This window comes from Bacillus sp. SCT118 (assembly GCF_058566435.1).
Map to the genome: position 1 here is coordinate 57,672 of NZ_CP191225.1, position 115,343 is coordinate 173,014.

110 protein-coding genes, 4 tRNA genes and 2 pseudogenes (2 of these 116 cut by a window edge) are annotated in these 115,343 nt (G+C 44.5%); 81 read left to right on the forward strand and 35 right to left on the reverse strand.

Annotated elements, in window-relative coordinates:
• The 3 genes from ACQVGT_RS00340 to ACQVGT_RS00350 all read right to left on the reverse strand — a co-directional run.
• A protein-coding gene (locus ACQVGT_RS00340; protein WP_015385175.1) for a glycosyltransferase family 39 protein crosses the window boundary here: on the reverse strand, positions 1-1,619 show its 5' portion. Its footprint begins 439 nt before the window's first position; the window shows 1,619 of its 2,058 coding nt (coding positions 1-1,619); the start codon lies at positions 1,617-1,619; the stop codon falls past the left edge of the window.
• Between the two features lie 105 nt (positions 1,620-1,724).
• A complete protein-coding gene (locus tag ACQVGT_RS00345; RefSeq protein WP_015385174.1) occupies positions 1,725-2,933 on the reverse strand; it encodes a CynX/NimT family MFS transporter in 1,209 nt (402 codons plus the stop codon).
• A gap of 72 nt (positions 2,934-3,005) precedes the next feature.
• Positions 3,006-3,146, reverse strand: a complete 141-nt coding sequence (locus ACQVGT_RS00350; RefSeq protein ID WP_003242786.1) for a YycC family protein — start codon at positions 3,144-3,146, stop codon at positions 3,006-3,008.
• Between the two features lie 120 nt (positions 3,147-3,266).
• On the opposite strand from ACQVGT_RS00350, the gene ACQVGT_RS00355 reads away from it, so the two are divergent.
• Positions 3,267-3,470, forward strand: a complete 204-nt coding sequence (locus tag ACQVGT_RS00355; RefSeq protein WP_015250806.1) for a hypothetical protein — start codon at positions 3,267-3,269, stop codon at positions 3,468-3,470.
• A 47-nt stretch (positions 3,471-3,517) separates the two neighbouring features.
• Here the strand turns inward: ACQVGT_RS00355 and ACQVGT_RS00360 are convergent, their stop codons facing one another.
• On the reverse strand, positions 3,518-3,718 hold the full coding sequence (locus ACQVGT_RS00360) for a DUF2188 domain-containing protein (RefSeq protein ID WP_003226922.1): 201 nt from the start codon (positions 3,716-3,718) through the stop codon (positions 3,518-3,520).
• A gap of 169 nt (positions 3,719-3,887) precedes the next feature.
• On the opposite strand from ACQVGT_RS00360, the gene dnaB reads away from it, so the two are divergent.
• The 15 genes and pseudogenes from dnaB to ACQVGT_RS00435 all read left to right on the forward strand — a co-directional run.
• Positions 3,888-5,252 carry a replicative DNA helicase gene (gene dnaB / locus ACQVGT_RS00365; protein ID WP_003226923.1) on the forward strand — a complete coding sequence of 455 codons (1,365 nt, stop codon included), beginning with the start codon at positions 3,888-3,890 and terminating at the stop codon, positions 5,250-5,252.
• A gap of 119 nt (positions 5,253-5,371) precedes the next feature.
• Positions 5,372-5,791, forward strand: a complete 420-nt coding sequence (locus tag ACQVGT_RS00370; protein ID WP_015483960.1) for a VOC family protein — start codon at positions 5,372-5,374, stop codon at positions 5,789-5,791.
• Between the two features lie 205 nt (positions 5,792-5,996).
• Positions 5,997-7,289: an adenylosuccinate synthase gene (gene purA / locus ACQVGT_RS00375; protein WP_003226929.1), complete on the forward strand. Its 1,293-nt coding sequence runs from the start codon at positions 5,997-5,999 to the stop codon at positions 7,287-7,289.
• 224 nt (positions 7,290-7,513) lie between these two features.
• Positions 7,514-7,589: transfer RNA gene (locus tag ACQVGT_RS00380), tRNA-Lys, on the forward strand.
• 9 nt (positions 7,590-7,598) lie between these two features.
• A tRNA-Glu gene (locus ACQVGT_RS00385) sits at positions 7,599-7,670 on the forward strand.
• 81 nt (positions 7,671-7,751) lie between these two features.
• Positions 7,752-7,828: transfer RNA gene (locus ACQVGT_RS00390), tRNA-Asp, on the forward strand.
• A gap of 35 nt (positions 7,829-7,863) precedes the next feature.
• Positions 7,864-7,936: transfer RNA gene (locus tag ACQVGT_RS00395), tRNA-Phe, on the forward strand.
• Positions 7,937-8,319: 383 nt separating this feature from the next.
• On the forward strand, positions 8,320-9,027 hold the full coding sequence (gene walR, locus ACQVGT_RS00400; RefSeq protein WP_003244363.1) for a cell wall metabolism DNA-binding response regulator WalR: 708 nt from the start codon (positions 8,320-8,322) through the stop codon (positions 9,025-9,027).
• A gap of 7 nt (positions 9,028-9,034) precedes the next feature.
• Positions 9,035-10,870 carry a cell wall metabolism sensor histidine kinase WalK gene (walK, locus tag ACQVGT_RS00405; RefSeq protein ID WP_009968432.1) on the forward strand — a complete coding sequence of 612 codons (1,836 nt, stop codon included), beginning with the start codon at positions 9,035-9,037 and terminating at the stop codon, positions 10,868-10,870.
• Positions 10,860-12,227: a WalRK two-component regulatory system regulator WalH gene (gene walH, locus ACQVGT_RS00410; protein WP_041518280.1), complete on the forward strand. Its 1,368-nt coding sequence runs from the start codon at positions 10,860-10,862 to the stop codon at positions 12,225-12,227. The genes walK and walH overlap by 11 nt, the downstream gene beginning before the upstream one ends.
• Positions 12,214-13,056 carry a WalRK two-component regulatory system regulator WalI gene (walI, locus tag ACQVGT_RS00415; RefSeq protein ID WP_003244037.1) on the forward strand — a complete coding sequence of 281 codons (843 nt, stop codon included), beginning with the start codon at positions 12,214-12,216 and terminating at the stop codon, positions 13,054-13,056. Before walH ends, walI begins: the two co-directional genes overlap by 14 nt.
• Positions 13,057-13,077: 21 nt before the next feature.
• Entirely contained in the window at positions 13,078-13,872 is a 795-nt protein-coding gene (locus ACQVGT_RS00420; RefSeq protein ID WP_015483958.1) for an MBL fold metallo-hydrolase, read from the forward strand.
• An 81-nt stretch (positions 13,873-13,953) separates the two neighbouring features.
• Entirely contained in the window at positions 13,954-15,156 is a 1,203-nt protein-coding gene (htrC, locus tag ACQVGT_RS00425; RefSeq protein WP_021481077.1) for a serine protease HtrC, read from the forward strand.
• Between the two features lie 19 nt (positions 15,157-15,175).
• Positions 15,176-15,302: pseudogene (locus tag ACQVGT_RS00430) on the forward strand (hypothetical protein).
• 112 nt (positions 15,303-15,414) lie between these two features.
• A pseudogene (locus ACQVGT_RS00435) lies at positions 15,415-15,603 on the forward strand (ATP-binding protein); the annotation flags it as partial.
• Here ACQVGT_RS00435 and rocR read toward each other — a convergent pair.
• Positions 15,585-16,970 carry an arginine utilization regulatory protein RocR gene (gene rocR / locus ACQVGT_RS00440; RefSeq protein ID WP_015385164.1) on the reverse strand — a complete coding sequence of 462 codons (1,386 nt, stop codon included), beginning with the start codon at positions 16,968-16,970 and terminating at the stop codon, positions 15,585-15,587. The pseudogene ACQVGT_RS00435 and the gene rocR sit on opposite strands and share 19 nt — an antisense overlap.
• A gap of 240 nt (positions 16,971-17,210) precedes the next feature.
• Between rocR and rocD the strand changes: the two genes are divergently transcribed.
• The 3 genes from rocD to rocF all read left to right on the forward strand — a co-directional run bounded on the left by rocD (position 17,211) and on the right by rocF (position 21,006).
• Positions 17,211-18,416, forward strand: coding sequence for an ornithine aminotransferase (rocD, locus tag ACQVGT_RS00445; protein WP_015483955.1), 1,206 nt, complete (start codon positions 17,211-17,213; stop codon positions 18,414-18,416).
• Between the two features lie 222 nt (positions 18,417-18,638).
• Positions 18,639-20,042 carry an amino acid permease gene (locus ACQVGT_RS00450; protein ID WP_015483954.1) on the forward strand — a complete coding sequence of 468 codons (1,404 nt, stop codon included), beginning with the start codon at positions 18,639-18,641 and terminating at the stop codon, positions 20,040-20,042.
• 73 nt (positions 20,043-20,115) lie between these two features.
• The gene (gene rocF / locus ACQVGT_RS00455) at positions 20,116-21,006 is read left to right on the forward strand and encodes an arginase (RefSeq protein WP_003226959.1); all 891 of its coding nucleotides are present in this window, start codon (positions 20,116-20,118) and stop codon (positions 21,004-21,006) included.
• Positions 21,007-21,040: 34 nt separating this feature from the next.
• Here the strand turns inward: rocF and ACQVGT_RS00460 are convergent, their stop codons facing one another.
• Together ACQVGT_RS00460 and rapG are read right to left on the reverse strand one after the other, a co-directional pair.
• On the reverse strand, positions 21,041-21,157 hold the full coding sequence (locus ACQVGT_RS00460) for a Phr family secreted Rap phosphatase inhibitor (protein ID WP_003226961.1): 117 nt from the start codon (positions 21,155-21,157) through the stop codon (positions 21,041-21,043).
• Complete coding sequence (rapG, locus tag ACQVGT_RS00465) at positions 21,158-22,255, reverse strand: response regulator aspartate phosphatase RapG (RefSeq protein WP_003243386.1); 1,098 nt, start codon at positions 22,253-22,255, stop codon at positions 21,158-21,160. It lies immediately after the preceding gene.
• 110 nt (positions 22,256-22,365) lie between these two features.
• On the opposite strand from rapG, the gene ACQVGT_RS00470 reads away from it, so the two are divergent.
• The 6 genes from ACQVGT_RS00470 to fdhA all read left to right on the forward strand — a co-directional run bounded on the left by ACQVGT_RS00470 (position 22,366) and on the right by fdhA (position 26,718).
• A complete protein-coding gene (locus ACQVGT_RS00470) occupies positions 22,366-22,836 on the forward strand; it encodes a GNAT family N-acetyltransferase (protein ID WP_015483953.1) in 471 nt (156 codons plus the stop codon).
• A 141-nt stretch (positions 22,837-22,977) separates the two neighbouring features.
• Positions 22,978-23,715, forward strand: a complete 738-nt coding sequence (locus ACQVGT_RS00475; RefSeq protein ID WP_015483952.1) for a YiiX/YebB-like N1pC/P60 family cysteine hydrolase — start codon at positions 22,978-22,980, stop codon at positions 23,713-23,715.
• Between the two features lie 10 nt (positions 23,716-23,725).
• Entirely contained in the window at positions 23,726-24,889 is a 1,164-nt protein-coding gene (locus tag ACQVGT_RS00480) for a YycP family beta-propeller protein (protein WP_015385159.1), read from the forward strand.
• 16 nt (positions 24,890-24,905) lie between these two features.
• The gene (locus tag ACQVGT_RS00485; protein WP_015385158.1) at positions 24,906-25,154 is read left to right on the forward strand and encodes a DUF2651 family protein; all 249 of its coding nucleotides are present in this window, start codon (positions 24,906-24,908) and stop codon (positions 25,152-25,154) included.
• A 104-nt stretch (positions 25,155-25,258) separates the two neighbouring features.
• Complete coding sequence (locus ACQVGT_RS00490; protein ID WP_014481459.1) at positions 25,259-25,429, forward strand: hypothetical protein; 171 nt, start codon at positions 25,259-25,261, stop codon at positions 25,427-25,429.
• A 62-nt stretch (positions 25,430-25,491) separates the two neighbouring features.
• Entirely contained in the window at positions 25,492-26,718 is a 1,227-nt protein-coding gene (fdhA, locus tag ACQVGT_RS00495; protein WP_080109050.1) for a formaldehyde dehydrogenase, glutathione-independent, read from the forward strand.
• A gap of 33 nt (positions 26,719-26,751) precedes the next feature.
• Here the strand turns inward: fdhA and ACQVGT_RS00500 are convergent, their stop codons facing one another.
• Positions 26,752-27,165 carry a hypothetical protein gene (locus ACQVGT_RS00500; RefSeq protein WP_015483949.1) on the reverse strand — a complete coding sequence of 138 codons (414 nt, stop codon included), beginning with the start codon at positions 27,163-27,165 and terminating at the stop codon, positions 26,752-26,754.
• 183 nt (positions 27,166-27,348) lie between these two features.
• Here ACQVGT_RS00500 and ACQVGT_RS00505 point away from each other — a divergent pair, with 183 nt between their 5' ends.
• From ACQVGT_RS00505 to ACQVGT_RS00535, 7 genes are all read left to right on the forward strand, one after another.
• On the forward strand, positions 27,349-27,519 hold the full coding sequence (locus ACQVGT_RS00505) for a CxxH/CxxC protein (RefSeq protein WP_003219122.1): 171 nt from the start codon (positions 27,349-27,351) through the stop codon (positions 27,517-27,519).
• An 80-nt stretch (positions 27,520-27,599) separates the two neighbouring features.
• Complete coding sequence (gene rlmH, locus ACQVGT_RS00510) at positions 27,600-28,079, forward strand: 23S rRNA (pseudouridine(1915)-N(3))-methyltransferase RlmH (RefSeq protein ID WP_003226975.1); 480 nt, start codon at positions 27,600-27,602, stop codon at positions 28,077-28,079.
• A 239-nt stretch (positions 28,080-28,318) separates the two neighbouring features.
• Positions 28,319-30,910 (forward strand): ATP-dependent helicase, encoded by a 2,592-nt coding sequence (locus ACQVGT_RS00515; RefSeq protein WP_015483948.1) that lies wholly within the window; start codon positions 28,319-28,321, stop codon positions 30,908-30,910.
• The gene (locus ACQVGT_RS00520; RefSeq protein ID WP_015483947.1) at positions 30,903-31,721 is read left to right on the forward strand and encodes a PD-(D/E)XK nuclease family protein; all 819 of its coding nucleotides are present in this window, start codon (positions 30,903-30,905) and stop codon (positions 31,719-31,721) included. The genes ACQVGT_RS00515 and ACQVGT_RS00520 overlap by 8 nt, the downstream gene beginning before the upstream one ends.
• 3 nt (positions 31,722-31,724) lie before the next feature.
• Positions 31,725-31,967 carry a hypothetical protein gene (locus tag ACQVGT_RS00525; RefSeq protein ID WP_491798033.1) on the forward strand — a complete coding sequence of 81 codons (243 nt, stop codon included), beginning with the start codon at positions 31,725-31,727 and terminating at the stop codon, positions 31,965-31,967.
• Complete coding sequence (locus tag ACQVGT_RS00530; protein ID WP_491798034.1) at positions 31,904-33,736, forward strand: site-specific DNA-methyltransferase; 1,833 nt, start codon at positions 31,904-31,906, stop codon at positions 33,734-33,736. Before ACQVGT_RS00525 ends, ACQVGT_RS00530 begins: the two co-directional genes overlap by 64 nt.
• 14 nt (positions 33,737-33,750) lie before the next feature.
• On the forward strand, positions 33,751-36,756 hold the full coding sequence (locus ACQVGT_RS00535; protein WP_015483946.1) for a restriction endonuclease: 3,006 nt from the start codon (positions 33,751-33,753) through the stop codon (positions 36,754-36,756).
• Positions 36,757-37,267: 511 nt separating this feature from the next.
• Here ACQVGT_RS00535 and fbp read toward each other — a convergent pair.
• Positions 37,268-39,193 carry a fructose-1,6-bisphosphatase gene (gene fbp, locus ACQVGT_RS00540; protein ID WP_041518149.1) on the reverse strand — a complete coding sequence of 642 codons (1,926 nt, stop codon included), beginning with the start codon at positions 39,191-39,193 and terminating at the stop codon, positions 37,268-37,270.
• 481 nt (positions 39,194-39,674) lie between these two features.
• Here fbp and yydI point away from each other — a divergent pair, with 481 nt between their 5' ends.
• On the forward strand, positions 39,675-40,304 hold the full coding sequence (yydI, locus tag ACQVGT_RS00545) for a YydI family epipeptide exporter ATP-binding subunit (RefSeq protein ID WP_014481448.1): 630 nt from the start codon (positions 39,675-39,677) through the stop codon (positions 40,302-40,304).
• Positions 40,305-40,324: 20 nt separating this feature from the next.
• Positions 40,325-41,047, forward strand: a complete 723-nt coding sequence (gene yydJ / locus ACQVGT_RS00550) for a YydJ family epipeptide exporter permease subunit (RefSeq protein WP_015385149.1) — start codon at positions 40,325-40,327, stop codon at positions 41,045-41,047.
• 130 nt (positions 41,048-41,177) lie between these two features.
• Here yydJ and ACQVGT_RS00555 read toward each other — a convergent pair whose 3' ends face one another.
• Positions 41,178-41,336 carry a hypothetical protein gene (locus ACQVGT_RS00555; protein ID WP_009968424.1) on the reverse strand — a complete coding sequence of 53 codons (159 nt, stop codon included), beginning with the start codon at positions 41,334-41,336 and terminating at the stop codon, positions 41,178-41,180.
• Between the two features lie 28 nt (positions 41,337-41,364).
• On the reverse strand, positions 41,365-42,075 hold the full coding sequence (locus ACQVGT_RS00560) for a GntR family transcriptional regulator (RefSeq protein ID WP_015385148.1): 711 nt from the start codon (positions 42,073-42,075) through the stop codon (positions 41,365-41,367).
• A gap of 157 nt (positions 42,076-42,232) precedes the next feature.
• Between ACQVGT_RS00560 and ACQVGT_RS00565 the strand changes: the two genes are divergently transcribed.
• From ACQVGT_RS00565 to ACQVGT_RS00575, 3 genes are all read left to right on the forward strand, one after another.
• Positions 42,233-42,643 carry a PTS sugar transporter subunit IIA gene (locus ACQVGT_RS00565; RefSeq protein ID WP_015483944.1) on the forward strand — a complete coding sequence of 137 codons (411 nt, stop codon included), beginning with the start codon at positions 42,233-42,235 and terminating at the stop codon, positions 42,641-42,643.
• 13 nt (positions 42,644-42,656) lie between these two features.
• Complete coding sequence (gene bglA, locus ACQVGT_RS00570; RefSeq protein ID WP_015385146.1) at positions 42,657-44,096, forward strand: 6-phospho-beta-glucosidase BglA; 1,440 nt, start codon at positions 42,657-42,659, stop codon at positions 44,094-44,096.
• A 287-nt stretch (positions 44,097-44,383) separates the two neighbouring features.
• The gene (locus ACQVGT_RS00575; protein ID WP_015385145.1) at positions 44,384-45,736 is read left to right on the forward strand and encodes a polysaccharide pyruvyl transferase family protein; all 1,353 of its coding nucleotides are present in this window, start codon (positions 44,384-44,386) and stop codon (positions 45,734-45,736) included.
• Positions 45,737-45,847: 111 nt separating this feature from the next.
• Here the strand turns inward: ACQVGT_RS00575 and ahpF are convergent, their stop codons facing one another.
• The 6 genes from ahpF to gntR form a co-directional block, all read right to left on the reverse strand.
• Entirely contained in the window at positions 45,848-47,377 is a 1,530-nt protein-coding gene (gene ahpF, locus ACQVGT_RS00580) for an alkyl hydroperoxide reductase subunit F (RefSeq protein ID WP_003243077.1), read from the reverse strand.
• Between the two features lie 13 nt (positions 47,378-47,390).
• The gene (gene ahpC / locus ACQVGT_RS00585) at positions 47,391-47,954 is read right to left on the reverse strand and encodes an alkyl hydroperoxide reductase subunit C (RefSeq protein ID WP_015483942.1); all 564 of its coding nucleotides are present in this window, start codon (positions 47,952-47,954) and stop codon (positions 47,391-47,393) included.
• Between the two features lie 464 nt (positions 47,955-48,418).
• Positions 48,419-49,825: a decarboxylating NADP(+)-dependent phosphogluconate dehydrogenase gene (gnd, locus tag ACQVGT_RS00590; protein WP_015385143.1), complete on the reverse strand. Its 1,407-nt coding sequence runs from the start codon at positions 49,823-49,825 to the stop codon at positions 48,419-48,421.
• A gap of 22 nt (positions 49,826-49,847) precedes the next feature.
• Positions 49,848-51,194 (reverse strand): gluconate permease GntP, encoded by a 1,347-nt coding sequence (gene gntP / locus ACQVGT_RS00595; protein ID WP_003243139.1) that lies wholly within the window; start codon positions 51,192-51,194, stop codon positions 49,848-49,850.
• A gap of 35 nt (positions 51,195-51,229) precedes the next feature.
• Positions 51,230-52,771, reverse strand: a complete 1,542-nt coding sequence (gntK, locus tag ACQVGT_RS00600; protein WP_015483939.1) for a gluconokinase — start codon at positions 52,769-52,771, stop codon at positions 51,230-51,232.
• Positions 52,764-53,495, reverse strand: coding sequence for a gluconate operon transcriptional repressor GntR (gene gntR / locus ACQVGT_RS00605; RefSeq protein ID WP_015483938.1), 732 nt, complete (start codon positions 53,493-53,495; stop codon positions 52,764-52,766). The genes gntK and gntR overlap by 8 nt, the downstream gene beginning before the upstream one ends.
• Positions 53,496-53,690: 195 nt before the next feature.
• On the opposite strand from gntR, the gene ACQVGT_RS00610 reads away from it, so the two are divergent.
• On the forward strand, positions 53,691-54,839 hold the full coding sequence (locus ACQVGT_RS00610; protein WP_015483937.1) for a glycerate kinase: 1,149 nt from the start codon (positions 53,691-53,693) through the stop codon (positions 54,837-54,839).
• Positions 54,840-54,931: 92 nt separating this feature from the next.
• Entirely contained in the window at positions 54,932-55,963 is a 1,032-nt protein-coding gene (locus ACQVGT_RS00615) for a polysaccharide pyruvyl transferase family protein (protein ID WP_015385138.1), read from the forward strand.
• Positions 55,964-56,002: 39 nt separating this feature from the next.
• Here the strand turns inward: ACQVGT_RS00615 and ACQVGT_RS00620 are convergent, their stop codons facing one another.
• Together ACQVGT_RS00620 and ACQVGT_RS00625 are read right to left on the reverse strand one after the other, a co-directional pair.
• Complete coding sequence (locus ACQVGT_RS00620) at positions 56,003-56,695, reverse strand: LrgB family protein (RefSeq protein WP_014478506.1); 693 nt, start codon at positions 56,693-56,695, stop codon at positions 56,003-56,005.
• The gene (locus tag ACQVGT_RS00625) at positions 56,665-57,069 is read right to left on the reverse strand and encodes a CidA/LrgA family holin-like protein (protein ID WP_009968420.1); all 405 of its coding nucleotides are present in this window, start codon (positions 57,067-57,069) and stop codon (positions 56,665-56,667) included. The genes ACQVGT_RS00620 and ACQVGT_RS00625 overlap by 31 nt, the downstream gene beginning before the upstream one ends.
• 226 nt (positions 57,070-57,295) lie before the next feature.
• Here ACQVGT_RS00625 and ACQVGT_RS00630 point away from each other — a divergent pair, with 226 nt between their 5' ends.
• Positions 57,296-57,727: a MarR family winged helix-turn-helix transcriptional regulator gene (locus ACQVGT_RS00630; RefSeq protein WP_003243994.1), complete on the forward strand. Its 432-nt coding sequence runs from the start codon at positions 57,296-57,298 to the stop codon at positions 57,725-57,727.
• Between the two features lie 57 nt (positions 57,728-57,784).
• Here ACQVGT_RS00630 and ACQVGT_RS00635 read toward each other — a convergent pair whose 3' ends face one another.
• On the reverse strand, positions 57,785-58,855 hold the full coding sequence (locus ACQVGT_RS00635; protein WP_015385136.1) for an SDR family oxidoreductase: 1,071 nt from the start codon (positions 58,853-58,855) through the stop codon (positions 57,785-57,787).
• A gap of 131 nt (positions 58,856-58,986) precedes the next feature.
• On the opposite strand from ACQVGT_RS00635, the gene yxaF reads away from it, so the two are divergent.
• From yxaF to ACQVGT_RS00650, 3 genes are all read left to right on the forward strand, one after another.
• The gene (gene yxaF, locus ACQVGT_RS00640; protein ID WP_015385135.1) at positions 58,987-59,562 is read left to right on the forward strand and encodes a transcriptional regulator YxaF; all 576 of its coding nucleotides are present in this window, start codon (positions 58,987-58,989) and stop codon (positions 59,560-59,562) included.
• A 93-nt stretch (positions 59,563-59,655) separates the two neighbouring features.
• Complete coding sequence (gene qdoI / locus ACQVGT_RS00645; protein WP_015385134.1) at positions 59,656-60,669, forward strand: quercetin 2,3-dioxygenase; 1,014 nt, start codon at positions 59,656-59,658, stop codon at positions 60,667-60,669.
• A 107-nt stretch (positions 60,670-60,776) separates the two neighbouring features.
• Entirely contained in the window at positions 60,777-61,985 is a 1,209-nt protein-coding gene (locus ACQVGT_RS00650) for a DUF418 domain-containing protein (protein WP_015385133.1), read from the forward strand.
• Between the two features lie 29 nt (positions 61,986-62,014).
• Here the strand turns inward: ACQVGT_RS00650 and ACQVGT_RS00655 are convergent, their stop codons facing one another.
• Positions 62,015-62,470 (reverse strand): RDD family protein, encoded by a 456-nt coding sequence (locus ACQVGT_RS00655; RefSeq protein ID WP_015385132.1) that lies wholly within the window; start codon positions 62,468-62,470, stop codon positions 62,015-62,017.
• A 255-nt stretch (positions 62,471-62,725) separates the two neighbouring features.
• On the opposite strand from ACQVGT_RS00655, the gene ACQVGT_RS00660 reads away from it, so the two are divergent.
• Together ACQVGT_RS00660 and ACQVGT_RS00665 are read left to right on the forward strand one after the other, a co-directional pair.
• Positions 62,726-63,151: a DUF5391 family protein gene (locus ACQVGT_RS00660; protein ID WP_015483936.1), complete on the forward strand. Its 426-nt coding sequence runs from the start codon at positions 62,726-62,728 to the stop codon at positions 63,149-63,151.
• A gap of 100 nt (positions 63,152-63,251) precedes the next feature.
• Positions 63,252-64,484: an outer membrane protein assembly factor BamB family protein gene (locus tag ACQVGT_RS00665; RefSeq protein WP_015483935.1), complete on the forward strand. Its 1,233-nt coding sequence runs from the start codon at positions 63,252-63,254 to the stop codon at positions 64,482-64,484.
• A gap of 43 nt (positions 64,485-64,527) precedes the next feature.
• Here the strand turns inward: ACQVGT_RS00665 and ACQVGT_RS00670 are convergent, their stop codons facing one another.
• Both ACQVGT_RS00670 and ACQVGT_RS00675 read right to left on the reverse strand, forming a co-directional pair.
• On the reverse strand, positions 64,528-64,995 hold the full coding sequence (locus tag ACQVGT_RS00670; RefSeq protein WP_015483934.1) for an RDD family protein: 468 nt from the start codon (positions 64,993-64,995) through the stop codon (positions 64,528-64,530).
• 189 nt (positions 64,996-65,184) lie between these two features.
• The gene (locus tag ACQVGT_RS00675; RefSeq protein WP_015385128.1) at positions 65,185-66,522 is read right to left on the reverse strand and encodes an aldehyde dehydrogenase family protein; all 1,338 of its coding nucleotides are present in this window, start codon (positions 66,520-66,522) and stop codon (positions 65,185-65,187) included.
• 142 nt (positions 66,523-66,664) lie between these two features.
• Here ACQVGT_RS00675 and ACQVGT_RS00680 point away from each other — a divergent pair, with 142 nt between their 5' ends.
• Positions 66,665-67,807 (forward strand): TetR/AcrR family transcriptional regulator, encoded by a 1,143-nt coding sequence (locus tag ACQVGT_RS00680; RefSeq protein ID WP_015483933.1) that lies wholly within the window; start codon positions 66,665-66,667, stop codon positions 67,805-67,807.
• A 29-nt stretch (positions 67,808-67,836) separates the two neighbouring features.
• Here ACQVGT_RS00680 and ACQVGT_RS00685 read toward each other — a convergent pair whose 3' ends face one another.
• Positions 67,837-68,658: an SDR family oxidoreductase gene (locus ACQVGT_RS00685; RefSeq protein ID WP_015385126.1), complete on the reverse strand. Its 822-nt coding sequence runs from the start codon at positions 68,656-68,658 to the stop codon at positions 67,837-67,839.
• 116 nt (positions 68,659-68,774) lie between these two features.
• Here ACQVGT_RS00685 and ACQVGT_RS00690 point away from each other — a divergent pair, with 116 nt between their 5' ends.
• Both ACQVGT_RS00690 and htpG read left to right on the forward strand, forming a co-directional pair.
• A complete protein-coding gene (locus tag ACQVGT_RS00690; protein ID WP_014481429.1) occupies positions 68,775-69,026 on the forward strand; it encodes a hypothetical protein in 252 nt (83 codons plus the stop codon).
• Positions 69,027-69,193: 167 nt separating this feature from the next.
• Positions 69,194-71,074 carry a molecular chaperone HtpG gene (htpG, locus tag ACQVGT_RS00695; protein ID WP_015483932.1) on the forward strand — a complete coding sequence of 627 codons (1,881 nt, stop codon included), beginning with the start codon at positions 69,194-69,196 and terminating at the stop codon, positions 71,072-71,074.
• Between the two features lie 41 nt (positions 71,075-71,115).
• Here htpG and ACQVGT_RS00700 read toward each other — a convergent pair whose 3' ends face one another.
• The 5 genes from ACQVGT_RS00700 to iolR form a co-directional block, all read right to left on the reverse strand.
• The gene (locus tag ACQVGT_RS00700; protein WP_015385124.1) at positions 71,116-72,501 is read right to left on the reverse strand and encodes a sugar porter family MFS transporter; all 1,386 of its coding nucleotides are present in this window, start codon (positions 72,499-72,501) and stop codon (positions 71,116-71,118) included.
• 237 nt (positions 72,502-72,738) lie between these two features.
• Positions 72,739-73,047, reverse strand: a complete 309-nt coding sequence (locus tag ACQVGT_RS00705; RefSeq protein WP_003227046.1) for a YxcD family protein — start codon at positions 73,045-73,047, stop codon at positions 72,739-72,741.
• A gap of 3 nt (positions 73,048-73,050) precedes the next feature.
• Positions 73,051-73,701, reverse strand: a complete 651-nt coding sequence (locus ACQVGT_RS00710; protein WP_015483931.1) for a hypothetical protein — start codon at positions 73,699-73,701, stop codon at positions 73,051-73,053.
• 261 nt (positions 73,702-73,962) lie between these two features.
• Positions 73,963-74,895, reverse strand: a complete 933-nt coding sequence (locus ACQVGT_RS00715) for an aldo/keto reductase (RefSeq protein ID WP_003227049.1) — start codon at positions 74,893-74,895, stop codon at positions 73,963-73,965.
• 53 nt (positions 74,896-74,948) lie between these two features.
• Complete coding sequence (iolR, locus tag ACQVGT_RS00720; protein ID WP_003227050.1) at positions 74,949-75,704, reverse strand: myo-inositol utilization transcriptional regulator IolR; 756 nt, start codon at positions 75,702-75,704, stop codon at positions 74,949-74,951.
• A gap of 416 nt (positions 75,705-76,120) precedes the next feature.
• Here iolR and iolA point away from each other — a divergent pair, with 416 nt between their 5' ends.
• The 15 genes from iolA to ACQVGT_RS00795 all read left to right on the forward strand — a co-directional run bounded on the left by iolA (position 76,121) and on the right by ACQVGT_RS00795 (position 92,315).
• Positions 76,121-77,584: a methylmalonate-semialdehyde dehydrogenase gene (gene iolA / locus ACQVGT_RS00725; RefSeq protein WP_015385119.1), complete on the forward strand. Its 1,464-nt coding sequence runs from the start codon at positions 76,121-76,123 to the stop codon at positions 77,582-77,584.
• Between the two features lie 74 nt (positions 77,585-77,658).
• Positions 77,659-78,474: a 5-deoxy-glucuronate isomerase gene (iolB, locus tag ACQVGT_RS00730; RefSeq protein ID WP_014478486.1), complete on the forward strand. Its 816-nt coding sequence runs from the start codon at positions 77,659-77,661 to the stop codon at positions 78,472-78,474.
• A gap of 23 nt (positions 78,475-78,497) precedes the next feature.
• The gene (gene iolC / locus ACQVGT_RS00735) at positions 78,498-79,475 is read left to right on the forward strand and encodes a 5-dehydro-2-deoxygluconokinase (RefSeq protein ID WP_029726145.1); all 978 of its coding nucleotides are present in this window, start codon (positions 78,498-78,500) and stop codon (positions 79,473-79,475) included.
• A gap of 32 nt (positions 79,476-79,507) precedes the next feature.
• The gene (iolD, locus tag ACQVGT_RS00740; protein WP_015385116.1) at positions 79,508-81,421 is read left to right on the forward strand and encodes a 3D-(3,5/4)-trihydroxycyclohexane-1,2-dione acylhydrolase (decyclizing); all 1,914 of its coding nucleotides are present in this window, start codon (positions 79,508-79,510) and stop codon (positions 81,419-81,421) included.
• 16 nt (positions 81,422-81,437) lie between these two features.
• Entirely contained in the window at positions 81,438-82,331 is an 894-nt protein-coding gene (iolE, locus tag ACQVGT_RS00745) for a myo-inosose-2 dehydratase (protein WP_015385115.1), read from the forward strand.
• Positions 82,332-82,345: 14 nt separating this feature from the next.
• A complete protein-coding gene (gene iolF / locus ACQVGT_RS00750) occupies positions 82,346-83,662 on the forward strand; it encodes a myo-inositol transporter IolF (protein WP_015385114.1) in 1,317 nt (438 codons plus the stop codon).
• Positions 83,663-83,684: 22 nt separating this feature from the next.
• Positions 83,685-84,719 carry a bifunctional inositol 2-dehydrogenase/D-chiro-inositol 1-dehydrogenase gene (gene iolG / locus ACQVGT_RS00755; protein WP_003244482.1) on the forward strand — a complete coding sequence of 345 codons (1,035 nt, stop codon included), beginning with the start codon at positions 83,685-83,687 and terminating at the stop codon, positions 84,717-84,719.
• A 19-nt stretch (positions 84,720-84,738) separates the two neighbouring features.
• On the forward strand, positions 84,739-85,608 hold the full coding sequence (locus ACQVGT_RS00760) for a sugar phosphate isomerase/epimerase family protein (protein WP_014478480.1): 870 nt from the start codon (positions 84,739-84,741) through the stop codon (positions 85,606-85,608).
• Between the two features lie 85 nt (positions 85,609-85,693).
• Positions 85,694-86,530, forward strand: a complete 837-nt coding sequence (iolI, locus tag ACQVGT_RS00765; protein WP_015483926.1) for a 2-keto-myo-inositol isomerase — start codon at positions 85,694-85,696, stop codon at positions 86,528-86,530.
• 20 nt (positions 86,531-86,550) lie between these two features.
• Positions 86,551-87,423 carry a 6-phospho-5-dehydro-2-deoxy-D-gluconate aldolase gene (gene iolJ, locus ACQVGT_RS00770; RefSeq protein WP_015483925.1) on the forward strand — a complete coding sequence of 291 codons (873 nt, stop codon included), beginning with the start codon at positions 86,551-86,553 and terminating at the stop codon, positions 87,421-87,423.
• A gap of 107 nt (positions 87,424-87,530) precedes the next feature.
• Positions 87,531-88,220 (forward strand): two-component system response regulator YxdJ, encoded by a 690-nt coding sequence (gene yxdJ, locus ACQVGT_RS00775; RefSeq protein WP_015483924.1) that lies wholly within the window; start codon positions 87,531-87,533, stop codon positions 88,218-88,220.
• Positions 88,217-89,194, forward strand: a complete 978-nt coding sequence (gene yxdK / locus ACQVGT_RS00780; RefSeq protein ID WP_015385109.1) for a two-component system sensor histidine kinase YxdK — start codon at positions 88,217-88,219, stop codon at positions 89,192-89,194. The genes yxdJ and yxdK overlap by 4 nt, the downstream gene beginning before the upstream one ends.
• Before the next feature lie 143 nt (positions 89,195-89,337).
• The gene (yxdL, locus tag ACQVGT_RS00785) at positions 89,338-90,111 is read left to right on the forward strand and encodes an ABC transporter ATP-binding protein YxdL (protein ID WP_014115765.1); all 774 of its coding nucleotides are present in this window, start codon (positions 89,338-89,340) and stop codon (positions 90,109-90,111) included.
• Complete coding sequence (yxdM, locus tag ACQVGT_RS00790) at positions 90,086-91,954, forward strand: ABC transporter permease YxdM (RefSeq protein WP_015385107.1); 1,869 nt, start codon at positions 90,086-90,088, stop codon at positions 91,952-91,954. Before yxdL ends, yxdM begins: the two co-directional genes overlap by 26 nt.
• Positions 91,955-91,967: 13 nt before the next feature.
• On the forward strand, positions 91,968-92,315 hold the full coding sequence (locus ACQVGT_RS00795; protein ID WP_003227084.1) for a YxeA family protein: 348 nt from the start codon (positions 91,968-91,970) through the stop codon (positions 92,313-92,315).
• A gap of 40 nt (positions 92,316-92,355) precedes the next feature.
• Here the strand turns inward: ACQVGT_RS00795 and ACQVGT_RS00800 are convergent, their stop codons facing one another.
• Positions 92,356-93,321: an iron-hydroxamate ABC transporter substrate-binding protein gene (locus tag ACQVGT_RS00800; RefSeq protein WP_015385106.1), complete on the reverse strand. Its 966-nt coding sequence runs from the start codon at positions 93,319-93,321 to the stop codon at positions 92,356-92,358.
• Positions 93,322-93,498: 177 nt separating this feature from the next.
• Between ACQVGT_RS00800 and ACQVGT_RS00805 the strand changes: the two genes are divergently transcribed.
• Positions 93,499-93,897 carry a hypothetical protein gene (locus tag ACQVGT_RS00805; protein ID WP_003243293.1) on the forward strand — a complete coding sequence of 133 codons (399 nt, stop codon included), beginning with the start codon at positions 93,499-93,501 and terminating at the stop codon, positions 93,895-93,897.
• Between the two features lie 44 nt (positions 93,898-93,941).
• Here ACQVGT_RS00805 and ACQVGT_RS00810 read toward each other — a convergent pair whose 3' ends face one another.
• Both ACQVGT_RS00810 and cotNE read right to left on the reverse strand, forming a co-directional pair.
• Entirely contained in the window at positions 93,942-94,295 is a 354-nt protein-coding gene (locus ACQVGT_RS00810; protein WP_003236356.1) for a hypothetical protein, read from the reverse strand.
• Positions 94,296-94,542: 247 nt separating this feature from the next.
• Entirely contained in the window at positions 94,543-94,908 is a 366-nt protein-coding gene (gene cotNE, locus ACQVGT_RS00815) for an inner spore coat protein CotNE (protein WP_015385105.1), read from the reverse strand.
• Between the two features lie 146 nt (positions 94,909-95,054).
• Here cotNE and ACQVGT_RS00820 point away from each other — a divergent pair, with 146 nt between their 5' ends.
• The 17 genes from ACQVGT_RS00820 to ACQVGT_RS00900 all read left to right on the forward strand — a co-directional run bounded on the left by ACQVGT_RS00820 (position 95,055) and on the right by ACQVGT_RS00900 (position 111,663).
• A complete protein-coding gene (locus ACQVGT_RS00820) occupies positions 95,055-95,432 on the forward strand; it encodes a DUF3255 family protein (RefSeq protein WP_046340322.1) in 378 nt (125 codons plus the stop codon).
• Positions 95,413-95,970: a hypothetical protein gene (locus tag ACQVGT_RS00825; RefSeq protein WP_015385103.1), complete on the forward strand. Its 558-nt coding sequence runs from the start codon at positions 95,413-95,415 to the stop codon at positions 95,968-95,970. The genes ACQVGT_RS00820 and ACQVGT_RS00825 overlap by 20 nt, the downstream gene beginning before the upstream one ends.
• Positions 95,971-96,009: 39 nt before the next feature.
• Positions 96,010-96,822, forward strand: a complete 813-nt coding sequence (yidA, locus tag ACQVGT_RS00830; RefSeq protein ID WP_015385102.1) for a sugar-phosphatase — start codon at positions 96,010-96,012, stop codon at positions 96,820-96,822.
• 286 nt (positions 96,823-97,108) lie between these two features.
• On the forward strand, positions 97,109-98,095 hold the full coding sequence (gene yxeI / locus ACQVGT_RS00835) for a penicillin V amidase (RefSeq protein ID WP_041518139.1): 987 nt from the start codon (positions 97,109-97,111) through the stop codon (positions 98,093-98,095).
• A gap of 432 nt (positions 98,096-98,527) precedes the next feature.
• Positions 98,528-99,853: an LLM class flavin-dependent oxidoreductase gene (locus tag ACQVGT_RS00840; protein WP_015385100.1), complete on the forward strand. Its 1,326-nt coding sequence runs from the start codon at positions 98,528-98,530 to the stop codon at positions 99,851-99,853.
• Between the two features lie 13 nt (positions 99,854-99,866).
• A complete protein-coding gene (gene snaB / locus ACQVGT_RS00845; protein WP_014478464.1) occupies positions 99,867-100,364 on the forward strand; it encodes a sulfur-containing aminoacid acetyltransferase SnaB in 498 nt (165 codons plus the stop codon).
• Between the two features lie 25 nt (positions 100,365-100,389).
• Positions 100,390-101,184, forward strand: coding sequence for an amino acid ABC transporter substrate-binding protein (locus tag ACQVGT_RS00850; protein ID WP_015385099.1), 795 nt, complete (start codon positions 100,390-100,392; stop codon positions 101,182-101,184).
• Between the two features lie 22 nt (positions 101,185-101,206).
• Positions 101,207-101,881, forward strand: coding sequence for an amino acid ABC transporter permease (locus ACQVGT_RS00855; protein WP_015385098.1), 675 nt, complete (start codon positions 101,207-101,209; stop codon positions 101,879-101,881).
• A 12-nt stretch (positions 101,882-101,893) separates the two neighbouring features.
• Positions 101,894-102,643, forward strand: coding sequence for an amino acid ABC transporter ATP-binding protein (locus tag ACQVGT_RS00860; protein WP_015385097.1), 750 nt, complete (start codon positions 101,894-101,896; stop codon positions 102,641-102,643).
• A gap of 16 nt (positions 102,644-102,659) precedes the next feature.
• Positions 102,660-103,802 (forward strand): N-acetyl-sulfur-metabolite deacetylase SndB, encoded by a 1,143-nt coding sequence (gene sndB / locus ACQVGT_RS00865; RefSeq protein ID WP_015385096.1) that lies wholly within the window; start codon positions 102,660-102,662, stop codon positions 103,800-103,802.
• A complete protein-coding gene (locus ACQVGT_RS00870) occupies positions 103,799-105,136 on the forward strand; it encodes an MmgE/PrpD family protein (RefSeq protein WP_015385095.1) in 1,338 nt (445 codons plus the stop codon). Before sndB ends, ACQVGT_RS00870 begins: the two co-directional genes overlap by 4 nt.
• A gap of 69 nt (positions 105,137-105,205) precedes the next feature.
• Positions 105,206-106,318 (forward strand): ethanolamine utilization protein EutH, encoded by a 1,113-nt coding sequence (gene eutH, locus ACQVGT_RS00875; protein WP_046340293.1) that lies wholly within the window; start codon positions 105,206-105,208, stop codon positions 106,316-106,318.
• A gap of 72 nt (positions 106,319-106,390) precedes the next feature.
• The gene (locus ACQVGT_RS00880) at positions 106,391-107,218 is read left to right on the forward strand and encodes a DUF1206 domain-containing protein (RefSeq protein WP_015385093.1); all 828 of its coding nucleotides are present in this window, start codon (positions 106,391-106,393) and stop codon (positions 107,216-107,218) included.
• Positions 107,219-107,351: 133 nt separating this feature from the next.
• Complete coding sequence (gene deoR / locus ACQVGT_RS00885) at positions 107,352-108,293, forward strand: DNA-binding transcriptional repressor DeoR (protein ID WP_015385092.1); 942 nt, start codon at positions 107,352-107,354, stop codon at positions 108,291-108,293.
• A 105-nt stretch (positions 108,294-108,398) separates the two neighbouring features.
• Positions 108,399-109,070, forward strand: coding sequence for a deoxyribose-phosphate aldolase (gene deoC, locus ACQVGT_RS00890; RefSeq protein ID WP_015385091.1), 672 nt, complete (start codon positions 108,399-108,401; stop codon positions 109,068-109,070).
• Between the two features lie 80 nt (positions 109,071-109,150).
• Positions 109,151-110,332: a nucleoside permease NupC gene (gene nupC / locus ACQVGT_RS00895; protein WP_003244143.1), complete on the forward strand. Its 1,182-nt coding sequence runs from the start codon at positions 109,151-109,153 to the stop codon at positions 110,330-110,332.
• Between the two features lie 29 nt (positions 110,333-110,361).
• Positions 110,362-111,663: a pyrimidine-nucleoside phosphorylase gene (locus ACQVGT_RS00900; RefSeq protein WP_003227132.1), complete on the forward strand. Its 1,302-nt coding sequence runs from the start codon at positions 110,362-110,364 to the stop codon at positions 111,661-111,663.
• 42 nt (positions 111,664-111,705) lie between these two features.
• On the opposite strand, the gene ACQVGT_RS00905 is transcribed toward ACQVGT_RS00900, so the two are convergent.
• The 3 genes from ACQVGT_RS00905 to hutI all read right to left on the reverse strand — a co-directional run.
• The gene (locus ACQVGT_RS00905) at positions 111,706-113,133 is read right to left on the reverse strand and encodes an amino acid permease (RefSeq protein ID WP_015385089.1); all 1,428 of its coding nucleotides are present in this window, start codon (positions 113,131-113,133) and stop codon (positions 111,706-111,708) included.
• A gap of 75 nt (positions 113,134-113,208) precedes the next feature.
• Entirely contained in the window at positions 113,209-114,168 is a 960-nt protein-coding gene (gene hutG, locus ACQVGT_RS00910) for a formimidoylglutamase (protein WP_015483920.1), read from the reverse strand.
• Positions 114,161-115,343, reverse strand: partial view of an imidazolonepropionase gene (gene hutI / locus ACQVGT_RS00915; RefSeq protein ID WP_015385087.1) — the 3' portion only. The gene runs 83 nt beyond the window's last position; the window shows 1,183 of its 1,266 coding nt (coding positions 84-1,266); its start codon lies off the right edge, out of view; its stop codon occupies positions 114,161-114,163. Before hutI ends, hutG begins: the two co-directional genes overlap by 8 nt.

The window sequence follows — 115,343 nt, forward strand, 5'->3', positions numbered from 1 at the left end:
GGAAGGACGCTGTTGCCACCGTATAGAAGCGGCGTTGCTGACCAGTAAACAGGTGTGAGAAGCAGAACGCACAAGCTGATGATAGTCAGCTGCTTACTGAACGGATGGCTGCGTTTAAGCATCAGAAGTGCAAGGGAGATGCCCAGTCCTAAGAGCCCCAGGACATACATCCATACACTGCCGATTTGGCTTGTATAAGCACTCAGAATATACACCTGGAACGCGGTTGTGATCAGAACGGCTGCCGGCAGAAGATAGCTGGACCAGTCTTTATTATTTTTGTATAAGCGGTGCATCGTATACCATCCGATACCAGAAAGAGCGGCAATCGGCGGTGCCAGCATAATCAAATAATACTGGTGGAAGAATCCTGCGATGCTGAAGAAGCCAGCCACGGGAACAAGCCAAGCCGCCCAGAATAGCGTTTCTTTCATTTCAGCAGCATGTCCGCGGCTATCACGGTACCAGCTGACGATTGCGCCCAGTAATCCGATCAATGAGAATGGAAGCATCCAGCTGATTTGGCCGGAGAGTGCTGATTGGAAAAGACGAAGCGGTCCAGGATCACCGATGCCGAACATATTCACGCTTTTCTCGCCTCCACCGCCAGGCCCTCCATTTCCAGGTCCGTTTCCACCTGTGGGAGGTGTGCCTCCGCCTCCATTGAGAGCGCCGGTTTGTCCGTTAGGCGGCTGAGGCGCCTGTAAATGGTTTCCGAATGAATGATTTCCGTTCTGAGAAAAAGATGAACCGTTGCCATTTGGCGCTTGCATGTTGTCTTGATTCTGCATGTTCCCTCCGCCAGCAGCATTCATATCACCCTTTGCCAATCCCGTAGTTTGCCCAAGCAGACGCTCTGTGCCGTTGTAGCCAAAGGCCAGTTCTAGCACTGAGTTGGTCTGGCTGCTTCCTACATAAGGCCGGCTTGAGGAAGAGGCTGAATCCACTGCAATCGCCCATGAGAGTGAAAGGCCTGTCAGAAGGACAAGAGACAGAAGCAGGGACCCGATTTTTTTCTTCAGAGAAACCCGGGATGCAGCCATGTAGAATAACACAAATGCAGGCAATACCATAAACGCTTGCATCATCTTCATATTAAAGGCGAGCCCAATTAGGGCAAATGCCGTCAGCAGCCAAACCAGCTTGCCTTGTTTTACTGCCCTAAGCAGACAAGTTGAACCGAGCAATAAGGTAAAAACAAGCATGCTGTCAATATTGTTTGTCCGGCTGACAGCTACTGCGATAGGGGTCAGTGCCATGACAAGTGCGGCAATGCGGGCCGCTCCAATTCCAAAAGTCGGCTTAATCATTCTGTAGACAAGGAAGACAGATCCAACTCCGGCAAGAGCCTGGGGAATGATGACACTCCACGTGTGAACACCGAAAATCAGTGCGAAAATCGTTTGAATCCATAACACGACAGGAGGCTTATCCACTGTCACAAATCCAGAAGGGTCAAATGACGCATAAAAGAAATTGTGGAAGCTTTGCGTCATGCTTTTTACAGCCGCCAAATAGTACTGGTTCGCTGTGTCCTCCTGCCAAATGTGATACGTATTCAAAAAAGCTGCTGCCAGCAAAATAAGAATAAGGGCTGCGTCGAATCGTTTGGTTTTCATCGTTTTTCACCTCTTTATGGTGTCTAATTGTAAAAAACAAATATGAAAAACTTATGAATAAACCATAAATATTCAAAGAAAAAAGCGGAGATATTTTCCCCGCTTTTATGCTGAATTTCTTTGTTTTTCTGACTGAAAAATGTATCGATCTCGTCCGGCTCCCTGTCCAGCTGCTCCCATTACGATCAGGGCAGCAATGAGAAGCACAATCGGCATCGTCCAAGAATGCGTCTGGTCAAAGAGATAGCCGACAAAGATTGGCCCGACTGCTGCCAGCAGGTAGCCGAATGACTGAGACATGCCTGACAGCGCAGCGGCCTGTTGGGCATTTTCACTGCGGAGACCAATCAAAGTGAGCGCCAGACTAATGCTGGAGCCTTGCCCGATACCGATAATGATCATCCAGATGGCAAGCAATGTATGGCTTCCGCCCGCTAATAATCCGCAGAGGCCGATCAGATAGACTGAGGCCAGCACCGCAACGATACCGCGCTGCTGTTTCACACGGTCAGCTAAAACCGGTGTCAGAAAAGTGGAAGGCAGACTCGCAAATTGCATGAGTGATACCATCCATCCGGCTGTTGCCGTATCAATCCCATGTGAACGGAGAATTTCAGGAAACCAAGCGATGCTGCTGTAAAATAAAAACGATTGCAGGCCCATAAAGATGGTGACATACCATGCCATTTTGGAAGCCCAAATGGAACTGGATTGCAGCTTCATTGTCTGGTTTGCCGTATCTCGATGGCGCAGCTGAGGTATCCAGATCAACAATGCAAGCAAAGCCAGCCCGCCCCATAAGAGAAAGGCTTGTTTCCATCCGCCATTCATCTGGGTCGCTAAAGGAACGCTGACACCCGATGCTAAAGCTGCGAATATATTCATTGATGTCGTATACAGGCTGATCATGATCCCTGGCTTTTCAGGGTATTTATGTTTGATTAAGCTTGGCAAAAGCACGTTTCCAATCGCAATCCCGACTCCGATAAGTGCCGTTCCGAAAAACAAAGCGGCAGTATAGCCGGTAGAACGAGTCAAAACACCGATAAGCAGTATCACGAGACCTAGCCATAAAGTTCGCTCATTTCCGAGGCGCTGTCCAAGCTTAGGTGCAAGCGGAGAAAGAACTGCAAACGAAAGCAGCGGCAGTGCGGTCAAAAAACCGGCTGCCCCATTGGACATGTGCAGCTCTGCCCGGATAGAGCTGATGACCGGACCGACTGAAGTGATCGCGGGCCGTAAGTTAAAGGCGATAAAGATAATGCCGGTGATCAGCCAAAATGATTGGATTTTTTTATTATGTGGATGTGGCAAAGCAGTTACTCCTCTTTTCTAACATATACATGATATTATCCCGAAACAGGTAAGCAAGTATGTGAATGAAGGCTATGATTTGTCCTCTTTTTGCAGTTCAGCCATTTTGGCAAGCAGAATATGCTGAGGCATATGCATGATCTGTTCAAGCGGCAGATTCAAGGACTCTGCAAGCTTTTGTGCAGTTTCAGCAGAAATTTGCAAAGGTCTCACAAAAGATCCCTCCTCTCTTCTGTCCATTGTACAAGAATCAGATGTGAAATGTAAGAAGATGTCACAAAGGAATAGAGCAATCGGAAAATGGCCGTTATAAAAGAGGTAAGGAGGGTTCTTATGCACGCACCGTTATCCTTATTAAAACAAATGCTGAAGGAACACCAAATAGACACTGAAAAAGCTGTCACTTTCGAAGAATATATAGCAGTGAGGCTAAAGCTTCAGGAGCTGATGGGGAAATTTGCTTCGATCGGGGAGTGGGATCTGTATCAAAAAGCGGCAGATTTGATGATGCACATAGGCATCCAATGGATGAAATAAACTGATAACCGCTAAAAAACCCTCGCTGCAGCGAAGGCTTTCATTCATTAAAATGAGTGTTCTTCTTCCACATTTTTAAACTGGTCATAAATTACAAGCTTAGACGGACTGTTTTCCTTAGCCACCTGTTTGGCCTTTTCAATAGCGGCGTCTTTAGACGTATACAAAGCTGTCGGCGCTACATTCTCCACCTCAATAAACCAGCCGTCCGCATCAACATTAGGTGTAATCGCATATTTCTTTATCATCTTTCATTCCTCCCTCATGTTTTATTGCATTTTTCCCGCCTTTTTACCGTCCGAAACGATCCAATCTGCTAACTGAAAAAAACAGGAAACAGACAATTTTTCTATTTTTTTTCTGTAGAAATGGTAGAATGGAGGTTGGAGATTTTTTAATGAGAGGACGGTGCTTAGCATGACAGACCTTCTGAATGACCGGCTTCCCCCGCAAAATATAGAAGCCGAACAAGCCGTGTTAGGCGCTATTTTTTTACAGCCGTCTGCTTTAACACTGGCTTCAGAAGTATTGATTCCAGATGATTTCTATAGAATGTCCCACCAAAAAATCTATAATGCGATGCTGGTGCTCGGTGACCGAGGTGAACCGGTTGATCTGGTGACGGTAACATCAGAGCTTGCGAACACAGACCTGCTGGAAGAAGTAGGCGGCATTTCATATTTGACAGATATCGCAAACTCGGTGCCGACAGCGGCTAACATAGAATATTACGCGAAAATCGTTGAGGAAAAATCGATTCTTCGCCGATTAATCAGAACTGCGACAACGATTGCTCAAGACGGGTATACCCGTGAGGATGAGGTCGAGGATTTACTCAGTGAAGCGGAAAAAACGATTATGGAAGTGGCACAGCGCAAAAACACGAGTGCCTTCCAAAATATTAAGGACGTCCTTGTCCAGACCTATGATAATATCGAACAGCTTCACAATCGAAAAGGTGATATCACGGGAATTCCAACAGGGTTTACGGAGCTTGACCGGATGACTGCGGGTTTCCAGCGCAACGACTTGATCATTGTGGCTGCCCGTCCATCAGTAGGGAAAACAGCCTTTGCCCTGAACATCGCACAAAACGTGGCGACAAAGACCGATGAGAGCGTAGCAATTTTCAGTCTTGAGATGGGTGCAGAGCAGCTCGTTATGCGTATGCTCTGTGCCGAGGGAAATATCAATGCCCAGAATCTCCGTACAGGTAACCTGACCGAAGAGGATTGGGGCAAGCTGACGATGGCAATGGGAAGCCTGTCGAACAGCGGGATTTACATCGACGATACACCGGGTATTCGAGTGAGTGAAATCCGTGCCAAGTGCCGCCGCTTGAAGCAGGAAAGCGGGCTGGGCATGATTTTGATCGATTACCTGCAATTGATTCAGGGAAGCGGTCGTTCAAAGGACAACCGTCAGCAGGAAGTATCTGAAATTTCCCGTGAACTGAAGTCGATTGCCAGGGAGCTGCAAGTCCCTGTTATCGCGCTTTCTCAGCTTTCCAGGGGTGTTGAGCAGCGTCAGGATAAACGTCCGATGATGTCTGATATCCGGGAATCAGGAAGTATCGAGCAGGACGCGGATATTGTCGCGTTCCTTTATCGTGATGACTACTATGACAAAGAAACTGAGAATAAAAATATTATCGAAATTATTATCGCCAAACAGCGTAACGGCCCGGTAGGAACCGTGTCTCTTGCGTTCGTAAAAGAATACAACAAATTCGTCAACCTGGAACGGCGTTTTGATGACGCAGGCGTTCCGCCCGGCGCATAAGCCCCAAGAGCAGCTCTTGGGGTTTTTTCATTCGAAAGATGGAAGAAATACCGTTCGCTCAGCGGATGAAAATTTGAAAGCGTTTTAATAAAATGGTGCGAAAAGGAGATGGTAACAATATGGGAGAACGTTTTTCGTCTTTTCACGCAGCACAAATCCGAATTGCGCGTCCTACGGGCCAGCTTGATGAGATTATTCGTTTTTACGAAGAGGGACTGTGTTTGAAACGAATAGGAGAATTTTCACAGCACAACGGGTATGACGGTGTCATGTTCGGCCTTCCTCATGCCGATTATCATTTGGAATTCACCCAGTATGAAGGGGGAAGCACTGCCCCCGTTCCCCATCCCGACAGCCTTCTTGTTTTTTATGTGCCGAATGCAGATGAACTGGCAGCGATCACTTCAAAGCTAAAACACATGGGCTATCAAGAGGTCGAATCAGAGAACCCGTACTGGAGCAATGGGGGCGTGACGATAGAGGACCCGGACGGCTGGCGGGTCGTTTTTATGAATTCAAAAGGGATATCAGGCAAGTGATTCTTTCTTGTGCTAAAGGGTGAAAGTTTCACAAGCTTTTTATGACAAAGCAGTGAGAAAACGCTTATAAAACGAATGGAAGCGAACGAATATAGATTTACAATAATTTAATGTTCGGATTTACATTTGACTTTCTGTTTCTTCACTGATAAACTTGATTTGTTTGAATAGAATCGTTTTGAAAGGTTAACGGAGGTGCACGGACATGTCTTCAGTAGTTGTAGTAGGTACGCAATGGGGCGATGAAGGGAAAGGTAAAATTACAGATTTCCTATCAGAAAATGCAGAAGTGATCGCCCGTTATCAAGGCGGAAATAACGCAGGGCATACAATCAAGTTTGACGGAATCACATATAAGCTTCACTTAATCCCGTCTGGAATTTTCTATAAGGATAAAACGTGTGTAATCGGAAACGGAATGGTTGTAGATCCGAAAGCATTAGTCACAGAGCTTGCGTATCTTCATGAGCGCAACGTGAGTACAGATAACCTGAGAATCAGCAACAGAGCTCACGTCATTTTGCCGTATCATTTGAAATTGGATGAAGTGGAAGAAGAGCGTAAAGGGGCTAACAAGATCGGCACAACGAAAAAAGGAATCGGCCCTGCTTACATGGATAAAGCAGCCCGCATCGGAATTCGCATCGCGGATCTGTTAGACCGTGACGCGTTTGCGGAAAAGCTTGAGCGCAATCTTGAAGAAAAAAACCGTCTTCTTGAGAAAATGTACGAGACAGAAGGGTTTAAACTTGAGGATATCTTAGACGAATATTATGAGTACGGCCAGCAGATTAAAAAATATGTTTGCGATACATCTGTTGTCTTAAACGATGCTCTTGATGAAGGGCGCCGTGTATTATTTGAAGGCGCACAAGGGGTTATGCTCGATATCGACCAAGGAACATACCCGTTTGTTACGTCATCTAACCCGGTTGCCGGCGGTGTCACGATCGGTTCTGGTGTCGGCCCGACCAAAATCAAGCACGTTGTCGGTGTATCAAAAGCATATACGACTCGTGTCGGCGACGGTCCTTTCCCGACTGAGCTGAAGGATGAAATCGGCGATCAAATCCGTGAAGTCGGACGCGAATATGGAACAACAACAGGCCGCCCGCGCCGTGTCGGCTGGTTTGACAGCGTTGTTGTCCGCCACGCCCGCCGTGTGAGCGGAATTACAGATCTTTCTCTGAACTCTATTGACGTCCTAACAGGAATTGAAACGTTGAAAATCTGTGTGGCGTACCGCTACAAAGGCGAAATTATTGAAGAATTCCCAGCAAGTCTTAAAGCACTTGCTGAATGTGAGCCGGTTTATGAAGAAATGCCAGGCTGGACTGAGGATATTACAGGTGCGAAGAGCTTGAGCGAGCTTCCGGAAAATGCGCGCCATTATCTTGAGCGTGTGTCTCAGCTGACAGGCATTCCGCTTTCTATTTTCTCTGTCGGTCCAGACCGCTCACAAACAAATGTCCTTCGCAGTGTGTACCGTGCGAACTAAATAGAATATGTCTGCAAGCCCCTATATCAGGGGCTTGTTTTTTGTTTGAAAGCCGCATATAAGTTGGTCTGAGAAAAAAATATGAAAAAAAACCAAAAAAGTTATTGCCACTTCTATTTGTTCGTGATATTATAAATCTCGTTGTTACGGAAACTGCTTCAATAGAGTACAAGATGAGAACTAGATCTAAGTCGTTTGCTCTATAGAAATTCCGACATCTTTAAGAGCCATTAGCTCAGTTGGTAGAGCATCTGACTTTTAATCAGAGGGTCGAAGGTTCGAGTCCTTCATGGCTCACCATTTCGTGAAGGCCCGTTGGTCAAGCGGTTAAGACACCGCCCTTTCACGGCGGTAACACGGGTTCGAATCCCGTACGGGTCATTGATTTACTTTAGCGTTATTGCTAAATTCCTTATTTGTCTGTGAGGGCTGACACGACAGCTCTCCGGGCAATTACTGTAAGGTCCGGTAGTTCAGTTGGTTAGAATGCCTGCCTGTCACGCAGGAGGTCGCGGGTTCGAGTCCCGTCCGGACCGCCATTTTACTTTACTTAGTAGAGAAAAATAAAACATTTGGCTCGGTAGCTCAGTTGGTAGAGCAACGGACTGAAAATCCGTGTGTCGGCGGTTCGATTCCGTCCCGAGCCACTTACCAAACGCATCTGCAATCGTAGGTGCGTTTTTTCTTTTAGGAAAAAGGCAAACATGAGGAGTGTTATAATAGAAGAAAAAGGGAGAACCGGCCCTGCGGCCGGTTCAAAGAAGAAGACGTCATTGATAAAGACGCACTCCGGTGAGGGGAGGTTTCAATAAAGTTATCTTTTTTAAAAAAAGTTGACCAGCATGACAATAGATAAACAACTGGCGATAAAGGTGAAACATGTGTTTTTTTTCTAAACCTTTATTTTTTTTATCTTTTGACCTTAAACCGTTATAATAGACAAGGACCCATTCTTTACATGGGCCATAAGTGATGAAACGAATGTTATATAGATGAAATGAAGTTATTCGGCAGGAGGAAAATCAAAATGATGGATAAAAAGATCCTTGTAGTAGATGATGAAAAACCGATTGCAGATATATTGGAATTTAACTTAAGAAAAGAAGGCTATGAAGTGCACTGTGCCCACGACGGAAACGAAGCCGTTGAAATGGTAGAAGAGCTTCAGCCTGATTTAATTCTTTTAGATATTATGCTCCCGAATAAAGACGGCGTTGAAGTATGCCGCGAAGTCAGAAAGAAATACGATATGCCAATCATTATGCTGACGGCTAAGGATTCAGAAATTGACAAGGTTATCGGGCTTGAAATCGGTGCTGATGACTATGTCACAAAACCATTCAGCACACGCGAGCTCTTGGCGCGTGTAAAAGCGAACCTGCGCCGCCAGCTGACAACAGCGCCTGCGGAGGAAGAGCCTTCCTCTAACGAGATTCATATCGGCTCTCTCGTCATCTTCCCTGACGCGTACGTTGTATCAAAACGAGACGAAACAATCGAATTGACTCATCGTGAGTTCGAATTGCTTCATTATTTAGCAAAACATATCGGACAAGTGATGACCCGTGAACATTTGCTTCAAACCGTTTGGGGCTATGATTACTTCGGCGATGTCAGAACGGTTGACGTAACAGTCCGCCGGCTTCGCGAAAAAATCGAGGACAACCCGAGCCATCCAAATTGGATCGTCACACGCCGCGGTGTAGGTTATTACTTGAGAAACCCAGAACAGGACTAATGCCCATATGAATAAGGTTGGTTTTTTTCGGTCGATCCAATTTAAGATTACCTTGATTTATGTGCTTTTGATTATCATTGCCATGCAAATCATTGGTGTGTATTTTGTCAATCAGGTAGAGAAGTCGCTGATCAGCTCTTATGAACAATCGCTGAATCAGCGAATCGACAACCTTTCTTATTATATCGAACAAGAATATAAGAGCGATAACGACAGCACAGTTATAAAGGATGACGTCAGCCGTATTTTGAATGACTTCACGAAAAGTGATGAGGTTCGGGAAATTAGCTTTGTAGATAAAAGCTATGAAGTGGTCGGTTCTTCAAAGCCGTATGGTGAGGAAGTGGCTGGGAAACAAACGACCGATCTGATTTTCAAAAGAATTTTTTCTACCAAACAGTCGTATTTAAGAAAATATTATGACCCGAAAAGCAAAATCAGAGTTCTTATTTCCGCGAAGCCCGTTATGACTGAAAACCAAGAGGTTGTCGGCGCGATCTATGTTGTCGCGAGTATGGAAGATGTCTTTAATCAAATGAAGACGATCAACACGATACTGGCGTCCGGCACAGGTTTGGCACTTGTTTTGACGGCTCTTCTCGGTATTTTTCTGGCAAGAACCATTACCCATCCGCTTTCAGATATGCGAAAGCAGGCGATGGAGCTTGCGAAAGGGAATTTCTCGAGGAAGGTTAAAAAGTACGGGCATGATGAAATTGGGCAGCTGGCCACAACGTTTAACCACTTAACGAGAGAGCTTGAAGATGCACAGGCGATGACTGAAGGAGAACGCAGAAAGCTAGCCTCTGTCATTGCCTATATGACAGACGGCGTAATCGCTACAAACCGAAACGGAGCGATTATTCTCTTAAACAGCCCAGCGCTGGAGCTGTTGAACGTTTCACGTGAAACAGCCTTGGAAATGCCGATTACGAGTTTGCTGGGGCTTCAAGAGAATTATACGTTTGAAGATTTAGTGGAGCAGCAGGATTCTATGCTGCTTGAAATTGAGCGCGATGATGAATTAACGGTGCTTCGCGTGAATTTCTCTGTGATTCAAAGGGAACACGGCAAAATTGATGGTTTAATCGCTGTCATTTACGATGTAACCGAACAAGAGAAAATGGATCAGGAACGCAGAGAATTCGTTGCGAATGTATCACATGAGCTGCGGACGCCGCTTACGACAATGCGCAGCTATTTAGAAGCGTTAGCTGAAGGCGCGTGGGAAAATAAAGACATTGCTCCGCGCTTCTTAATGGTGACGCAAAATGAAACAGAGCGTATGATTCGGCTTGTCAATGATCTGCTTCAGCTGTCGAAATTTGACAGTAAGGATTATCAATTTAACCGGGAATGGATTCAGATTGTCCGGTTTATGTCACTTATTATTGACCGTTTCGAAATGACAAAAGAGCAGCATGTGGAGTTTATCCGCAATCTGCCGGACAGAGATCTGTACGTCGAGATTGACCAGGATAAAATAACGCAGGTGCTCGATAATATTATTTCTAACGCTTTAAAATATTCACCGGAAGGCGGACATGTCACGTTCTCGATTGATGTCAATGAAGAGGAAGAACTTCTCTATATCAGCGTGAAGGATGAAGGGATCGGCATTCCGAAAAAAGATGTCGAAAAAGTCTTTGACCGCTTCTACAGGGTGGATAAAGCGAGAACGAGAAAACTTGGCGGCACCGGTCTGGGATTGGCGATTGCCAAGGAAATGGTACAGGCGCACGGCGGAGATATTTGGGCGGACAGCATAGAAGGAAAAGGCACGACGATTACATTTACTCTTCCATATAAAGAGGAACAAGAGGATGATTGGGATGAAGCGTGAAAATATAAAAACGATATTACTTACGGTACTCGTCGTCATCAGTCTTGTTTTTACATGGGGGATATGGACGTTCCAGCCAAACTTTTCTGAAGGCTCATCCTCAACAGAGTCTACTGTTCGTGTGAAACATAAAATCGAAAAAACCACACAAAAGCTGTCTGAAACGGTAAGGCCGAGGGACATGTTTATCCATGATGACGGCGCTCATTACAAGGTGGATGACAATGCCCTCTATGAAGAAATTTGGTCTGACTTGCCGCATTGGGATGTGAAAGGAATTAAAGATATTTCGGATCAGTATGACAAGGCTGGATTCAAAAGCTGGTTTTATGGAATAGGCGGTTCTGAAGCCAAGCTTGACTTGCAATTCAGCGATACGATTCCGATTGATATTTTCCAAACGCTGTTTAAATGGTCTAATCAGTCGTTTGAATACAGTTCGTTTGATCATATTCTGATCCCGTTCAATGAAACAAAAGCGAACAAGAAAATCTATTTGGTGTCTTACAGCAAACAGCTCATTCTTGAAGTGACGGTTGAATCGGCAAACTACCGGAACATTATGAATGACTTGAAAAACAGGCAATCAAATATGCCGGCGTTCAGTTTGTTCTCTATTGGCTCAAAGAAAGAGTTCTTGCTGCCGAACAAACCGCTTACGATGGACAAAAAAGAATTTGTCACAGAATCGATTAAAACAAATACCTTTAAGCAGGCTTTGTTTAGTGATCCGAGCATTGTAAGAGAAGATTCGAATTACAACAACAGAAATGTGCTGACAGATGGGATCAGCCGTTTAGATGTAAATCTAAGCCAGCGACAGGTGCAATTTCAGCAGCGCAATTTGGTGCAGAGCACATCCTATCAAACAGGTGAATTAATCAAAAAGAGCCAAAAATACCTTGAGGATACCGGAAGCTGGACGGATCACTATCAATTTTTCAATATCAATGACAGCCAGCAGCTGAGCTTCTATATCTTTATGGATCAGATCCCGGTCATTAACAGCACCGCCAAACCTTTCGGAGCGACATCGGCGATTACGATGCAATGGGCGAATGATGATATTCTCAGCTATAAGCGGCCGAATTACAGTCTCGGAACGAATCCAATTAAAACAAGTGAAACAGAGCTCATGAGCGGCAGCGAAGTGAGGATGCTGCTTTCGAAACAAACCGCTTATGATACGGACAAAATTGATCAGATCTTCCTTGCTTATCAATTGGTATCAACATCAACCAACGATGATCCTCTCGTTGAACTGGAACCGGTTTGGGCGATGAAAGTAAATGGAAAAATTGTGCCGATTACAAAGGATTTATTGAGGAAGGAGGGGGCTAGCAGTGGAGTGGAATAAGACAAAATCAATCTTCATCGTTGCCTTCCTCATTTTAGATATTTTCTTAGGCTATCAGTTTTTTCAAAAATGGCAGGCTACCGGAAAAGAATATGAAGTCATTAAAAATGATGTCGAGCATGACATGAAGGCCGATCATATCACGTATGAAGGCTTGAATAAGGAAGCGACAGAAGGCTATCGGATCACGGCAAATCAAAAATCTTTCTCCAAGGAGGAAATTGAGGCGCTGAAGGATCAAAAGCCTTTGATGGACATGCCTAGTGATGATCATAAAGTAACGAGCCTGAAAATGAAGTTTGCAAATCCAATCGCCCTATCAAAGAAGGATATCGAGGACGATGCTCAGGCACTTGTTTCTTCGAAAATTCAAGATGGCGAAAAATATAAGCTTTGGAAGGTTGATAAATCGAAGAAAGAAATTATTTTCTTCCAAACGTACGAAGGTCATTATATTTACCAAAAGACCGACAATCCCTCTAATATGATCGGGCAAGTGGTGCTGCACTTAAACGGTAAAAACGAGGTTGTGTCATACGACCAGACTACGCTTGAGACCTTCAAGCAAATCCAGAAAGAAAGCTTAATTACTGAAATGGATGCGGTTGAGCTATTGTACTATCAAAATCAATTGAAAGAATACAGCACTGTGAAGAGCTGTAAATTCGGCTATGTAGCACAATATCCGCTGACAAGTACGCAGGTGCTGGCGCCGGTATGGAGAATTACGGTCGAGTACGAGAAAAAAGTGAACGGTGAGAAAAAGACAGTACAAGAGTATTTTACTGTGAATGCTTTGGAGAGTACGATTTTAGATACAGATCAATGAAAATAATGGAGTGAGACAAACATGAGCTTGCAATTTAGCGTACTTGCGAGCGGGAGTACGGGAAATGCGTTTTACCTCGAAACAGAGAATCACGCATTTTTAGTGGACGCCGGTTTGAGCGGAAAAGCCATGGATGGGCTGATGGCGCAGATCGGGCGTAAGCTGGATGATGTAGACGGCATTTTTGTGACGCATGAGCATAGTGACCATATTAAGGGCCTTGGTGTCGTCGCCAGAAAGTACAAGCTTCCGATCTATGCGAATGAGAAGACTTGGAAAGCGATGGAGAATCAAATCGGCAAAATTGACACCGATCAAAAGTTTGTATTTCCGATGGAGACGGTGAAGTCGTTCGGCGGACTTGATGTTGAATCGTTTGGCGTTTCCCACGATGCGGCGGAACCGATGTTTTATGTATTCCATTATAACGGCCGAAAGCTCGCGTTAATGACAGATACGGGATATGTCAGCGACCGGATGAAAGGCATTATCCGTTCAGCGAATGTGTTTGTGTTTGAAAGCAATCACGATGTCGGTATGCTGCAAATGGGAAGATACCCATGGAGCATTAAGCGGCGGATTTTAAGTGACGTCGGGCACGTGTCAAATGAAGATGCTGCCTTGGCGATGACGGATGTCATTGGCGATGAGACGTCTCGTATTTACCTGGCGCATTTGAGCCAGGACAATAACATGAAGGAGCTGGCAAGAATGTCCGTGCAGCAGACATTGGCTTCTAAAGGATTTGTGACGGGTGAGACATTTGACTTATACGACACAGATCCGAAGAAGGCCACTCCGCTTTGCGCTGTATAATTTTTCTATGTAAATCATGACTATTCTAGGAGTTTCTAACCCACAATATAACCATATTAACGTTCTTGGAAAGGATGGAATATGGTGGATTACGAACGTGAGGAAGAACATACTACTCCTGAACAGCCAAAGAGAAGCAAAAAAGGATATTTTCTTTCGAGTCTGATTGGCGTGATTGTCGGTGCCGTATTAATGGCGTTTATCATGCCGTATCTTTCAAATGAAGGGCTGGATACGGGCGCTTTAGATCAGCAGCAGAACAACAACGGCCGGGAATCAATCAGGACGGTGAATGTCAGTGTCAACAATGCCGTCACCAAGATTGTCAGCAATGTGTCGCCCGCCGTTGTCGGTGTTGTGAACATCCAAAAATCAGATATTTGGGGAGAGAGCGGCGAGGCTGGGAGCGGCTCTGGCGTCATCTATAAGAAAAATGACCATTCCGCTTATGTCGTGACCAACCATCATGTCATCGAAGGCGCTTCCCAAATTGAAATCAGCTTGAAAGACGGCTCACGTGTATCAGCTGATCTTGTCGGCAGCGACCAGCTGATGGACCTTGCCGTTTTACGGGTGAAAAGCGATAAGATTAAAGCAGTCGCCGATTTCGGAAATTCAGATAAAGTGAAGTCTGGGGAGCCGGTTATTGCGATCGGGAACCCGTTAGGCCTTGAGTTTGCTGGCTCTGTCACACAAGGCGTCATCTCAGGTACGGAGAGGGCGATCCCAGTGGATTCAAACGGTGATGGACAGCCTGACTGGAACGCAGAAGTCCTGCAAACAGATGCGGCCATTAATCCTGGGAACAGCGGCGGTGCTTTGTTAAATATGGATGGGAAGGTCATTGGCATCAATTCAATGAAAATTGCCGAGTCGGCGGTTGAAGGGATTGGCCTGTCGATTCCATCTAAGCTCGTGATCCCTGTGATAGAGGATTTAGAGAGATACGGAAAGGTCAAACGCCCGTTCCTTGGCATTGAGATGAAATCGCTAAGCGACATCGCAAGCTATCATTGGGATGAAACATTAAAGCTTCCTAAGAATGTCACCAATGGAGCGGTTGTGATGGGTGTAGACGCCTTTTCACCTGCCGGAAAAGCGGGACTGAAGGAACTGGATGTCATCACGGAATTTGACGGATACAAAGTAAATGATATTGTTGACCTGCGAAAACGGCTTTATCAGAAAAAAGTCGGTGACCGGGTGAAGGTGAAGTTTTACCGCGGCGGAAAAGAAAAATCTGTAGACATCAAGCTGTCCTCCGCAGACCAATTAGGCAGTTAATAAAAGCAGTCTGGCATCGTTGCCAGGCTGTTTTGATATGCAAAAAAACTGAACAGGGGTCACGCCCGTTCAGTTGAAAAGGATATATCGAATATGAAGAAAAATACAAGATGGATGTTACACGTGAAACAGCAAACAGCAGTTAGCTGCAAATACTTCCGTTCTCTGCATGGACTTTAATGGTTTGTTCCGTGTGGTTGCTGGCTGTACACATAGATGCCATTTCTTTTTTCAATGCAGAAGAAGTAACGTTTTTTAGTGTTTGACCGATTTTACAGGGCAGACCCATCCCGCTCCCGGAAATATGGAGGTTCGGGATTAGGCCTTGCCATAACGAAATCGATTATCGACAGCCACAATGGGACGATTGAAGTGAAAAGTGAAATCGGCAGAGATACTGTTTTCCTGATCAGGCTTCCTGCCCCGGATTATTCGTTAGACGAGTGAGAAAATTTCTTCAGCCGATATTGGAGGCTTTGTCTGCTGATGCCAAGCTCCTGAGCAGCTTTCGAGATGTTATGGCCGTGTTTTCTTAACACGTTCTCTATCACATATTTTTCGAAGCTCTCCATTTTTTCTTTTAAGTCCGCGGCCGGCTGGTGTCTTGGTGTTTCCGGCTCTGGGATGTCAGCCGGCTTGATTTTCATGCGGTATTGATAGGGCAGATGGGAGGCCGTAATCGTTTGCTCGTCCGTCATGAAATTCATTGCGCCTTCGATCATATGCTCAAGCTCGCGAATATTTCCCGGCCAGTCATAAGAAAGGAAAAATTGCTTCACGTCATCGCTGATGTGTTCAACATTCATTTGGAACAGATGGTTGTTTTTCTGGATGAACTCCGACGCGAGAAGCAAAATGTCTTCTTTTCGTTCCCGAAGCGGCGGTATGATCAGCGTCACGACACTCAGCCTGTAATACAAGTCCTTCCGCATTCGTTCGCCTGCAATTGCATCAATTGGATCTTCATTCATCGTGGCAATAATACGGACGTCAATCGGTGTATCCTTTGTCGAACCGATGCGCCTGATTTTCCGTTCTTGAAGGGCGCGCAACAGCTTCGCCTGAAGGCTGAGATTCAGCGAGTTGATTTCATCTAACAGCAGCGTCCCGCCGTGAGCTTGTTCAAACAGGCCGGGCTGGTCGACAGCGCCGGTAAACGCGCCTTTTTTCGTCCCAAACAAAATGCTTTCCACAAGGCTGTCTGGCAGTGCCGCACAGTTTTGCGAAATAAACGGGCCGCCAGAACGATCGCTTCCATTATGGATACTTTGCGCGAACAGCTCTTTTCCCGTGCCGGTTTCGCCTGCGAGAAGGACAGATGATGACGTGCGGGTTGCACGCTTGGCGTTTTCGATGACGTCTTGAATGGCCGGGCTGGTGCCGAGGATGCTGTCAAACGTATAGGTTGTGCTGCCTTTTTTGTTCATATTTTCCCTGATCAGCCGTTCAAGCTTTGTCACATCCTTGGCAATTTCAACGGCGCCCTTGATTTTGCCGTCCTGGACGATGGGATATGTATGATTGATCGTCGTAATTTCCTGGCCTTTATTATTGAAATAGCTCTGTTTGACGTTTTTAATCGTCTTGCCTTCCTGAAGAGCCTGTACCAGTGTGCTGTCCTGCTGCTTTGAAAACATAAACACATCCATCAGGTTTTTATTCAAGACGTCATGCTTCTCCATATCTTCAATCTGCATCATTTTATTGTTATAAACGATTGTGTTTCCATGCTCGTCTACCACGTGCAGGCCAACATCGATTTCATCTAAAATACTCTGAAAAACCAATGTGAGGAATTCGCTGTCTTTGACCACTGTATGAACCTCCCTCAATTATTTTCTTAATATTGCTTCTATTTTATAAAAAAATGGAGAGGATATGCAAAAGAATTTTGCACTTGCTGGAATTTTTGCTCGAAATATCAGAATGTTTTTGCACCTTGTCCTCGAAAATTGTAGAAAACACACGAATTCTTGATTTGGCACAGAACTTGCATTTATATAAAGGGAAAGCAGGATAACATGTTGAAACAGAAAACAAGGGGGAATTCAAATATGTCAGCTTTATCTAAATCCAAAGAAATTATTGATCAGACGTCTCATTACGGAGCCAACAATTATCATCCGCTCCCGATTGTTATTTCTGAAGCGCTGGGTGCTTGGGTAAAGGACCCGGAAGGCAATGAATATATGGATATGCTGAGTGCTTACTCTGCGGTAAACCAGGGTCACAGACACCCGAAAATCATTCAGGCATTAAAGGATCAGGCTGATAAAATTACCCTCACGTCACGCGCGTTTCATAACGATCAGCTTGGGCCTTTTTACGAAAAAACAGCTAAACTGACAGGCAAAGAGATGATTCTGCCGATGAATACAGGAGCTGAAGCGGTTGAATCTGCAGTGAAAGCGGCGAGACGCTGGGCGTATGAAGTGAAGGGCGTAGCTGACAATCAAGCGGAAATTATCGCATGTGTCGGGAACTTCCACGGCCGCACAATGCTGGCGGTATCTCTTTCTTCTGAAGAGGAATATAAACGAGGATTCGGCCCGATGCTTCCGGGAATCAAACTCATTCCTTACGGCGATGTGGAAGCGCTTCGACAGGCCATTACGCCGAATACAGCGGCATTCTTGTTTGAGCCGATTCAAGGCGAAGCGGGCATTGTGATTCCGCCGGAAGGATTTTTACAGGAAGCGGCGGCAATTTGTAAGGAAGAGAATGTCTTGTTTATTGCGGATGAAATTCAAACGGGTCTCGGACGTACAGGCAAGACATTTGCCTGTGACTGGGACGGCATTGTTCCGGATATGTATATCTTGGGCAAAGCGCTTGGCGGCGGTGTGTTCCCAATCTCATGTATTGCGGCGGACCGCGAGATCCTAGGCGTGTTTAACCCTGGCTCACACGGCTCAACATTTGGCGGAAACCCGCTTGCATGTGCAGTGTCTATCGCTTCATTAGAAGTGCTGGAGGATGAAAAGCTGGCGGATCGTTCTCTTGAGCTTGGCGAATACTTTAAAAGCGAGCTTGAGAGCATTGACAGCCCGGTCATTAAAGAAGTCCGCGGCAGAGGGCTGTTTATCGGTGTGGAATTGACGGAAGCAGCACGTCCGTATTGTGAGCGTTTGAAGGAAGAAGGGCTTTTATGCAAGGAAACGCATGATACAGTCATTCGTTTTGCACCGCCATTAATCATTTCCAAAGAGGATTTGGATTGGGCAATAGAGAAAATTAAGCACGTGCTGCAAAACGCATAAATCCGCACCATGGCGGGATATTCACTTCGTTTGTATAAATTTACAACAGAAAAATCAGCACTCCCTATTTGCTCAGCTACAGTATTTTAGTATAATGTATCTTTATGAGAAGAAGTGAATTTTATATTAAATAGATAGAGACTCTTTGGACAGCAAACTGGGATAGCACCATGCAGATGTTCCAGCTTAGATCCAATACAAGTTGCTGAAGGGGTGCAGAATGTGAATACAAACCAAGATAACGGAAATCAGCTCCAGCGGACAATGAAATCACGCCATTTGTTCATGATTTCATTGGGCGGAGTGATCGGAACCGGTTTCTTCCTTGGAACCGGGTTTACCATTAACCAAGCGGGACCGCTCGGCGCGGTTCTGTCCTATTTAGTGGGCGGCTTTATCATGTTTTTGACGATGCTCTGCTTAGGAGAGCTGGCAGTCGCCTTTCCTGTGTCGGGGTCCTTCCAGACCTATGCCACGAAATTTATCAGCCCGGCCTTCGGGTTTGCGTTCGGCTGGCTGTACTGGCTCGGCTGGGCGGTTACATGCGCCATTGAATTTTTATCAGCGGGGCAGCTGATGCAACGCTGGTTTCCGCATATAGACGTATGGATCTGGTGTCTGGTCTTTGCGGCACTGATGTTTATTTTAAATGCGATCACCACAAAAGCCTTTGCGGAATCTGAATTCTGGTTCTCAGGCATTAAAATTTTGATTATCCTTTTATTTATTATTCTCGGTGGAGCTGCCATGTTTGGCCTGATTGATCTGAAGGGCGGAGAGCAGGCGCCGTTTTTGACACATTTTTATGAAGACGGGTTATTTCCGAACGGCATAAAGGCCATATTGATAACGATGATTACCGTGAACTTTGCGTTCCAGGGAACTGAGCTGATCGGGGTTGCGGCCGGAGAAAGTGAAAACCCTGAAAAAACGATTCCGCGGTCGATCAAACAGACAGTATGGAGAACGCTTGTCTTCTTTGTGCTTTCAATCATTGTCATTGCCGGCATGATTCCGTGGAAACAGGCGGGTGTCGTGGAAAGTCCATTTGTTGCCGTATTTGAGCAAATCGGAATCCCATATGCAGCTGATATCATGAACTTTGTTATTTTAATCGCGCTGTTATCTGTTGCGAATTCAGGTTTATACGCATCAACGCGTATCCTGTACGCGATGGCGAATGAAGGACAGGCCTTCAAAGCGCTCGGCAAAACAAATCAGCGAGGTGTGCCGCTGAACGCGTTAATTGTAACGATGGCTGTGGCTTGCCTGTCGCTTCTGTCAAAAGTGGCGGCGGCTGAAACCGTATATATGGTGCTGTTATCATTGGCGGGCATGAGTGCGCAGGTCGGCTGGATCGCGATTTCGCTTTCCCAAATCATGTTCAGACGCAAATATATCCGTGAGGGCGGGAAGATAGAAGATTTGAAATTTAAAACACCGCTGTACCCGGTGCTTCCGCTGATCGGCCTAACATTAAATACGGTCGTGCTCATCAGCCTTGCATTTGATCCGGAGCAGCGTATCGCGCTGTATTGCGGCGTACCGTTTATGATCATTTGCTACATCATTTATCATGTCGTCATTAAAAAACGCCAGCAGGCAAATCGTCAGCTAGAGCTTTAAAAACGTTGTCCGCAAGTCATCTTTGTTAGAACCCGCATAGGACATTATCTTATATGTTGAGGTGGAATCACAGATGGATAAAACGATTTCGGTTATTGGAATGCCAATGGATTTAGGACAAGCACGACGCGGAGTAGATATGGGCCCGAGTGCCATCCGGTACGCTCATCTGATCGAGCGGCTGTCAGACATGGGGTATACGGTTGAAGATCTCGGTGACATTCCGATCAACCGTGAAAAAATCAAAAATGACGAGGAACTGAAAAACCTGAATTCTGTTTTGGCGGGAAATGAAAAACTCGCGCAAAAGGTCAACAAAGTCATTGAAGAGAAAAAATTCCCGCTTGTCCTGGGCGGTGACCACAGTATTGCGATCGGCACGCTGGCAGGCACAGCGAAGCATTACGATAATCTCGGCGTCATCTGGTATGACGCGCACGGCGATTTGAATACACTTGAAACTTCACCATCGGGCAATATTCACGGCATGCCGCTCGCGGTCAGCCTCGGCATTGGCCACGAGTCACTGGTTAACCTTGAAGGCTACGCGCCTAAAATCAAACCGGAAAACGTGGTCATCATTGGCGCCCGGTCACTTGATGAAGGGGAGCGCAAGTACATTAAGGAAAGCGGCATGAAGGTGTACACAATGCACGAAATCGACCGTCTTGGCATGACAAAGGTCATTGAAGAAACCCTTGATTATTTATCAGCATGTGATGGCGTCCATCTGAGCCTTGATCTGGACGGACTTGATCCGAACGACGCACCGGGTGTCGGAACCCCTGTCGTCGGCGGCATCAGCTACCGGGAGAGCCATTTGGCTATGGAAATGCTGTATGACGCAGGCATCATTACCTCAGCCGAATTCGTTGAGGTTAACCCGATCCTTGATCACAAAAACAAAACAGGTAAAACAGCAGTAGAGCTCGTAGAATCCCTGCTAGGGAAGAAGCTGCTGTAATAGAAAAACCCCCGCACCCGCGGGGGTTTTTCATTTATCCAATCATTTTCTCAGCGACTTTCATCTCCTGTGAGTGGGTTTGATGGTCCGCAATAAACCAACCTGATAAAATCACCGCTGCGACGCCTGCGCCAATCAGAAATCTTTTCATTTATATAACCTCCGTTCGTTTAATCAGTTCTTCAATCTGTAATGCTTCATAAAAAAAGTGGGCAGCTTCTTTGTAAAGCTCAAGTTCCCTATACCGTTCGCCAGCCAAAATGGAAAGTTCTCTTACACTGTCATACTCTTTCTCGGACAACAAGTCATCCATATGTTGTTTGCATAAGTGAAACGTTTCCGCATGACCTCCTTCTGCATAAATGGCATATAAAATGTCTATTTTTGCCTCACATATTCTATTCGGCTCAGCAGTCAATTTTTCCTTCACGTCTTGGTAATAAGATAAGGCCTGTTCTTTCTTTTTGATCTTAAACAGCTCTCGTATCAGCAAGTAGGCAGAATGATAATAATAGGCGGAGCGGGCATACTCATCGTTCTGTAAGGCTTCCTCTAATTTCGAAACCGCTTCTTCTGATTTGCCGCTTTGCGCATGAAGAAGGCCGAAGTTATGCAAAAGCTGGGCTTCAAAAAAATGATCCTCTAATTCACTCGTGATCCGAATTGCTTCGTCCAAATAAGCCTCAGCTTCTTCAAACTGGCTCATCTCTGTAAAATTGCCTGACATGGTAATCAGCGCTGAAGCCAGCTTCTTTTTATAATCAGTCTCTTCCCTGAACGTTTTGACCGCTTGCCGTGTATGATTGAGAGACACAATATTTTGTCCCAGCTTATAATAGAGCTTTCCGACCTTCAGGTGAAATTCGGCTTTCTCAATCGGATCGGGAATGTTGTCGAGATACTGCTCTGCATCTTTATACAGCCCAATGGCAATATCATAATTATTTTTATAGGCCTCATACATGCCTTCAAACAGAAAAAAGTAATATTTCAGCATGTCAGACGTAGCATTCATATGAGAAGGCTCCTCATGCTGAAAGCCCTGTCCTCTCGCCTCGTGAAGCAAAACCTTGTGGCGCAGTTCCAATAAAGAGAAGTAGGCCAGCACCTCCTGATCCTCTTCCATGTCATCCAATAAAGGCTTCACTTCTTCAAATAAACGGGAGGATTCTTCAACTTCATGTTTCTTGATAGCAAGGTACCAATCGTTAAGCATGCTAGCGATTTCTGCGGGTGCGATCTTATTCATGTGAAACTCCTTTCTCTAGTGACTTATCAATCTCAGTTGCTTATTCTGATAGTAACACCTCTTTCTATTTTATGTAAAATCCTCTAGTCAATATATGAAGGAGAGATGATATGACAATTATGCTGAGCCCTATGCAGACAGAAGAATTTCGGTCTTATCTCACATACACAACAAAGCATTACGCGAAAGAAAAGGTAAAAGCGGGAACATGGCTGCCTGAGGATGCACAGCTTTTGTCTAAGCAGGCGTTTTCTGATCTGCTTCCGAGAGGGCTGGAAACACCCCATCATCATTTGTGGAGCCTCAAGCTGAATGAAAAGGATATCGTTGGCTGGCTCTGGATACACGCTGAACCTGAGCATCCGCAGCAGGAAGCATTTATTTATGATTTCGGGTTATATGAACCGTATCGGGGAAAGGGCTACGCAAAGCAAGCATTGGCGGCATTAGATCAAGCGGCACGCAGTATGGGAATCCGCAAGCTGTCCCTTCATGTCTTTGCCCATAATCAGACGGCGCGAAAGCTATATGAGCAAACCGGATTTCAAGAAACAGACGTAGTGATGAGCAAGAAGATTTAATGAAAAGGGCCTGATAAAGGCCTTTTTCTGTAAATGATTTCTAAAAATTCTGTAAATAACCTAGTTACTTTCCTTATTTTCCTAATATAATGTGGGTGAGGAAATTACCTTTCCTACATTCACAAGAAAAGAGGAGATGTAATGAAGTTGAAGAAACGAGTGTCGATGTTTTTGGTAGCGCTTACAATGTGCGGCGGCCTGTTTGTTTCTCCCGCCAAAGCCGTAAAGACCACAAATTATGCGGAAGAAATCGCCGCACTGCAGCCAGGCACGACACCGGAAGAAATCATGAAATCTGCCAGCCAGATTGCCAAACAACAGCACGTAAAGCAGGATGTTATCCTAAAACAGTTCTATAAGGAAATCACGGCTGATAAAGCAGCGGGAGACCAGCTTGCCAAGGAAAGCGGCATGTCTATCATGGGCGGCTCGTCCGGCACGAAAAAACTCCCGACAAGCGCGAAAGGCAATATCTATTACACGAACTCCTACACAGCCTACTACAATCACGGCCACGTCGGCATGTACTCCGCCGCTGACAAAATTGTTGAATCTGTCCCGAGCGACGGCGTCAGGCAGATCGCTTATAATGCCAGAGACGTGGAAGACAACTCCATTGTGCAAACCGTCAGCGTATCCTCATCTCAAAAAACAGCTGCTGCCGACTGGGCGGTATCAAAAGTCGGCGACCCATACTCATTTAACTTCGTCAATAACAGAAATACCGGCCATGACGGCGCCAAAAACTGTTCAAAGCTCCTATGGTCTGCCTTTTTGCTGAAAGCAGGCATTGATATAGACAGCAACGGAGGCTTAGGCGTGTATCCGCGCGACATCACAAGTTCTTCGTATACGACAACTATCATGACCATTTACTAAGGAGAAGGATATGAAAAAGTGGATGATTACCATCGCCATGCTGATTCTCGCAGGAATCGCACTAGTTGTCTTCATTTCTCCTCTCAAAAACCATAAAACCGTGAGTCAGCAGGATCTCAGAAACCCCGATTTCCTGGATGACAAAGAAGTCCTGCTGTATTTTTCATCCTCTGCGGATCAAGATGCATTTGGCGGCGGGAAAAGCTACGCCCTGTTTATCAGCCAGGACGGGACGCTGTCTTCCTTTAAGATGAAGGGCCTTGAGCTGGGCTCAGCCAAGGTTCACGGCGACAGTGTGATGCTGGAGGACAAAAACAAGATTTATACGATCAAAAACGGTCTGCGCTCCCATAAAAGAACCTATCAGCACACAGGCGACAGCGCAGGCTTTCTGCAAAACACGGATGGCTTTTACACCTTATACAACTCCGGCTACGACAAAAAGGGAGACGGATACCGCTCAGAGCTGTACCGCCAGATGGACGGAGAGTGGAAAAAAGACATCATCCCCTACTACATCCGAGCCTCCGGTTTCCATGATGGCGCCATTTATGCACTCGTCCCGACAGATGACGAAAAAGGCTATCAGCTCCTTCAGATTCAAGCAGATCAAAGGAAGCTCACTTATCACAAGATAACGGAATGGCAGTACCGGGAAGGAGCCTCAGTCGAATCCCAGCTTGCTGTGGACGACCAAGCTGTTTATGTCATGGTTCGCGGCCAAAAAGCCCGCAATCTTTATCAAATGGTCAAGATCAACAAAAAAAGCGGCAAAGTAGAGCTGCACGATATCGCCGAATACAAAAACGACGAACAAACGATATACAGCTCCATGCCCTTCAGCTTTAAAAACAGCTTTTTTCCTTATGACGGGAACCTGTATTTCATTGACGGCTTCGGAAAGGTACACAAAATCGATGCCAAGACAGGAAAAACAAGCATCGCCTTCACCCTTTCCCGAGACAAAATGAAAGCCGATTTCAAAGAAATCACCCAAAAAGGCAGCAGCCTCTATTTCTTCACATACACGTATAACAAGCCTGCATACATTGAACAGTACAGTCTGAAAACAGGAAAGAAAGTGAAGGAAAAAGAGATTGGGAAGGTAAAGGAAATCGTGACGCCGAAGAGTCATTTGAAGCTGTATGATTTTGAGGTGATGAAGGGGTTTTAAGGGCAAGGAGGTTTGTATGGGAACTATCGCCGTTTTATTTATCGTTTTTGGTTTTCCGATCATCGCAGGTGTATTTGGTATAGCGGGTCATTTTTTATTTAAGAGGTTTTGGGTGGCACCGCTCATCGTCCTTATCGCGAGCTTGATATTGTTATTTACGTTAGCTTCGGGCAATAGCTCATTCATATTTTGGGTTGTTATGTATACGGCAATTGCGTTGGTAACCAGTATTGTCACATTATTTCTCAGGAAATTTTTTAATTGATCTCTAATTATGAAGAGACTGGTGTGAAGTCTCTTTTTTTGTTGAACCGAAATTTGCAGAGGATTTTGGGCATGGTTTAGAAACGAATCTAAAGGAGGAATTACATGCGCACCAAACGGGTTATTCTTCTGGCAGTTATGATCAGCCTGGTTTCGGCCATTACTGTGTTCTTGTTAAATGGATGTAAAGTCGACTTCTTAGACATCGGCGGAACCATTATTGGCTGCTTTCTTGGCATATTTGTCGTTATAAGAATACAGAAAAAACAGTCGTGATAAAGGGAAAGAGTCATGCCGAACCGAAGTCATGATCAAGGACGCAAAGTCCAAACACATGCATGGGAGGAATGACGTTGACAGGAAACAAAGCGGTTGTGTACAAAGGCAATGAAACTGTAGCGGTGGAGGATATCGGTTATCCGGAGTTAATCTTAAGGGACGGGCCCGGCGTTCCGAAGGCGAATGTGAATCGAAAATGTGAGCATGGGGTTATTCTCAAAGTCATTACAACCAACATTTGCGGAAGCGACCAGCATATGGTCAGAGGCCGCACAACGGCGCCTGAAGGCTTGGTGCTCGGGCATGAAATTACGGGAGAAGTCATTGAAACGGGGCGTGATGTTGAATTTATCAAAAAAGGAGATATCGTATCTGTTCCTTTCAATATTGCCTGCGGACGCTGTGTGATGTGCAAAACGCAGAAAACGCATGTGTGCCTGAATGTCAATCCGGACCGGCCGGGATCGGCTTACGGCTACGTCGATATGGGTGGCTGGGTCGGCGGCCAGTCGGAATACGTCATGGTGCCGTACGCTGATTTTCAGCTTTTGGTGTTCCCTGATAACGAACAGGCGTTAGAAAAGATTCTCGATTTGACCATGCTGTCCGACATTTTCCCGACCGGCTTCCACGGAGCTTACACAGCGGGCGTGCAAACAGGTTCAACCGTCTATATCGCGGGAGCGGGGCCAGTCGGCTTAGCAGCCGCTCACTCCGCTCAGCTCCTAGGCGCCTCCACCGTGATTGTCGGAGATCTGAACGAAGACAGACTGGCACAGGCGAGAAGCTTCGGCTGTGAAACGGTCAACGTACAAAAACACGACCGCCTCGGCGAGCAAATTGAACAAATACTAGGTGAACCAACCGTTGATGCCGCAGTGGACTGTGTCGGCTTTGAAGCATACGGACACGGCAATCAAGGAGAAGCGCCTGCCGCCGTGCTGAACTCGATCATGGACGTCACCCAGGTCGGGGGCAGCCTTGGCATTCCAGGCTTATACGTGACCGAAGATCCCGGCGCAAAGGATGCGGACGCCAAAACAGGCTCATTAAAAATCCGCTTCGGACTCGGCTGGGCCAAAGCCCACACCTTCGTCACCGGACAAACGCCCGCCATGACATACAACCGCAATTTGATGAAAGCGATTCTGAGCGGCAGAGCGCAAATCGCAAAAGCCGTCAACGCCACTGTCATTTCTTTGGACGACGCGCCAAAAGGCTACAGCGACTTCGACAAAGGCGCAGCCAAAAAATTCGTCATCGACCCGCATGGAACACTGAAGTAAAAGAAAAAGCCGGACGTTCTCAGAACGCCGGCTTTATTGCTGATAATCCGTTTCTTCAAAGCGGTTTCCCGTTTCATCCTGTACGATGAATTCCCCTTCGATTTTGTCCAGTCCAATCAAAATATAAGGGTTTTTCTCATTTGCCGTAGGAGCAGGTTTTCGTTTCACAGTTACAATCGTTTCTTTAGGTGAGAATTTGACGTCTGACACTTCAAGCTTCTTATCTTTCTCGCTGCTTCCGAGAGACACAATAACCATTTTTCTCCCTTCTAAAATGGTGAAGACTTGATATCCTTTTACATCATCATGTATTTGAAGGTAATTAGCGTATATTTCTAAGTCTGGACTGCCTTCACCGATTCGATCCTTCTCCAACACCCAATAAGACGGCTGACACCCAACAAGCAGCAATATGATCACAAAAAGCCAAACCCATCTAAAACGCAAATGCAAACCTCCCCACACATCGGTTACATCCAAACTAACACACGAGCGAAATAGAGTCATCAACAGCTTGTTTGTCGAATTGTGGATAAAACTCAGCCCGAAGCACTACTAACATGTGAATAAATAGGTTATATTGAGAAGAGAACAATTGTAAAAATGGAAGAAACATCGGAGGATTTGAACATGAAACAAGCGTATTATTCCTGTGAAGAACACATCGAAACGGTGCTGGATATGTACATAGACGACCACGAGCTGCCGCCCGAAATCAGAAAAATCGAACATACTAACAGTTTATCCACAGCCTGTGAATTATGTGGAGACCCCGCAGTATATATAGTGGGGAACGAATGATCTTACACAAAATACAGAAAAGATATCCACAATTGTGGACAACATATATGAATAACTTGTTTCTAAAGTGGGGATGACCTGTGAATATCAATATTGTGACAATCGGAAAACTAAAAGAAAAATACCTCAAGCAAGGCATTGAAGAATACACCAAACGACTTTCGGCCTACGCAAAAATCGACATCATCGAACTCCCGGACGAAAAAGCACCGGAAAACCTAAGCGACCAGGACATGAAAATCATAAAAGACAAAGAAGGCGACCGCATCCTATCCAAAATCAGCCCCGACGCCCACGTCATCGCCCTCGCCATCGAAGGAAAAATGAAAACATCCGAAGAACTAGCCGATACAATAGATAAGCTGGCTACATATGGAAAAAGCAAAGTCACCTTCGTCATCGGCGGATCACTCGGATTGAGTGACGCGGTAATGAAGCGAGCGGATGAGAAGCTGTCTTTTTCAAAAATGACGTTTCCTCATCAGTTAATGCGTCTCATACTAGTCGAGCAGATTTATCGGGCTTTTCGGATTAATCGTGGGGAGCCTTATCATAAGTAGCTTCAAACGAACTTTTTGTTAGAAAGAGTGTCAATATCTTGAGACTCAAATATTGGCGTTATCTCAGGTGTTGCTTCCAACTTTAACAACAAGTAACAGGGGAGTGACAACCTAATCAATCTCCTTTAAAGTGGAAGGAAGAGAAAGAAATCATTTAAATTCCCCTAAAGAAATAACTTTATAAATATATTTATTGATAGAATTAACTTAGGACATTTTTACTGTATGGAGGGGGAAAATTGTTCACAAAAGATAGTTTGACATTGGATGATTTATTTGCAATACATGGATTTAAACCAAATGAGGGTCAACGGGAAGCAATTTTTTCACTGGAGGGTCCTCTATTTTTAATGGCAGGTCCTGGTTCAGGAAAAACAAGAGTTCTTTTGTGGAGAACAGTTAATGCAATTGTTTTTCAAAATGTATTGCCAGAAAGAGTCTTTTTATCAACATTTACAGAAAAGGCCGCAAAGCAAATAATAGACGGATTACAAACGATTTTAGGGACCGTAACTAATCTTACAGGTGTTCCCTATGACATTTCAAGAATGTATATGGGGACCGTACATTCACTTTGTCAAAAAATAATTAGCGATAGACGGTTTATCAAAAATCGTTCAAGAATTAAACCCCCTATTCTTATGGATGAATTAGACCAATATTATTTTATAAATTCAAGTTCATTTTGGAAATTAATTGAGGATTTGCTTCATGTGAAAGAGGATGAATGGCGTTCAGATATGAAGCAATACTTTGGGAAGCGTTCAGAATCACGTCATGATACAGCTTTATCAATCATTTCAATATTTAATAGATTTTCAGAAGAAAACCTTCCAATTGAAACAATTAAAAGACATGCAACCAATAAGCAAGATGAAATATTGCTCCAAATTGCAAAGTTATATGAATGGTATAAGAAAAAACTCAATTCTAATAATATGGTGGATTTCTCACTTCTTCAGCAAAGAGCTTTACATCAATTGCTTGAAAGTGAGCACGTTATATCTGAATTTGAGCATGTTGTAATAGACGAATTTCAGGACACAAATCGAATTCAAGAGCAACTATTCTTTCGGTTAGCAAAGGGAAATAAGAACCTTTGTGTGGTTGGTGATGATGACCAAGCCTTGTATCGTTTCAGAGGTGCGACCGTTGAAAACTTTGTTCAGTTTCCGCAAAGAAGTCAATTGTATCTACAAACACCACCAAAAGAAATAAAGTTAAACATTAATTATCGTTCAAAAAAGCAAATCGTTTCAACTTATACGAACTTTATTGATAAGGTGAGCTGGGTAAGGGAAAACGGTGATGGATACTACAGATTACATGATAAGGATATCCAAGCATTTAAACAAGACAACGACATTTCGGTTATAACGACCACTCCTTCAAAATCTGAGGATGTAGCAGAGGAAATCGCTCAATTTGTTAAAAAACTTATTGACGAAAAAAAGGTTGAAGATCCAAACCAAATTGCATTTCTTTTCCCTGCATTAAAAAATAATCAGCATGTAAAACGAACGAAGAGGGCTTTAGAAAAAGAAGGAATTAAAGTATATGCTCCAAGGGCAGGGCGATTTTTAGAAGTAGAAGAAGCCAAAGCCATGTTCGGTATCTTTACAAAGGTAATTGGAAGACCTGCAAGGCAAGACTTTTCAGGTGCATATAAAGACTACCATGATTGGTTAGATGTAATAGAAAGTGAAGCAAAAGAATTAATACAGAAAGATGAAAAACTGGAGCGGTTTATTGCTGTAAAGACAGAAGAATTGAAAAGGTGTAAAGAGGACTATATCCGATTATTAAAAGTGGTCAACGATAATGGCTGGACTTTAAAAGATAACTATATCCCTCAGTCACATAAACGGATATTATCGAAAACACCGTTAATCTCCCAACACACCATTAGGGGATTAGGCTCAAATAGATTGGATAAAATTATTGAGCAAAGAAATAAGGAAGGGAAGCCTTTCAGTTTGCAATATATTCTTAATCGAGCAACTTCAGTAGACTGGAATGTTTTAGACTTATTTTATCGTTTGTGCGGATTCCCATATTTTTCGCAAATGTTTAAACTTGCGGAAGATGGATTAGATGAAGGACCAATATGCAATTTATCCATGATTTCGGAGTATTTATCACGATATATGGAGCAATCTGCCTCTGTAATTACTGGTTCAAGACTGATTGAGGATCATCTTGCGAATGATTTATTTGGGCGTTATGTTTATGGATTATTTAGATTAGGAGAAACCGAAGTAGAAAATGATGAAACTCCTTTTCCAAAAGGTCGTGTGGCATTTTTAACAATTCATCAGTCTAAAGGATTGGAATTTCCTTATGTGATTCTTGGAAACCCTGGAAAAAAGAATCAGAATGTACCCAGAGAAGAAGAGATTGTTAGACCCTTAATTGATGGTGATAATGAACCATTAGAGCGTATCCCTGAATTTGATACAATGAGATTGTTCTATGTGGCATTATCACGAGCAGAAGAGATGCTAATTATCAGTCATTTAAGAGGAGCTGGGCAAAAGGTTGAACCAGCATTTAAGCAATTAATAGAAGAAATGAAATATCCTCAAATACCCAACGTAGTCGTATCGGACATGCCTAAAGTAGAAGCGAAGGAAGCAGAAATTCCGAAAGTTTATTCATACACAAGTGATTATTTGATGTATTTAAAATGCCCAAGGAATTACATGGTGTTTAAAAAATACGGATTTGTTCCTTCTCGTTCGCAAACTATGTTGTTTGGGTCTTTGGTTCATCAAACGATCGAAGATATCCATAACCAAATCATTTCGTTAAGAGGTGATAGAAATGAATAATGATGAAATGTTAAAATTCATTGAGGAAGCATTTGAAGAGAATTATGAACTGTTGAGATTGGAAGGGGGACATTCATTGTCCCCTCATGTCAAAAGAATGGCTTTAGAACAAGTAAAACAATATTGGAAAAAACTTAGAAACCTTGCTGAGAATGTTTCCGATACAGAAGTAAGACTGACTCTTCCACAGCAAAAAACACCATCGGGAAAATCTTATACGATTCAAGGTGTAGTGGACGTTGTGAAAGAGGATGACAAGACGGTTATGTATGATATTAAAACCCATGATGTTGATTTTGTTCGATGTAATAAAAAAGATTATGAAGGACAACTCAACATCTATGCTCATATTTGGCAATCTGTACGGGGGCAACATTTAGATGGTACTTCCATTATCGCTATCGGTGAAACAGAGGGACTAAGAAAAGCAAAGCAACGGGCATCCCAAGCTAATAATGAACAAATTTTAGAAGAAGCCATTACGGAATGGAATCCAGAAGTGCCAATTGAATTAGAGATGGGACAGGTAGAGGCTTATTTAGAATCCTTTGGAGAAGTGGTTGATATGATTGAAGGGTTTGAGTTCAGCCCACCGCCTGTTGAGAAATTACATTCTAAAGTTCAAGACAACAAAACATTTGCAGTACACGTTTGCCGAAACTGCGATGTACGTTTCTCATGCGAATCATTTAAGGAGTATGCTTTTTCCTCAAGTCGTGCAAAAAGCAATTTTTTAGCCTTTTATGATGATTTTGGTACTGAGCATGAAAGAGTGGAAGTAATAGAAGCGAATTTGGAAGAAGAGGTGTAAGGAATGCCTATAGAGGAATTAAAAAGACCTGAGCGAATTGACGAAGGTAGAATTGAAAAGTTAAAAGAATTGTTCCCAGAAGCATTTGGGGATGGAAAATTAAATGTTGAAATTCTAAGAGAACAGCTCCAAGGCTTGAGTGATGATCTAATTGAGGGGAAAATATTGAAGAGTTCTATGGGTTGCAATGGACTGGAAAAAAGGATGCAAGAAAACTGGCAATACTACCAGCAAACGGAACTTTAAGGAAAGCTGAAGGGGAAGGTGTTTCTGAAAATGAAACTAAAAATCTCTTTATTGAAGGTGATAATTTAGAGGTTTTACGTATTTTGCAAAAAAGTTACGCTGGTAGAATTAAAACGATTTATTTAGATCCTCCATATAATACAGGTAATGACTTTATTTATAAAGATGATTTTAAAGAACCAGTGGAGAAATATTTACAAAAAACATCACAAGCCGATGAAGAAGGATTGCTGACAAGTAATCCGAAAGCAAGTGGTAGATTTCATGCTAATTGGCTAAGTATGATGTATCCAAGATTAAAACTTGCGTGGAATCTATTGGCCCCTGATGGGATTATTTGTGTTTCTATATCTGATATTGAAGAAGCAAATTTAAGGAACATGTTAGATGAAATTTTTGGTGAAGAAAATTTCATTAATACAATATCTATAAAGTCAAAGGTAAACGCTGGTGCTTCAGGTGGTGGGGAAGATAAACGACTGAAGAAGAATGTTGAGTATATTCATATTTATACCAAAAATATTGATGAACTTGATCCTTTAGCTAATTTATACCAACATACTGATTTAATGAACTTAATTTCTGAAATGAGAGAAGAAGGACAAAGTTGGAAGTACACAAGTGTTTTAGTTGATTTAGGTGAAAGAAAAAAAGTTGCTACGACAGTAGATGGTGAAAGCAATCCTATTGATATTTATATAAGAGAAAATATTAAAAGAACTACAGTAAAACAATTAATGCGTGAAGAAGGTTTATCCGAGGAAGAGGTATATAAAAAATACCTTGATAAGATTTTTTCAGATACAAATGCCCAATCAAGTATAAGAACCAGAGTAATTGAAGCTACAGGTAACTTGAAAGAAGGGCAGATGTACGAAGTTGAATACGTACCGAGATCAGGAAAAATGAAAGGGCAAAAAGTAGTCCATCATTATATAAGTAATACTGTAAGAAGGGTTATATGGTTGAGTGATGTAGTTGATAAAGTGGATGATAATTTATATAAAAAAGAAAGACTTAGTACATTATGGGAAGATATAGATTTTAACAATGTAGGGAAAGAAGGAGGTATTCCTTATCCAAATGGAAAAAAACCGATTGAGCTAATTAAGAGATGTATCAAGTTAAATGATGATGGTAACGGTATTATCTTAGACTTTTTTGCAGGGTCAGGCTCAACAGGTCATGCAGTATTGGATATGAATACTGAAGATAATGGAAAACGGCAATTTATCTTAGTCCAACTACCTGAAGTTGCAAATGGTACGGATTTTGAAAAAATATCTGATTTATCAAAACAGAGATTGAAAAACAGTATAGCCCAACTAAATGAACATGATAACAATGAGAATCAATTAGATAGAGGATTTGCAGTTTATAAAATGAACAAATCTAATATAAGAAAATGGGAGGTTTTCCAAGGAGAAAGTTTAGATATACTAAACCAAAAATTGGATTTGTTTACATCAACTCCTTTTATTGAAGAAGCTAAAGATATAGATATTGTAATTGAATTAATGTTATCACAAGGTTTCCCTCTTGATAGTAGTGTAAAGGTGGTTGAGAAATTATCTAATTCGCTGTGGATTGCTCAACATAAAGATGTTCCATTCTCTTTAGTTGTTTGTCTGGATGAAAAATTACAAGCTGAGACAAGTAGATTCTTAAATGACGAATATGAAAAAGGCACATTTATTTGTCTTGATAATGCTTTATCAAACGAACAAAAGATTCTCCTAAGTGAATCAATGAATGTAAAAACATTTTAATGGAGGTGGACTAATTGGTGAAAAAACTTACTTTACAATATAATCCTGATCAACAGTTCCAGTTAGATGCCATTTCCAGCGTTGTTGATTTGTTTGAAGGAGTACCCTATCAAGAGCAGGTTGACTTACCTGTAGGGACAATGAATGATGTTACTCCCAACTTTCCTGCTGATGAATTTTTAGACGAGATTATGTTGTTTGAAAATCTCCAAAAAGTTCAAGAGGGTAATAACGATGAAAGTCGTGGAAGTGAACTGGAATTCTCAGATGACTTGTATGTTGATGATGGAATGGTACTTGAAGTAGCAGGGAACGATTCAATTCGTGTTCCGCACTTTACGGTTGAAATGGAGACAGGGACAGGTAAGACATATGTATATATTCGGACAATGTATGAATTGAAAAAGAATTATGGGTTTACAAAATTTATAGTTGTTGTCCCAAGCATTGCTATTTATCAAGGGGTTATTAAGTCTCTTAAAACAATGAGAAGTCACTTCCGTCAGTTATATGATAATCAAGATGTAGCAGTTATTGAATATGATAGTGCGAAATTAGGAGAGTTAAATACTTTTACTAATAGCAGTGATTTAACCGTAATGGTGATGACGATAGATTCATTTAATAAAGCGAGTAACAATATTTTTAAGCATACAGAGAAACTTCAAGGTGAATGGAAACCTTATCAGTATATACAGGCAACACGACCAATTGTGATTTTGGATGAAGCCCAAAACTTTGAAACAAACAAAGCAAAGGAAGCAATTCGTACGCTAAAACCTTTATTTGTTTTAAGATATTCAGCAACCCATCGGGAAACACCGAACTTAGTGTATCGACTAACACCAATTGATGCTTTCAGGAACAACTTAGTTAAGCAGATTGAGGTAATTGGGATTTCTGAATTGGGGAATCTAAATGAGGGAATTCTTCGTTTATTAGAAATTAAGAGAAACCCAATGACTGCTGTATTAAGGGCTTTGGTGTTAGATAAGGGGCAGTTGGTTGAAAGGGACATTTCCTTAAAACAAGGGGATGACCTGTTTGTTAAAACGAAAAACCCTGATTATGAGCAATTTGTTGTTGAAGATATTCGATACGGTCGAAATGAAGAAGATCAGTTGGTTGTATTTGAAAATGGTGTAACCCTATCTGTTAGTGACTCCATGTTGTCGAAAGAAAGTATCTTTAGAGCACAAATTGAAAGAACAATAAGCGTTCATATGCAACGCCAACAAACATTAAAGGCCCAAGGAATCAAGGTGCTTTCTCTGTTTTTCATTGATAGAGTAAAGAACTATACTGCTCATGATGGAATGATAAAGAGACTATTTGATGAAACTTTTGAACGATTAAAACGTCATTACGATGATTTTAAGGATTTATCTGCAAACGAAGTGCGACAAGGTTACTTTTCAAAACCAAAAGCAGATTCTCCTGAAGAAGAATCAGTTGATACAGAGGGTAAAAACCAAAAGCAACGTGAAATGGAAAAACAGGCTTTTGAGCTAATAATGAAAGATAAAGAACGTCTTTTAAGTTTTAGTGAACCAGTTTCATTTGTATTCGCCCATTCTGCATTGAAAGAAGGGTGGGACAATCCGAATGTCTTCCAAATATGTACGCTTAATCAAACAAGTTCAACAATGAAAAAGCGTCAAGAAATTGGACGGGGATTGCGGTTATCTGTTGATCAAGAAGGTAAAAGAGCGGAAAACCACGATATTAATATTCTAACAGTTGTGGCAAATGAGCAATATGAATCATTTGTATCCAGACTACAACAAGAATACATTGAAGATGGAGTGGATGCACCACCAGCTCCTAAGCCACCTGAACCAAGTGAGGTAAACAGAAGAGACGATATTTATAAGTCGGAAGAGTTTAATAAATTTTGGAGAAAACTAAATAAAAAGATGTCTTATAAGGTATCAGTAGACACTGATAAACTAATTCAACAGTGCGTTGAAAGGCTCAATATTGCAAAATTCCCTTCTCCTTTAATTGAAATAACAAAAGGCCGCTTTATCATGTGTGAATATAAAATCTCTCTTGTTTCTGTTGAAGGTGGGAGTGCAAAACTAAAAATCGAAATGGAAGATTCAAGAGGGGAAAAAAATCATTACGAATTTGTAGTAGAGGCTAACGATGACCTTAAGAAAAAGACAAAAGATGAACGCCTACGTGGATTTAAAGTGCTCCATATGGGTGAATTATATGGAGAACCTTATGTAAAGTTTGCAAATGAAATTACAGTAAAGAAATTTGAGCCATTTAAATTTCAAACTGAAAAAGCTGAGAAGCCTAAAAAGCAAGTTGAACAGGCTGAAAAGTCAACCTACCCAATTCCAGACTTTATTACTCGAACTGCAAATGAGACCAACTTAACGAAGAAAACAATTGTAGACATTTTTAAACGTATTAATAAAGAACAGACGGAAAAGATCTTCTATAACCCTGAAGGATGGATTTCAACGTTCCTTTCTGAAATTCGTATTACGTTAAGTGACCATATTGTTGATAATATCGAATTTGAAATTGACGATAATACAGAAGTCTATGAATTAGATACTCTTTTCCCTGAAATGGTTAAACAACCTCAAAGAGAACTAATTGAGGCTGGTAAAGCAGGCCTGTACGATAAAATTCAGGTTGATTCCGATGTTGAACGTGAATTCATTGAGAATCTAATCAAACCAGATGTGGAGAAAGATAATACAATTCTTTATTTTAAGTTCCCACCTAAGTTCAAGATCTTGTTACCAAAAATAATCGGAAACTATAATCCTGACTGGGCAATTGTGAGACGGTATAACGGAAAATTAAAACTTGAGTTAGTGAGGGAAACAAAAGGTGGAGTTAAACTGGAAGATCTACGTTTTCCACAAGAAAAGCGGAAAATATTATGCGCAATGAAATACTTTGAAAAAATTGGAGTTAGTTATAAAGTAGTAACTTCAACAAGCCATGACTGGATGCAACTAAATGAAGCAAAACAGTTGAGTTTTAAAGAAAATTAAGGTTTACAACGCTAGACAATTGATTATTATTTCTTATATAAAAATGCTGATTAGTCTCAGCATTTTTTCTTTTAGAAAAGGCTAAAATAGTGTTTGCTTGATCACTTAAAGCCAGCTCATCTGATGTTTTTGATTAACTGTCTGTCAATGTCTCGTTGGTTTTGCAATGCATTGAAATGAAGAATTCTTTCCAAAACTCTTTATTCACAACGAAAGAGGAAGGATTAATATATCTTGTCGAATGAGATATTGTACTTTCTTATTTTACATGCTATTTCTCTGTATAAACTCCAGTAGACATAAAGAAATTAAAGGTGATTTAGTTTCTATCAATCATGAGAATATTTGTTTCCTCTTAATTTATCACGGTGAACCATTATTTGTATGGTCTTATTTACATACTTATGAATGATCAGATAACTAGACTTGTTAGCTATATTCTGTGCTAAATAAGTATTGTAGTACCATAAGAAAAGAGCCCAGAGAATATAATCCCTGAACCCCACACCCCTCACTTCATATACCGATACTCCCGCAAACTCTCCAAAATAGCCACCTCCTGCAACAATTCCTCACCCACATTCGTTTCCTTCACTTTCTTTCGCTCAAGCTCTTTGTCCACTAATCGTTTCACCGTTAAGACATCGGTTCCGGTGCTTAGGACTTCTGCCTTGGAGTTGAAGTGTTTATGGGCGACGAGCTGCATGCCGTAGGAGTTGTATAACAGCGTGTAGCCGGCGATGCCTGTTGTGGATTGGTAAGCCTTGGAGAAGCCGCCGTCGATGACGATCATTTTTCCGTTTGCTTTGATTGGGTCTTCTCCTTCGATTTCTTTTACAGGTGTATGGCCGTTGATGATATGGCCGTGATCTGGATTGAGGCCGAATTCTGCCAGGATGTTTCGGCATGTTGCCTCGTCTTCGCGTAAATAATAATACGGGTTTTTCTTCTCTTTATGTGTTTCCTTTTCTTTAATAAAATATCGCTCAAATGTCGTCATGGCGCGTTTTCCGAAGAGGGAGGAGTACTCGCCTGTCCATAAATACCAAGCCATATCTGTCGCTAGGTCATCGGTTTCTTCCGGGTGGGCAAAGGCTTCCCGCAAGAATCGTTCAAATACATCGAGCAGCTCACGGCCTGCATACGGCTTATCCTCAAGCATCATCGTTTCCATATTGCCGTTTTCATCGACAGGAATACAGCCGTGAATTAACAAGTTGCCGTTATATTTTAAATAAAGGCTGCCTTTTTTCATCATAAAATTCATATGGCGGCCCAGCTTTTCGGAATGCTGGACAGAAAATAGCAGCTTGTCTATGACCTCTGCTTCTTCTTCTAATAGCTGGTCTGGCTGCTCCGGATTGATTGTCGCAAAGCAGGTGTTTTCCAGTTGATATGTTTTTCCGTTCAGCGTGATTTCATTTTTGTCATAATCTATTTTCTCTAATAACAGCCGCTCTTCCATATTAAAGTTCGGCCGTCTCTTGATAATCGGGCTCTCAAGCTTGAATTGGATCATGGCAATCGCTTGATGGATTTTTGTGATTTGCTTAATCTCTGCTTCTGGTCTATTTTCGGCTGCTTTTGGGCGAAATGCTGGATTATCGTCATAATATTTTTCGGCCAAGTTTAGCAGCGGTCTTAAATTGATGCCGTACACGTCTTCAATAATATCCAGGTTGTCATAGCGGGCACAGATGCGGATAATATTGGCCAGGCACACTTTGGAACCGGCATAGGCACCGATCCAAAGGACATCGTGATTTCCCCACTGAATATCGACAGAATGGTAGTTGATCAATTCTTCCATAATTCTGTCCGGCTGCGGTCCGCGGTCGTAAATATCGCCGACAACATGCAGATGGTCGACCACCAATCGCTGAACGCTGTAAGCAAGACCGGTGATCAGCTTATCAGCCTGTCCAAGTTCAATGATCTGATCAATGATCTCGGAGTAATATTGCTCCTTGTTGCCAGCTTGTTCTGTTTTGTATAGCAGCTCCTCCGTAATATAAGCAAACTGGGCAGGCAGTGCTTTGCGTAATTTGGACCGGGTATACTTCGAGGAGCAATAAGAAACAAGCTTAATCATTCGATTTATCGTTTCTTTATACCACTCGTTTAATGCTGGTTTTGCATCAAAGTCATGTTTGATTAACTTCAGCTTGTCTTCCGGATAATAGACCAATGCTGCTAATTCATCAATTTCTCTATCGTAAATGACACCGCTAAAGATGTCGCGTATCTTCTCTTTGACACGTCCTGAACCATTGCGCAGCACGTGCTGGAATGCCTGATACTCCCCGTGCAGATCACTGACAAAATGCTCGGTGCCTTTTGGCAGGTTCAGTATCGCTTTCAAATTGATGATTTCTGTTACCACTTTTTCTTCACAATCGTATTTTTGTGCGAGTAGATCTAGGTACTTGCTTTCCAAAACCGTCCATCCCCTTTTTAGAATAAACCCCTATTTATTAGCATGTGCATGATAAGGTGAATTTAAAAGTATGACATTATTTTTAAACATTGGACCTTTATATGATAGTACCGCATAACTGCTTTTATAGACAATTGAAACGAGTGAAAGATTAAGGCAGCTAGAGCTGAAAAACCTTTCAGCAGAATCTACGGAGGAGGTTATTTAGTCAAGGGCTTAGGCTAAAAGGTTCAGTATCCTCCTTATTGTTGTTATCAATATGCATTGATATGGTATTGACGATCCATTTATTTAGCTTGTTTGTCAGTTATCTTGTAAGGAATTGCCTTGAGGAAACTGCCTTTGTTGTACATTGAGTGTTATATATTGTAAACTAGAGTAAAAGATATCCAGATTAATCATCGAAAAACATTTCTTACAGTTCCAAACCGGAAACGAAAGAGATGCCTTGAAAATACAAATATTTCCTAGGAGTATGTATATGAATATAGCGAATTACACTTTAAAAGTGAAAGGCAAAACGTTACTTCAGGACACCGACTTGCATTTTTCGAGCGGGAAAATTAATCACGTTGTCGGAAAAAATGGAGTCGGTAAATCACAGCTTGCTAAAGACTTTTTGTTGAATAATAGCAAAAGAATCGGCAGAGATATTCGTCAAAATGTTTCTTTAATATCCAGCTCGTCGAATATACCTAATGATGTTTCTAAGGACTTTTTATTACACTTTTTGAGTAAAAAATTTGATGCAGAAATGATAGATAAAATCGCACATTTACTTAATCTGGATAATATTGATGGAAAAGTTCTGATCAAAAATTTGAGTGATGGACAAAAGCAAAAATTAAAATTGCTCAGTTTCTTATTAGAGGATAAAAATATTATTGTTTTAGATGAAATAACGAATTCATTAGACAAAAAAACGGTTATAGAGATTCATGGCTTCTTAAACAAGTATATTCAGGAGAACCCCGAGAAGATTATCATCAACATTACACATGATTTGTCTGATTTAAAGGCGATAGAAGGGGATTATTATATATTTAATCACCAAGAAATTCAACAATATCATTCAGTGGATAAATTAATTGAAGTGTATATAAATGAGTAATAAAACAGTGGGGGCTTGAGATGAAATTAGAGTTTAAAAAGAGTATTAGCAACAAAGTTATCATTATTTTAGGAGCAATGTTTGTATTTTTATTTTTGCTGGGTTATTTTTTACTTGTTGGAATTGATAAAGTCAGCAATGTTACACCTGAAATGTTTTTCTTTAGCTCCTATACTGTTGCGACCCAGTTTGGTTTGATGTTGTTTTCATTTGTTATAGCTTTCTTTATTAATAGAGAGTATTCAAATAAAAATATTCTCTTTTACAAATTAATTGGAGAGAACATATATACTTTCTTTTATAAAAAGATAGCTGTTTTATTTTTAGAATGTTTTGCATTTACAGCGCTAGGCCTGCTAATCATATCGTTGATGTACCATGATTTTTCGCATTTTGCATTATTACTTTTTTTATTTTCTGCAGTTATACTGCAGTATATTCTAATTATCGGAACTATAAGCATGTTATGTCCTAATATATTAATTAGTATAGGTGTCAGTATCGTTTATTGGATGACTTCTGTTATCTTAGTAGCTATAAGCAATAAAACGTTTGGTTTCATTGCTCCTTTTGAGGCAGGTAACACTATGTATCCCCGAATAGAAAGAGTGCTGCAATCTGATAACATGACACTTGGGAGTAATGATGTTTTATTTATTATTTTGTATTTAGTTTCAATTATTATCATAAATGCGATTATCCTTCGCTTTTCTAAAACTAGATGGATCAAAATGGGCATTTAATAAAGGAAGCTACTTCACAATGAAGTAGCTTTTTATGTGCACCTATATATCATTAACATCAAGATTAATGCATGTGACTGGCTGAGTTTGTTAAGGGAAGGATGTTTTTCTGTTTGCATCGCCCAAACTATTATTGTTTTTCTTTCACCATCTTTACAAAGAGGAAAAAGATAATGAATACGATAAAGTAGTTCATTGGATTCTTAACGATGCTCATCTCTAGTGAAATCTGTAAGAGTATCCAGAGCGCAAAGATGGCTAGAATTGCAGGGATAATGATTTTGTACATGTAAACCACCTTCCGTAGTGAAGCAGCCCTATAATAAAAAACTATTAGCCTGCACCACAAACTGCGACTGCTTATAATTATACGAAATCTTCGAGTAATCAAACGGCTGCCCATTTGTCAGGTGAAAAATACTTTCTATATACAGCTTCGGCAGTCCAGCCTCTAATCCCAAATATTCCGCTTCCTCCTCATTAAGCTGGTCCACGTGCAGAAACAAATCAGAAAAACCAATCTTCAACCCCAGTCCTTCGCGGATGTAATGGAAGATGGAGTGGGAGACGATTTCGTTGTTTAAATACGTCACGATCGATTTGTTGTAGTAAGACTCTTCGTAGCAAAGGGTCTGGCCGTTGATGTAGCGGACCCTTTTGACATAGTAGATGTCTTCGTTTATTTCGATGTTCAGATTTTCCGCCGCTTCCGGTGTTGGCTTTCTCACGTCCAGTTCGATGACTTTTGAGGTGACGTTGAAATCCTCGAGATCTTTTTTAAATCCCTGATTCGACAGAAGGCTGATATAGCCTTTTCGTTTATGTTTTCTGACGAAAATGCCGCTTCCTCTGACCTGAAAGATCGCGCCTTTTTGCTCTAGTAGCTCTAGGGACTTTGTGATGGTGCTTTTGCTGACTTCAAACTGGGCCATGAGGGTTTCCAGGACTGGCAGTTTGTCTCCCTGCTGAAGCTGGTGTTCTTCTATATATGTTTCAATTTCCGCTGCGATTTGCTGGTATTTTAACATACGCATTCCTCATTTATTCGTTTAGTTTCACTTGTCAAAATTATAGCATAAACCGCTTACAATGATAGTTAGTGCGTAAATATTTTGTTTCGGCATTGATAAATTATACCGGTACAATTATAATGAAAGCGTAACCAAAACAAAGGGGTGGGTGAAAATGTCGGGGAAAGTGAGAGATTATACGAGACTAGCAAAAGACATTTTAGAGGCCGTAGGCGGGGAAGAGAATGTGATTGGGGCTTCTCGCTGCGCTACCAGACTTCGATTGGTGTTGAAGCGGTCTACCCCTAAAGCGAAGGATATCGTGAAATCGATGCCCGGCGTCATTACGATGGTCATGGTTGCGCCTACAAAGCATGCGATTGGCCTGCGTTCAGCGTCTGGCGTCGAATTGCTTGCGCACATCGGGCTGGATACGGTGACATTAGACGGCACGCCTTTTTCCTTGAAGGTAAAAGAAGGCGATACCGTTAAAAAAGGCGAAGTGCTTGTTGAGTTTGATAAAGCTTTCATTGAAGAGATTGAGGAAAGTGCATTACATCAAAAAATATTTACAGTCGTAAGCTGAGGAGGAATTAAACATGGGAAACATGCCAAAGGATTTTTTATGGGGCGGTGCTTTAGCTGCCCACCAATTTGAAGGCGGATGGAATCAAGGCGGTAAAGGGCCGAGTGTCGTCGATGTGATGACAGCGGGTGCGCACGGCGTGCCGAGAAAAATCACGGATACGATTGAAGAAAACGAATTTTATCCAAACCATGAAGCCATTGATTTCTATCACAGATACAAGGAAGATATCGCTTTGTTTGCGGAAATGGGATTAAAATGTCTGCGGACGTCCATCGGCTGGAGCCGGATTTTTCCGAAAGGCGATGAGGCTGAACCGAACGAAGCGGGTTTGCAGTTTTATGATGATGTGTTTGATGAATTGCTGAAGCATGGGATCGAGCCGGTCATTACCCTGTCTCACTTTGAAATGCCGCTGCACCTGGCAAGAGAATATGGCGGCTTCAGAAACCGGAAAGTCGTGGACTTCTTCGTCAACTTTGCAGAGGCTTGCTTTACCCGTTACAAAGATAAAGTGAAGTACTGGATGACATTTAACGAGATCAACAACCAAATGGATGTGAACAATCCGCTGTTCCTATGGACGAATTCAGGTGTTGTGGTTGGCGAAAACGAAAACGCCAAGGAAGTCATGTATCAAACGGCGCACCACGAATTAGTGGCGAGCGCATTAGCAGTGGCAAAAGGAAAAGACATCAATCCAGAGTTCCAGATCGGGGCCATGGTATCACACGTGCCGATTTATCCTTTCTCCTCCAATCCTAAAGATGTGATGCTGGCTGAAGAAGAAATGAGGCAGCGCTATTTCTTCCCTGATGTGCAGGTTCGCGGTTATTATCCAAGCTACGCGTTGAAGGAATTTGAGCGAGAAGGCTACAATATCACATTCGAAGACGGCGATGATGAGATTTTAAGAAACGGAACCGTCGATTACTTAGGCTTCAGCTATTACATGTCAACAACTGTGAAAAGCGATGTGAAAAATGATAACACTGGCGATATTGTAAATGGCGGCTTGCCGAATGGTGTCGAAAATCCGTACATCACTTCGAGTGACTGGGGATGGGCGATTGATCCAACCGGGCTGAGATATACGTTAAATCGTTTTTATGACCGATACCAAATCCCGTTATTCATCGTTGAAAATGGCTTTGGCGCAGTGGATACGCTGGAGGAGGACGGCAAGGTTCATGATCCGGAACGCATTCAATATTTAAAATCGCATATTGAAGCATTGAAAAAAGCGGTCACGTACGATGGTGTTGATTTAATTGGCTACACGCCGTGGGGCATTATTGATATTGTCTCCTTCACAACTGGCGAAATGAAAAAACGCTACGGCATGATCTATGTTGATCGTGACAATGAAGGAAACGGATCCATGAAGCGGTATAAGAAAGATTCCTTTGAGTGGTACAAAAACGTCATTCAAACGAACGGCGAGGAACTATAAGAAGCTGGCCCGAATCGAGCACTTTTACCGAGTGCCTGATTCGGGTTTTTGGCATGATCCGATCCGATATCCAATAATGGGAATAGATTACTAGCGCTGATTGCTATGTTATGATTTCACCTGTAAGATCCTTTTTTGTATAATTTAATATTAGAATGGAAGAAAGGGAGAGAGTTTGTGAGTAAAAAGGGATGAAAGCGGGTGTCCGGCTGAAGTTTTAAGATCATGATAGAGTTCCCTAAGCAAATCTCCTGAAAAAAATTTGGCGAGGAAGGGGCAACATCACATTGAAAAACATTTTAATAAGAGCTGGCATATCACCATTTGATACATTTAATGCAGCTGAAATGATTGTTCGCAACTCCATTGGCGGCAACGTAGGAAACCTAGTATATGCCTACAGTGTGTTTCGCACGCTGATGACAGAAGGAACGACGATTACTCCTGATTATTATCGGATTAATCCAGCGGATGCTGAACAAATTAATAAAAATTATGATATGTATATTATTCCGCTGGCAGATGCATTCCGCGAGGATTTCGTGCCTTCTTTACGGAAATATACCCAATTAATTAAGAAACTAACCATTCCGGTTGTTGTGATTGGTGTTGGTTTGCGGGCTCCGTTTGAACCAAAATTAAATGAAGGTTTTCCTTTTGATGAGGATGTAAAAGCGTTTGTAAGTGCTGTGCTGGAGAGATCAAATATGATCGGTGTCCGCGGTGAAATTACAGCGAAATACCTTTCCAGATTAGGCTTCCGTGAAGGCATTGACCATACGGTGATTGGCTGTCCTTCTATGTATGCGTTTGGCAGAGAACTGAAGATAAGAGAAACTAATATCACAACAGAATCAATGGTGACGGTTAACTCATCAAGGCTGTCTCCAAAGCATGTGCTGGACTTCATTACGAGAAGCATGAAAGAGTTCCCGAATCATTACTTTATCCCGCAATGGCGAAAAGAAATGATTCTGACGTATGCGGGTGCGCCTGCGCTAGCGAAGCCTGCTGATAATTATCCGGTCAGCATGGAAGACCCGGCTTATCAGAATGATAGAGTCCGATTCTTTTTAAATGTGCCGACTTGGCTGGATTTCCTGAGAAAAGCCGATTTGAGCTTTGGCGCAAGGCTGCATGGAAATATCGCAGCGACGATTGCCGGTACACCGAGCCTGTTGCTTCCGAAAGATGCCAGAATGCGTGAATTAGCTGAGTACCATCAATTAACGCATGTCATGGCAAATGAGATAACCGATCAGACAAAACTGTCAGAATTAATTGAAACACTTGATTTTCATCAGCCTGAGAAACGGCAAGCGCAAAACTTTGACCATTTCATCAGCTTCTTGAATCAAAATGAATTAGACCATATTTATAAAGAGAAAGCGATTCCTGATACCGTTCCTTTTGACGAAAAACTATCTAACACGAAGCTTCTTCCGCCTGTGACTACAGTTAGCGGCTGCAGTTCCACAGAAACAGCGAAACGCTGGGAAGCGCTGATGGCATTAGAAAATGCCAAAAAGGAAAAAACCATTAAAGATCTGAAAAAAAAGGTCAAAAAGTATCAGGGCACGTTAAATAGAAAATCAGTGCGTATCGCTTTAAAAACAGCAAATATGCTGAGTGTGAAGTGACCATTCACTAACATTACAACTATATTACAGTTGTATAAAACTTGCAATATTTTTGGAATAAAAAAGAAAGCCGCAATGCTGCCAATCTGGCAATATTGCGGCTTTCTTATATTAGTTACGGATTAGGTAATCAAACGCGCCGAGGGCGGCAGTTGCACCTGATCCCATAGAAATAATAATTTGGTTGTACGCACTGTCTGTGCAGTCGCCGGCAGCAAATAAGCCTGGTACGCTTGTTGCGCCGTGTTTGTCGACAATAATTTCGCCCATGCGGTTGCGTTCAACCGTTCCTTCTAACCATTCTGTGTTTGGCACGAGACCGATTTGGACGAATACACCTTGAAGTTCAACGTGTTTTTCTTCGCCTGTTTCGCGGTCTACGTATGTGATGCCGTTAACGCTCTGATCGCCTGTGATTTCTTTTGTTTGTGCGTTTTTTACAACAGTAACGTTAGGCAGGCTGTAGAGACGTTTTTGCAGGACTTCGTCTGCTTTCAGTTCCGGTGCGAACTCTAGCACAGTAACATGATTGACAATACCTGCAAGGTCAATCGCTGCTTCAATACCAGAGTTTCCGCCGCCGATTACCGCTACGTCTTTGCCTTCAAACAATGGCCCATCACAGTGCGGGCAGTATGCGACACCTTTGTTTTTGAACTCTTGTTCACCTGGTACGTTGACATTGCGCCAGCGTGCACCTGTTGAAAGGATCACTGTTTTACTTTTCAGAACAGCGCCGTTTTCGAGTTCAAGTTCGAACAGATCTTTCTTCTCAAGGCGTTTCGCACGCTGAAGGTTCATGACATCAATATCATATTCCTTCACATGCTCTTCAAGACTTGCCGCAAGCTTCGGTCCTTCCGTCGCTTTGACGCTGATGAAGTTTTCGATGCTCATGGTGTCGAGCACCTGTCCGCCGAAGCGCTCAGCCACAACACCAGTGCGGATGCCTTTACGTGCAGTGTAGATCGCTGCACTTGCACCAGCAGGTCCGCCTCCGACAACAAGAACGTCAAACGGCTCTTTGTCAGCAAACTCAGATGCATCTGTGCCGCTGCCCATTTTCGCAAGAATTTCTTCAAGCGTCATACGGCCGCTTCCGAAGGATTCGCCATTCAAGTAAACGGTCGGCACTGCCATGATGTTTTTGCTTTCAACTTCTGCTTTGTATGCTGCACCGTCAATCATCGTGTGCGTAATGTTCGGGTTCAGCACGCTCATCATGTTTAAAGCCTGTACAACATCAGGACAGTTGTGGCATGTCAGGCTGATATAAGATTCGAAGTGGTATTCACCACTGATCTTCTTCACCTGATCAATGACTTTTTGGTCTACTTTAGGCGGTCTGCCGCTCACTTGGAGCAGCGCCAACACTAATGATGTGAATTCGTGGCCCAGAGGGATACCGGCGAAAGTCACGCCAGTGTCTTCTCCGACACGATTGACACTGAAGCTTGGCGTTCTGTTTAATTCAGCTTTTTCAACTGAAATTTTCGATGACATGGAAGCCAGCTCATCAACGAGAGCCAGCATGTCCTTAGAAGTGTCATCTTCGCCTGCGCTAACTTTGAGAACAATATCATTCTCAATTAGCTGCATATATTGATTTAATTGTGCTTTGATGTTTGCATCAAGTACCAATTGAATGCACTCCTTAGATTTTACCTACTAGATCAAGGCTAGGTGTAAGAGTTTCGCCGCCTTCTTCCCATTTAGCCGGGCAAACTTCACCTGGGTTTTGACGAACGTATTGAGCTGCTTTTACTTTGTTTACAAGGTTGCTTGCGTCACGGCCGATACCGCCTGCATTGATTTCTACAGTTTGGATGACGCCGTCTGGATCGATGATGAATGTTCCGCGGTCAGCAAGACCAGTTTCTTCGTCAAGAACATCGAAGTTGCGAGAGATTGTTTGAGATGGGTCACCGATCATTGCGTAAGTGATTTTGCCGATTTTTTCAGAGCTGTCATGCCAGCCTTTGTGTACGAAGTGAGTATCTGTAGAAACAGAGTATACTTCAACACCTAATTCTTTAAGTGCAGCATATTGTTCTTGAAGATCTTCAAGCTCAGTTGGGCATACGAAAGAGAAATCTGCTGGGTAGAAGCAGAATACGCTCCATTGGCCTTTCAAATCTTCGTTTGTTACATCGATGAATTCACCGTTTTTGAATGCTTTTGCTTCGAATGGAAGTACTTCTTTACCGATTAAAGACATAATGTATATTCCTCCTAAAAATGTATTAGAAAGCATATTCGCTTTCAATAATAATTCTAATTATATATGAATTATTAATTAATATATATTTTTTGTCAAGCGATAACCTACTTTTTTTCATCTTACTAAAGGTGTGACAGGTAGGATTTATGCATTTCTTTTATAACAAATGAGAGGCTGATTCTCAATTAGACAAGGTTTTCAGGGACTTTTGTAAATCAGAATGACAGGCCGTTTTGGCATTTGAACATTTTATGACACCATGGGCAAGGGCAAAGGATAATGGCCAAAAGCAGAATAGAACGGAACAGCAAGCTGCTGTCACATGATGATCTTGGGGATTGTTTCTAGCTATTATTGTATCACTGTTTATGATATTTAAAACATAACTTATGTCTTCTGTTGTTTGGAATAGAAGAAAAAAACACGGTTCAGTTGAAACTGACCGTGTTTTTGATGATAGGTTATTCAGACCAATTCGTATGGAAAACGCCGTCCATATCAGTCCGTTCGTACGTGTGAGCGCCAAAGTAATCGCGCTGCGCCTGCAAGAGGTTCGCATTGGAACGCCCTGTGCGGTAGCCGTCGTAATAAGAGAGCGCGGTAGTTAAGCATGGGAAAGAGATTCCGGTGCTGATACCCTCGCAAACGACATTTCGCAGGCCTGTTTGATAGGCATGGAGCTTATCTGTGAAATAAGGCGCGATCAGCAGGTTTGCCAGATTTGGCTGCTCACTGAATGCTTCGCTGATCACGTTTAGGAAATCAGCGCGGATGATGCAGCCGCCTCGGAAAATCAAGGCAATGTCTTTGAGCGGCAGATTCCAGCCGTAAAGCTCAGATGACATCTTATATTGGGCAAAGCCTTGTGCATAGGCGCATACTTTCCCCATGTAAAGAGCCTGTCTGACGTATTCAATCCAGGTGTCTTTATCCAAGTGTTTTTCTTCGGATTCCGGGCCTGCTAATACGTCTTGAGCTGCCATCCGTTCTTCTTTTAAGGATGACAAGTAGCGGGCGAACAAGGACTCTGTGATGATCGTGGACGGGATGCCGTTATCAATCGCCTGCATGCTCGTCCATTTCCCAGTGCCTTTTTGTCCAGTTTTATCAAGGATGACATCGATCAGAGGCTGCCCTGTTTTTTCGTCTTTTTTGCGTAAAATCTCAGCTGTAATCTCTATTAAATAGCTTTTCAGCTCACCTTGATTCCATGTTTCAAAAATAGATGCAATTTCATCTAGCGGCAGACGAAGCGTTTCTCTTAGAAACGTATACGCTTCTGCAATCAGCTGCATGTCGGCATACTCAATGCCGTTGTGCACCATTTTTGTAAAGTGCCCTGCCCCTTTTGGTCCGATATAGACACAGCAAGGGTCATCTCCGACTTGGGCTGCGATTTTCGTCAGGATAGGAGCGGCTTTCTCATAGACGTCGCGATCTCCGCCCGGCATGATGGAAGGCCCTGTTAATGCGCCGACTTCACCGCCGGAAATGCCGACTCCCAGGTAGCCGATCCCTTTTTCCTTCAGCTCGTCATATCTTCTTTCTGTGTCTTCATAGTGGGAGTTTCCTCCGTCCATGATGACGTCGCCTTCTTCAAGCAAAGGCTTTAATGATTGGATGACGGAATCTACGGGTTTTCCCGCTGTGACCATCAAAAAGATTTTTCTTGGTTTTTCTAACGATTGAACAAAGTCCTCAAGCTCGTAATACGGGCTGAGAGATTGTCCATCCAGCTTTTGGACAAGCTGGTCCGTTAAATCTCTGGTGTAATTATAGACAGCGACGTTTTCACCTTTATTTGCCATGTTTAAGGCGATGTTGCTTCCCATTACGCCTAAGCCTATGACACCAATCGTATTGAACATGTGTTACAGCTCCTTCTTAATTTCATACAACTAAACTTAACAATAAAATGAATCCCAGTCCAGCAACGGAAATAATGGTTTCCAGCAAAGTCCATGTGGCAAATGTTTCTTTCATGCTTAATCCGAAGTATTCCTTGAACATCCAGAAGCCGGCGTCATTGACGTGTGAAGCGATAACACTTCCGGCGCCTGTTGCGAGCACGACTAACGCCAGGTTAACATCAGAATGGCCCAATAACGGGATGACCAGACCTGTTGTGCTTAGTGCGGCAACAGTCGCTGATCCTAGAGAGATGCGCAGGATCGCCGCGATGAGCCATGCCAGAATGATTGGTGATAATGCCGTTCCTTTGAATAAGTCTGCTACGTAATCGCCGACACCGCCGTTGATCAGCACTTGTTTGAAGGCGCCGCCTCCTCCGATGATCAAAAGCATCATGCCGATTTGTGAAATGGCAGTTGAACAAGAATCCATCACGGTTTTGACTGGAATGTTGCGCTTGATGCCCATTGTATAGACTGCGACCAATAACGAAATAATCATAGCAGTCGATGCGTTTCCAATCAATCTGATAAAAGCTAAAACTCCGTTATCTGCAAACCCGATTGTTTCTTGAAGCAGGTCGATAATGGTCGCGACCGACATGATGATAATCGGGAGCATTGCGGTAAAGACACTGATTCCAAAGCCAGGTGTTTCTTCAAGGTTAAACGTTTTTTGTGTGCCGAGTGATGCAATATTGCCGTTTTTCGCAAATGATGCAGGAACGATTTTTTTCGCGAACTTTGTAAATAACGGCCCTGCGATGAGCACTGTCGGAACAGCAACGATAAAGCCGTACAGCAGCACTTCTCCAATGTTTGCGCCATACTCACCGGCGATCGCCGTAGGTCCCGGGTGCGGCGGCAGGAAACCGTGTGTGACGGATAGTGCCGCGACCATCGGGATTCCGAGAAATAAAATAGAAATCTTCAATTCTCTTGAAATCGCAAAGACAATCGGAATTAATAGAACCAGTCCTACTTCAAAAAATAACGCAATCCCAATAATGAATGAGGCAATGACAACGGCCCATTGAATATTTTTCTCGCCAAATTTGTTGACGAGCGTCATCGCAATGCGCTGTGCGCCTCCTGAATCCGCGATCAGCTTGCCCAGCATCGCACCGAGTCCGAAGATGAGCGCGATGTGGCCAAGAGTCCCCCCTATTCCTGCTTCGATGGAGCTGACAACTTTATCGAACGGCATCCCGAGTGCCAGTGCCACGCCGAACGATACGACCAGCAGGGAAATAAATGTGTTTAATTTTAAGCCCATAATCAGAAATAGTAATGCTAAGATCCCAAGTGCAACGATGATTAACGGCATGGTAATGCCCTCCCCTTCATGTCATGTGCTATTTGTTATTTGTGTGTGATTAAGCCCCTCTGATAATCTGCAATTTGTGTATATTGATTTTCTAATAATCTTGATAGATTGATGAAAATCGGCATTAATGTTCTGTATTCCTTGGCTGAGTCTTCGATCGGCGTATGTCTGTATGTGCTGCCGATCATGTCGGACACGGCGTCGAAAGAGTCAATTTTTCCTGTTGCATACAGGCCTAAAATGCAGGCGCCGAGACATGAGCTTTCATAGCTTTCCGGAACGACAACCTCTGATTCGAAGATATCCGACATCATTTGGCGCCAAACCTCTGACCTTGCAAATCCCCCTGTCGCTTGGATGCGGGTTACCGGGCCATCCATGCATTCAGTTAACGCCAAGAACACAGTGTACAGGTTGTAAATGACGCCTTCCAATGCCGCGCGTATCATATGCTCTTTCTTATGCGACATGGTCAGGCCGAAAAATGAGCCGCGTACATCCGGATTCCACAACGGAGCGCGTTCTCCGGCGAGATATGGGTGGAACAGCAGACCGTCAGAACCGGGTCTGACGCGTTGGGCAATTTTCGTCAGCACGTCATATGGATCAATGCCCAGCCGTGTCGCTGTTTCGATTTCGGAGGAGGCAAACTCGTCTCTGATCCAGCGAAGGACGATGCCCCCATTGTTCACAGGTCCCCCAATAACCCAATGCTTGTCCGTCAAGGCATAGCAAAAAATTCTCCCTTTTTCATCGGTTTGCGGCTTGTCAATAATCGTCCGGATGGCACCGCTTGTACCGATGGTGACGGCGATTTCGCCCTTTTTAATGGCGTTGACGCCGAGGTTGGACAGCACGCCGTCGCTGGCCCCGATGACAAAAGGCGTTTCCGGATCGATTCCCATTTGGATCGCTATTTCCGGGCTGCAGTGCTGAAAGATCTGTGTTGTCGGCACGAGTTTGGATAAGTGATCCGGCGTGATGCCTGCGATGCGCAGTGCCTCTTCGTCCCAATCCAAGCCCTTCAGGTTCATCATGCCTGTCGCTGATGCCAATGAGTAATCGATGACATACTCATTGAACAGCTGTTTAAAAATGTACTCTTTGATGCCGATATATTTTTTTGCCTTGGAAGCGATTTCTTTCCGTTCATTCGTGATCCAGGCAATTTTACTTAACGGTGCCATCGGATGAATTGGTGTTCCCGTCCGTTTGTACACCTCATGTCCGTTCAATTCCTCTTTGATCTTATGCGCCCAGCCTTCACTTCGGTTGTCGGCCCATGTGATGCATGGCGTCAGCGGCTTGTCATTTTCGTCGATTGCAATGACGCTGTGCATGGCGCTGCTGAACGAAATGAAAGAGATCTGTTTTTCGGGATGCTGTTTTGTAATTCTCGCTGTTGTATGGATGACTGCCTGAAAAATCTCTTCCGGATTTTGTTCGGCTGTTGAGATGTCCGGTGTATAGAGCGGGTAGCCGATGCTTTCTTTCTGTACCACATCCCCGTTTTCACTGAACAGCACAGCTTTTGTGCTTGTCGTGCCGATATCGATTCCTAACATATAACTAGTCATTGTTGTATTCAGCTCCTTTTGCCAGCATTTGTTGTGAGAGCCATAGGTCTTCTACCTTATCCTGCACATCATCAAAGTTTTGGTGAAGAGACTGAATCATCAGCGCCCTATCCTTTGTTTTGATGGCTTGAATATAAAGCTCGTGGTTATCTAAAATCCTTGTGAAGTCTTCATACTTTTCCTTTAACCGTACCCGCATCGATAAAAGAATAAAGCTTTCCATGACGGGTTTTAGATTGTTCCAGATCATCTGAATGTATGAATGATCAATCGCTCGGATAATGGTTTCATGGAACAGCACATCTTGAAATGAAAATTCATCAGCGTCCTCATATTTGATTGAGACTTTCATCATTTCAAAAATTTTGCTGAGATCCTTAACTAAAGGCTCAATGTCTATTTTGACAAGCCGTTCAAAGACAAATGTTTCTAATAGTAAACGCACATCATAAATTTCCGCGATTTTCTTCTCAGTTAAACCAATTACGACCGCTCCCATTCGTTCTAAGCGGATGATTTTTTCGGATGCGAGTATTTTTAGCGCTTCGCGAACCGGCGAACGGCTTACTGAAAACTCGGCGGCGATTGTATTTTCTGATAAAATGGTACCGCTTTCAATCAGGCCTGAAACGATCCGCATTCTCAGCTCGTATGCGACACGAACCCCGGTTGACGCTTTTGAGAGCCATTTTGCGGGATACAACAGGTCTTTGGAGTCTAGCATACACTCACCTTCCTCACTCAAGGAGTATACTTGTATACAAGTATGATAACGTGAATATTTCTTTTATGCAAACACTTTCATTTCTAATTTTTAATAAAATTTTTTCCAATCATTATGGTATTTATTTCTAAATGGAATATGGTACATTGGAGATAACTAGCATAAGTGAATCATGTTTTGAAAGAGGCGATTTGGATGAAAATCATCATTGCACCTGATTCTTTTAAGGAAAGCTTATCAGCTCTGGAGGCAGCCGAAGCGATAGAAAGAGGTTTCAAATCGGTCTTTCCGGGTGCTGATTACAGAAAATTGCCGGTGGCGGACGGCGGCGAGGGAACCGTTCAATCTCTGGTCGATGCGACCAACGGAAGGATCATAGAGCAAGTTGTCACAGGGCCGCTGGGGGAACCGGTGAGAGCTTTCTTTGGCATGATGGGAGATGGGAGAACAGCTGTGATTGAAATGGCTGCTGCTTCAGGGCTGCATCTGGTGCCTGTAGATAAGCGAAATCCGCTCATCACTACAACAAGGGGAACGGGAGAATTAATCGGAGCAGCTCTTGATGCGGGAGCGGAGCGGTTGATCATCGGAATCGGCGGAAGCGCCACGAACGACGGGGGAGCCGGGATGATTCAGGCATTGGGCGGAAGGCTTCTTGATAACTCAGGCAGCGAGATTGGCCCAGGGGGCGGCGCATTATCTCAGCTTGCATCAATAGATGTCAGCGGGCTTGATTACAGATTGCGGAATGTCAAACTGGAAGTTGCCTGTGACGTGGACAATCCGTTAACAGGACCAAAGGGTGCTACGGCTGTTTTCGGGCCGCAAAAAGGCGCGACGGCCGACATGCTGGATGTACTAGACAAGAACTTAAGCCATTTCGCTGATATGGCAGAAAAAGAGCTCGGATCAACCTTCCGAGATACAGAGGGCGCCGGTGCAGCGGGCGGTCTTGGATGGAGCCTGCTGACTTATCTTCAGGCTGACCTGAAAAGAGGCATTGATATTGTCCTTGAAGCGGTTGATTTTGAAAATATCGTTCAGGATGCAGATCTTGTAATAACCGGCGAGGGACGGATCGACAGCCAAACGGTTCATGGAAAAACGCCGATTGGCGTAGCCAAGGCGGCTAAATCATACGATGTGCCCGTCATCGGCATTGCGGGATCAATATCCCGAGACAGTGATGCCGTCTACCAGCACGGAATCGATGCGCTTTTCAGCGTCGTTCCCGGAGCCGTGACTCTAGAAGACGCGTTTGAACATGCCGCAGAATATATGGAAAGAACGGCGCGGGACATTGCTGCGTCTATCAAATTGGCGAAAACGATGTTTCTGATATAGCCGATGCACATGCCAATGCATAGCCATCCTTCTTTTTGGGTAGAGACAGTTAACACACAATGAGGAATTCATCCCAGAAGGAGGACGCAGATATGACTGTACAAGAAATCAAAGGCAAAAAACTAGTAAAAGGCATTGCGCCAAATGTGGAGCCGGAAGCTCTGTTAAATGATAAACGAAAAGTATTTTTGTTTGGTTCCCCTAGTTACACAAACATTGGCGACCAAGCGATTGCGTATGCGGAAGAGAAATTTATCAAAAATCATTTTCCGTATTATGAATACATTGAGATTATGGATTATGCGACGGATGAGGGCATTGAACTGGTGAAGGAGATCATTCGTGAAGACGATATTGTCTGCTTTACAGGCGGAGGGAATTTAGGAAACCTTTATCTCGATATTGAGGAAGACAGAAGAAAGGTCTTTTCGGCGTTTAAAGATTACAAATCAATTTCTCTGCCACAATCCGTTTATTTTGAGGATACAGAGGAAGGACAGAAGGAAAAGAAAAAAACACAGGATGCGTACCATCAAAATACAAATTTAACGATTGCTGCGCGTGAGACGCAAACACTGGATGTTGTGAAAGAGACCTTCAACTCCAATGTGATCTTTACACCGGACATGGTGCTTTCCTTGGATATTGTGCCGCGAGAGCTCGAGCGGGACGGCGTTCTCTTTATTTTAAGAGCGGATAAGGAGAAAGTGACTGACGAAGATTTTATGTCACAGATGAAGAAATGGGCAGAAAAAACAACTTACACAGAGCGTACCGATACGGTGCTGGATACGGTCGACACCATCGACTACGCCGACCGTGAAAAGCATTTTATGGAGATGCTGGACCGCATCGGCTCCAGTAAATTGGTGATTACCGACCGCCTTCACGCGATGATTTTCTCGATTATCACCAAAACACCTTGTCTTGTCTTTGGAAACAGCTATGGCAAAGCCAAACATTCATATCGGGATTGGCTTGAAAGTTTAAACTTCATTGAATATACGGATAAGAATGATGTTGAGGAGCTGGAGCGTATGATTGACCGCCTGCTTCAAGCAGAACCGAATGACGTTGATTTATCTAAGGACTTTCAGCCGCTGGTTGATTTTTTTGCTTCTTAAACGAAAAAGACTGCCCTCACCCGGGGCAGTCTTTCTTTGTTAAATATGAAACAGCCAGACGACGAGCGGGCCGAAGAATGAGCCGAGCACCGCACAAAGCGTCATGGAGACGGAACTCATGGAGACGGCCAGTTCTCCATATTCCAATGCTTTGGAGGTACCCAGTGCGTGGGAGGCGCTGCCTAATGCAATGCCTTGTCCAAGGGAACTGCGTATGCGAAGCCATTTTAGGAAAAGCGGCCCGAGGATGACGCCTGAAAAGCCCGCAATCATGACAAATACGACTGTCATGGAAGGGACGCCGCCAAGACCGGCGGCGATCTGAATAGCGACAGGTGTTGTGATCGACTTTGGCAGAATGGATAATAAGAGATCATGATCAATCCCGAATGCTTCTGCGAAGATCAGCCCGCTGATCATTCCCATGCATAATCCGACCAGGACGCCGCCTAAAATAGGAACACAATGTTTGACAATGATATGCCATTGTTTATAAAGCGGATAGGCCAGTGCCACGACAGCCGGCCCAAGCAAAGAATTGATCCATTTCCCCCCGATCATATAGCCTTCATAGGAAACATGAAACATCATCAAAACCGCTACAATCAAAATGGTCGTTGTCAGAACAGGGATAAGAAATGGAAGCGGGAATCGCTTATAGAGTTTGACCATCGCTAAATAAGCGGCAACTGTTAAAAGAATTATAATGATCGCGATACATGCTTGCTGCATTTCTCTTTCTCCTCCCGTTTTTTTGCTTTTTTCTCTAATAGCTGGCTGGCGAATCCAGCCGCAATGATCGTGACGATGGTGCTGAGAACGACTGTAATCAGCAGCATCAGCCCATTGAATGAAATAAGAGACGGGTAGTTAATCACTCCTGTCATTGCCGGGATGAACAACAATGGTAGGAAGGATAATAAAAACCCTGCTCCGTCTTCAATGATGGAGACGGGAACAATACGGAGGCCCAAGCAGATCAGAAGCAATACCAATCCAACGATGCTTCCTGACACGGGTAAATGAAACAGATGCTGAATGGCTTCCCCGATCATAAAAAATACATATAATATCAACACTTGCAAGATAATTCGTATGACTTTCACATCAAGTGCTGCTCTCCAATCAGAACAGCTTCCTCCTTTCTGGTGCTTGCTTCTAGGATGGTTCTGAGGAATCGCTTTACTTTCTTTTTATATGATTGTACTATACAAGTATAATGATTGATTTAGTCATATAACGACTTGTATTTATTCAGTTAATGTACATTTGTATTATACAAGTATATATGGTGTTGTCAATGCCGGAGATTGGAATAGGGAGCGAGAGCGATTGCAAAATCAAAATCCAGTTGAATTAATTGAATATGAGCTGACGACTTTTATCAGGAGAGCTGTTTATCTGGATCAATCAGAGAAAAGAACAGGGAATTTGGAGAGATCTTCATACTTATTACTGAGACAATTGGATGAGTTTGGGCCTGCTCGTGTTAAGGAATTGGCAGAATCGTTTAAGCTTGATATTTCTACTCTTTCAAGACAAGCAGCTGCATTAGAGGCAAAGGAGCTCATCTATCGTTTCTCAGACCCGTCTGATGGGAGAGTCAGCCTGTTTACCATTACAAAACTCGGCAAACAACTATTAAAAGCCGATCAGCAAAAGCGCCTTGAACGTTATGAACAGATGCTGAAAGAATGGTCAACACAGGAAAAAGAGATGTTCGGCGAGCTGCTGCAGCGTATGAACAAGGCTTTTATCGATTAACAGCTAAAAAACCCATGGTTCCGCTGGAACAGCATGGGTTTTTCTTATGGTCAGAGATTATCTGCATCGTTTGGCGGCAGCCCAAGCCACTAGTCCGGCAACAACAGCCGCCGATACAATGGGGCGCTTCGTTGCTTTCGTGTAATAGCTTCTAGACCGCATCCATCCTTTATTTGTGCCTCTGTCATGCATACCGCAGCCCGCATCATAAAGAGCGCTTTCTTCTCGCGGTTTGGACGGTCTTTCGGCATGCTGGCTGTGATACATGATTTTTTCCATCAGTCTGTCGGTCAGACGAGGGAAAAGCGCGCCCAGCATGGCGATGGCTTTGGCCTGTGAGCCGATGTACATGTCGCGCTTAGGGTGTTCGGCGGCAAACAGGATAGCTTCGGCGACCGCTTCCGGCGGATAGATCATGGAGCGGTAATGAGCCGGCTGTTTGTCGAGGTAGCTGTGCGCATGCTCGTTATAAGGTGTGTCAATTCTGCCGGGGTGGATGAGCGTTACCGACACGGGCGCCTGTTCCTTTTCGAGCTCCATTCGGATGCTTTCCGTCCAGCCGTGAAGCGCAAATTTGGCAGACGCATATGTGGATTGAATGACTGTTCCCCTGTCTCCGAACAGGCTTCCTACATTAATGAGTGCGCCCGGCACACCTTTGCCGGTGTAGTGTTTGACAGCCGCTCTTGTTCCGTAAACAGGTCCCCAGAAATTTGTGTCGAACATGCGCTTCATGTCTTCAACGGTGACGTCCATGGCATGTCCGAAAGTCGAGACGGCCGCATTGTTGACCCATGTGTCAAAGCGGCCGAATGTGTTGATCGCGGTTTCTGCGATGCGGTTGACGTCCTCTTCTTTTCCGACATCCGCCTTTACCCATATGGCGTCGTGCCCTTTTTCCTTAAGTTCATCAGTGAGCTCCTTCAGCGCGTCTTCATTTCGCGCTGCTGCCACGACCTTTGCGCCTTTTTCTGATGCCATACGTGCCGTGACAAGTCCGATTCCGCTTGAAGCGCCGGTAATGACGATCACCTGATCCTTAAGCTTTTTCAGTTTGAGCTTTGTTTTTATGGCGGGGTTTTGTCGTTCAAGCTGTTCTGTATTCGTGACTGAATGATCGATTGTCATTGAGAGATCCCTCCTAGACGCTGTTTTTGTACATTTACCCCATCCGGAAGGGTCTTACCCCTTTTGACAATCACAGGGTTCTTTTTTATATTATATAAGTCGCTCTACCATACCTAGGAGGGAATGTTTTAATGACTAGCAGAGGAGATTCACGTGAAAAAATCCTTCACACGGCGTCACGTCTGTTCCAGCTGCAAGGATATCACGCGACAGGTTTGAACCAGATTGTAAAAGAAAGCGGTGCTCCTAAGGGATCGCTTTATCACTTTTTTCCGAATGGCAAAGAAGAATTAGCAATTGAAGCGGTTACATATACAGGTAAGATCGTTGAACATGTGATACAGAAAAGCATGGATGAATCCTCTGATCCTGTTGAAGCGATTCAGCTTTTTATCAAAAAAACAGCCAGCCAATTTGACAACACAGAAAGCATTAAAGGTATTCCAGTCGGTTTGCTGGCGAGTGAGACAGCGTTAATCAGTGAACCGCTGCGGACGGTTTGCATGAAGGTGTTTAAAAGCTGGGAAGCGGTTTTTGCCAGAAAGTTAATGGAAAACGGATTTGCAGAAGAAGAAGCAAATCAGCTTGGAACGCTGATTAATTCGATGATTGAGGGCGGCATCATGCTTTCGTTAACGAATAAAGACAAAACGCCCCTTCTTCTCATTGCCGAACAAATACCAGTGCTGGTGAGAAAAAAAGGGTAGCATTTTGTTATCCTTTCTCCTACAATTATATAGAACGGTCTAGTCAGATACAATACATTATATAGACTGGTCTAAATTGGAGGAAGCGATAATATGAAAACATTATGTACACATTCATTGCCTAAAGAAAAAATGCCTTATTTGCTCCGGAGCGGAGAAGGCGAGCGCTATCTGTTCGGCAGACAGGTTGCCACGGTGATGGCGAATGGGAGGAGCACAGGTGATTTATTTGAGATCGTGCTTCTTTCCGGGGGAAAAGGAGATGCCTTTCCGCTTCATGTCCACAATGACACACATGAAGGGATTCTCGTTTTGGACGGGAAGCTTGAGCTGACACTTGGCGGAGAACGCTATTTATTAATATCAGGTGATTATGCGAACATTCCGGCGGGAACACCGCACAGCTACCGGATGCAGAGCCACAGAACAAGACTGGTATCTTACACGATGAAAGGAAACGTAGCGCACTTGTATTCCGTTATTGGGAATCCGTATGATCACGCTGAACATCCGCCGTACGCAAGCGAAGAAGTCTCAAACGAGCGATTTGCAGAAGCAGCCGCTGTAGCGGACATTGTATTTCTAGATGAAGGAAAGCCTGCATGTTCGGCCAAATTAGCGGAACTTACAGAGCTGCCAGATGGAGCGGTTCCATACGTTCTTGAATCTGGAGAAGGAGATCGCCTGTTGACTGGAGATCAGCTTCACCGCATTGTGGCTGCACAAAAAAATACAGATGGCCAGTTTATCGTCGTATCGTCTGAAGGCCCTAAAGGTGACCGAATCGTTGATCACTACCATGAACATCATACAGAAACATTTTATTGCCTTGAAGGTCAGATGACGATGTGGGCAGATGGCCAGGAAATTCAGCTGAATCCGGGAGATTTCCTGCATGTCCCTGCAAATACCGTTCACTCCTATCGCCTTGATTCTCACTATACAAAGATGGTGGGCGTATTGGTTCCTGGTTTATTTGAACCGTTTTTCCGGACGTTAGGCGACCCGTATGAAGGCCACATCTTCCCATGTGAGCCTCAGGCTTTGCGCTTTGATCGCGTTTTGCAGAATATCGACGCATTAGATTTAAAGGTGATGAAACCATAAAGATGACAAGATTGTAAGGTTTTCATGCCGGCCTGACACCTAAATCGATGTTTCCGCGCTTCATTTTTTCATACCCTTAAGGTACAGAAAAAAGGAGCGTGATGGCTATGTCTTCATTACAGCCGACTCTAACAAATGAGCGGATCGGTGTGCTTGATGTGCTGAGAGGAATGGCAATTTTCGGCATCTTATTTGTCAATCTGGCACATTTCAGTTATCCGGATATGTATTTGTCTATGCTTGGAAAAGAGAATTTTTTCATGGATAAGTGGTCTGAAGCTGATTTTGCCGCCGCAGACATACTGAAATTCTTCATTCAAACAAAATGTATTTTATTGTTTTCCTTTTTATTTGGATTTGGCATGGTTGTCATGATGGAGAGAGCAGAAAACAAAGGGAAACGGTTTGTTCCGTTATATGTGAGAAGGTTGATGGCGCTTCTCTTGTTTGGAACGATTCATGCGTTTTTGATATGGGACGGGGATATTTTAACAGAATATGCCCTGCTCGGTTTTGTCCTGCTCTTGTTTCGAAAAGCAAAGCCGAAAACACTGCTGATATGGGCGGTCTCTTTGTATTTTCTGTTTTCCATTCCGTTCATGTTGACAAGTTTTGATCAATCAAACGGACAGGAATGGGTACAAGCGGTAACACAGCAGGCAAAACAAGCGATTCATGTTTATGGAAGCGGCAGCCTGAGGGACATTGCAGAACAGCGGATCCACGACCGTCTTGTTTACATGTCTTCGAATGGCATGCTTACGTATAATCCGCTCAACTTCTTCTTTGCATCCATTCCATATTTCAGCATGTTTTTGCTGGGAGCTGCGGCAGCAAAATCACGGTATTTGCATGAACCGGAAAAGCATCGCAAAGGATTAAAACGATTATGGATGGCCGGGCTTGTCATCGGCATCGGCGCCCAGGTGATGTACAGTGTAACGGATAAAGAAATATGTTTGCTGATTGGCGCGCCTTTCCTCATGTTTTTCTATGTTACAACGGTTGTCTATCTTTATCATAAAACAAGAGTGAGAACAGTGCTGCAATCATTCTCCGCTGTTGGGAGGATGGCATTTACCAATTATCTGATGCAGTCTATTGTATGTACTTGGATTTTTTATCATTACGGCTTGGGCCTGTATGGAAAAGTGTACCCTGCTGCCGGTGTGCTCATTACAATTGCTGTTTGTACCGTTCAAATGGTCTTCAGCCACCTTTGGCTTCGTGTTTTTCGGATGGGGCCGTTTGAGTGGCTATGGAGAAGCGCTACGTATCTGTCGTGGCAGCCTATTGTAAAGAAAACAAAAGTCTAGATGCCTATTGGCGTCTAGACTTTTTTCTATTATTTATACACGACACGTGTTTTGCAAATGATGTCATGCAGGCCTTTTTTCTCTCCAAAGGCGATCATGATAAATCCAATATAAAAGATGATTCCTGATAAGATATAGGCAAAGTAACGGCCAATTGCCTGTCCGACAGAAACCCGTTCACCTTGTTCATTGACCACTTTCAGGCCAAGAATTTTTTTGCCAAGTGTGCCTTGCATTTTAGAAGCTGTGAGCAGCCCGTAATATAACACACTGATGATGATCATGATCAGCATTGTAGGCAAAAATGCAAGCGTCATGTATTTCACTAAATACTCTTCTTCCGTCATGTAAGGGTTTGTTGCCACAGCCCCAGCTACAAAAACAGAATTGATTATAAATAGAATAATATAACTAGGAACAGATACAATAATGCCATCAATAAAATAAGCTAAAAAACGAATCCAAAATCCTGCTGGTTTTTCCATGTATTTTTCTCTCTCCTTTGAATGAATCTGGAATAGTATACTTTGAAAAAGAAGTACATGCAATATGGTATGGTGATAAAATCCTGATATTACAGAAAAATGAGTCTTTTATCCTCTGTTTTTTACTATATAAATATACTAGAAAGAATCACATCATTTGTGTATGTTCTGGATTTTTTAAAAAAATATAATGAATATAACATTCAACTTACTTATAATAAAAAAGGTTAATATTTCTATTAAAGGAGGAGTTTGATGTCTAAAAAAAATAGCGTGGCGATCATGACAACCATTTCTGCGTTTCTTTTTTGCGCCGTAATTGTGGCGGCTTCACTTTCGCCGCTGGCCGGAACGGGAGCGGCGGCCAATCAGTTTAATTCAGCTGGCATGTGGTCAGCTGTCGGTATGATCCTTGTCTTGTATTTCATTCCATTTCTCGTTTATATGCTCGGAGTCGATGCAATGAGGTATGTCATGGCGGTGCTTTGCGGCTTCGGGCTTTTGATTCATTTGTCTTCGGCCGGTTTTATCTTGATGTTTAGTTTCTTTAGTGACCATCTGCTTTCTGAGTTGATCTTTGTTTTGGGAGTTAGTCTCGCTGCGGCTGCTGTCAATGTCATTTGGTTTGTGGCTGCATTTCGGCAGGGTGCTGAAAAAACGTCCGTGAATACTCTTACATAGTTTTCTAGTTTATGATGTTTTTGTGAAATAGATTTATAAAATGGGTGAATATGTTATGATGGTCACAAATTAGAAGTTACATATAATGGGGGTCTCAATGATGGTCAAGTCATTTCGTATGAAAGCTTTGATTGCGGGAGCTGCGGTGGCGGCGGCTGTTTCGGCCGGCGCTGTTTCTGATGTGCCCGCTGCCAAAGTGTTTCAGCCGACAGCTGCTTATGCGGCGGAAACGGTGTTTTCTCAAAATAATGGAGCATCCGGCTTTTTGACAGGAAGATATGATGTACAAGCGATGGCGCCTGCCATGTTTAACTGGTCACGCGAAAGCCGGTTCGCCGGAAATACAGACGGGACGCTGAAATGGCAAAACGACATCAGAACGACTCCGCAAAATGGAGCGGGGGCTGTGATTGACGGAGACGGCACAGTATATCTTCATTCCAGAGATGGGGAAATGAAAGCCTTTAATCCAGACGGCTCAGTCAAATGGGTGACCGGGAATCTTGGAAAAACATATACGCAATCTCCTGTACTTGGGACCAACGGCGTTATCTATTTGGCTTCCTATGACAAAAAGATTTATTTTATTGACAAAGAAACTGGAGAAATTTTAACAACGGTTCCGTTAAGCGGCGGGCCAAGCTCTGAAACGGTGATCGGTTCAGACGGGACGTTGTATTTCTCAACACTTGATAATTATGTTCATGCGATCAAACCGACGTCAAAATCAACCTGGACAGAGCGCTGGAAGTTGAAAACAAATGGTGTCGTCAGCTCTGTGCCGGTGCTTGCCTCAAACGGCACCGTGTATGTCGGCACATACAATAACGTGTTTTATGCGATCAATTCCGGAACCGGACAGGTGAAATGGTCCAGAACGACGTCAAATGCGTTTAAAGGATATCCGGTGATTGATAAGGATGGCACCGTTTATGCTGGCAACCAAGACGGACAGCTGTATGCGTATACGTCAACAGGCAGCTTAAAATGGACATTCCCGCTGAACGGGTTCTCAAGTTCATCGCCTGCGATTGATCATAATGGCAATATCTACATCGGCTCAGGAAGCGGCGAGCTGTTTTCCATCAGCAAAAACGGGGATATGAACTGGTCATTCTATACAGACGGTCCTGTCAGAACGGCGCCGCTGATTGACGCGAAGGGAACGGTTTATTTCGGGTCAGATGATATGAAGGTTTATGTGGCAGACGCAAACGGCAATGAATTATGGAGCTATCAAACCGACAGCAACGTCGTGTCATCTCCGCAGCTTGCTGAGGACGGAACGCTTTATATTGGAAGTTATACGAAGCTGATGGCTTTCGGGAAATAGTAAAACAGGCTGGCGAGGTTAACTCGGCAGCCTGTTTATTTGATCAATCAAGATATTTATTTTTATAGACAACCTTTGTCCCGCAAATATAATCATGTAATGCCAGTTTAGAGGGAAAGGCCGCCATGATAAAACCGATATATAAGATCTTAGATAATGTGTAAGCGAAGAAACGGCCGAAGCTGTGCCAAAAAGAAATACGCTCGCCATACTGATTGACAACGATGATGCCCATGAGTTTTTTTCCCAATGTTGCCTGCATGTTTGAGGAAGTCAGCAAGCTATAGTAAAGAATAGCGAAAATAAATATGATGGCCAAAACAGGGATTGTGCCAATGATCAACATGAAAAATTCATATCGGGCTTCTGACATGTGTGTGCCTGCTGCATCAATGAGTGGCAACACAATGAAGGTGTTAATGAAAATCATAATGAAAGAGAATATAGCTATAATAAATACATCAATAATAGAGGCGGCTGCCCGAATCCAAAATCCTGCTGGTTTTTCCATGTATAATATTCTCTCCTTTGAAGTTTTCTGGGATATTATACGTTAGAGGCTGCAGGGTTTCAATGAGATAGACTAGAGGAATCTGGTTTCGTAGTGAAAATGGTATTTTATCACTTTTAATCTCTTTATTTAGGTGATATAAAGATAAAAAAAGAACCTGCAAGATGATGCAGATTCTCTTCATTACGATTATTTAGAGGCCTGAATAAAGACACCCTTCTCATGAGAAAACTCTTTGAATCCGTATACCCCATGATAGGAGCCGATTCCGCTTGTGTTGACGCCGCCGAATGGCAGGTTGACGTCACTGAAATGGACGACGACATCATTGATGGCGGCATTTCCTGATGTCGTGTGCTGAAGGACGTTGTCAATCAGGTCTTGGTTTTGGCTGAATACATAAAGCGCAAGCGGTTTATCGTGATCATTTACGTAATCGATGACCTCGTCGATGTCTTCATAATTCATCATCGGCAGGATTGGTGCGAAGATTTCCTCCTGCATGATTTTCATATCAGGCGTGACGTTTTTCAAAACGGTTGGCGAGATCGTGCGGTCGCTGGCATCAAATACGCCGCCGAACACCACTTCCGCCCCTTTTTTGATGGCATCGTCGAACAGATCTTTGACGCGGTTGAAGTTGCGGTCATTGACGATCTGCGTAAATTTGCTGCGGTCTGGGGTATGATCATCCTCCATAAATCCTGCGTTAACGATTGTTTGTAAAATCCCCGCGAACCTGTCCTGAACGTCTTTTTTAATGAACAGGTAATCAGGTGCGATGCAGGTTTGGCCAGCGTTTACGAATTTCCCGACGGCGATCTTTTTCGCTGCGTCCATCAGATCGTAATCGCTGTCGATAATCGTTGGGCTCTTGCCGCCAAGCTCAAGTGTGACAGATGCCAAGTGTTTGGCAGCCGCTGTCATGACGATTTTCCCGACATTTGTGCTTCCAGTGAAGAAAATGTGGTCGAACGGCTGATCAAGAAGCTCGGTTGCCACCTCAACCTCTCCTTCAAAAATCGCGACTTCTTTGTCATCAAAAGCGTCTCTTATCACTTTAGCGGCAATGTTGCTCGTGTTCATCGTGAAATCGGACAGCTTCACAATCGCGCTGTTTCCGGCTGCGAGAGAAGCGGCAAGCGGCGCCATCGTCAGCATAAACGGATAGTTCCACGGGCCGAGGATGAGTGTGACGCCTTTAGGCTCGTACATAAGAATTCCGTTTGCGTCAGGGCTTAACGATGAACCGACTTCTTTAGGCGCCATCCATTGTTCCAGGTTATTCATATTATCTCTGATCGCTTTTTTTGTTCCTTCGATTTCCGCTTTTTTGACCTCGTGATATGGTTTGCGGACGTCTTTGCGGATCGCTTCGATGATTTCTTCTTCATGGGCGATGACGGAATCTAAAAAGCGTTGAAGCTTTTCTCTCCGCTGTTCCGCTGTTGAAGCGCGCAAGGCTTTTTGCTGTTTTTTCTGAAGCTGAAAGACACGCTGGATGTCGTCCTTTACTTGCTGTTCCATTGTAAAATCCCCCTCATTTGCTTTCTTCTTTTCTCGGACCTATTATAAGGTGGTACCTTTTCTGTAAGAAAGACAACGGTAAACCATTTATACGTTACCGTACATATATCGAAGATCTGTCTAATGATTGGAGGTGTCTTTTGTGCCGGAATCTGCCGAAGCTCACGTGAAAGAGGCGCTGCTGGCTTTATTGAAAGAAAGAAATATTCAACATATCACAATGAAAGAAATTGCTGAAAAGGCAAAAGTGAGCCGCGGATCGCTCTACCTTTATTATGAGGATAAGTTTTCAATCATTGAGGATTTAATCGAAGACATGAAGGAAGGGCTGGGCAAAGCGCTTTTTGACGCCTTCAGTCATATGGATACCCTCCATTTGAACAAAAAACGGCAAACGGTGCATCCGACGCTGTCCTTTGTTCATGAGCATCGATCCTTTTTTTCTGTGATGATGAACAGAGGGCATTTCCATCGTTTTTTTAAGGATGTGTTTCAGCAGGATGTGCTGCTGGCTCCGGTCCATGTGAATTTGACGCCGATCGAACGGGAAATTTACGGACATTACCGGGCCTTGTACACGTACGCGATTATCCTGTATTGGCTGAATGAGGATGCGGCCGCGACTCCGGAAGCTATCAGCCAAAAGGTATGGGAGCTTGTTTCTCAAAAGAGATTTTATTGGCTGTTTGGACAAGCTGTGCCAGGAGAGCGAGAGAAGGACAAGCAAATCGACAGGCGTGTGGTTCGAACGAGAGAGGCGCTCCAGAAGGCATTTCTGGACGTGCTGGCGGAGAAAAAAGACTACGCAGCCATCACAATTTCGGATATTACCCGGAAAAGCAATATCCGCCGCGCAACCTTTTATGATCACTATTCCAGTAAAGAGGAATTGCTCCAAACCATGATACAGCGATCATGTGCGGAGATCATTGATCACCTGACGATTGCCTCCATCCCGAATGAATTTTCCTTAAAGGAAGCGGAGAAGGCGCTCGCGAGTCTGCTTTCTGCTTTGTCAAAGATGCCCATTGTCCATTTTCTCAATCGGGAATGGGGTGTTCCTCATGTGATACCTGATATGTTCAAAGCGCTGGAATCGTTTTATCTGCATCAGCAAACTGATATTCACGCAGAGAAAAAGCTTTATGCCCATTATGTATCCGCAATGATTATTGGGTTGCTTTTGTATCGGCTGGATGAAGGAAAGGCGCATCCGCCTGAAGTGCTGGCGAGGGAATTTTTGCAGTTTTTGGATGTGAAAAAGTATAAGGTTGTATTGCTTTGAAAGACAAAAAGAGAGGGACATCCCCTCTCTTATTTCGTTTCTTTCTTCCATTTCTCATCAATCAGCATTTTCCCTGGCCATGTGTATGCCATGATGCCGCCGTCTGCGGTGATGTCCTCTCCTGTGACGTATGAGCTGTCGTCTGACGCGAGAAACAGGGCCACTGTCGCCATTTCCTTCGGCTGGCCGAGGCGGCCGAGCGGCGTGACCCATTTGTTGGCTTCACGGAATTTTTCACCCATTTCCTGTTCTTTGGTGCCTGCTAATTTGTCAATCAGCGGGGTTTCGATCGTACCCGGTGAAATGGAATTGACGCGGATGCCGTTTCGTGCGTAGTCGATCGCCATCGCTTTTGTCAGGTTGGTGATGCCGCCTTTTGCTGCGTTGTAGCCGGAGCGGTCAAGATCCGCGGCACGGCCTGACATGGAGGAGGTGTTGATGATGGAGCCCCCATTTTCGAGCATGAGCGGAATCAAATATTTGCTGCAAAGGAACGTGCCGCGCAGGTCGACGGCGATAATGCGATCAAACAGGTCAACCGGATATTCGTGCACCTTTCCGCCTTCCTGATCAACGCCGGCATTATTAAACAGAATATCAATCGTTCCGCATGCATCCTTGATTTGATCAGCAAATGCTTTCACACTGTTTTCATCTGACACATCAAGGTGAAAGGATTCTGCCTGTCCTCCGTTTTTTCTGATTGCGTCAACTGTTTCTTCCATTTGATCTTTATTGATATCTCCGATGATCACACGCGCGCCTTCATTGGCAAAAACCTCTGCCGTCGCTTGCCCAATGCCTGTCGCGGCGCCTGTGATCACTGCTGTTTTGTTTTCAAGTCTTCCCATGATACGAGACCTCCTTTTTCTATTTGTCTTCCCGCTATGTGCAGTGATAAACATGCGAGAAAAGAAAGGCCGGCATATGTTAAGATGAATTAGAAATTGTTGGGAGGTTTGTATGTTTGAAGGTACAGCATAAGAAGGAGCTCAAGTTTTATTGCTTCATTACCATTCCATCTGCATTTGTTGTGCTGACTGTCATCTCTTTTTTATTGCAAGAGATTACGTTTCCGGTGACTGCAAGCGCATTTCTGAATGCTTCATGGCATAATCTATTGTTTTTGATACCGTTCGGTTTGTTTTTCTACCCGGTGCATATATGGATGAAGCGGGAGTTTGGCCGCTGGAATGACACAGAAAAAAAGAGAGGATGATGAAGCCTCTCTTTTTTATGAGAATGAGTGAGAAAAAGAGTGAAAACAAATCCAACTAATGTTAAATTTACATATATATGCATCTATCAATCTAATTGACAATTGTCATCTTATGTGATAAATAGATGCTGAAAAGGGTTTACATAATGGTAAAGGAGCGATCAAGAGTGGCGAAAAAAGAGTTTAAAGCAGAGTCTAAACGCTTGCTGGATATGATGATTAACTCCATTTATACCCAAAAAGAAATTTTCCTGCGCGAGTTAATCTCCAATTCGAGTGATGCGATTGACAAAATCTATTACAAAGCGCTTACGGACGATGCGCTTACGTTTGATAAAGACAGTTACTACATAAAGGTCGCAGCTGACAAAGATGCAAGAACATTAACCATCTCTGATACGGGGATCGGAATGACAAAGGATGAGCTTGAACAGCATCTTGGAACAATTGCAAAAAGCGGTTCCCTCGCGTTTAAAAAGGAAAACGAGCTGAAAGACGGACATGACATTATCGGGCAGTTCGGTGTCGGTTTTTACGCGGCATTTATGGTTGCCGATGTCGTGACAGTCATCAGTAAAGCGCTTGGCAGCGAAGAGGCTTATAAATGGGAGTCTGCGGGTGCAGACGGCTATACGATTGAACCGTGTGAAAAGGATTCTGTCGGTACAGACATTATCCTGAAAATCAAAGAGAACACAGAAGATGACAGCTATGACGAGTTTTTAGAGGAATATCGTTTAAAAGCGATTATCAAGAAATACTCCGACTTCATTCGCTACCCGATCAAAATGGATACAACCATTAATAAGCCGAAGGAAGGCAGCGAAAATGAATTTGAAGAGGTGCAGGAAGAGCAGACGGTCAACAGCATGGTGCCGATCTGGAGAAAAAACAAAAGCGAGCTGACAGATGAGGATTATGAAACATTCTATGCTGAAAAGCATTACGGGTTTGATAAACCGCTCACACACGTTCATATCAGTGTGGATGGAGCCGTTCGCTACAACGCGATTCTATTCGTCCCTGAAAACATGCCGTTTGACTACTATTCCAAGGAATATGAGAAAGGCTTGGAGCTGTATTCCAATGGCGTGCTGATTATGAATAAGTGCGCTGATTTGCTACCGGACCACTTCAGCTTTGTGAAGGGCATGGTCGATTCTGAGGATCTGTCGCTGAATATTTCCAGAGAAATGCTGCAGCATGACCGCCAGCTGAAGCTGATCGCGAAAAACATCAGCAAGAAAATCAAAAGCGAGCTGCAAAGCCTGTTGAAAAAAGACCGGGAGAAATACGAGACGTTCTACAAGTCGTTCGGCAGACAGCTGAAATTCGGCGTGTATAATGATTTTGGCGCGAATAAGGATCAATTGAAGGATCTCCTATTATTCTACTCTTCAAAAGAGAAAAAACTGGTCAGCTTAGACGAGTATGTTTCCAGAATGCCAGAGGAGCAGAAATTCATTTATTATGCGACCGGTGATTCTTACGACCGCATTGAGAAACTGCCGCAAACGGAAATGGTGGCGGACAAAGGCTATGAAATCCTCTACTTTACTGAGGACATCGATGAGTTTGCAATTAAAATGCTGGCTTCTTATCAGGAAAAAGAATTCAAGTCCGTATCAAGCGGAGACCTTGGCATAGACACGGATGAGGACCAAAAGCAGTCCGAGGAAGAGGAAAGCAAGTATAAGGATCTGTTTGAGGAAATGAAAAACATTCTGTCAGACAAAGTGAAAAACGTCAGAATCTCAAAACGGCTTAAATCACATCCAGTCTGCCTTGCTGCTGACGGCGAAGTGACAATTGAGATGGAAAAAATCTTAAACGCGATGCCTGACAGCCAAAATGTGAAGGCGGAAAAAGTGCTGGAAATCAACCCAAATCACGAAGTATTCCAAACGCTGCAGGACGCGTTTGAACAAGATAAAGAGAAGCTGAGCCTGTACACAAACCTTCTGTACAATCAGGCGCTTCTCATCGAAGGCCTGCCGATTCAGGACCCTGTGGAATTTACGAACAATATTTGCAAGGTCATGGTGTAAACAGAAAAAGGAATCGTCCCATAAGGAGACGATTCCTTTTTTTATAAAGTACGCTCATTCAGCACTTGGTTTTGGGTGCTTTTCTTCTTTTTAAACCGTTTTTTCAGGCTTGCTTCAATTTCCTCCAAGCTTTTCCCTTTGGTTTCCGGTACCATGTAGAACGCGAAGAAAAATGAGAGAAGACAAATGACTGAGAAAACCATAAAGACCCATGCGATGCCCATCGCGCTTAGCATCAGCGGGAAGACAAGCGACACGATCAGGTTAGCCGCCGATAACACCAAAGTCGTGAACCCTGTCGCAGCTCCGCGTGCTTTGGACGGGAAGAGCTCAGGCATGAGCACCCACACTACCGGACCCCATGTCGCCTGGTAAAAGACGATATAGACACCTAGAAAGACTACTGTCATCCACGCTGTTGATGCGGAAAGTCCGAGCGTTAGGAGCACGCCTGATAAAGCAGCAAGGCTCAGTGTGATGCCGACACTTCCCCAGATCAGAAGTTTTTTGCGGCCGACACGGTCAATTAAGATCATGGCAGTGATACACATGATGACGTTGAGGATGCCGATCCCCATTGTGCCGAGCGCCGAAGCTGATGTGCCAAGACCGGCCTTCGTAAAAATGGTTGGCGCGTAGTAGATGACCGTGTTAATGCCGACCGCCTGCTGGAAAATGGCAAGGCCGACGCCAATCAGAAGCATGGGGCGAATCCATTTGGCTTTCAGCACGCTGAGTGTCGTTTCTTTTTTCTCCGCTTCCCCTTGCTTCATCTCTGCCAATTCCATTTCGATGTCTTTGGGGTCATGAGTGATGTTCATGATGCGTCTCGCTTCTTCTTCACGGCCGCGCTTCACGAGCCATCTTGGCGATTCCGGCATGAACGCGATGCCGATTAATAGAAGCACGGCAGGCACTGCGGCCAGACCGACCATCCAGCGCCACGCTTCAAACGGTGTGAACAGGTAGTTAACGATATAGGCGAGCAAAATCCCGGTGACAATCATTAAGTTGTTCATTGTGCCGAGTGTCCCGCGAATTTTCGTCGGTGCCATTTCAGAAAGGTACACGGGCACAAGTGCCGTTGAACCGCCGACGGCCAACCCGAGTATCACCCTTGATGCAATCAGCATGCCGATTGTTTGCGAAAATGCGCAAGCGAGCGCACCGATAATAAAAATGATGGAAAGGACAAATACAACCTTTCTCCTGCCCCAGCGGTCTGAGCATGTGCCGCTCAAGGCAGAACCGAAAATCGCGCCAAGGAGCAGCATGCTGACAACCAATCCTTCTGTCAATGTCGTTAAAGGAATATCGTTATTGATAAACAGGAGTGCTCCTGAGATAACGCCTGTATCGTAACCATATAGCAGTCCCCCTAAAGCGCCGAAAAAGTAGATCATATATTTCCTTGTGTCTTTCTTCACAAATGTCTCCTCCTCAGTTGTTGAGCCAATGAGTATCTAAAATGAGTAACAAAGTTAATAGATTAGTACCCATTTCCTATCTCATTTGAAACATTTGTTTTGAACAAACGGAAACATTAAAGCCAAAAGAGATGATCACAGATCCGCTGAGTTTAGGAAAAACGAAATAACTTTATGCTCAGAGAAACCATTATAAAAAACCTTACCCGCGTGGAGTAAGGTTTGATTAAGACATTTTTATTCTTCTGCTTCGTTGACGAAAACCAAGGCGGAGAAGCCTTTTTTCTTATCAAATTGCAATTCAACGACGGTAACGTCCGGATTGAAGTTGTGGTATTCCTCTAAGAACTGAATAATGCCTTCTGAAATGTCATCTGACATAAGCTGCTTGTGGTGCAGGCCAAATGTGGCTTCAGCGAAGAACCCTGTACGCTTGTTGTACGATAGTTCTTTTACTTCAACGTCTTCAGGGTAGATATCTTCTTCATTGGAAATATACACGCAAATTCCGTCTACAATTTCTTGCTCATTTAATATTAATCTCATTGCCTAAAATCTCCTTCTGTACGTCTTCGGTGCTTTAAATGCGCGAATCAATGCGATGACAATGATTAAAATAATGATCAAAGCGATGATATCAACGATCCAGGCAATGGGTGAAGCGCCATAAGAAACATAGCCTGGGCCTCCGACTGGATGATAGGTGTAACCCCATGGGTGCATCATGCTGATCATGAACATACCCATTGTAAATCCGCTATAATATCCAAACCATCCTGATGGCGCGAAACCTGCGTGATAGTAATGATTGACTGAAACATAACGTCCGCCAACATAAGCTTTAGAGGTTTTTCCGCTGTAAGTCTTTCCGGTTACTTTTGATGTAGCGCCGGAAAAGGTGCCTGACGATTTTTTAGAGCCTGATGAGCTTGCCTTTTCCGAAGGCTTCTTTTTAAGCGAAATCGATGATGATGAATCGTCAGGCGTCTTGGATTTTTGGCTAGAAGAGCTTGATCCTGAGCTGTAGCTTGATTTCGGGCTTGATTTATAGCTTCCGCTGTATGACGAGCCTGAACTTCGGCTGCTGTAACTAGATGATGAGCGGCCGCTAAAGCTCTTTGCATGAGAAATCGTTGATGGCAGCAGTACACCTAAAGCAACGGTTACTGCAACTAAGGCTTTCACATATTTAAGTTTCATTCTGTTTCCTCCATAGACCATCGAAACGGTCCGCTATTCTGACCAGCAAATAAAAGAAGCTGGTTCAGCTTTATTTCATATGAGCTAGATGATATGAACGTTTCATACTTTTGCTTTCTCAATCACTTTCTTTCTGAGATAAACTACCTTTATTTTATCGGATTTATGGCTCATTTTGTAAGGTTTTGCTTCAAAATCAGTTGTTTAGGAATTTATCGCACAAAAAAACAGCCTTCTCCAATGGAGAAGGCTGTTTTCTTCTTATGCGAACAGCTTATCAATAAATGAAATATCCTCTTGAGAAAGCGTCACGTCGGCTGTTTTGATGTTATCAATCAGCTGATCGGCACGTTTTGCTCCCGGAATTAAAATATCAATTTCCGGTCTTGCTAAATACCAGGCCAATACGATGTGAGGGATATCCACGTTGTGTTTTTCGGCAATCGGCGCAAGCTTGTTGACCTTTCTGATATTTTCTTTGAAACGCTCACCCTTGAAGTGTTCCTGTTCGTTTCGCAGGTCGCCTTCTGGGAACGTTGTATCTTCTGTATACTTTCCTGCCAATAAACCTGATACGAGCGGGAAGTAAGGGATAAATGAAATATTATGCTCCTTCGTATACGGGAAGAATGTTTTTTCTGCTTCACGGTTTAACAGGTTGTATTCGCCTTGCAATACATCTACCAAACCGTCTTTGTTTGCTTCTTTCAATTGCTCTAAAGAGAAGTTGGATACACCGATGGAGCGGATTTTTCCGGCTTTCTTCATCTCATTCAGCGCGTTAACGGCTTCATCCTTAGGCGTATGTTCGTCAGGGAAGTGAATGTAGAACAAATCGATATAATCGGTATTCAAGCGCTTCAGGCTTTCATCAACTGATTTTTTAAGAAATTCTGGTGAATTATCAAAGACAAAATCATTGCCTTGTTTTCTGTGAGCGGCTTTTGTCGCGATGACAACATCTTCACGGTTGAATTCACGCAGCACTTCACCAATTAATTCTTCGGAACGGCCGATCCCGTAAATGTAAGCGGTGTCTAACATTGTCACGCCATTACGGATCGCCTCGCGCACCAATTCTTTTCCGGTTTCTTCATTTAGGTTCGGGTAGAGGTTATGTCCTCCGACAGCATTTGTTCCTAATCCGATAGGGAATACCTGCAAGTCTGATTTTCCGAGCTTCGCTTTTTTCATGATCTGCCTCCTAGAATAAAATGGATGATAGACTCTCAACACTATTGTAAACGTTAGGCCAGATGAATGCCGATTTGATGCTCATTGCAGTACTGCGTGTACTCGTCGTCTAATGGCTGAGAGGTTACAATGCAATGCAGCCTGTCAAACGGTGCATACGTCAGAAGCGTTGATTTTCCGAATTTAGAATGGTCAGCCAATAGATACACTTCTTTTGCTTTTTCTGAAATCCTCTTTTTAATTTCATACTCCAGCAGATCCGAGTTGGTCAATCCGTGTGTCAGCGTCGTTCCGGTAGCGGACATAAAGGCTTTGTTGATATTGTACTTATCAAGCATAGCCGGGTCGTCCATGCCGACAAAGGAGCGGGTTTTTCTCTTATAGTTGTTTCCGATAATGATTAAGTTGATATTCTTCAAAGCTGACGCCGCATTGATAATGTCTAAACTGTTGGTTAAGATGGTGACATTTTTGGCTGGATCAAGCGTATCAAGAATAGACTTTGTCGTCGTTCCTGAATCAATGAAGACCAAATCGTGATCTTCAATAAATCGGGAAGCATAATGGGCGATTTTTGTTTTTTCATCCTGGTGCTGAATGGTGCGATTTTCAAAAGGAACTAATGCGGTTTTTTCAATAGATGTTACGCCGCCGTATACTTTTTCAATCGCACCCTTTTCTGTTAGCTTGTTGATATCACGTCTGACTGTGTTTTTGGAGACATTGAACACCTGGCACAGCTCATCTAAGGAAACAGTGCCATGCGATAAAATGTACTCCTCCATTTCCTGAATCCGCATCAGTTTCATATAAAAAACTCCTTCTTGAATCTTTACGTAACATAAATATATAATAAAAACCAAAAGTTAATCAATAGTTGCTTAAAAAATGATAACATCGGTGTATATCTTTTGCAAGATTCGACGGCCTTCTCTTACCTCTCTTACTTGATTAAAAGATTAATATAATAAAAATAATGAAAAAATGTAGTGTTTATGATTGACTTATGGGTATTATGCGATTAGAATATAACCAAGAAATGACCAAAAAGTAACCTGTTGTGCATGAGATGGTTGCTTGTATGTAAATCTACATCCGCCATTTATTTTTTTGGTTTTTTTGAAAGCGTTTAATTATTGGCTTGCTGAAAAGTGGATATTGATATGAATCTATCCGGAACCATCCATACAAGTGTATGTGTTTACTAATGAAGGAGGCAATAAGAATGGCAGAAATCAGAAAATTAAAAAACTACATCAACGGTGAATGGGTTGAAAGCAAAACAGATCAATATGAAGATGTCGTCAATCCGGCGACGAAAGAAGTACTATGCCAAGTGCCGATTTCTACAAAAGAGGATATTGATTACGCAGCGCAAACGGCTGCTGAAGCATTTAAAACATGGTCAAAGGTGGCGGTTCCGCGCCGTGCCAGAATTCTATTTAACTTCCAGCAGCTGCTGTCTCAGCATAAAGAAGAACTGGCTCATCTGATTACCATTGAAAACGGAAAAAACACAAAAGAAGCTTTAGGTGAAGTGGGACGCGGGATTGAAAACGTAGAGTTCGCCGCTGGAGCACCTTCCCTGATGATGGGTGACTCGCTTGCTTCCATCGCAACGGACGTTGAAGCGGCGAACTACCGTTACCCAATCGGAGTTGTCGGCGGAATCGCGCCATTCAACTTCCCGATGATGGTTCCTTGCTGGATGTTCCCGATGGCAATCGCGCTCGGCAACACATTTATTTTAAAGCCATCTGAGCGGACTCCGCTGTTAACAGAGAAATTGGTTGAGCTTTTTGAAAAAGCGGGCCTTCCGAAAGGGGTATTCAACGTCGTATACGGTGCGCATGACGTTGTAAACGGCATCCTCGAGCATCCCGAAATTAAAGCGATTTCATTTGTAGGGTCCAAGCCAGTAGGCGAATACGTCTACAAAAAAGGAAGCGAAAACTTAAAACGCGTTCAATCTCTGACTGGCGCGAAAAACCATACGATTGTCTTAAACGATGCGAATCTTGAAGACACGGTCACAAACATCGTCGGAGCTGCCTTCGGTTCTGCCGGTGAACGCTGCATGGCTTGTGCGGTTGTGACGGTTGAAGAAGGAATCGCTGATGATTTTATGGCGAAGCTGCAGGAAAAAGTGGCGGATATTAAAATCGGTAACGGCCTTGATGACGGCGTGTTCTTAGGACCGGTGATTCGCGAAGATAACAAGAAGCGCACGCTCAGCTATATCGAAAAAGGTCTTGAAGAAGGTGCCAGACTCGTATGTGACGGACGTGAAAATGTGTCTGACGACGGCTACTTTGTCGGTCCGACGATCTTTGACAATGTCACAACAGAGATGACGATCTGGAAAGATGAAATTTTCGCTCCGGTTTTGTCTGTCATCCGTGTGAAACACCTGAAAGAAGCGATTGAAATCGCCAATAAGTCTGAGTTTGCGAACGGCGCCTGCTTGTTCACATCCAACTCAAACGCAATCCGCTACTTCCGTGAAAACATTGATGCGGGAATGCTAGGCATCAACCTTGGCGTGCCGGCTCCAATGGCGTTCTTCCCATTCTCAGGCTGGAAATCTTCATTCTTTGGAACGCTGCATGCGAACGGAAAAGACAGCGTCGACTTCTATACACGTAAAAAAGTGGTAACGGCAAGATATCCAGCACCTGATTTCAACTAAACGACGAACAGCCGAACGGCGTCCATGTGCGCTGTTCGGACTCATTCTGCCAATAGAAAGAGGAGGGCTTCACTATGAGTTATTTGTTGCGTAAGCCGCAGTCGCATGAAGTGTCTAATGGGGTCAAACTCGTGCACGAAGTAACGACATCCAACTCTGATCTCACTTATGTAGAGTTTAAAGTGTTAGATCTTGCATCAGGTTCAAGCTATACAGAAGAATTGAAAAAACAAGAAATCTGTATTGTGGCGGTAACGGGAAAAATTACAGTGACAGATCATGAGTCGACTTTTGAGAATATCGGCACGCGTGAAAGCGTATTTGAACGAAAACCGACAGACAGCGTCTATATGTCAAATGACCGTGCATTTGAGATCACAGCGGTCAGCGACGCAAGAGTGGCGCTTTGCTATTCTCCATCGGAAAAGCAGCTTCCGACAAAGCTGATCAAAGCGGAAGACAACGGAATTGAGCATCGCGGGCAATTTTCAAACAAACGTACTGTTCATAACATTCTTCCGGATTCAGACCCTTCAGCTAACAGTCTATTAGTAGTTGAAGTCTATACAGACAGCGGCAACTGGTCCAGCTACCCGCCTCACAAACATGATCAAGACAACTTGCCGGAAGAATCTTTCTTAGAAGAAACGTACTACCATGAGTTAGACCCGGGACAGGGTTTTGTGTTTCAGCGCGTATACACAGATGACCGTTCTATTGACGAGACAATGACTGTGGAAAATGAAAACGTTGTCATCGTTCCTGCGGGATACCACCCGGTAGGCGTTCCGGACGGATACACATCCTACTATTTAAATGTCATGGCAGGGCCGACGCGAAAATGGAAGTTTCATAACGACCCGGCGCATGAGTGGATTTTAGAACGCTAACAAGTGAGGAGTGGCTGTTTACGATGAAGTATACATTCAATGAAGAGAAGGCTTTTGATATTGTTGCCATCGGCCGGGCATGTATTGACCTGAACGCAGTCGAATACAACCGCCCAATGGAAGAGACGATGACATTTTCCAAATACGTTGGCGGTTCACCTGCGAATATCGCGATCGGCAGCGCGAAGCTTGGCTTAAAAGCGGGCTTCATCGGCAAAATTCCTGATGACCAGCATGGAAGATTCATAGAGTCCTATATGAGAAAGACCGGCGTTGATACAACACAGATGGTTGTTGATCAAGATGGACACAAAGCAGGCCTTGCATTTACAGAAATCCTCAGCCCTGAAGAATGCAGCATTTTAATGTATCGCGATGATGTGGCGGATCTTTATCTTGAGCCTTCAGAGGTAAGCGAGGACTATATCGCAAATGCGAAAATGCTGCTTGTTTCCGGGACAGCGCTCGCCAAAAGCCCGTCACGGGAAGCGGTATTAAAAGCTGTTCAATACGCGAAGAAGCATCAGGTTAAAGTGGTGTTCGAACTGGATTACCGCCCGTATACGTGGCAGTCATCAGATGAAACAGCCGTTTATTATTCTTTGGTTGCCGAGCAGTCTGATATCGTCATCGGCACACGCGATGAATTTGATGTGATGGAAAACCGCACAGGCGGAAGCAATGAAGAATCCGTCAATCATTTATTTGGCCATTCAGCCGACCTCGTTGTCATCAAACACGGCGTCGAAGGCTCTTACGCATACAGCAAATCCGGCGAGGTATTCCGCGCCCAAGCGTACAAGACAAAAGTGCTGAAAACTTTTGGAGCTGGTGACTCCTATGCGTCAGCCTTTATCTATGGCCTTGTCAGCGGAAAAGACATCGAAACGGCATTGAAATACGGCAGTGCTTCAGCTTCTATTGTGGTGAGCAAGCACAGTTCGTCAGAAGCAATGCCGACTGCAGAAGAAATCGTACAGCTTATTGAAGCACAGTCATAATTGAAAAAGATCGAGTAAAGGTGGGATCGTTTGTGGGTAAGAAAATTCGCTTAACAACAGCACAGGCGCTGATTAAATTCTTAAACCAGCAGTACATCCATGTTGATGGAAAGGAAGAGCCTTTTGTCGAAGGGATTTTCACAATTTTCGGTCATGGAAACGTATTAGGGATCGGGCAAGCGCTTGAGCAAGATGCAGGCCATTTGAAAGTCTATCAAGGGAAAAATGAACAAGGAATGGCGCATGCGGCCATGGCGTACAGCAAGCAAATGCTGAGAAGAAAAATATATGCGGTGTCTACATCGGTCGGACCGGGAGCGGCTAACTTGGTGGCGGCAGCCGGCACTGCATTGGCAAACAATATCCCAGTTCTCTTGATTCCGGCAGACACATTTGCGACAAGACAGCCAGACCCTGTACTGCAGCAAATGGAGCAAGAATACAGTGCGGCGATTACGACAAACGATGCATTGAAACCTGTATCGAGATACTGGGACCGCATTACGCGCCCTGAGCAGCTGATGAGCAGTTTGCTGCGCGCGTTTGAAGTCATGACTGATCCGGCAAAAGCAGGTCCGGCAACGATTTGTATTTCTCAGGATGTTGAAGGGGAAGCATACGATTTTGATGAAAGTTTCTTCGTCAAACGGGTTCACTATATTGATCGCATGCAGCCGAGCGAGCGCGAGCTTCAAGGTGCGGCGGAGCTGATTAAATCCAGCAAAAAACCTGTGATTCTCGTCGGAGGAGGCGCAAAATATTCCGGTGCGCGCGATGAATTGGTTGCTATTTCTAAAGCCTATAACATTCCGTTAGTTGAAACGCAGGCAGGAAAGTCTACTGTTGAGGCAGATTTTGCGAACAACCTTGGCGGAATGGGCATCACAGGTACACTTGCGGCAAACAAAGCGGCCCGCCAAGCTGATTTGATTATCGGCATCGGCACAAGGTATACAGATTTTGCGACATCCTCTAAGACCGCTTTTGATTTTGATAAAGCGAAGTTTTTGAACATTAACGTCAACCGAATGCAGGCGTATAAACTTGATGCATTCCAAGTGGTAGCGGATGCGAAAGTGACGCTTGGCAAACTGCACGGCTTGCTTGAAGGCTATGAGAGCGAGTTCGGCACAACGATCCGGGTGCTGAAGGACGAATGGCTAGCTGAACGCGAGCGTCTCAGCAAAGTGACGTTTAAGCGGGAAGCATTTGATCCGGAAATCAAACATCACTTTTCTCAAGAGGTCCTGAATGAATATGCTGACGCGTTGAATACGGAGCTTCCGCAAACAACGGCATTGCTGACAATCAACGAGACGATTCCTGAAGACAGCGTCATCATCTGTTCAGCAGGCTCACTCCCAGGAGATTTGCAGCGTCTGTGGCATTCTAATGTTCCAAATACGTATCACCTGGAGTATGGGTATTCTTGCATGGGCTATGAAGTGTCCGGGACACTCGGTCTTAAACTGGCCCACCCTGACAGAGAAGTGTATTCAATCGTCGGAGACGGCAGCTTCCTGATGCTTCATTCTGAACTGATCACGGCGATTCAGTACAACAAGAAAATCAATGTGCTGCTCTTTGACAACTCAGGATTCGGATGTATCAACAACCTGCAAATGGATCACGGCAGCGGCAGCTACTATTGCGAGTTCCGCACAGATGACAACCAAATCCTGAATGTCGATTACGCGAAAGTCGCTGAGGGATACGGCGCGAAAACCTATCGCGCAAACACAGTAGAAGAATTAAAAGCGGCGTTAGAGGATGCGAAGAAACAGGATGTATCAACATTAATTGAAATGAAGGTGCTGCCTAAAACAATGACGGACGGCTATGACAGCTGGTGGCATGTCGGGGTGGCAGAGGTATCTGAACAAGAAAGCGTTCAGAAAGCATACAAAGCAAAAGAGAAAAAGCTGGAATCTGCGAAGCAGTATTAGAGGGGAGGCACCATAGATGGGCAAAAATGAAATCCTGTGGGGAATCGCTCCCATTGGGTGGCGGAATGATGACATGCCTGAAATTGGAGCGGGAAATACACTTCAGCATTTGTTAAGTGATATCGTTGTCGCACGTTTTCAAGGCACGGAGGTCGGGGGCTTTTTCCCCGAACCTGCCATCCTGAACAAAGAGCTGAAGCTTCGGAACTTACGCATTGCAGGAAAATGGTTCAGCAGTTTTATTTTGCGTGACGGACTTGGTGGAGCGGCAAAGGCATTTACCCTGCATTGTGAGTATTTGCAGCAAGTAAACGCGGATGTCGCAGTTGTCTCTGAACAAACGTACAGCGTGCAAAGCTTGGAGAAAAACGTGTTCACAGAGAAGCCGCACTTTACGGATGATGAATGGGAGCGGCTTTGCGAAGGGCTGAATCACCTTGGCGAAATTGCCGCTCAGCATGGCTTGAAGCTTGTCTATCATCATCATCTCGGCACTGGTGTCCAAACAGCGGAAGAAGTGGACCGCCTGATGGCAGGAACTGACCCTGCGCATGTACACCTCCTCTATGATACAGGCCATGCGTATATTTCTGACGGCGATTACATGGGGATGCTTGAGAAGCATATCGGCCGCATTAAGCATGTGCACTTTAAGGATGCCCGCCTGAATGTCATGGAACAATGCAGACTCGAAGGACAATCGTTCCGGCAATCATTTTTAAAAGGCATGTTTACGGTTCCCGGTGACGGCTGCATTGACTTTAGAGAAGTATATCAGCTGCTGTTGAAGCACAGTTATTCCGGATGGATTGTCATTGAAGCTGAACAGGACCCCGATGTTGCAAACCCGCTGGAGTATGCATTGATTGCGAGAAACTATATTGATCAGCAGTTGTTGGATCTGGCTTAATGGGGACTGGACATATGGGCAATACCAATGGAGATTCAGCCTTCAATAAACGGACAATCGCCGCAGCATTGGCCAACTATATTGATGCCGGTTCAATTGTGGCAGGCTCCGCCGGTTTATCATTATGGGTCAGTTACCTTAAGCTATCCGATACGCAAATCGGGCTGCTCGGCGCGCTGAGCGCAAATGCGATTTCTGCCGCTGTCGGCGCGCTGCTTGGCGGGTTTCTGGCTGATAAAGTCGGACGGAAGGCTGTTTATACCAATAGTATGCTGGTTTATGCACTAGGGATTTGTTTGGTTTTGTTCGGGGTTAATTTCCCCATGTTGTTAAGCGGTTACATCATTATCGGTTTATCAGTAGGAGCTGACATAACCGCGTCATGGACCATTATTGCGGAAAATGCGCCAAAGAAGAATCGGGCCAGACATTGCGGCGTAGCACAAGTCGCTTGGGCCGCGGGCGCTGTCGTTGTACTGCTCCTCTCCGTACTGGCCGGTGACTTGGGACTCTTGGGGAATAAAATCGTATTTGCCCATCTGCTTGTGATTGCGCTGATTACGTACATCCTGAGAATCAGGCTTCCGGAATCAGACGCCTGGCAGACAAAAAATCAGCCGGAGGATGCTCAGGCAGAGAAGCCGGCTGTATGGAATAAGACATCGTATTTTGATTTGCTCAAGCCTATGTATCTAAAAAGCATATTGTTTTTGATGGGTGTGTACTTGGTTTGGAACTTAGCCGCCGGGGTCATGGGCTTCTTTATGCCATACATTTATCAGCAGGTCGGCGGTGTATCTGCCAACATGGCCAACCTATTGCAAATGGGACTGTTTATCTTCACAGGATTGGGGGTCGCCTTGATCTTCATGCCCTTTGCCGACAAATATAGAAAAACCGTATTTGGAATCGCCGCTTTCATGGCGGTGATCGGGTGGACACTGTTTCTGCTGCCAGTTGAAGGCCTGCCGATTCTGCTCCTGTTTATTGTCGTGATCGGCATCAATAACGGAGCAGGGCAGCAAGCGAACTATCAGTTATGGGCCAGTGAAATCTTTCCTACGCAATATCGTGCTTCCGCACAAGGACTGATGTTTTTCCTTGTCCGTATTTCAATAGGGATTTGGAGTCTGTTTGTCCCAATGATTATCACCAATTTCGGCATTGGAACGATGGCTGCAATTCTTCTCGGATGTGTGACGGCCAGTATGATCATCGGGCTGCTCTTTGCGCCGAATACGTCTGGCAAGTCGCTTGAACAAATTCAAGAGGAACTCTACGGATCTCCTCAGAGCCAAGTAAAGCAAGGAACAGAAAGCAAAATCATGTAACCAACAGAAGGAGTGGCTGTCAATGAGTTTACGTATTGGCGTAATTGGAACTGGAGCAATCGGAAAAGAACATATTAACCGCATCACGAACAAGCTGTCCGGCGCAGAAATTGTAGCTGTAACGGATGTTAATCAAGAAGCTGCACAAAAGGTCGTTGAGCAATACCAATTAAACGCGACGGTTTATCCGAATGATGACAGCTTGCTTGCAGACGAAAATGTAGACGCTGTCTTAGTGACAAGCTGGGGGCCTGCGCATGAGTCAAGCGTGCTGAAAGCGATTAAAGCCCAGAAATATGTGTTCTGTGAAAAACCGCTCGCGACAACGGCTGAAGGATGCATGCGCATCGTCGAAGAAGAAATCAAAGTGGGCAAACGCCTTGTTCAAGTCGGCTTTATGCGCCGTTATGACAGCGGTTACGTACAGCTGAAGGAAGCACTCGATAACCATGTGATTGGCGAACCGCTTATGATTCACTGCGCGCACCGCAACCCGACTGTAGGAGATAACTACACAACCGATATGGCCGTAGTCGACACGCTCGTTCATGAAATTGATGTACTGCACTGGCTCGTCAACGATGACTACGAGTCCGTTCAAGTCATCTACCCGAAAAAATCGAAAAACGCGCTGCCGCATTTAAAAGATCCGCAAATCGTCGTGATTGAAACAAAAGGCGGTATCGTCATCAATGCTGAAATCTATGTGAACTGTAAATACGGCTATGACATTCAATGTGAAATCGTCGGAGAAGACGGCATCATCAAGCTTCCAGAACCATCAAGCATCAGCTTGAGAAAAGAAGGCAGATTCAGCACAGATATTCTGATGGATTGGCAGAGACGCTTTGTTGCTGCGTACGATGTGGAAATCCAAGACTTTATTGATTCGATTCAAAAGAAAGGCGAGGTCAGCGGACCGACGGCATGGGACGGCTATATTGCTGCTGTCACGACTGACGCGTGTGTAAAAGCCCAGGAATCTGGACAAAAAGAAAAGGTTGAATTGAAGGAAAAACCGGAATTCTATCAATCTTTTACAACAGTTCAAAACTAAAAAACAGAGGAGTGAAAATATGAAGTTAGCATTGGATCCATCCATGTATCGTGATGATTTAACTTTAGAGGAAATGGTCTATAAAACGGCAGAGCTCGGCTATGAATATATCGAATTGTCTCCGCGCGAGGATTTTTGCCCATTTTATAAATATCCGAAAGTCGATTCAGCAAAGATCAAACAATTAAAGCGGCTCTTAAGGGATACAGGTGTTAAGCTTTCATCGCTTCTTCCTCTTTACCACTGGGCGGGTCCTGATGAAGACCGCCGCCAGGCAGCAGTACGCAACTGGAAAAGGGCAATCGAAATTGCGGTTGAACTTGAAGTGGATTTGATGAACAGCGAATTCAGCGGTTCAAAATATGATCCTTTAACAAGTGAAGAAAAATTTATCAAATCCATGGATGAGCTTCTGCCAGTCTTTGAAAAAGAAGGCATGAAACTCAATCTTCAAGCCCACCCATACGATTTTATCGAAACGCACAAAGGTGCGATGGATATGATCCGCGCGCTTGACAAGGATTGGATCAATCTTGTCTACTCGACTGCGCATACGTTCTTCTATGATGACGGCAAAGGCGACATTGAGACCATGTTTGACGAAGCCGGCGACCGCCTCACACATGTTTTATTTGCAGATACCTATAATCATAAAGCGGCTCATGGCCTTCGCTACATCGTCAATCCGCCTGACGCGAAAGTAACGGTTCACCAGCATTTGGACATTGGCCAAGGCGAGGTTGACTTTGATACGATTTTCAGAAAACTGAGAGAGATGAAGTTCGACGGAATTGCGACGAATGCCGTATTTGCTTGGGTCGATGAAAGAGCGGATGAATCAAGCCGATTTATGCTTAAGAAAATGAAAGAAGAATTAGGTCTGGCATAAGCTGAGCATGGAGTTCGGCGGGATATGGCGACAGCCTTCCTGCCGAACTCCCTTCATATCTAAAACGCAGATGGGGGAGTCTGGCATGAAACTTTGTTTTAATGAAGCGACAACATTGGAAAACTCAAACCTTAAACAGGATTTAGAACTATGCGAAAAGCACGGCTATGATTATATTGAAATCCGCACAATGGATAAGCTGCCCGAGTACTTAAAAGATCATTCATTGGCAGATCTTGCGGAGTATTTTCAAACCCATCACATCAAACCGCTTGCTTTAAACGCGCTTGTTTTCTTCAACAACCGTGATGAAAAGGGCCACAACGAGATCATCACTGAATTTAAAGGCATGATGGAAACATGCAAAACCCTCGGTGTGAAATATGTGGTGGCCGTTCCGCTTGTGACAGAGCAGAAGATTGTAAAAGAAGAGATCAAAAAGAGCAGTGTAGACGTGCTGACTGAGCTGTCAGATATCGCGGAGCCGTACGGCGTAAAAATCGCGCTTGAATTTGTCGGCCATCCGCAATGTACGGTCAATACGTTTGAACAGGCGTATGAGATCGTAAACACAGTTAACCGTGACAATGTCGGGCTTGTCCTTGATAGTTTTCACTTCCATGCAATGGGTTCAAATATTGAGAGCTTGAAGCAGGCGGACGGAAAGAAAATCTTCATCTATCATATTGATGATACAGAAGATTTCCCAATCGGCTTTTTAACAGATGAGGATCGTGTATGGCCGGGACAAGGGGCAATTGACTTAGATGCCCACTTATCAGCACTGAAGGAAATCGGCTTCTCTGATGTTGTTTCGGTTGAGCTCTTCCGGCCTGAATACTATAAGCTGACTGCTGAGGAAGCCATTCAAACAGCGAAAAAAACAACGGTTGATGTTGTATCAAAATACTTCAGCATGTAATGGGTAAAGGAGGGGTGGACATGGCTTTTGTATCGATGAAAGAGCTTCTTGAAGATGCAAAGCGGGAGCAATATGCAATTGGCCAGTTTAATATCAACGGCCTGCAATGGACGAAGGCGATTTTGCAGGCGGCGCAAAAGGAGCAATCACCGGTCATCGCCGCGGCTTCCGATCGCCTAGTCGACTATTTAGGCGGATTTAAAACGATTGCCGCCATGGTAGGCGCGTTAATGGAGGACATGGCGATTACCGTTCCGGTCGTGCTTCATCTCGATCACGGCAGCAGTGCGGAACGCTGCAGACAGGCCATTGATGCCGGATTCAGCTCAGTGATGATTGACGGCTCCCATCAGCCGATTGACGAGAATATCGCGATGACAAAAGAAGTCACCGATTATGCCGCAAAACACGGCGTGTCAGTAGAAGCCGAAGTCGGCACGGTCGGCGGAATGGAAGACGGACTGGTCGGCGGGGTCCGCTATGCCGATATCACGGAATGTGAGCGGATCGTTAAAGAAACCAATATCGACGCGCTGGCCGCCGCCCTCGGCTCTGTACACGGCAAATATCAGGGTGAGCCGAATCTCGGATTTAAGGAAATGGAGACTATCTCCCGCATGACTGATATTCCCCTCGTTCTTCACGGGGCATCCGGGATTCCGCAGGATCAGATCAAAAAAGCCATCACGCTCGGCCACGCGAAGATCAATATCAATACGGAATGTATGGTAGCGTGGACAGACGAAACACGCCGCATGTTTCAAGAAAACAGCGATCTGTACGAACCGCGCGGCTATTTGACACCCGGCATTGAAGCTGTGGAAGAGACAGTGCGAAGCAAAATGAGAGAGTTCGGATCAGCCGGTAAAGCAGCTAAGCAGCAGGTCGGCTAAAGAGACCAGAAACCGCCGAGATGGCGGTTTTTTTGTGCGGTGTTGCGTCCATACGCCCAAAACGATTATGATGATGGCAGCAGTGTAAGAAACGGGAGTGGTTCAGTTTGAATAAAATCATGATTGTGGAAGACAGTGAAGACATTCGCGGACTATTGCAGAATTACCTTGAAAAATACGGATATCAAACAGTGGTCGCCGCGGATTTTACAACTGTTCTTGATGTCTTTTTGCGGGAGAAGCCCGATGTGGTGCTGCTTGATATCAATTTGCCGGCATATGACGGATATTATTGGTGCCGGCAGATCCGCCAGCACTCCACAAGCCCAATCATCTTTATTTCTGCCAGAAGCGGGGAAATGGATCAGGTAATGGCGATTGAAAATGGGGGAGACGATTATATCGAAAAACCGTTTTCTTATGATATTGTGCTGGCGAAAATCAAAAGCCAGATCCGGAGGGCGTACGGGGAGTACGCCGCAAAGCAGGGAGAGAAAGTGGTTGAATATGCCGGCGTCCAGCTCTTTGTGGAACGGTTTGAACTGCGTTTTCAGGATGAAAAAAGCGAGCTTTCTAAAAAAGAAAGCAAGCTCTTGGAAGTGCTGCTTGAGCGGGGAGAAAAGGTGACGAGTCGGGACCGTCTCATGGAAAAGACGTGGGACACCGACATATTCATCGATGATAATACACTTAACGTGTATATCACGCGGCTCAGAAAAAAACTGCGGGAGCTGAATGCGCCTGTTTCTATTGAAGCGGTGCGGGGCGAAGGCTACCAGCTGAGGGCGCAGTCATGAAGCTGTTTCTCCGGTCTCATGCAGTGCTGATTCTGCTTTTTCTCCTTCAAGGGCTGTTTGTCTTCTTTTATTACTGGTTTGCGGGTCTTCATTCTTTTTCTCACTTGTTTTACATATTGGGCGTGCAGCTTCTTATTTTGGCGGGCTATCTTGCCTATCGCTGGTACAAAGATCGCGGCGTGTATCATTGGCTCAGCTCGGGGCAGGAAGGGACGGATATCCCGTATCTCGGTTCTTCAGTGTTCTGTTCAGAGCTGTATGAAAAGCAGATGGAGCTGATCCGGCTGCAGCACCAGAAGCTCCATGAGACCGAAGCCAAGCTTGACGCGCGGGTGACGTATATGAATCAATGGGTGCACCAAGTAAAGACGCCGCTGTCGGTCATTAATTTAATCATTCAAGAAGAGGATGAGCCCGTTTTTGAACAAATCAAAAAAGAAGTCCGGCAGATTGAATTCGGGCTGGAGACGCTTCTTTATTCTTCAAGGCTCGACCTGTTTGAACGGGATTTTAAAATCGAAGCGGTTTCCCTGTCCGAGCTTCTCCAATCAGTCATTCAAAGCTATAAACGATTTTTTATTCAATATCGCGTTTATCCGAAAATGAACGTTTGCGATGATCATCAGATTTACACCGATGCCAAATGGCTCAAATTTGCGATCGGCCAAGTGGTCACAAATGCGGTCAAGTATTCAGCGGGCAAGAGTGACAGACTTGAGCTGAATGTCTTCCGCGATGAAGACAGGACGGTGCTTGAAGTCAAAGATTACGGTGTCGGGATTCCCTCGCAAGACATCAAGCGGGTGTTTGACCCTTATTACACCGGGGAAAACGGGCGGCGTTTCCAAGAATCTACGGGAATCGGCCTCCATCTCGTCAAAGAAATTACAGATAAGCTCAATCATACGGTAGACATCAGCTCGTCTCCCGGTGAAGGGACATCAGTTCGATTTTCATTTCTTACAAAAATGTAAGGCTGCGTTAAGAAAACAACATAGCCCGCTTTGTTTCCCCTTGATAACATGGATTTATGTCAAGGGGATTTTTATGTTGAACGTCCCGGCACTACATGAAAGCAGCCCAGATCAACAAGAATAAAACCATAAGGAGGATTTTCATGGCGAATATGCTTGAAGTCAAACATATAAATAAAACCTATAAAGGACAAGTGTCCTATCAAGCCTTAAAGCAAATTTCATTTTCAATAGAAGAAGGCGAGTTCACGGCGGTGATGGGGCCGTCCGGGTCCGGAAAAACAACGCTTTTGAATATCATTTCAACGATCGACCGTCCGGATTCAGGCGATATCCTGATTCACGGAGAAAACCCGCATCGCCTGAAGCGGACAAAGCTCGCTCATTTCCGCCGCAAGCAGCTCGGATTTGTGTTTCAGGATTTCAACCTTCTGGACACGCTGACAATCGGTGAAAATATCATGCTGCCGTTAACGCTTGAAAAAGAAGCACCGTCTGTAATGGAAGAAAAACTGCAAGGCATCGCGGCAAAGCTCGGAATCGAAAACCTGCTCAACAAACGGACGTTTGAAGTATCCGGAGGACAGCGCCAGCGTGCCGCCATCGCAAGAGCGGTCATTCATAAGCCGTCACTCATCCTGGCCGATGAACCGACGGGCAACCTTGATTCCAAAGCGTCAAAAGACGTCATGGAAACGATGCAGAGCCTGAATCAGGATGATCATGTCACGGCTTTGATGGTGACCCACGATCCTGTTGCGGCAAGCTACTGCCGCCGCGTCATCTTTATAAAAGACGGCGAACTGTTTAATGAGATTTACCGCGGGGAAAACCGCCAAGTATTTTATGAACAAATTCTCGATGTGCTGTCTATGCTGGGGGGAAACGCAAATGACCTTTCTTCAGTTCGCTTATAAAAACGTCACGAGAAACAAAAGGGCCTATCTTGCATTCTTTTTAAGCAGCGCCTTTTCCGTTTTGATTTTCTTTACCTTTGCGATGTTCCTATTTCATCCGGCATTAAAGGAAGGCTACCTGAATAACATCGCCAAAAAAGGCTTAACCGCTGCGGAATGGATGATCTTTGTTTTTTCTTTCTTATTTGTTCTGTATTCGGTTAACGCATTTTTGAAATCGAGAAATAAAGAATTCGGCATTCTGCTCATGCAGGGCATCACGCCGGGTCAGCTGAGAAAGCTCATTACGGCGGAAAATATGATCATCGGCGTCATGTCAATTGCAGCCGGCATTATCGGAGGATTCATTTTTTCAAAGACGTTCTTTACGGTCGGCGCTTATATTTTAGAAATGGACGCGCTGCCTTTGTATATGCCTTGGAAAGCGCTCGGTATTACGGCCTGCGGATTTCTGCTCTTATTTTTCTTTTTATCGCAGTTTACGATCCTTTTTGTCAGATCAAATACGGTTATCAAATTAATAAAGGGCACTGGCAAGGTTAAGCCGGAGCCTAAGCCGTCCGTGCTTCTGTCCTTATTCGGCATCGCCTGTCTGTGCGGCGGGTACGGCATGGTTCTGAAAGGCAATGTCCACGGGGCCGAACCGTTTATCATTTTACTGCTCACCGTCATCGGAACATATTTCTTTTTCAGCCAAAGCAGCATATGGATTCTGCGCGCGCTGAAGAAGTGGAAAACCTTTTATTTGCGCGGGAAAAATGTCATTTGGGTTTCTGACCTTGTCTATCGTCTAAAAGACAACGCCCGCCTGTTCTTTATTGTCAGCATTATTTCCGCGGTTGCGTTTACTGCGACAGGCGTGCTCGCAATGTACAAATCGACCGTCGGAGCGGAAGAGTCCGCTTATGAAATGGAGTATTTATCTTACAGCAATAATCCAAAAGAACAGACTCATTTGAAAGATATTGACCATGAACTGAAAACACACGGCTTTACGTATAAGAAAGACAAAATAGATGTTTCCTATGTTCGCTATCAGGAAGGAGAAACTGTTCCCCCTGTTTACATGATCAGTGAATCGGATGCGGCAAAATACTTCCATGTCAAAGTGAACGGCCTGAAAGAAGACGAGGCTGTCTATTTCCCGGGAACGTATGACCGCAATTTCAAAAACGAAGCGCCGGATCAGCTGAAGCTGCTGAACCAAAAAGGGGAGCTGTCTGATCAAAAACTGTCGGTAAAAGAAGTCAAAAAACCGCTGATCTCATTGAATGCCATCATCGCGGTGAATGATCAGACCTTTGATCAGCTGAAATCACTCGGTGATCAGGCGTCATTATACGGCTACAGCTATGATCATTGGAAAGACAGTCTTGAGATCAGCCAATCCTTGCAAAATGAGATTTACGGCAATTATATCGACGTGCATTCTGACTTTGCTTCAAAAGCCGGGACTTACTATGATACGGTGCAGCTGCCGAGCCTGAGTTTATTTATCGGCCTGTTTATCGCAATTGTATTCTTTGTCGCGGCAGCAAGTTTCTTATATTTCAGGCTGTTCACTGATTTAGATGAAGACCGGGAGCGCTACCGTTCACTGGCCAAAATCGGCCTGAGTGAGCGTGAAATGGCACAAAGCGTGACAATACAATTGGCGATTCTTTTCTTCTTTCCATTTGTCATTGCCGTCATGCATACACTGTTTGCCTTGAGAACATTGGCTGTGGAAGGCTATTCTGATGTCGCGGGGCCGCTCAGTCTCACCATCGGAGGGTTTTTCATTTTTCAGCTTCTATTCTTCCTCGCGGTGCGGTCAAGCTATTTGAAAAAAATGAACAAGTAAGGGGAGTGCAAAGATGAAAAAAGCAATGGCAATCCTGGCCGTCTTGGCGGCTGCTGCCGTAATATGCGGGCTTCTCTTTTTTCATAACGATGTTACAGACAGATTTAATCCGTTTATTCACCAGCAAGATGTCTATGTTCAGATTGATCGAGATGGCAGACATCTTAGTCCGGGCGGTACTGAATATACATTAGACGGATATAATGCATCCGGAAAAAAAGAAGAAGTGACCTTTTTCGCCGGCAAAGAGCTTCGGAAGAACGCGTATTTGAAGGTGAAGGCGAAAGGAAAGTATGTCGAGACTTGGGAAGAAGTCAAGTTTGAAGATATGCCGGACTCCGTACAGTCAAAATTAAAGTGAATCATCAAAAACGGCACAGCGTCATGACTGTGCCGTTTTTTTATTTTTTATTTTCTTCGGCCCGTTTGATCAGCATGTCGGTGATGATATCCACCTGTTTGCTGACAGAAATCGGGTCGTACGGGTAGAACGTGTCAAAGTCATTGATAAACACGCGATTATGTTTAACAGCGTCAAGATTTTTCCAAATAGAGGAATTCTCCAGCTTGTCGAGTGTTTTGCTTTCGCCTTTCGGGTTGTAATCCGTAATGAACATATAATCTGCGGCATACTCAGGAATAACCTCTTGAGAGAGCTGTTTCATCTCTCCTTTTTTGATGACATCTTGCTCAATTTTTTCAGGCGCTTTTAACCCAAGTGCATTGTATACAGCTTGGCCGCCGCGTCCGCCATTGTCATTGAACACCCAGAATTCGCCCTTGTCTGTGTTTTCATAAATGCCGAAGGTCGCATCTTTGTCGATGACGCCGGCAATTTTCTTTTTAGCTGTTTCCGCTTTTTTGTTAAAGTCAGCCATAAATGATTTTGCTTTGTCTTTCGCTCCGGCGATATCTCCGAACATGCTGACTGTGTCCTCTACGTTTTTCGCTGTGTTATAAGGTATGACAACAGTCGGAGCGATTTTCTTTAATTTATCAACATTCTCTTCATTCATGACAACAATTAAGTCAGGCTGAAGCTCCATCACTTTTTCAACGCTGATTGGATCACCGACATCCTTCACATTTTTCAGCTTTGATTTTAAAAACGGATTATCAAATGACCATGAGCCTGAGCCGACCACATTGGCCCCGACAGACAGCAATTCACCGGCATAAAAATCAGTGACGATGCGTTTCGGATGTGCAGGAATGTTGACGTTCCCTTTTGGTGATTTGTATGTTCTCATTTCTGTTTTTTCGGAAGCAGAATCGCTTGAGCTCCCTTTAGAAGCCGTGCCGCTGCAAGCGCTGACAAACATGAGAAGCAGCACAAGCATGCCCACGAGCAATATGTTCTTTTTCATCAAGAACCCTCCCACTATGTATCTCAATAGATTAGTAATGATTATCATTATCAATTAATAATATAGCAAGAAACCTGTTCTCCGTCTATCACTATTTTTAAGGGAGAAAGTTTTTCCCGTTTATGGGTGACGCGGTATGCCTAATCGATTATTATAGGTAAATAGGAGGAGAAAAATATGGGAATTACAAAAAGAGGTGCCGCTTGGGAATGGCTGCATAGCTGGTGGATGCTGTTTATTTTCATGCCTTTTGCCATTACCAGTTTTTTTGCCTTTTTATTTATTGGCATCAAGGTTAGAAATAGAAAGTGGATCATGTACGGAATTATTTATTTTTTCATTTTTGCGTTTGGTTTTGTTTTGCCCGATCTGCCTGGTGTTTTTATTGTGGTCCCGTTATGGGCGGTGACCATTATTCATGGATTTAAAGTGCGCCCGCTGTATTTGATTCAGCTGGATGTCTACAAAGATCATGTGGAGGCGCGGGCTTTTGCCGAGGCAAGAAGTGAAGCCGAGAGCAGATTTCATGCACCGAAACAGTCTATTCAGGATATACATATTCGCAAAGAACAGTAAGAAAAAAAGCTCAACACTCGCATTGTGTTGAGCTTTTTTATATGTTACTGCTGGTAGGATTGCTGCTGAAATGGCGTGTTTTGGCCGAATGGAAGTGTAGACACATTCGTATTCATGACGCTGGATTGTCCAGTAAGTTCCTGCTGCATTTGGTTGCACATGTTGACAACCTGCTGGCACTTTTGAATCGCCATGTCATGCCCGTGCAGCGCTTGCTGAATGGTATGTGCAGCTTGTTGTTCGTGGTTTAGAATCTGCTGCAGCATTTGGATGTTTTGCTGCTCTTGATGTAGCATTTGGCGATATTGCTGGCTGCTTTGCTGTGTTTGCTGAATGAGCTGCTGAGCAGTCTGGCGGCATTGATTCAGCTGCTGCAAGCCGTGTTGTGTATTATGCATGAATGATCCCTCCATGTATCGATTGACGTGAGTCGGTATTATCATGCAACCTGATTGAAAAGAAATTCTGCAAATGAGGAACTACAATTATTTTCCTCAGCCCCTCTGTCTTTGAATGAAAACGGTAAAGATTGTATACTGGGTACAAACCCTTTTTATGTAAATGTTCCGTTTTAACATATAAGAATGGCGGAAAACGAAACCCTGAGATGGGAGAATCGTATTCCGCTTTTTTTTCTTTGTTTGCTCAGAAACCGCCTTCCCCTGCAGTAAATGGGATATTCAGCCTGTTTTCTACTGTACGGAGGCGCTGATTGAGCCGATTTAGGCGGCGTGTATGGCGTTCAACAGCCTGGCTTAGCTGATTGACCTGTTCGGCCAGCCGCGCAATTTCGCGGTTTTGACGGCGGTCTTCGTTTGTTAGACGGGTTAATTCTCTCGACTGCTGTTCATTTTGCCGTTCAAGTGCTGCGATTCTTCTTTCTAATGCCGGCTGTCTGTCCATTTGGTATGGATCGTATACATCCTGCTGCGGATAAGAATTGTACTCATAGTGGCTATAGTAAGGTTCCTGCTGAGGCAGCTGAGGGCTGTAATATTGATAAGGGTTCATTATGATCAATCTCCTTGTGGGTGAATTCCTTATAACTTATGTAGTCATTGGCACAGCGGCACGGCATTCGCCCAAAAAGAGGAGGAAAGGATGTGATCCCCTTGAGAAACAAATATGTCATTTTGCTTTTAACTGCTGTATGCATCATGGTATCGGGCTGCCAGCAGCAAAAAGAAGAGACGCCGTTTTATTACGGAACGTGGGATGAGGGGCTTGCCCCCGGGTCAGCGGATGGCGTGAAATCAGCAACGGTCACATTTACCGAAGACGAGGTTGTGGAAACGGAAGTGATTGAAGGAAGAGGAGAGGTACAGCTGCCTTTTATGGCATACAAGGTGATTTCCCAAAGCACTGACGGGTCTATCGAGATTCAGTACCTTGGCCCCTATTATCCGCTCAAAAGCACGCTGAAAAGAGGAGAAAACGGGACGTTGATATGGAAGCAAAATGGCCAGACAAAAACGATGACAAGAATCAAGTCAAAGACCGGCAGGGAGGAGAAAGATGAGAAATCAAAAAGCTGAAAGACTGGTGGCAGCGGGGCTTGTTTTACACATCATTCAGTGGATATTTATATTATGGGCTTTTCTCAAAGTCAAACATGTATTTAGCGACTATACGATCTATAACCCTAATGTCATCAGCGGCTCCATGCAGTCCTTATCGTTTATACAAATGATGCGCGCTATGATGTACTCAGGGGCAATCGTGAATTATGTTTTGTTTTTTGCCCTTGTATGGCTGATTTATGGCATAGTGCTTCATGCCATCCTGATTGTTCTGGAAATGGCGGCTTACGTCATGATCAGGCGGAATCCATCATCTTCATGGGGGTTCTTTTTCATCGCGGCGGGTGTGAAGCTTGCCATCTTGAATATAACCGGCATTCCTTTTTTAGTTGCCGGCTTTCTGCTCATGAAACAGAAAAAAGCAGAAAACGGCGTCAAGACAGAAAGAAAGCGGAAACCGCGCATACGTATCCGAAGACAAGGGCGGCGTCTAAACAGAATCCGGAGAAAACCATCTCTTCCGGTTGAATATCAAAAAGAAAAAACGATATGATGGGACTATAGCCTGAAAACGACATGAAGGAGATGCAGGATGTACAAACTAATTGCAATTGATATGGATGGAACACTTTTAAATGATCATCATGAAGTAACAGAGGAGGTCCGCAACGCCCTTCACGCGGCAAAAGCGGAAGGTGTCAAAATTGTGCTTTGCACCGGCCGGCCGATCGGAGGTGTGCAGAGATATTTAGATGAACTGAATTTAATTGAAGAAGGCGACTATGTTATTGCGTATAATGGAGCGCTTGTTCAAAATACGCATACAAATGAAGTGGTCTCGGAGCTGTCTCTCGGTTATGATGATTTGGCTTCATTATATGACCTGAGCTTAGAGCTGAAGACGCCGATGCATTTCTTTGACTCATCTAATTTGTATACGCCTAACCGGGACATTAGCGAATTTACTGTATACGAATCCTATGTGACACAGGTGCCGCTTCATTTCCGCAAGATTGACGAGGTGCCAAAAGATATCCTCATCCCAAAAGTGATGTTTATTGATAAACCGGAGAACTTAAGCCGCGTCATTACATCGATTCCGAAAGACGTAAGAGAAAAATATACAATGGTCAAAAGCGCGCCTTTCTTTTATGAAATTCTGCACTCGGAAGCCAGCAAAGGAAATGCTGTACGCCAGCTGGCCCAGCTGCTTGGAATTGAACAGGCGGAAGTCATGTGCATAGGCGACAACGGGAACGACCTGACAATGATTGAATGGGCGGGCTGCGGGGTTGCCATGGCAAACGCCATCCCAGAAGTATTGGAAGCCGCAAACTTTCAAACACGCTCCAATAATGAACATGGTGTTGCGCATGCGATTCACGAGCTTGTTTTGTCGAAATAATGAAATCCAGCCTCTGAGAAGGCTGGATTTTTTGTTATTTTGTGTCCGGCCGGTCTTTTGCGGAATGGACGCTAAAACTTCTTTTCCTGCTGCCCCGTATAAGTAAAAATAAATAGGAAGCTTTCACCATAAACATCAGCTTAGTATATTGAACGAATCTCCTCGCCTTTATGTTGGAAGGTGATGTCAATCTTTTGACGAGTCTCTTTGACTTTCGTTATGCTGATAAAACAAGTTGTTCACAAAATGTATGATTTTAGCCTGAATTGAAAGGGGATTGAATCAGATGTGCACAAGTCTTACATTGGAAACTGCTGACCGTAAACATGTATTAGCGAGAACAATGGATTTTGCATTTCAGCTGGGGACGGAGGTCATTCTCTATCCACGGCGTTACAGCTGGAATAGTGAAGCTGACGGAAAGGCTCATAAGACACAGTACGCATTTATCGGTATGGGAAGAAAACTTGGTAATATTCTATTTGCAGACGGCGTTAATGAAAACGGTTTATCGTGTGCTGCACTTTATTTTCCGGGCTATGCAGAGTACGAAAAAACGATACGGGAAGACACCGTTCACATTGCCCCGCATGAGTTTGTGACATGGGTGCTGTCAGTCTGTCAGTCTTTGGAAGACGTAAAAGAAAAGATTCGATCTTTAACGATTGTAGAGAAAAAATTAGATCTATTGGATACAGTTTTACCGCTTCACTGGATATTGTCAGACCGGACGGGACGAAGCCTGACGATAGAACCGAGAGCAGACGGCCTCAAAGTCTATGACAATCAACCTGGTGTCATGACGAACAGCCCCGACTTTATATGGCATGTAACCAATCTGCAGCAATATACAGGAATCAGACCGAAGCAATTAGAGAGCAAAGAGATGGGCGGATTAGCCCTTTCTGCTTTTGGCCAAGGCTTAGGAACTGTTGGTCTGCCGGGGGATTATACACCGCCTTCCCGGTTTGTCAGAGCTGTTTATTTGAAAGAACACCTAGAGCCGGCGGCCGATGAAACGAAAGGTGTAACAGCCGCTTTTCACATTTTGGCAAATATGACGATACCAAAGGGCGCAGTGATAACGGAAGAAGACGAAATTCATTATACGCAATATACTTCCGTGATCTGCAACGAAACTGGAAACTACTATTTCCACCACTACGACAATCGGCAAATCCAAAAAGTGAGTTTATTTCATGAAGACCTAGACCGCCTTGAGCCTAAAGTGTTTTCTGCTAAAGCAGAAGAAAGTATTCTAGAACTTAATTAAGATTCAATTAGCTGATTTCGGTATGAATCCGGGATCAGCTTATTTTTTTATGTGATGTCTCAGCTTCTGAATGAGTGGGAAAATGGACCGTTCTACGACGGCGATCACTCGCGTTTACTAGCAAAGAGCAAAAGCGGCGGCAAAATGCGTATGGTCGGAAGTAGAGATAAGGTACAAGCTACATTTATATAAAACTTTGGATCAAAACGAGTCTCAGCATCAGACTGGTTTTACCAGTATACAGGTTGCACAAATGCCGCCCCATGATTCTGCGAGATTCTTTTCAGCTTAAAAAGAAAAATTTGATCTTAACTCATTGACAAACGTCCAAGACAAAGGTACATTTTGATTTATTCATATTAAACGACTAGGAATATAGGAGTTTATTTTTCGGATTATTCAGCCTAAAAACATGATAAAAGGAGTATCGTCATGACAAGCAAAAAGAAACAAATCAAATTAGGGGTATTTTTAGCAGGTACAGGCCATCATGTTGCGTCTTGGCGGCACCCGGACGCGCCTTCAGATGCGAGCATGAATTTGGATTATTTTAAAGAGCTTGCGAAAACAGCGGAGCGAGGCAAGCTGGATATGCTGTTTTTAGCAGATAGCTTATCAATTGACAGCAAATCACATCCAAATGTATTAACAAGGTTTGAGCCATTCACCCTGCTCTCTGCTTTGGCGCAGGTCACATCAAAAATTGGACTGACTGCAACAGCCTCCACTACATACAGCGAGCCATTCCATATTGCCAGACAGTTTGCGTCATTGGATCATCTGTCCAACGGCCGTGCCGGATGGAACGTCGTCACTTCATCTATTGAATCAACAGCGCTGAATTTCAGCGGTGAAAAGCACCTTGAACACCATTTGCGCTATCAGCGGGCAGAGGAATTTGTCGAAGTTGTAAAGGGGCTTTGGGATTCATGGGAAGAGGACGCCTTTATCCGTAATAAAGAAACGGGTGAATTCTTTGACAAAGAAAAAATGCATGAGCTGAACCACAAAGGAGAATATTTCTCGGTTCGCGGACCTCTGAACGTTTCAAGAACCCCGCAGGGCCAGCCGGTCATTATCCAGGCAGGATCATCAGGAGACGGAAAAGCGCTGGCTGCCAGAACAGCAGAAGTGATCTTCACAGCACAAAACCACCTGGAATCAGCTCAGGAATTTTATCAATCCATTAAAGAACAGGCAGCGGAATTCGGACGTGATCCAGAAAAAATTGCAATCATGCCGGGTATTTTCCCGATCATTGCCGATACAGAAGAAGCGGCGCAAGCCAAATACAAGGAGCTTCAAGATCTGATTATCCCATCTGTCGGTCTGCAAATTCTCCAAAATTACTTAGGCGGAATTGATTTGTCGGCATATCCGCTTGATGGGCCGCTGCCGAAGCTTGACGCAGAAGCTTCAAATGCTGTGAAGAGCCGCTTCAAGCTTGTTCAGGAGATGGCTGAACGTGACAATATGACGATACGAGAGCTTTACAAATACGTTGCAGGCTCCAGAGGCCACCATATCTTCGTCGGCACGCCGGAGCAGCTCGCCGACAAGATGCAGGAATGGGTGGATAAGAAAGCGTGTGACGGGTTTAACATCATGCCTCCGCTTCTTCCAGAAGGAATTGAAGTGTTTGTTGATCAAGTGGTTCCGATTTTACAGGAGCGCGGCGTGTTCAGAAAAGAATATGAAGGCACAACATTACGAGAGCACTTCGGTTTGGAAAAGCCGGTAAACCGCTATGCAAAGTAAGGAGGAACGCTAGATGAAGCCACAATATCGCCTTGCAGTTGAACGTGATGCCGAACAGCTTCTCGCGCTGACATTGCGGGCTTATGAACCCATTCGAAAGCTCGGCATTCGTTTTGCTGCCGCTCATGCGGATTTGGATTTGGTGCTGCAAAATATTCGGAAAAACGCTTGCTACGTCATGGAAGAAGACGGGCGGATCATCGCGACCATCACCTTGAGAATGCCTTGGGGAAAACAGCCGGGACCGTATGGCGTTCCGCATATCTGGTGGTTCGCTGTGGACCCCGACACCGGTAAAAAAGGAATCGGAACAAAGCTGCTTCAATGGCTGGAGGAAACAATCCTTCGTGATACGTTAAAGGTTCCGTTTGTCTCACTCGGAACAGCGGATAAGCATCCGTGGCTGATTGAGATGTACGAACGAAAAGGGTATGTCCGCTCAGGTGAACAAGACCTTGGAAAAGGGCATATCACAGTCTATATGAAAAAACAATTGCGTCACGATCTATAAAAAAAAGAAGAGGCGGGAAAATCAAATGAAAATGAAAAAATGGACTGTGCTGGTCTTTGCTGCATTATTAGCGGTGCTCTCAGCTTGCGGCAATGGAAACAGCAGCAGTAAAGAGGATGACAATGTGCTTCATGTCGGTGCGACAGGACAAAGTTACCCATTTGCTTATAAAGAAAACGGAAAGCTGACAGGTTTTGACGTGGAAGTGATGGAAGCGGTCGCTAAGAAAATTGACATGAAACTGGACTGGAAGCTGCTTGAATTCAGCGGGCTGATGGGAGAGCTTCAAACAGGCAAGCTTGATACCATTTCCAACCAGGTAGCTGTGACAGACGAACGTAAGGAAACGTATAACTTTACGAAACCATACGCTTATGCGGGAACACAGATTGTCGTCAAAAAAGACAATACTGACATCAAATCAGTAGACGATTTAAAAGGCAAGACAGTCGCAGCCGTTCTTGGTTCAAACCACGCGAAAAACCTTGAAAGCAAAGATCCTGATAAAAAAATCAATATCAAAACGTATGAAACACAAGAGGGTACGTTGAAGGATGTTGCGTACGGCCGTGTAGACGCTTATGTCAACAGCCGAACTGTATTGATCGCGCAAATCAAGAAGACCGGTTTGCCATTAAAGCTTGCAGGAGATCCGATTGTTTACGAACAGGTTGCATTCCCATTTGCCAAGGACGAGGCGCACGACAAGCTCCGCAAAAAAGTCAATAAGGCGCTAGATGAATTGCGTAAAGACGGAACACTGAAAAAACTCTCTGAAAAATACTTTAATGAAGATATCACAGTAGAACAGAAGCATTAAGAAACGGCGGTGAATCACCAGAATGAACACGATTGATTGGGAATTCATGATATCAGCGTTCCCGACTTTAATTCAAGCCCTTCCGATCACGTTGTTTATGGCCATAGCGGCTATGATTTTTGCCATTATCGGAGGACTTATTCTCGCACTCATTACAAAGAACAAAATTCCAGTGCTTCATCAGCTGTCAAAGCTGTATATATCCTTTTTCCGAGGCGTGCCGACACTGGTGCAGCTGTTCTTAATCTATTACGGGCTGCCGCAGCTATTTCCAGAGATGAGCAAAATGACAGCTCTCACAGCTGCCATCATCGGGTTAAGCTTAAAAAATGCAGCATATTTGGCAGAAATCTTCCGGGCCGCCCTCAATTCTGTTGATGACGGGCAGCTGGAGGCGTGTCTGTCTGTCGGTATGACAAAACTTCAGGCATACAGACGGATTATCTTGCCACAAGCGATCCGAAATGCGATTCCGGCAACGGGTAATACATTTATCGGGCTCTTGAAAGAAACGTCACTGGCCTTTACATTAGGGGTCATGGAGATGTTCGCCCAAGGGAAGATGTACGCTTCAGGAAACCTCAAATATTTTGAGACGTACTTGGCAGTTGCGATCGTCTATTGGGTTCTTACCATTATCTACAGCATGTTGCAGGACTTGTTTGAACGTGCCATGAGCAAGCCATACCGGACTTAGAGGTGAAATCAGTTGATAACAGTAAAAAATATTCGCAAAGCGTTTAAAGATCTCGTCGTGCTCGACGGAATCGATCTAGAAGTGAAACGCGGAGAAGTGGTGGCAATCATCGGTCCGTCCGGTTCCGGAAAATCAACGCTTCTCCGGTGCTTAAATCTATTAGAGCGTCCGGATCAAGGCCTTATTGAAATCGGAGAAGCCAAACTGAACGCGGAAAAGTTTACACGCAAGGAAGCACATCGGCTTCGCCAGCAAACGGCCATGGTCTTTCAAAACTACAATCTGTTTAAAAATAAAACGGCTCTGCAAAACATTACAGAAGCTTTAATCGTGGCTCAACATAAACCACGCGACGAAGCGAAACGTATTGGATTGGAGATTCTGAAACAAGTCGGTCTGGAGCATAAGGCTGACAGCTATCCGATCACAATGTCCGGCGGCCAGCAGCAGCGAATCGGCATTGCGCGGGCGCTTGCGGTCAATCCGCATGCGATTTTGCTGGATGAACCAACGTCAGCGCTTGACCCTGAGCTCGTCACAGGGGTGCTTCAGGTCATCAAGTCCATTGCGGAAAAACAAACAACGATGATCATTGTTACACACGAAATGGCGTTTGCAAAAGAGGTTGCTGATCAAGTGATTTTTATGGCAGACGGACATATTATCGAGCAGGGAACGCCAGAAGAACTGTTTGACCATCCGAAAAACGAACGGACGAAACGATTTATCAAGCAGGTGGGAGAGCCTGCAGAGCTTATATAAGAAGGGGAGAAGAACAATGGCCGACAAAGCGTTTCATACCCGTTTAATCAATATGCGGCGTGATCTTCATGAACATCCTGAACTGTCATTTCAAGAGGTTGAAACGACGAAAAAAATCCGCCGCTGGCTTGAGGAGGAGCAAATCGAAATACTTGATGTTCCTCAATTGGAGACTGGCGTGATTGCAGAAATCAAAGGACGGGAAGACGGCCCCGTGATAGCAATACGAGCGGATATTGACGCGCTCCCGATCCAAGAACAGACGAATCTCCCATTTGCATCTAAGGTTGATGGCACAATGCATGCATGTGGACACGATTTTCATACTGCTTCTATTATTGGCACAGCGATTTTGCTGAATCAAAGAAAGGCCGAGCTGAAAGGTACAGTCCGCTTTATCTTTCAGCCGGCCGAAGAAATTGCCGCAGGAGCAAGAAAGGTCATCGAAGCTGGCGTACTTGATGGCGTTTCCGCGATTTTCGGCATGCACAATAAGCCGGATCTGCCTGTCGGAACCATTGGTGTAAAGGAAGGTCCGCTTATGGCAAGTGTTGACCGGTTTGAGATCGTCATCAAAGGGAAAGGCGGACACGCCGGCATCCCGAATAACAGTATTGATCCAATCGCTGCAGCCGGACAAATCATCAGCGGGCTGCAATCTGTGGTCAGCCGCAATATCAGCTCACTGCAAAACGCAGTCGTCAGTATCACAAGAGTACAGGCGGGCACCTCGTGGAACGTGATTCCAGACCAAGCTGAAATGGAGGGGACGGTTCGAACCTTTCAAAAAGAAGCGAGGCAGGGTGTTCCGGAGCATATGAGACGAGTGGCTGAAGGAATTGCAGCGGGCTATGGGGCACAAGCAGAATTCAAGTGGTTTCCTTATTTGCCTTCCGTTCAGAATGACGGCACATTTTTGAATGCGGCATCCGAAGCTGCGGCACGGCTTGGCTATCAAACCATTCACGCTGAGCAGTCTCCGGGCGGAGAAGACTTCGCTCTGTATCAAGAGAAGATTCCGGGATTTTTTGTCTGGATGGGAACGAACGGGACGGAGGAGTGGCATCATCCGGCCTTTACACTGGATGAAGAAGCCCTTACGGTTGCCTCTCAGTACTTTGCGGAGCTGGCGGTTATTGTATTGGAGACCATCAAATGAGCAAACAAGGGCTGACAGCAGGTCTTGCAGAGGCTGTGAGAACGTCACAACCTGAGCATTCAGTTGACGCGACTCACGAAGCAAAAAAAGGATTACTTGATTTTACTGCCGCTTCATTCGCAGGAAGAGAAGATAAAGGAATTCAAAAGCTCCTCCGTCTGATAGAGGATGAAGGAGGCCTGCCCCTTGTTCCTATTATCGGACAGGGCAAAAAGGCCGCGCCATTACAATCCGCGATGCTCAATGGATTTATCGCCCATGCATTGGATTTTGATGATGTCCACTCCGATGTAAGAGGACACCCCAGTGCAGTCATCGTGCCGGCCCTTATTGCATCTGCCGCTCGCGGACATGACGAGCGGCTTCTTGGCGCTTATATTGTTGGTGTTGAAGTGATGGCACGGCTGGGAGAATCAATTGGCAGCCGCCACTATGAAAAGGGCTGGCATAATACAGGAACGCTTGGTGCCATCGCTGCTGCCTGCGCCGTAGGTTATGCTGAGGAGCTGACTCAGGAAGAGCTGGAAAAAGCAATTGGTTTTGCGGCTACGCAATCTGCTGGGATGAGGGTGCAATTTGGAACAGAAATGAAACCGCTGCACGCCGGTCTGGCGGCTCAGGCTGGCTTGCTGGCCGTTAAGCTGGCCCAATCAGAATTTGGCGGGTCCCGCACGGCATTTGATGGAGAAACTGGTTTCTTCAGTCTGTACGGTGACGTTGAAAAAGCCCAACATACTTTGCTAAACGATTGGGGGGCACCCTGGAGAATCGTGCAGCCGGGTCTATGGTTTAAAATCTATCCATTTTGTTCCGCGGCACACCATGCTGCAGATGCGGTACGACAGCTTATCTCCGAAGAAGCCATTTCTGCTGTCAATACTGAACGTATTGAAGTGATTTTTCCGCCAGGCGGAGATGCTGCATTGACGGAAAGATCTCCAAAAACTGGAGAGGAAGGCCGTTTCAGCGTTGAATATGTGATTGCTCTTGCTTTGCACGGACACGAGCTGACCGTTGAACATTTCAACAGCCAGCCGATCCCAAACGGCATTCAAACGACAATAGGGCATATTCAGCGCGTATATGACAATGCTACTCAGCCGGCTCCCCATGCCGTTCCAAAAGGCCGTTTCACGATTGTCCGGGCCTATTTATCAGACGGCCGGATTTGCGAAGCGCGTGTGGACTGCCCAAAAGGGGCGCCAGGAAATGAGCTGTCTGAAGAAGACATAATAGAAAAATTGACATTAACGGTCCCGCAAGAAAAAGCGCGGCGCATCATAACAGCCGTTGAAAAAGCCGATATAAAAGAATTTTTAGCTCATATTGAATAAGATCAACTCTATTCGGTGATTTCAGATGATATGATAAAACAAATCATACGTTTGAAAAAGGAGAAAACCATGACGGTGAATGACGCGGTTGTATTCATTTTGGCTGCCTTTTTACTATGGGGAGCGGCGGATTATTGTTTGGGAAACAGATGGGGGCTAGGCGAGCGGTTTGCGGACGGCTTTAAGGCTATGGGGCCGCTGGCGCTGTCCATGATCGGAATTGTGTCGCTGGCGCCCGTGCTGGCAGCAATCCTGATTCCCATTGTTGCTCCGTTTTACACAGCGATTGGCGCGGACCCTTCTTCCTTTGCGAACACCATTTTGGCGATTGATATGGGAGGATATGCGCTGGCTGGAGAAATGGCGAAAGATCCGCAGGCCGGGCTGTTTTCATGGGTGTTTTTAGGAACAATGATGGGACCGGCAATCGTCTTCACGATTCCCGTCGCTCTTGGCATCATCGAAATAGAGGATCATCCGTATTTTGCGAAAGGCATATTAATCGGGCTGTGCACAATGCCGATCGGTTGTTTCATCGGCGGATTATGCGCGGGCTTTGACATCGGCATGATAGGTAAAAACCTTCTGATCCCGAGTCTGTTATCTGCTGTGATCGCTTTTGGATTATGGCGGTATACCGACAGTATGATTCGGTTGTTTCATCTCTTCGGGAAAGCGGTCAGTGTGGTTGCGATTATCGGGCTTGCGGCTGTCTCCGTTGAAACGATGACCGGCATTGTGCTGATTCCGGGAATGGAGAATGTCGAGACAGGGATACAAACGACAGGGACCATCGCCATTGCCCTGGCAGGGGCGTTCCCGATGACGGCTTTTATTACAAAAACCTTTAAAAAACCGCTTCAGGCCCTGGGGAAACACCTTCATTTAGATGAGACAGCAACAGCAGGATTGGTGACCTCTTTGGCGCATCATATTCCAATGCTGGCTTCATTAAAAGATATGACGCCGAGAGGAAAGGTCATCAATGTCGCGTTTGCGGTCAGCGGCGCCTTTGTACTCGGCAGCCATCTCGGTTTTGTGGCTGGAATGAAAAAAGAAATGGCGGCGGCCATGATCATTGGTAAATTAGCAGGCGGAGTCACAGCTGCCGCAGCGGCTGCTTGGATGACACCTGCACAATCAGTTAATCAGCAAAAACGTATCTCAGCCGGCCATAGCTGAGGCAGAAGCTGTTTCAACTTTGTCCAATCGGGAATGTTACAGTAAAGACTTCTGTGAAAGAGGGTTGGACACATGGCGGTGAAAGACCGGTACATGTCAAAAATAAAACAGGAAACCAAGCCTTGGATCAAACGATTCGGGAGGCTTGGTTATTTTGCATTCGGCGGTGTTTTTATTCTGCTTGGGGTTTTGGCCTTTATGACGGCTGCCGGGGCAGGCCGCGCGAAAGATTCGAGCGGAGCTCTCCAAACGCTATCACGCATGCCGTATGGGTCACTATTGCTTTTTTTAATAGGCATCGGCCTTATCGGCTATGTGATCTGGATGGTGTTAAGCGCGATCAAGGACACGGAGGGGCACGGAAACAGCAGGCGAGGCCTGTCACGGAGAATAGGAAACTTTTTCAGTGCCGCCGTTTACACATCCATCGCTTGGAATGCCTTGCGATTTGTGTTTGGCCAAGGGGACGGCGGCACTTCAGAACAGACGTGGTCCGCTTATGTATTGGCGCAGCCGTTCGGCCAATGGCTCACAGGGCTTACGGGTGCGGGTTTTATCGTATTTGCGATTGTTCAATTTATGAAAGGTGTTCGGGCTGCTTTTATGAAAGAATTTGATACGTCAAAAATGAACAAACAAATGATATGCATCACAAAAAACACCGGACGCGCAGGCAATATCGCCCGGGCCATTATTTTCTCGGCTATCGGCTATTTTCTCATCAAGACAGCCATGACCGCTGATCCCGACGACACAAGAGGCTTTGACGGCGCGCTCGCCGAACTCGCGCAGCAGCCGCATGGCAAATTGATTCTGTCTATATTGGCATTAGGCCTGATCCTATATGGAATGTACGCCATTATGAAAGGCATTTATCAGCATATGACCTGGGAGAAGTAAGCTCTGGGCAGGTCCGCGCCCAGAGCGTTTTTCAGTTTCTTAGAAATCAGGTGGATGAAAGCCGGCGCCAGCCTGTATAATAAAAGCAAATCAAAAGCAGTTTTATCAGGACTGATCCACAGGGAGGTGCAGAATGGATCGGGAAAAACAACAATTAAGCATAGAAGCGGCAAGGCTTTACTATCAGTCTGACTACAGTCAGCAGCAAATTGCTGAGCAGCTCAAGATTTCAAGGCCAACCGTTTCCCGGCTGCTGCAATATGCAAAGGAAAAAGGGTATGTCCAGATTCGCGTCATGGACCCTTTTGAAGATTTGGATGCGCTCGGTTCCATACTTGAAGAGAAATACGGGCTCCTTGAGGCGCATGTTGTGTTTTCCCCGACACCCGATTATGCAGGAATTACACATGACCTAAGCCGCTATGGTGCAGAATATATGCATGAAACGGTAAAAGACGGCGACATTGTCGGCGTCAGCTGGGGAACCACCATGTATCAAATCGCGCAAAACATGCAGCCGAAGCAGGTAAAAGGCGTCGAGGTCGTCCAGCTAAAAGGCGGCATCAGCCATTCCCGGGTAAACACGTATTCGGCTGAAACGATTCAGCTGTTTGCAGAGGCTTTTCAAACGATGCCGCGCTATCTCCCGCTTCCCGTCGTGTTTGATAATGCGGATGTGAAGCGAATGGTGGAGAAAGACCGTCATATTGAGCGAATCATCGAGATGGGAAAGCAGGCGAATATCGCTCTCTTCACGGTGGGGACTGTCCGTGACGAAGCGCTGTTGTTCCGGCTCGGATATTTTAACGAAGAAGAGAAAGCCCTGCTGAAAAAACAGGCCGTAGGGGATATTTGTTCACGCTTTTTTGATGCGAAAGGGAATATTTGCAGCAGCGCCATCAATGACCGGACCATCGGTGTTGAGCTTGAAGACCTCAGACTGAAGGAACGCTCCATTTTAGTTGCCGGCGGAAGCAGAAAAGTATCTTCCATTCACGGAGCATTAACCGGAAAATATGCCAACGTTTTAATCATTGACCAGCATACCGCGAGGGCGCTTGTTAATGATTTGTGACACGTTCAAACCTTTCATTGAACAAAATTTCAATTACCAATTTACATATGTTCAAAAGTCGGTTATGCTAAAAAATATCTTAACAAAAAAGGAAGTGTGCGAAGGATGTCATTAGCCAACATAATTGATCATACAGCTTTGAAACCGCATACACAAAAAGCGGAAATTCTAAAACTAATTGAAGAAGCGAAAACATACAAATTTGCTTCAGTATGTGTCAATCCGACATGGGTGGAGCTTGCTGCAAAAGAGCTTAAGGGAACTGGAGTCGACGTTTGTACGGTCATCGGCTTCCCGCTCGGTGCCAATACAACTGAAACAAAAGCGTTCGAAACAAAAGACGCCATTTCAAAAGGCGCCACTGAAGTGGATATGGTCATTAATATTGCCGCTTTAAAAGACAAGGAAGACGATGTGGTGGAAGCTGATATCCGCGGTGTAGTAGAAGCTGCAGCCGGAAAAGCGCTTGTCAAAGTCATTATCGAAACATGCCTTCTGACTGATGAAGAAAAAGAACGTGCATGCCGTTTAGCGGTGTCTGCGGGAGCGGATTTCGTAAAAACATCAACAGGCTTTTCTACAGGCGGCGCAACGAAGGAAGATATCGCCTTAATGCGCAAAACAGTAGGACCTGATATCGGCGTGAAAGCATCTGGCGGCGTCAGAACGAAAGAAGATGTAGACACAATGGTTGAGGCCGGAGCAAGCCGAATTGGCGCCAGCGCAGGCGTTTCCATCGTAAAAGGAGAAAATGCATCAGGCGGAGACAACTATTAAGAGCTGACGGAAGGCAGACTGCTTTCCGTTTTCTGGGGAAACAGTAGTTGTAAGCGAATACAAATAAAGGAGAAACACATATGAAGTATTTGATTGGGATTATCGGTTTAATCGTGTTTTTAGGCCTCGCGTGGATCGCGAGCAGCGGCAAAAAAAGAATTAAGATCCGCCCAATTGTTGTTATGCTCATTTTGCAATTTATTCTTGGCTACATTCTCCTCAATACCGGAATAGGGAATTTCCTCGTGGGAGGATTTGCAAAAGGATTCGGTTACCTGCTTGAATACGCGGCAGAAGGAATTAACTTTGTGTTTGGCGGCTTGGTGAATGCGGACCAAACGACATTCTTTATGAATGTTCTCTTGCCAATCGTGTTTATTTCCGCTCTGATCGGGATTCTGCAAAAGTGGAAAGTCCTCCCGTTTATTATTAGATATATCGGTCTTGCCCTCAGCAAGGTAAACGGTATGGGAAGATTGGAATCGTATAACGCAGTGGCTTCTGCGATTTTAGGGCAGTCAGAAGTATTTATCTCCTTGAAGAAAGAACTCGGTCTTTTAAATCAGCAGCGCTTGTACACGCTTTGCGCATCTGCGATGTCAACTGTATCAATGTCGATTGTCGGCGCGTATATGACAATGCTGAAACCGGAATATGTTGTAACAGCGTTGGTCTTGAACTTATTTGGCGGTTTCATAATTGCTTCTATTATCAATCCGTACGAGGTTGCAAAAGAAGAGGATATGCTTCGTGTTGAGGAAGAAGAAAAACAATCCTTCTTCGAAGTGCTCGGAGAATACATCCTTGACGGTTTCAAAGTAGCGGTTGTCGTCGCTGCGATGCTGATTGGATTTGTCGCGATTATTGCCTTGATCAATGGTATTTTTAATGCAGTATTCGGTATTTCGTTCCAAGGCATTCTTGGATATGTGTTTGCTCCATTCGCTTTTCTTGTGGGTATCCCATGGAATGAAGCTGTTAATGCGGGAAGCATTATGGCAACAAAAATGGTATCGAATGAATTTGTCGCCATGACGTCGCTTACGCAAAACGGTTTCCATTTCAGCGGCCGTACAACAGCGATCGTATCGGTATTCCTTGTGTCATTTGCGAACTTCTCCTCAATCGGAATCATTGCCGGTGCCGTAAAAGGACTGAATGAAAAGCAAGGAAATGTCGTCGCGCGTTTCGGCTTGAAATTATTATACGGTGCTACGCTTGTCAGCTTTTTATCAGCAGCAATTGTGGGCTTGATTTACTGAACTTAATCGAAAAGGATCGGTGACCAAACATGAGAATGGTAGATATCATCATCAAAAAACAAAACGGAAAAGAACTCACCACTGAAGAAATTCAATTTTTCGTGAACGGCTATACAGACGGAAGCATTCCTGATTATCAGGCAAGCGCGCTTGCTATGGCGATTTTCTTCCAGGATATGAGTGACCGTGAACGTGCGGACTTGACGATGGCTATGGTGAACTCCGGTGAAACGATTGATCTTTCTGCCATTGAAGGAATTAAAGTGGATAAACACTCCACCGGCGGCGTCGGCGACACGACAACACTCGTTCTCGCTCCGCTTGTTGCGGCTCTTGACGTGCCGGTTGCCAAGATGTCCGGCCGCGGCCTCGGCCATACGGGCGGCACGATTGATAAGTTAGAGGCAATCGACGGCTTCCACGTGGAACTGACGAAGGATGAATTTATTAAACTTGTGAACCGCGACAAGGTTGCGGTCATCGGCCAAAGCGGCAATTTAACGCCGGCTGATAAAAAACTGTACGCGCTTCGTGATGTAACGGGAACGGTCAATTCCATTCCGCTCATTGCAAGCTCGATTATGAGCAAAAAAATCGCTGCCGGGGCGGACGCCATCGTGCTTGACGTAAAAACGGGAGCGGGCGCCTTCATGAAAACAGAAGAAGACGCAGCTGAACTTGCCAAAGCGATGGTACGCATCGGAAATAACGTCGGCCGTCAAACAATGGCTGTCATTTCAGACATGTCCCAGCCGCTCGGCTTTGCGATCGGAAATGCGCTTGAAGTCAAAGAAGCGATCGACACGCTCAAAGGCGAGGGACCTGAGGATCTTCATGAGCTTGTCTTAACGCTCGGCAGCCAGATGGTTGTGCTTGCGAAAAAAGCCGATACATTGGACGAAGCGAGAGCGAAGCTGGAAGAAGTCATGAAAAACGGCAAAGCACTTGAGAAATTCAAGGATTTCCTGAAAAACCAAGGCGGCGACAGTTCGATTGTTGACGATCCGTCTAAGCTTCCGCAAGCCGCATATCAAATTGATGTGCCTGCCAAAGAAGCGGGTGTCGTCTCTGAAATCGTTGCGGATGAAATCGGCGTCGCAGCGATGCTGTTAGGTGCCGGTCGCGCCACAAAAGAAGATGAGATCGATTTAGCCGTCGGCATCATGCTCCGCAAAAAGGTCGGCGACAAAGTAGAAAAAGGCGAACCGCTCGTGACGCTTTACGCCAACCGCGAAAACGTTGATGAAGTCATCGCAAAAGTCTATGACAACATCCGCATCGCTGCGGAAGCGAAGGCGCCGAAGCTGATTCATACGTTGATTACTGAATAAAAATAAAGCACATCCCATCCTGAGTGGGGTGTGCTTTTTTGATTACAGGATGTGATCAGCCTGATATTCCTCTTGGCTGATTTTTTTCGCTTTTGTAACATTTCTTTTGAAATGGTAGATCAGATAGCAAAGGATGATACAAGGAACTCCGCAGAAAAGTGCGATTCTTTGATTGGGATCAAAAGCAAGACCGATACAAGAAGCAGAACATAATAAGAGAGCGGCTATAGGCATAAGAGGATAAAGCGGCGTGCGAAATGTCAGATCTTTTACATCCCCCCCCTTTTTCAGAAATCTCTTTCGAAACAAGAGTTGGGACAAGGCAATGCTCATCCAGACCACGACTCCTGCAAATCCAGCAATTGCTACCATCACCACATAGACCGTTCCAGGGGCCACGATACTGGAAACGAGAGATAAACAAGATACAGCCATACTGATCATTAAGGCATTTAAAGGAATGCCTTTAGATGTCACTTTCTTAAAACGGGAGCTGATCATGTTTTCATTTGCTAACGACCACATCATACGGGTCGAAGCATATAAGCCTGAGTTGGCGACAGACAGCAAGGCTGTTAATATCACGAAATTCATAATATCAGCAGCGTAAGGGATTCCGATCTCCGCAAATACGGCTACAAACGGGCTTTCAATCACGCCTGCGTCCTTCCATGAAATCAACCCGGATAATATGAAGACAGCGCCAATGAAAAAAATCACGGTTCTCCATGCGACATTACGGATGGATCGCGGTATATCCTTTTGAGGATTTGCTGATTCTCCTGCTGTAACGCCGATTAACTCTGTACCAGAAAAGGCGAAGCTCACAGATATCATTGCGATAAAAACGGCGAGAAAGCCATTCGGAAACAGCCCGCCATGGTCCGTGAAGTTTGACAACATAGGAGCATCCGCCGTTCCGTTTAAAGAGATCAGGCCAAACATAGCGGCTCCTCCCAAAATGATAAATAAAATAATGGTGACAATCTTTACGCTTGAAAACCAAAATTCAGTCTCCGCAAATAACTTAACTGAAAATGCGTTGCATATAAAAAGAAGGGCTGCAAAAATCGCACTCCACATCCATACACTGCTGTCAGGGAACCAGCGCTGCATGAGAATACCGGATGCGGTAAACTCAGAGCCTACCGTCACCACCCAATTGATCCAGTACATGATGCCGACCATAAAACCGGTAGATGGACCGATAAATGTTGTAGCATATTTTTGAAAAGAGCCGGTCACCGGCATGGCAACCGACAATTCGCCGAGACATTGCATGACGAGGTACATCATCAACCCGCCGATTACATAAGCGAGTATCGTACCGCCGGGTCCGGCTTGATGTAGCGTATAGCCTGTACTGAGGAAAAGTCCTGTGCCTATGACGCCTCCCAAAGAAATCATAAATAGGTGCCTGCTTTTCATTGTGCGTTTTAGCTGTTGGCTGCTGTTCTCCTGAAGATTCACTGTCTCGCCCTCCTTTTAGCTGCCATTCATTAGGCAGATGAGTTTCTTATACCCAAAAAACAACCTGCCAGAAGATCACTTGAATGGGGAGAGTTTCATTCCTTTTAATGCGTGTAACAGAACATGAGCTGCAGCTCTGCTTGTCATATCTCGAAAATCGAGGGTAGGATCGACTTCAACAATTTCAATCCCGGCAACATTGGGCTGTTGTGCGATGTACTTGACTGCTTCAAGCAATTCGTCTGTATAGAGGCCTCCCGGGCCAATCGCTGGACAGCCGGGTGCATGGGACTGGTCTAAGACATCCATGTCAACAGATATAAAAATGAAATCTGTTCTATTTTGAACGGCTGGCAAAACCTCTTTTATCGTGGAGATGAGTCCTTTTTCCCGGATCATGTCCATCGTGTGAATGTTCACGTTATGTTTTTTTGCATATGCTTCATAGGCCTGGCTGTTGCTGAATTCTCTGATACCCAGCTGGATCAAATGTTGACCTTCAATGATCTCTTCATCCAAAAGGCGGCGGAAGGGGGTGCCGTTTGTCGGCCCCCCGTCCTCCGTATTGCGAACATCGTGATGGGCATCAAATTGAATCACCGCTGTCGTTCCTTTTGTTTGTGCTATCGCTTTTATTGTGGAGTAGCTGATAGAGTTATCTCCCCCAAGTATGAGCGGCACCCAATCCGGATGATCCGAAAGCAGAGCGTGCATGGTTTGGAAAATGTGATGATGTGACTTTACGATATCAGTGACATGAATATCGATATCCCCCAGATCATATAGAAGCTCTGATACGACATGCTCTCCAAGCTCAGCAGAATAGGCTGATGAATGTTTCAGAGCCTGGCGTATTGTTCCGGGTGCAAAGGAAGCGCCTGAATGACTGATGGAGGATTTTGATAGGGGGACACCTATCAACGCCGGTCCCTTAATGTCTTGGCCGTCCCATGTTGCGATCAGGTCGCTCATTTTTGTGACATCCCGGTCCTTAAACGAAGACCCAGCCTCTCTGAGAAAAGGGTACTTATCCAAAAATAGCTCCCTCCCTGTTGACAACAATTGTTCCGTTTTTCATGACTTGATGTACATGATTGACCCCGTAGTGATACGGAATATACATATAGTTCGAGGCTTGCCAAATGACTAGATCAGCTGAGCGGCCGACTTTGAGCTGACCGGCTTCCTCTCCTTTCCCTATGGCGTATGCGGCATTGACTGTGACCGCATGCCATATTTCTTCTGCAGTCATTTTCAGATGAAGAGCGGCAATGGACATAATCAGCTGGATATTTTCAGTCGGCGAGCTGCCAGGATTAAAATCCGTTGCCAAGCTGAGACATACACCTTCATCAATCATAGCTCTAGCCTTGGCGTATGTGCTTTTGCCAAGATAAAATGTCGTGCCCGGCAAGAGGACGGCGATCGTTCCTGCCTCAGCCAATTTCTTTATGCCTTCGTCCGATGCACCTACCAAATGGTCGGCTGAGACGGCCTTTAGCTCACCTGCTAATTCAGCACCTCCAAGCGGATCGATTTCATCTGCGTGTATTTTTAATCCGAAGCCTGCCTCAGCTGCTTTTTGTAAATAACGGCGGGATTGGCTGACTGTAAAAACGCCTGTTTCTGTAAAAATATCAGCAAAGCTGGCGAGCTCCTGCTCTTTGATTTCTGGCAAAAGGGAAAGCATTTGATCCAGAAATTCATCTGGATCGTTTTGATATTCGGGAGGAATCGCATGGGCTCCCATAAATGTGGAAACAAGGTCAACAGGCTGGCTTTCATGCAGTTTCTTTGCGACACGCAACTGTTTGAGCTCTGTCTCTTTTTCCAAGCCGTAGCCGCTTTTCACTTCTGCTGTGGTTGTGCCGTAGGACAGCATTCTTTGCAGATGAAAATGGGCTTTTTGCAGCAGCTCTTCTTCTGAAGCCGCCCTGGTATCCTTGACTGTAGACAGAATCCCGCCGCCCTGCGCCAGAATATCCAAATATGAAATGCCCTGAAGCTTAAGGTTCATCTCCTTTTCACGAGATCCGCCAAATACAAGATGGGTGTGCGGATCAACGAGGCCAGGCGTTACAAGGCGTCCCGAACAGTCAATGATTTCGTCTGCCTCGTAACCGGCTTCAGCCCCTTTTTGTCCGGCGAACACAATTTTCTGTTTATGGATGCCGACAACAGCGTCTTCGATCACATGAAGATCCTGCATG

Excerpts from the sequence above, each read along its gene's own strand:
- ACQVGT_RS00675 (WP_015385128.1), bottom strand. The coding sequence starts at position 66,522 with ATGGAACAGCAAGTAAAGGACGACATCCAGCGTGTCTTTCAGCTTCAG.
- walK (WP_009968432.1), top strand. The coding sequence starts at position 9,035 with ATGAATAAGGTTGGTTTTTTTCGGTCGATCCAATTTAAGATTACCTTG.
- rocD (WP_015483955.1), top strand. The coding sequence starts at position 17,211 with ATGTCAGCTTTATCTAAATCCAAAGAAATTATTGATCAGACGTCTCAT.
- ACQVGT_RS00825 (WP_015385103.1), top strand. The coding sequence starts at position 95,413 with ATGAGAAATCAAAAAGCTGAAAGACTGGTGGCAGCGGGGCTTGTTTTA.
- ACQVGT_RS00855 (WP_015385098.1), top strand. The coding sequence starts at position 101,207 with ATGAACACGATTGATTGGGAATTCATGATATCAGCGTTCCCGACTTTA.
- ACQVGT_RS00760 (WP_014478480.1), top strand. The coding sequence starts at position 84,739 with ATGAAGTTAGCATTGGATCCATCCATGTATCGTGATGATTTAACTTTA.
- yxdM (WP_015385107.1), top strand. The coding sequence starts at position 90,086 with ATGACCTTTCTTCAGTTCGCTTATAAAAACGTCACGAGAAACAAAAGG.
- ACQVGT_RS00505 (WP_003219122.1), top strand. The coding sequence starts at position 27,349 with ATGAAACAAGCGTATTATTCCTGTGAAGAACACATCGAAACGGTGCTG.
- iolG (WP_003244482.1), top strand. The coding sequence starts at position 83,685 with ATGAGTTTACGTATTGGCGTAATTGGAACTGGAGCAATCGGAAAAGAA.
- ACQVGT_RS00710 (WP_015483931.1), bottom strand. The coding sequence starts at position 73,701 with ATGAAACTTAAATATGTGAAAGCCTTAGTTGCAGTAACCGTTGCTTTA.
- yydJ (WP_015385149.1), top strand. The coding sequence starts at position 40,325 with ATGAAATTAGAGTTTAAAAAGAGTATTAGCAACAAAGTTATCATTATT.
- ACQVGT_RS00615 (WP_015385138.1), top strand. The coding sequence starts at position 54,932 with ATGACTGTACAAGAAATCAAAGGCAAAAAACTAGTAAAAGGCATTGCG.
- eutH (WP_046340293.1), top strand. The coding sequence starts at position 105,206 with ATGACGGTGAATGACGCGGTTGTATTCATTTTGGCTGCCTTTTTACTA.
- ACQVGT_RS00460 (WP_003226961.1), bottom strand. The coding sequence starts at position 21,157 with ATGAAAAGATTTCTGATTGGCGCAGGCGTCGCAGCGGTGATTTTATCA.
- sndB (WP_015385096.1), top strand. The coding sequence starts at position 102,660 with ATGGCCGACAAAGCGTTTCATACCCGTTTAATCAATATGCGGCGTGAT.
- ACQVGT_RS00880 (WP_015385093.1), top strand. The coding sequence starts at position 106,391 with ATGGCGGTGAAAGACCGGTACATGTCAAAAATAAAACAGGAAACCAAG.
- ACQVGT_RS00870 (WP_015385095.1), top strand. The coding sequence starts at position 103,799 with ATGAGCAAACAAGGGCTGACAGCAGGTCTTGCAGAGGCTGTGAGAACG.
- ACQVGT_RS00670 (WP_015483934.1), bottom strand. The coding sequence starts at position 64,995 with ATGGAAAAACCAGCAGGATTTTGGATTCGGGCAGCCGCCTCTATTATT.
- ACQVGT_RS00685 (WP_015385126.1), bottom strand. The coding sequence starts at position 68,658 with ATGGGAAGACTTGAAAACAAAACAGCAGTGATCACAGGCGCCGCGACA.
- ACQVGT_RS00715 (WP_003227049.1), bottom strand. The coding sequence starts at position 74,895 with ATGAAAAAAGCGAAGCTCGGAAAATCAGACTTGCAGGTATTCCCTATC.
- cotNE (WP_015385105.1), bottom strand. The coding sequence starts at position 94,908 with ATGAACCCTTATCAATATTACAGCCCTCAGCTGCCTCAGCAGGAACCT.
- ACQVGT_RS00610 (WP_015483937.1), top strand. The coding sequence starts at position 53,691 with ATGAAAATCATCATTGCACCTGATTCTTTTAAGGAAAGCTTATCAGCT.
- ACQVGT_RS00475 (WP_015483952.1), top strand. The coding sequence starts at position 22,978 with ATGAAGTTGAAGAAACGAGTGTCGATGTTTTTGGTAGCGCTTACAATG.
- ACQVGT_RS00650 (WP_015385133.1), top strand. The coding sequence starts at position 60,777 with ATGTCTTCATTACAGCCGACTCTAACAAATGAGCGGATCGGTGTGCTT.
- ACQVGT_RS00840 (WP_015385100.1), top strand. The coding sequence starts at position 98,528 with ATGACAAGCAAAAAGAAACAAATCAAATTAGGGGTATTTTTAGCAGGT.
- ACQVGT_RS00620 (WP_014478506.1), bottom strand. The coding sequence starts at position 56,695 with ATGCAGCAAGCATGTATCGCGATCATTATAATTCTTTTAACAGTTGCC.
- gnd (WP_015385143.1), bottom strand. The coding sequence starts at position 49,825 with ATGTTCAATACGATTGGTGTCATAGGCTTAGGCGTAATGGGAAGCAAC.
- ACQVGT_RS00900 (WP_003227132.1), top strand. The coding sequence starts at position 110,362 with ATGAGAATGGTAGATATCATCATCAAAAAACAAAACGGAAAAGAACTC.
- yxeI (WP_041518139.1), top strand. The coding sequence starts at position 97,109 with ATGTGCACAAGTCTTACATTGGAAACTGCTGACCGTAAACATGTATTA.
- iolR (WP_003227050.1), bottom strand. The coding sequence starts at position 75,704 with ATGAAACTGATGCGGATTCAGGAAATGGAGGAGTACATTTTATCGCAT.
- purA (WP_003226929.1), top strand. The coding sequence starts at position 5,997 with ATGTCTTCAGTAGTTGTAGTAGGTACGCAATGGGGCGATGAAGGGAAA.
- dnaB (WP_003226923.1), top strand. The coding sequence starts at position 3,888 with ATGACAGACCTTCTGAATGACCGGCTTCCCCCGCAAAATATAGAAGCC.
- ACQVGT_RS00805 (WP_003243293.1), top strand. The coding sequence starts at position 93,499 with ATGGGAATTACAAAAAGAGGTGCCGCTTGGGAATGGCTGCATAGCTGG.
- deoC (WP_015385091.1), top strand. The coding sequence starts at position 108,399 with ATGTCATTAGCCAACATAATTGATCATACAGCTTTGAAACCGCATACA.
- yxdK (WP_015385109.1), top strand. The coding sequence starts at position 88,217 with ATGAAGCTGTTTCTCCGGTCTCATGCAGTGCTGATTCTGCTTTTTCTC.
- iolB (WP_014478486.1), top strand. The coding sequence starts at position 77,659 with ATGAGTTATTTGTTGCGTAAGCCGCAGTCGCATGAAGTGTCTAATGGG.
- yidA (WP_015385102.1), top strand. The coding sequence starts at position 96,010 with ATGTACAAACTAATTGCAATTGATATGGATGGAACACTTTTAAATGAT.
- ACQVGT_RS00355 (WP_015250806.1), top strand. The coding sequence starts at position 3,267 with ATGCACGCACCGTTATCCTTATTAAAACAAATGCTGAAGGAACACCAA.
- ACQVGT_RS00795 (WP_003227084.1), top strand. The coding sequence starts at position 91,968 with ATGAAAAAAGCAATGGCAATCCTGGCCGTCTTGGCGGCTGCTGCCGTA.
- ACQVGT_RS00635 (WP_015385136.1), bottom strand. The coding sequence starts at position 58,855 with ATGACAATCGATCATTCAGTCACGAATACAGAACAGCTTGAACGACAA.
- nupC (WP_003244143.1), top strand. The coding sequence starts at position 109,151 with ATGAAGTATTTGATTGGGATTATCGGTTTAATCGTGTTTTTAGGCCTC.
- bglA (WP_015385146.1), top strand. The coding sequence starts at position 42,657 with ATGGGAAACATGCCAAAGGATTTTTTATGGGGCGGTGCTTTAGCTGCC.
- ACQVGT_RS00705 (WP_003227046.1), bottom strand. The coding sequence starts at position 73,047 with ATGAGATTAATATTAAATGAGCAAGAAATTGTAGACGGAATTTGCGTG.
- qdoI (WP_015385134.1), top strand. The coding sequence starts at position 59,656 with ATGAAAACATTATGTACACATTCATTGCCTAAAGAAAAAATGCCTTAT.
- gntP (WP_003243139.1), bottom strand. The coding sequence starts at position 51,194 with ATGCCGTTAATCATCGTTGCACTTGGGATCTTAGCATTACTATTTCTG.
- ACQVGT_RS00665 (WP_015483935.1), top strand. The coding sequence starts at position 63,252 with ATGGTCAAGTCATTTCGTATGAAAGCTTTGATTGCGGGAGCTGCGGTG.
- ACQVGT_RS00525 (WP_491798033.1), top strand. The coding sequence starts at position 31,725 with ATGCCTATAGAGGAATTAAAAAGACCTGAGCGAATTGACGAAGGTAGA.
- ACQVGT_RS00655 (WP_015385132.1), bottom strand. The coding sequence starts at position 62,470 with ATGGAAAAACCAGCAGGATTTTGGATTCGTTTTTTAGCTTATTTTATT.
- iolF (WP_015385114.1), top strand. The coding sequence starts at position 82,346 with ATGGGCAATACCAATGGAGATTCAGCCTTCAATAAACGGACAATCGCC.
- iolJ (WP_015483925.1), top strand. The coding sequence starts at position 86,551 with ATGGCTTTTGTATCGATGAAAGAGCTTCTTGAAGATGCAAAGCGGGAG.
- iolA (WP_015385119.1), top strand. The coding sequence starts at position 76,121 with ATGGCAGAAATCAGAAAATTAAAAAACTACATCAACGGTGAATGGGTT.
- deoR (WP_015385092.1), top strand. The coding sequence starts at position 107,352 with ATGGATCGGGAAAAACAACAATTAAGCATAGAAGCGGCAAGGCTTTAC.
- ACQVGT_RS00520 (WP_015483947.1), top strand. The coding sequence starts at position 30,903 with ATGAATAATGATGAAATGTTAAAATTCATTGAGGAAGCATTTGAAGAG.
- iolI (WP_015483926.1), top strand. The coding sequence starts at position 85,694 with ATGAAACTTTGTTTTAATGAAGCGACAACATTGGAAAACTCAAACCTT.
- yxdL (WP_014115765.1), top strand. The coding sequence starts at position 89,338 with ATGGCGAATATGCTTGAAGTCAAACATATAAATAAAACCTATAAAGGA.
- fdhA (WP_080109050.1), top strand. The coding sequence starts at position 25,492 with ATGGGAGGAATGACGTTGACAGGAAACAAAGCGGTTGTGTACAAAGGC.
- ACQVGT_RS00485 (WP_015385158.1), top strand. The coding sequence starts at position 24,906 with ATGGGAACTATCGCCGTTTTATTTATCGTTTTTGGTTTTCCGATCATC.
- ACQVGT_RS00470 (WP_015483953.1), top strand. The coding sequence starts at position 22,366 with ATGACAATTATGCTGAGCCCTATGCAGACAGAAGAATTTCGGTCTTAT.
- yydI (WP_014481448.1), top strand. The coding sequence starts at position 39,675 with ATGAATATAGCGAATTACACTTTAAAAGTGAAAGGCAAAACGTTACTT.
- iolC (WP_029726145.1), top strand. The coding sequence starts at position 78,498 with ATGAAGTATACATTCAATGAAGAGAAGGCTTTTGATATTGTTGCCATC.
- yxaF (WP_015385135.1), top strand. The coding sequence starts at position 58,987 with ATGACTAGCAGAGGAGATTCACGTGAAAAAATCCTTCACACGGCGTCA.
- ACQVGT_RS00850 (WP_015385099.1), top strand. The coding sequence starts at position 100,390 with ATGAAAATGAAAAAATGGACTGTGCTGGTCTTTGCTGCATTATTAGCG.
- ACQVGT_RS00490 (WP_014481459.1), top strand. The coding sequence starts at position 25,259 with ATGCGCACCAAACGGGTTATTCTTCTGGCAGTTATGATCAGCCTGGTT.
- htrC (WP_021481077.1), top strand. The coding sequence starts at position 13,954 with ATGGTGGATTACGAACGTGAGGAAGAACATACTACTCCTGAACAGCCA.
- ACQVGT_RS00660 (WP_015483936.1), top strand. The coding sequence starts at position 62,726 with ATGTCTAAAAAAAATAGCGTGGCGATCATGACAACCATTTCTGCGTTT.
- ACQVGT_RS00555 (WP_009968424.1), bottom strand. The coding sequence starts at position 41,336 with ATGTACAAAATCATTATCCCTGCAATTCTAGCCATCTTTGCGCTCTGG.
- ahpC (WP_015483942.1), bottom strand. The coding sequence starts at position 47,954 with ATGTCTTTAATCGGTAAAGAAGTACTTCCATTCGAAGCAAAAGCATTC.
- ACQVGT_RS00420 (WP_015483958.1), top strand. The coding sequence starts at position 13,078 with ATGAGCTTGCAATTTAGCGTACTTGCGAGCGGGAGTACGGGAAATGCG.
- iolE (WP_015385115.1), top strand. The coding sequence starts at position 81,438 with ATGGGCAAAAATGAAATCCTGTGGGGAATCGCTCCCATTGGGTGGCGG.
- walH (WP_041518280.1), top strand. The coding sequence starts at position 10,860 with ATGAAGCGTGAAAATATAAAAACGATATTACTTACGGTACTCGTCGTC.
- gntK (WP_015483939.1), bottom strand. The coding sequence starts at position 52,771 with ATGACTAGTTATATGTTAGGAATCGATATCGGCACGACAAGCACAAAA.
- ACQVGT_RS00480 (WP_015385159.1), top strand. The coding sequence starts at position 23,726 with ATGAAAAAGTGGATGATTACCATCGCCATGCTGATTCTCGCAGGAATC.
- gntR (WP_015483938.1), bottom strand. The coding sequence starts at position 53,495 with ATGCTAGACTCCAAAGACCTGTTGTATCCCGCAAAATGGCTCTCAAAA.
- ACQVGT_RS00370 (WP_015483960.1), top strand. The coding sequence starts at position 5,372 with ATGGGAGAACGTTTTTCGTCTTTTCACGCAGCACAAATCCGAATTGCG.
- walR (WP_003244363.1), top strand. The coding sequence starts at position 8,320 with ATGGATAAAAAGATCCTTGTAGTAGATGATGAAAAACCGATTGCAGAT.
- ACQVGT_RS00565 (WP_015483944.1), top strand. The coding sequence starts at position 42,233 with ATGTCGGGGAAAGTGAGAGATTATACGAGACTAGCAAAAGACATTTTA.
- rocF (WP_003226959.1), top strand. The coding sequence starts at position 20,116 with ATGGATAAAACGATTTCGGTTATTGGAATGCCAATGGATTTAGGACAA.
- ACQVGT_RS00560 (WP_015385148.1), bottom strand. The coding sequence starts at position 42,075 with ATGTTAAAATACCAGCAAATCGCAGCGGAAATTGAAACATATATAGAA.
- rapG (WP_003243386.1), bottom strand. The coding sequence starts at position 22,255 with ATGAATAAGATCGCACCCGCAGAAATCGCTAGCATGCTTAACGATTGG.
- ACQVGT_RS00360 (WP_003226922.1), bottom strand. The coding sequence starts at position 3,718 with ATGATAAAGAAATATGCGATTACACCTAATGTTGATGCGGACGGCTGG.
- ACQVGT_RS00820 (WP_046340322.1), top strand. The coding sequence starts at position 95,055 with ATGGTATCGGGCTGCCAGCAGCAAAAAGAAGAGACGCCGTTTTATTAC.
- snaB (WP_014478464.1), top strand. The coding sequence starts at position 99,867 with ATGAAGCCACAATATCGCCTTGCAGTTGAACGTGATGCCGAACAGCTT.
- ACQVGT_RS00810 (WP_003236356.1), bottom strand. The coding sequence starts at position 94,295 with ATGCATAATACACAACACGGCTTGCAGCAGCTGAATCAATGCCGCCAG.
- ACQVGT_RS00800 (WP_015385106.1), bottom strand. The coding sequence starts at position 93,321 with ATGAAAAAGAACATATTGCTCGTGGGCATGCTTGTGCTGCTTCTCATG.